General features: G+C 72.4%; 95 protein-coding genes, 1 tRNA gene and 7 pseudogenes (2 of these 103 only partly in view). 56 read left to right on the forward strand and 47 right to left on the reverse strand.

All coding sequences use genetic code 11. The annotated features are described in order from the left end of the window. Nucleotides 1-286 carry the 3' portion of a spore wall synthesis regulator SsgD gene (gene ssgD, locus IEY78_RS12925; RefSeq protein WP_189097830.1) on the forward strand. The gene continues 128 nt to the left of window position 1, outside the view, so 286 of the gene's 414 nt are visible here — the last part of the coding sequence; the start codon falls outside the window, past its left edge; it ends in the stop codon at nucleotides 284-286. Between the two features lie 284 nt (nucleotides 287-570). Here the strand turns inward: ssgD and IEY78_RS12930 are convergent, their stop codons facing one another. Next, nucleotides 571-1,341 (reverse strand): polysaccharide deacetylase family protein, encoded by a 771-nt coding sequence (locus tag IEY78_RS12930; protein WP_189097831.1) that lies wholly within the window; start codon nucleotides 1,339-1,341, stop codon nucleotides 571-573. A gap of 159 nt (nucleotides 1,342-1,500) precedes the next feature. On the opposite strand from IEY78_RS12930, the gene IEY78_RS12935 reads away from it, so the two are divergent. The 4 genes from IEY78_RS12935 to IEY78_RS12950 all read left to right on the forward strand — a co-directional run bounded on the left by IEY78_RS12935 (nucleotide 1,501) and on the right by IEY78_RS12950 (nucleotide 4,963). After that, nucleotides 1,501-2,208, forward strand: coding sequence for a response regulator (locus tag IEY78_RS12935; protein WP_189097832.1), 708 nt, complete (start codon nucleotides 1,501-1,503; stop codon nucleotides 2,206-2,208). 32 nt (nucleotides 2,209-2,240) lie between these two features. Continuing rightward, nucleotides 2,241-3,782 (forward strand): ATP-binding protein, encoded by a 1,542-nt coding sequence (locus IEY78_RS12940; protein WP_189097833.1) that lies wholly within the window; start codon nucleotides 2,241-2,243, stop codon nucleotides 3,780-3,782. Continuing rightward, entirely contained in the window at nucleotides 3,779-4,441 is a 663-nt protein-coding gene (locus IEY78_RS12945) for a GerMN domain-containing protein (RefSeq protein WP_189097834.1), read from the forward strand. The genes IEY78_RS12940 and IEY78_RS12945 overlap by 4 nt, the downstream gene beginning before the upstream one ends. A 120-nt stretch (nucleotides 4,442-4,561) precedes the next feature. Continuing rightward, complete coding sequence (locus IEY78_RS12950) at nucleotides 4,562-4,963, forward strand: DnaJ family domain-containing protein (RefSeq protein ID WP_189097835.1); 402 nt, start codon at nucleotides 4,562-4,564, stop codon at nucleotides 4,961-4,963. A 28-nt stretch (nucleotides 4,964-4,991) separates the two neighbouring features. On the opposite strand, the gene IEY78_RS12955 is transcribed toward IEY78_RS12950, so the two are convergent. After that, nucleotides 4,992-6,263, reverse strand: coding sequence for a DUF5005 domain-containing protein (locus IEY78_RS12955; protein WP_189097836.1), 1,272 nt, complete (start codon nucleotides 6,261-6,263; stop codon nucleotides 4,992-4,994). A gap of 221 nt (nucleotides 6,264-6,484) precedes the next feature. Here IEY78_RS12955 and IEY78_RS12960 point away from each other — a divergent pair, with 221 nt between their 5' ends. The 3 genes from IEY78_RS12960 to meaB are packed head-to-tail and all read left to right on the forward strand — an operon-like array spanning nucleotide 6,485 to nucleotide 11,614. Continuing rightward, entirely contained in the window at nucleotides 6,485-8,368 is a 1,884-nt protein-coding gene (locus IEY78_RS12960) for a methylmalonyl-CoA mutase subunit beta (protein ID WP_189097837.1), read from the forward strand. Further along, nucleotides 8,368-10,599, forward strand: a complete 2,232-nt coding sequence (gene scpA / locus IEY78_RS12965; RefSeq protein WP_189097838.1) for a methylmalonyl-CoA mutase — start codon at nucleotides 8,368-8,370, stop codon at nucleotides 10,597-10,599. Before IEY78_RS12960 ends, scpA begins: the two co-directional genes overlap by 1 nt. Nucleotides 10,600-10,609: 10 nt before the next feature. Beyond that, nucleotides 10,610-11,614: a methylmalonyl Co-A mutase-associated GTPase MeaB gene (gene meaB / locus IEY78_RS12970; protein WP_189097839.1), complete on the forward strand. Its 1,005-nt coding sequence runs from the start codon at nucleotides 10,610-10,612 to the stop codon at nucleotides 11,612-11,614. An 80-nt stretch (nucleotides 11,615-11,694) separates the two neighbouring features. On the opposite strand, the gene IEY78_RS12975 is transcribed toward meaB, so the two are convergent. Beyond that, nucleotides 11,695-12,201 (reverse strand): ATP-binding protein, encoded by a 507-nt coding sequence (locus IEY78_RS12975; protein ID WP_189097840.1) that lies wholly within the window; start codon nucleotides 12,199-12,201, stop codon nucleotides 11,695-11,697. A gap of 196 nt (nucleotides 12,202-12,397) precedes the next feature. Between IEY78_RS12975 and IEY78_RS12980 the strand changes: the two genes are divergently transcribed. Together IEY78_RS12980 and IEY78_RS12985 are read left to right on the forward strand one after the other, a co-directional pair. Then, entirely contained in the window at nucleotides 12,398-12,640 is a 243-nt protein-coding gene (locus IEY78_RS12980; protein WP_189097841.1) for a DUF397 domain-containing protein, read from the forward strand. Between the two features lie 168 nt (nucleotides 12,641-12,808). Then, entirely contained in the window at nucleotides 12,809-13,717 is a 909-nt protein-coding gene (locus IEY78_RS12985; protein WP_189097842.1) for a Sco1979 family transcriptional regulator, read from the forward strand. 69 nt (nucleotides 13,718-13,786) lie between these two features. Here IEY78_RS12985 and IEY78_RS12990 read toward each other — a convergent pair whose 3' ends face one another. After that, nucleotides 13,787-14,602 carry an SAM-dependent methyltransferase gene (locus IEY78_RS12990; protein WP_189097843.1) on the reverse strand — a complete coding sequence of 272 codons (816 nt, stop codon included), beginning with the start codon at nucleotides 14,600-14,602 and terminating at the stop codon, nucleotides 13,787-13,789. A 606-nt stretch (nucleotides 14,603-15,208) separates the two neighbouring features. On the opposite strand from IEY78_RS12990, the gene IEY78_RS12995 reads away from it, so the two are divergent. Both IEY78_RS12995 and IEY78_RS13000 read left to right on the forward strand, forming a co-directional pair. Next, nucleotides 15,209-15,856: a TetR/AcrR family transcriptional regulator gene (locus IEY78_RS12995; protein WP_189097844.1), complete on the forward strand. Its 648-nt coding sequence runs from the start codon at nucleotides 15,209-15,211 to the stop codon at nucleotides 15,854-15,856. 86 nt (nucleotides 15,857-15,942) lie between these two features. After that, complete coding sequence (locus IEY78_RS13000; protein ID WP_189097845.1) at nucleotides 15,943-16,815, forward strand: class I SAM-dependent methyltransferase; 873 nt, start codon at nucleotides 15,943-15,945, stop codon at nucleotides 16,813-16,815. Nucleotides 16,816-16,848: 33 nt separating this feature from the next. Here IEY78_RS13000 and IEY78_RS13005 read toward each other — a convergent pair whose 3' ends face one another. After that, complete coding sequence (locus IEY78_RS13005) at nucleotides 16,849-18,138, reverse strand: PucR family transcriptional regulator (RefSeq protein ID WP_229699903.1); 1,290 nt, start codon at nucleotides 18,136-18,138, stop codon at nucleotides 16,849-16,851. Nucleotides 18,139-18,330: 192 nt separating this feature from the next. Between IEY78_RS13005 and IEY78_RS13010 the strand changes: the two genes are divergently transcribed. Further along, a complete protein-coding gene (locus IEY78_RS13010) occupies nucleotides 18,331-19,857 on the forward strand; it encodes a hypothetical protein (RefSeq protein WP_189097846.1) in 1,527 nt (508 codons plus the stop codon). A 91-nt stretch (nucleotides 19,858-19,948) separates the two neighbouring features. Here the strand turns inward: IEY78_RS13010 and IEY78_RS13015 are convergent, their stop codons facing one another. Further along, nucleotides 19,949-20,491 carry a DUF6314 family protein gene (locus IEY78_RS13015; RefSeq protein ID WP_268240270.1) on the reverse strand — a complete coding sequence of 181 codons (543 nt, stop codon included), beginning with the start codon at nucleotides 20,489-20,491 and terminating at the stop codon, nucleotides 19,949-19,951. A 390-nt stretch (nucleotides 20,492-20,881) separates the two neighbouring features. On the opposite strand from IEY78_RS13015, the gene IEY78_RS13020 reads away from it, so the two are divergent. From IEY78_RS13020 to IEY78_RS13045, 6 genes are all read left to right on the forward strand, one after another. Then, nucleotides 20,882-22,351, forward strand: a complete 1,470-nt coding sequence (locus tag IEY78_RS13020) for an aldehyde dehydrogenase family protein (protein ID WP_189097847.1) — start codon at nucleotides 20,882-20,884, stop codon at nucleotides 22,349-22,351. Beyond that, complete coding sequence (locus IEY78_RS13025) at nucleotides 22,348-23,928, forward strand: APC family permease (protein ID WP_189097848.1); 1,581 nt, start codon at nucleotides 22,348-22,350, stop codon at nucleotides 23,926-23,928. Before IEY78_RS13020 ends, IEY78_RS13025 begins: the two co-directional genes overlap by 4 nt. Nucleotides 23,929-23,941: 13 nt before the next feature. Continuing rightward, the gene (locus tag IEY78_RS13030; protein ID WP_189097849.1) at nucleotides 23,942-25,504 is read left to right on the forward strand and encodes a GMC family oxidoreductase; all 1,563 of its coding nucleotides are present in this window, start codon (nucleotides 23,942-23,944) and stop codon (nucleotides 25,502-25,504) included. Nucleotides 25,505-26,284: 780 nt separating this feature from the next. Next, nucleotides 26,285-27,016 carry a WXG100-like domain-containing protein gene (locus IEY78_RS13035; protein ID WP_189097850.1) on the forward strand — a complete coding sequence of 244 codons (732 nt, stop codon included), beginning with the start codon at nucleotides 26,285-26,287 and terminating at the stop codon, nucleotides 27,014-27,016. Continuing rightward, on the forward strand, nucleotides 27,013-30,795 hold the full coding sequence (locus IEY78_RS13040; RefSeq protein WP_189097851.1) for a DUF6531 domain-containing protein: 3,783 nt from the start codon (nucleotides 27,013-27,015) through the stop codon (nucleotides 30,793-30,795). Before IEY78_RS13035 ends, IEY78_RS13040 begins: the two co-directional genes overlap by 4 nt. A gap of 15 nt (nucleotides 30,796-30,810) precedes the next feature. Beyond that, nucleotides 30,811-31,086: an RNA-binding protein gene (locus IEY78_RS13045; RefSeq protein WP_189097852.1), complete on the forward strand. Its 276-nt coding sequence runs from the start codon at nucleotides 30,811-30,813 to the stop codon at nucleotides 31,084-31,086. 510 nt (nucleotides 31,087-31,596) lie between these two features. On the opposite strand, the gene IEY78_RS13050 is transcribed toward IEY78_RS13045, so the two are convergent. Further along, nucleotides 31,597-31,681 (reverse strand) — tRNA-Leu (locus IEY78_RS13050). Nucleotides 31,682-31,786: 105 nt separating this feature from the next. On the opposite strand from IEY78_RS13050, the gene IEY78_RS13055 reads away from it, so the two are divergent. Continuing rightward, nucleotides 31,787-33,121 carry a DUF2254 domain-containing protein gene (locus IEY78_RS13055; protein ID WP_189097853.1) on the forward strand — a complete coding sequence of 445 codons (1,335 nt, stop codon included), beginning with the start codon at nucleotides 31,787-31,789 and terminating at the stop codon, nucleotides 33,119-33,121. A 58-nt stretch (nucleotides 33,122-33,179) separates the two neighbouring features. Here the strand turns inward: IEY78_RS13055 and IEY78_RS13060 are convergent, their stop codons facing one another. Beyond that, nucleotides 33,180-34,775 (reverse strand): aldehyde dehydrogenase family protein, encoded by a 1,596-nt coding sequence (locus IEY78_RS13060; protein ID WP_189097854.1) that lies wholly within the window; start codon nucleotides 34,773-34,775, stop codon nucleotides 33,180-33,182. A 515-nt stretch (nucleotides 34,776-35,290) separates the two neighbouring features. Next, the gene (locus IEY78_RS13065) at nucleotides 35,291-35,668 is read right to left on the reverse strand and encodes a chorismate mutase (protein WP_189097855.1); all 378 of its coding nucleotides are present in this window, start codon (nucleotides 35,666-35,668) and stop codon (nucleotides 35,291-35,293) included. A 588-nt stretch (nucleotides 35,669-36,256) separates the two neighbouring features. On the opposite strand from IEY78_RS13065, the gene IEY78_RS13070 reads away from it, so the two are divergent. Further along, nucleotides 36,257-37,606: an FAD-dependent monooxygenase gene (locus IEY78_RS13070; RefSeq protein ID WP_189097856.1), complete on the forward strand. Its 1,350-nt coding sequence runs from the start codon at nucleotides 36,257-36,259 to the stop codon at nucleotides 37,604-37,606. Between the two features lie 167 nt (nucleotides 37,607-37,773). Beyond that, nucleotides 37,774-38,658, forward strand: coding sequence for a formate dehydrogenase accessory sulfurtransferase FdhD (gene fdhD / locus IEY78_RS13075; protein WP_189097857.1), 885 nt, complete (start codon nucleotides 37,774-37,776; stop codon nucleotides 38,656-38,658). A gap of 93 nt (nucleotides 38,659-38,751) precedes the next feature. Here the strand turns inward: fdhD and IEY78_RS13080 are convergent, their stop codons facing one another. Then, nucleotides 38,752-39,195, reverse strand: coding sequence for a MarR family winged helix-turn-helix transcriptional regulator (locus IEY78_RS13080; protein ID WP_189097858.1), 444 nt, complete (start codon nucleotides 39,193-39,195; stop codon nucleotides 38,752-38,754). A 139-nt stretch (nucleotides 39,196-39,334) separates the two neighbouring features. On the opposite strand from IEY78_RS13080, the gene IEY78_RS13085 reads away from it, so the two are divergent. Then, on the forward strand, nucleotides 39,335-40,276 hold the full coding sequence (locus IEY78_RS13085) for a quinone oxidoreductase family protein (RefSeq protein ID WP_189097859.1): 942 nt from the start codon (nucleotides 39,335-39,337) through the stop codon (nucleotides 40,274-40,276). A 263-nt stretch (nucleotides 40,277-40,539) separates the two neighbouring features. Next, on the forward strand, nucleotides 40,540-42,513 hold the full coding sequence (locus IEY78_RS13090) for a sialidase family protein (RefSeq protein WP_189097860.1): 1,974 nt from the start codon (nucleotides 40,540-40,542) through the stop codon (nucleotides 42,511-42,513). Between the two features lie 9 nt (nucleotides 42,514-42,522). Here the strand turns inward: IEY78_RS13090 and IEY78_RS13095 are convergent, their stop codons facing one another. Continuing rightward, on the reverse strand, nucleotides 42,523-43,599 hold the full coding sequence (locus tag IEY78_RS13095; RefSeq protein ID WP_189097861.1) for a bile acid:sodium symporter family protein: 1,077 nt from the start codon (nucleotides 43,597-43,599) through the stop codon (nucleotides 42,523-42,525). A gap of 210 nt (nucleotides 43,600-43,809) precedes the next feature. Here IEY78_RS13095 and IEY78_RS13100 point away from each other — a divergent pair, with 210 nt between their 5' ends. The 4 genes from IEY78_RS13100 to IEY78_RS13115 all read left to right on the forward strand — a co-directional run bounded on the left by IEY78_RS13100 (nucleotide 43,810) and on the right by IEY78_RS13115 (nucleotide 48,844). Next, on the forward strand, nucleotides 43,810-44,673 hold the full coding sequence (locus IEY78_RS13100; protein ID WP_189097862.1) for a LysR substrate-binding domain-containing protein: 864 nt from the start codon (nucleotides 43,810-43,812) through the stop codon (nucleotides 44,671-44,673). Between the two features lie 314 nt (nucleotides 44,674-44,987). Beyond that, nucleotides 44,988-46,814, forward strand: coding sequence for an AMP-dependent synthetase/ligase (locus tag IEY78_RS13105; protein ID WP_229699904.1), 1,827 nt, complete (start codon nucleotides 44,988-44,990; stop codon nucleotides 46,812-46,814). Nucleotides 46,815-47,018: 204 nt separating this feature from the next. Further along, nucleotides 47,019-47,852: an aldo/keto reductase gene (locus IEY78_RS13110; protein ID WP_308426890.1), complete on the forward strand. Its 834-nt coding sequence runs from the start codon at nucleotides 47,019-47,021 to the stop codon at nucleotides 47,850-47,852. A gap of 203 nt (nucleotides 47,853-48,055) precedes the next feature. Continuing rightward, nucleotides 48,056-48,844, forward strand: coding sequence for a VOC family protein (locus IEY78_RS13115; protein ID WP_189097864.1), 789 nt, complete (start codon nucleotides 48,056-48,058; stop codon nucleotides 48,842-48,844). Between the two features lie 53 nt (nucleotides 48,845-48,897). Here IEY78_RS13115 and IEY78_RS13120 read toward each other — a convergent pair whose 3' ends face one another. The 3 genes from IEY78_RS13120 to IEY78_RS13130 all read right to left on the reverse strand — a co-directional run bounded on the left by IEY78_RS13120 (nucleotide 48,898) and on the right by IEY78_RS13130 (nucleotide 53,884). Further along, nucleotides 48,898-50,607 (reverse strand): hypothetical protein, encoded by a 1,710-nt coding sequence (locus IEY78_RS13120; RefSeq protein WP_189097865.1) that lies wholly within the window; start codon nucleotides 50,605-50,607, stop codon nucleotides 48,898-48,900. A gap of 123 nt (nucleotides 50,608-50,730) precedes the next feature. After that, the gene (locus tag IEY78_RS13125) at nucleotides 50,731-52,842 is read right to left on the reverse strand and encodes a hypothetical protein (RefSeq protein ID WP_229699905.1); all 2,112 of its coding nucleotides are present in this window, start codon (nucleotides 52,840-52,842) and stop codon (nucleotides 50,731-50,733) included. A 130-nt stretch (nucleotides 52,843-52,972) separates the two neighbouring features. Then, the gene (locus tag IEY78_RS13130) at nucleotides 52,973-53,884 is read right to left on the reverse strand and encodes a class I SAM-dependent methyltransferase (RefSeq protein WP_189097867.1); all 912 of its coding nucleotides are present in this window, start codon (nucleotides 53,882-53,884) and stop codon (nucleotides 52,973-52,975) included. A 135-nt stretch (nucleotides 53,885-54,019) separates the two neighbouring features. Here IEY78_RS13130 and IEY78_RS13135 point away from each other — a divergent pair, with 135 nt between their 5' ends. Beyond that, nucleotides 54,020-55,399, forward strand: a complete 1,380-nt coding sequence (locus tag IEY78_RS13135) for a cryptochrome/photolyase family protein (RefSeq protein ID WP_189097868.1) — start codon at nucleotides 54,020-54,022, stop codon at nucleotides 55,397-55,399. 87 nt (nucleotides 55,400-55,486) lie between these two features. After that, nucleotides 55,487-56,431 carry a YihY/virulence factor BrkB family protein gene (locus tag IEY78_RS13140; RefSeq protein WP_189097869.1) on the forward strand — a complete coding sequence of 315 codons (945 nt, stop codon included), beginning with the start codon at nucleotides 55,487-55,489 and terminating at the stop codon, nucleotides 56,429-56,431. A 12-nt stretch (nucleotides 56,432-56,443) separates the two neighbouring features. Here IEY78_RS13140 and IEY78_RS13145 read toward each other — a convergent pair whose 3' ends face one another. Both IEY78_RS13145 and IEY78_RS13150 read right to left on the reverse strand, forming a co-directional pair. After that, nucleotides 56,444-56,755 (reverse strand): 4a-hydroxytetrahydrobiopterin dehydratase, encoded by a 312-nt coding sequence (locus IEY78_RS13145; RefSeq protein WP_189097870.1) that lies wholly within the window; start codon nucleotides 56,753-56,755, stop codon nucleotides 56,444-56,446. Between the two features lie 157 nt (nucleotides 56,756-56,912). After that, on the reverse strand, nucleotides 56,913-57,518 hold the full coding sequence (locus tag IEY78_RS13150; RefSeq protein WP_229699906.1) for a GrpB family protein: 606 nt from the start codon (nucleotides 57,516-57,518) through the stop codon (nucleotides 56,913-56,915). Nucleotides 57,519-57,896: 378 nt separating this feature from the next. Here IEY78_RS13150 and IEY78_RS13155 point away from each other — a divergent pair, with 378 nt between their 5' ends. Then, nucleotides 57,897-58,385 (forward strand): SseB family protein, encoded by a 489-nt coding sequence (locus tag IEY78_RS13155; RefSeq protein WP_189097871.1) that lies wholly within the window; start codon nucleotides 57,897-57,899, stop codon nucleotides 58,383-58,385. 107 nt (nucleotides 58,386-58,492) lie between these two features. On the opposite strand, the gene IEY78_RS13160 is transcribed toward IEY78_RS13155, so the two are convergent. Then, nucleotides 58,493-59,137 carry a DUF6308 family protein gene (locus tag IEY78_RS13160; protein WP_189097872.1) on the reverse strand — a complete coding sequence of 215 codons (645 nt, stop codon included), beginning with the start codon at nucleotides 59,135-59,137 and terminating at the stop codon, nucleotides 58,493-58,495. Between the two features lie 293 nt (nucleotides 59,138-59,430). On the opposite strand from IEY78_RS13160, the gene IEY78_RS13165 reads away from it, so the two are divergent. After that, entirely contained in the window at nucleotides 59,431-60,492 is a 1,062-nt protein-coding gene (locus tag IEY78_RS13165; protein ID WP_189097873.1) for a fatty acid desaturase family protein, read from the forward strand. Here the strand turns inward: IEY78_RS13165 and IEY78_RS13170 are convergent. Both IEY78_RS13170 and IEY78_RS13175 read right to left on the reverse strand, forming a co-directional pair. Next, nucleotides 60,422-61,834, reverse strand: coding sequence for an amino acid permease (locus IEY78_RS13170; protein WP_189097874.1), 1,413 nt, complete (start codon nucleotides 61,832-61,834; stop codon nucleotides 60,422-60,424). The two genes, IEY78_RS13165 and IEY78_RS13170, sit on opposite strands and share 71 nt — an antisense overlap. An 85-nt stretch (nucleotides 61,835-61,919) precedes the next feature. Further along, nucleotides 61,920-64,076: a phage holin family protein gene (locus tag IEY78_RS13175; RefSeq protein ID WP_229699907.1), complete on the reverse strand. Its 2,157-nt coding sequence runs from the start codon at nucleotides 64,074-64,076 to the stop codon at nucleotides 61,920-61,922. Nucleotides 64,077-64,266: 190 nt separating this feature from the next. Here IEY78_RS13175 and IEY78_RS13180 point away from each other — a divergent pair, with 190 nt between their 5' ends. Continuing rightward, the gene (locus IEY78_RS13180; RefSeq protein WP_189097876.1) at nucleotides 64,267-65,049 is read left to right on the forward strand and encodes an MBL fold metallo-hydrolase; all 783 of its coding nucleotides are present in this window, start codon (nucleotides 64,267-64,269) and stop codon (nucleotides 65,047-65,049) included. Beyond that, nucleotides 65,046-65,687: a DedA family protein gene (locus tag IEY78_RS13185; protein ID WP_189097877.1), complete on the forward strand. Its 642-nt coding sequence runs from the start codon at nucleotides 65,046-65,048 to the stop codon at nucleotides 65,685-65,687. Before IEY78_RS13180 ends, IEY78_RS13185 begins: the two co-directional genes overlap by 4 nt. 96 nt (nucleotides 65,688-65,783) lie before the next feature. Here the strand turns inward: IEY78_RS13185 and IEY78_RS13190 are convergent, their stop codons facing one another. The 3 genes from IEY78_RS13190 to IEY78_RS13200 form a co-directional block, all read right to left on the reverse strand. Then, the gene (locus IEY78_RS13190) at nucleotides 65,784-66,512 is read right to left on the reverse strand and encodes a hypothetical protein (protein ID WP_189097878.1); all 729 of its coding nucleotides are present in this window, start codon (nucleotides 66,510-66,512) and stop codon (nucleotides 65,784-65,786) included. Between the two features lie 155 nt (nucleotides 66,513-66,667). Next, on the reverse strand, nucleotides 66,668-67,876 hold the full coding sequence (locus IEY78_RS13195) for an aminotransferase class I/II-fold pyridoxal phosphate-dependent enzyme (protein WP_189097879.1): 1,209 nt from the start codon (nucleotides 67,874-67,876) through the stop codon (nucleotides 66,668-66,670). A gap of 124 nt (nucleotides 67,877-68,000) precedes the next feature. Beyond that, on the reverse strand, nucleotides 68,001-68,453 hold the full coding sequence (locus tag IEY78_RS13200; RefSeq protein WP_189097880.1) for a GNAT family N-acetyltransferase: 453 nt from the start codon (nucleotides 68,451-68,453) through the stop codon (nucleotides 68,001-68,003). 114 nt (nucleotides 68,454-68,567) lie between these two features. Here IEY78_RS13200 and IEY78_RS13205 point away from each other — a divergent pair, with 114 nt between their 5' ends. The 4 genes from IEY78_RS13205 to IEY78_RS13220 all read left to right on the forward strand — a co-directional run bounded on the left by IEY78_RS13205 (nucleotide 68,568) and on the right by IEY78_RS13220 (nucleotide 72,719). Next, nucleotides 68,568-70,049: a bifunctional phosphatase PAP2/diacylglycerol kinase family protein gene (locus IEY78_RS13205; RefSeq protein ID WP_189097881.1), complete on the forward strand. Its 1,482-nt coding sequence runs from the start codon at nucleotides 68,568-68,570 to the stop codon at nucleotides 70,047-70,049. A 150-nt stretch (nucleotides 70,050-70,199) separates the two neighbouring features. Further along, complete coding sequence (locus IEY78_RS13210; protein WP_189097882.1) at nucleotides 70,200-71,015, forward strand: class I SAM-dependent methyltransferase; 816 nt, start codon at nucleotides 70,200-70,202, stop codon at nucleotides 71,013-71,015. Nucleotides 71,016-71,140: 125 nt separating this feature from the next. Further along, a complete protein-coding gene (locus tag IEY78_RS13215; RefSeq protein ID WP_189097883.1) occupies nucleotides 71,141-72,322 on the forward strand; it encodes a CapA family protein in 1,182 nt (393 codons plus the stop codon). Nucleotides 72,323-72,359: 37 nt separating this feature from the next. Beyond that, nucleotides 72,360-72,719, forward strand: a complete 360-nt coding sequence (locus tag IEY78_RS13220; RefSeq protein ID WP_189097884.1) for a VOC family protein — start codon at nucleotides 72,360-72,362, stop codon at nucleotides 72,717-72,719. A 45-nt stretch (nucleotides 72,720-72,764) separates the two neighbouring features. Here the strand turns inward: IEY78_RS13220 and IEY78_RS13225 are convergent, their stop codons facing one another. From IEY78_RS13225 to IEY78_RS13245, 5 genes are all read right to left on the reverse strand, one after another. Then, nucleotides 72,765-73,688, reverse strand: coding sequence for an NADP-dependent oxidoreductase (locus IEY78_RS13225; RefSeq protein WP_189097885.1), 924 nt, complete (start codon nucleotides 73,686-73,688; stop codon nucleotides 72,765-72,767). Nucleotides 73,689-73,762: 74 nt separating this feature from the next. Further along, nucleotides 73,763-75,787, reverse strand: a complete 2,025-nt coding sequence (locus IEY78_RS13230) for a DUF5107 domain-containing protein (RefSeq protein WP_189097886.1) — start codon at nucleotides 75,785-75,787, stop codon at nucleotides 73,763-73,765. A 108-nt stretch (nucleotides 75,788-75,895) separates the two neighbouring features. Further along, complete coding sequence (locus IEY78_RS13235) at nucleotides 75,896-76,801, reverse strand: arginase family protein (RefSeq protein ID WP_189097887.1); 906 nt, start codon at nucleotides 76,799-76,801, stop codon at nucleotides 75,896-75,898. A gap of 173 nt (nucleotides 76,802-76,974) precedes the next feature. Then, nucleotides 76,975-77,379, reverse strand: a complete 405-nt coding sequence (locus IEY78_RS13240; RefSeq protein ID WP_189097888.1) for a glyoxalase superfamily protein — start codon at nucleotides 77,377-77,379, stop codon at nucleotides 76,975-76,977. A 13-nt stretch (nucleotides 77,380-77,392) separates the two neighbouring features. Next, nucleotides 77,393-77,944 (reverse strand): GNAT family N-acetyltransferase, encoded by a 552-nt coding sequence (locus IEY78_RS13245; RefSeq protein WP_189097889.1) that lies wholly within the window; start codon nucleotides 77,942-77,944, stop codon nucleotides 77,393-77,395. Nucleotides 77,945-78,286: 342 nt separating this feature from the next. Here IEY78_RS13245 and IEY78_RS13250 point away from each other — a divergent pair, with 342 nt between their 5' ends. Further along, complete coding sequence (locus IEY78_RS13250) at nucleotides 78,287-79,474, forward strand: cytochrome P450 (protein WP_189097890.1); 1,188 nt, start codon at nucleotides 78,287-78,289, stop codon at nucleotides 79,472-79,474. Between the two features lie 35 nt (nucleotides 79,475-79,509). After that, nucleotides 79,510-79,704, forward strand: coding sequence for a ferredoxin (locus IEY78_RS13255; protein WP_189097891.1), 195 nt, complete (start codon nucleotides 79,510-79,512; stop codon nucleotides 79,702-79,704). Nucleotides 79,705-79,842: 138 nt separating this feature from the next. On the opposite strand, the gene IEY78_RS13260 is transcribed toward IEY78_RS13255, so the two are convergent. The 5 genes from IEY78_RS13260 to IEY78_RS13280 all read right to left on the reverse strand — a co-directional run bounded on the left by IEY78_RS13260 (nucleotide 79,843) and on the right by IEY78_RS13280 (nucleotide 87,033). Beyond that, complete coding sequence (locus tag IEY78_RS13260) at nucleotides 79,843-81,615, reverse strand: alpha/beta fold hydrolase (RefSeq protein ID WP_189097960.1); 1,773 nt, start codon at nucleotides 81,613-81,615, stop codon at nucleotides 79,843-79,845. A 228-nt stretch (nucleotides 81,616-81,843) separates the two neighbouring features. Then, entirely contained in the window at nucleotides 81,844-82,776 is a 933-nt protein-coding gene (locus IEY78_RS13265) for a S66 peptidase family protein (protein WP_189097892.1), read from the reverse strand. After that, nucleotides 82,773-84,803, reverse strand: a complete 2,031-nt coding sequence (locus tag IEY78_RS13270) for a prolyl oligopeptidase family serine peptidase (protein ID WP_189097893.1) — start codon at nucleotides 84,801-84,803, stop codon at nucleotides 82,773-82,775. Before IEY78_RS13270 ends, IEY78_RS13265 begins: the two co-directional genes overlap by 4 nt. Before the next feature lie 39 nt (nucleotides 84,804-84,842). After that, nucleotides 84,843-86,207 (reverse strand): M20/M25/M40 family metallo-hydrolase, encoded by a 1,365-nt coding sequence (locus tag IEY78_RS13275; RefSeq protein WP_189097894.1) that lies wholly within the window; start codon nucleotides 86,205-86,207, stop codon nucleotides 84,843-84,845. Next, nucleotides 86,200-87,033, reverse strand: a complete 834-nt coding sequence (locus tag IEY78_RS13280; RefSeq protein WP_189097961.1) for a M55 family metallopeptidase — start codon at nucleotides 87,031-87,033, stop codon at nucleotides 86,200-86,202. The genes IEY78_RS13275 and IEY78_RS13280 overlap by 8 nt, the downstream gene beginning before the upstream one ends. Before the next feature lie 369 nt (nucleotides 87,034-87,402). On the opposite strand from IEY78_RS13280, the gene IEY78_RS13285 reads away from it, so the two are divergent. From IEY78_RS13285 to IEY78_RS13295, 3 genes are all read left to right on the forward strand, one after another. Continuing rightward, on the forward strand, nucleotides 87,403-88,290 hold the full coding sequence (locus tag IEY78_RS13285) for a PucR family transcriptional regulator (RefSeq protein ID WP_229699908.1): 888 nt from the start codon (nucleotides 87,403-87,405) through the stop codon (nucleotides 88,288-88,290). Between the two features lie 247 nt (nucleotides 88,291-88,537). Continuing rightward, nucleotides 88,538-89,413, forward strand: coding sequence for a serine hydrolase (locus IEY78_RS13290; protein WP_189097895.1), 876 nt, complete (start codon nucleotides 88,538-88,540; stop codon nucleotides 89,411-89,413). Nucleotides 89,414-89,618: 205 nt separating this feature from the next. Further along, on the forward strand, nucleotides 89,619-90,557 hold the full coding sequence (locus IEY78_RS13295) for a class I SAM-dependent methyltransferase (protein ID WP_189097896.1): 939 nt from the start codon (nucleotides 89,619-89,621) through the stop codon (nucleotides 90,555-90,557). A 39-nt stretch (nucleotides 90,558-90,596) separates the two neighbouring features. Here IEY78_RS13295 and IEY78_RS13300 read toward each other — a convergent pair whose 3' ends face one another. Both IEY78_RS13300 and IEY78_RS13305 read right to left on the reverse strand, forming a co-directional pair. Next, nucleotides 90,597-93,203, reverse strand: coding sequence for an MFS transporter (locus IEY78_RS13300; RefSeq protein WP_373294145.1), 2,607 nt, complete (start codon nucleotides 93,201-93,203; stop codon nucleotides 90,597-90,599). A gap of 253 nt (nucleotides 93,204-93,456) precedes the next feature. After that, nucleotides 93,457-93,900 (reverse strand): SRPBCC family protein, encoded by a 444-nt coding sequence (locus IEY78_RS13305; RefSeq protein ID WP_189097897.1) that lies wholly within the window; start codon nucleotides 93,898-93,900, stop codon nucleotides 93,457-93,459. A 157-nt stretch (nucleotides 93,901-94,057) separates the two neighbouring features. Here IEY78_RS13305 and IEY78_RS13310 point away from each other — a divergent pair. Beyond that, nucleotides 94,058-94,273 (forward strand): annotated as a pseudogene (locus IEY78_RS13310) (Rv2578c family radical SAM protein); the annotation flags it as partial. A 26-nt stretch (nucleotides 94,274-94,299) separates the two neighbouring features. Beyond that, nucleotides 94,300-94,506, forward strand: a complete 207-nt coding sequence (locus tag IEY78_RS13315; protein ID WP_189097898.1) for a hypothetical protein — start codon at nucleotides 94,300-94,302, stop codon at nucleotides 94,504-94,506. Nucleotides 94,507-94,894: 388 nt separating this feature from the next. On the opposite strand, the gene IEY78_RS13320 is transcribed toward IEY78_RS13315, so the two are convergent. Then, nucleotides 94,895-96,295, reverse strand: a complete 1,401-nt coding sequence (locus IEY78_RS13320; protein WP_189097964.1) for a recombinase family protein — start codon at nucleotides 96,293-96,295, stop codon at nucleotides 94,895-94,897. A 6-nt stretch (nucleotides 96,296-96,301) separates the two neighbouring features. Between IEY78_RS13320 and IEY78_RS13325 the strand changes: the two are divergent. Together IEY78_RS13325 and IEY78_RS13330 are read left to right on the forward strand one after the other, a co-directional pair. Further along, nucleotides 96,302-96,603: pseudogene (locus tag IEY78_RS13325) on the forward strand (IS1380 family transposase); the annotation flags it as partial. Nucleotides 96,604-96,972: 369 nt separating this feature from the next. Further along, complete coding sequence (locus tag IEY78_RS13330) at nucleotides 96,973-97,167, forward strand: helix-turn-helix domain-containing protein (protein ID WP_229699909.1); 195 nt, start codon at nucleotides 96,973-96,975, stop codon at nucleotides 97,165-97,167. A gap of 606 nt (nucleotides 97,168-97,773) precedes the next feature. Here IEY78_RS13330 and IEY78_RS34375 read toward each other — a convergent pair. After that, nucleotides 97,774-97,962, reverse strand: coding sequence for a nucleotide-binding domain-containing protein (locus IEY78_RS34375; protein WP_229699910.1), 189 nt, complete (start codon nucleotides 97,960-97,962; stop codon nucleotides 97,774-97,776). A 203-nt stretch (nucleotides 97,963-98,165) separates the two neighbouring features. Between IEY78_RS34375 and IEY78_RS13340 the strand changes: the two genes are divergently transcribed. Together IEY78_RS13340 and gvpJ are read left to right on the forward strand one after the other, a co-directional pair. Beyond that, nucleotides 98,166-98,531: a hypothetical protein gene (locus IEY78_RS13340; RefSeq protein ID WP_189097899.1), complete on the forward strand. Its 366-nt coding sequence runs from the start codon at nucleotides 98,166-98,168 to the stop codon at nucleotides 98,529-98,531. A 775-nt stretch (nucleotides 98,532-99,306) separates the two neighbouring features. Further along, nucleotides 99,307-99,657 (forward strand): annotated as a pseudogene (gene gvpJ / locus IEY78_RS13345) (gas vesicle protein GvpJ); the annotation flags it as partial. A gap of 305 nt (nucleotides 99,658-99,962) precedes the next feature. Here the strand turns inward: gvpJ and IEY78_RS13350 are convergent. The 10 genes and pseudogenes from IEY78_RS13350 to IEY78_RS13395 form a co-directional block, all read right to left on the reverse strand. After that, complete coding sequence (locus IEY78_RS13350) at nucleotides 99,963-100,994, reverse strand: fatty acid desaturase family protein (protein ID WP_189097901.1); 1,032 nt, start codon at nucleotides 100,992-100,994, stop codon at nucleotides 99,963-99,965. 1,068 nt (nucleotides 100,995-102,062) lie between these two features. Then, a complete protein-coding gene (locus tag IEY78_RS13355; protein ID WP_189097902.1) occupies nucleotides 102,063-102,644 on the reverse strand; it encodes a hypothetical protein in 582 nt (193 codons plus the stop codon). A gap of 805 nt (nucleotides 102,645-103,449) precedes the next feature. Next, nucleotides 103,450-103,749 (reverse strand): hypothetical protein, encoded by a 300-nt coding sequence (locus IEY78_RS13360; RefSeq protein ID WP_189097903.1) that lies wholly within the window; start codon nucleotides 103,747-103,749, stop codon nucleotides 103,450-103,452. Nucleotides 103,750-103,851: 102 nt separating this feature from the next. Next, nucleotides 103,852-104,088, reverse strand: coding sequence for a hypothetical protein (locus IEY78_RS13365; RefSeq protein ID WP_189097904.1), 237 nt, complete (start codon nucleotides 104,086-104,088; stop codon nucleotides 103,852-103,854). 1 nt (nucleotide 104,089) lies between these two features. Next, on the reverse strand, nucleotides 104,090-104,659 hold the full coding sequence (locus IEY78_RS13370) for a hypothetical protein (protein ID WP_229699911.1): 570 nt from the start codon (nucleotides 104,657-104,659) through the stop codon (nucleotides 104,090-104,092). Next, complete coding sequence (locus tag IEY78_RS13375; RefSeq protein ID WP_189097905.1) at nucleotides 104,656-105,063, reverse strand: hypothetical protein; 408 nt, start codon at nucleotides 105,061-105,063, stop codon at nucleotides 104,656-104,658. Before IEY78_RS13375 ends, IEY78_RS13370 begins: the two co-directional genes overlap by 4 nt. Nucleotides 105,064-105,212: 149 nt before the next feature. Further along, nucleotides 105,213-105,501, reverse strand: a pseudogene (locus tag IEY78_RS13380) (transposase); the annotation flags it as partial. 51 nt (nucleotides 105,502-105,552) lie between these two features. Next, nucleotides 105,553-106,584 carry an NAD(P)/FAD-dependent oxidoreductase gene (locus IEY78_RS13385; protein WP_189097906.1) on the reverse strand — a complete coding sequence of 344 codons (1,032 nt, stop codon included), beginning with the start codon at nucleotides 106,582-106,584 and terminating at the stop codon, nucleotides 105,553-105,555. Continuing rightward, entirely contained in the window at nucleotides 106,581-107,096 is a 516-nt protein-coding gene (locus tag IEY78_RS13390) for an isoprenylcysteine carboxyl methyltransferase family protein (RefSeq protein WP_189097907.1), read from the reverse strand. Before IEY78_RS13390 ends, IEY78_RS13385 begins: the two co-directional genes overlap by 4 nt. Nucleotides 107,097-107,104: 8 nt before the next feature. After that, complete coding sequence (locus IEY78_RS13395) at nucleotides 107,105-108,241, reverse strand: type III polyketide synthase (protein ID WP_189097908.1); 1,137 nt, start codon at nucleotides 108,239-108,241, stop codon at nucleotides 107,105-107,107. A gap of 45 nt (nucleotides 108,242-108,286) precedes the next feature. Here IEY78_RS13395 and IEY78_RS13400 point away from each other — a divergent pair, with 45 nt between their 5' ends. After that, entirely contained in the window at nucleotides 108,287-109,153 is an 867-nt protein-coding gene (locus tag IEY78_RS13400) for a UbiA family prenyltransferase (protein WP_229699912.1), read from the forward strand. Between the two features lie 116 nt (nucleotides 109,154-109,269). Here IEY78_RS13400 and IEY78_RS13405 read toward each other — a convergent pair. Then, nucleotides 109,270-109,920, reverse strand: a pseudogene (locus IEY78_RS13405) (MMPL family transporter); the annotation flags it as partial. A gap of 286 nt (nucleotides 109,921-110,206) precedes the next feature. Between IEY78_RS13405 and IEY78_RS35290 the strand changes: the two are divergent. From IEY78_RS35290 to IEY78_RS13430, 6 genes and pseudogenes are all read left to right on the forward strand, one after another. Beyond that, nucleotides 110,207-110,272 (forward strand): annotated as a pseudogene (locus IEY78_RS35290) (MarR family transcriptional regulator); the annotation flags it as partial. Between the two features lie 917 nt (nucleotides 110,273-111,189). After that, nucleotides 111,190-111,492 carry a DUF4406 domain-containing protein gene (locus IEY78_RS35140; RefSeq protein WP_373294146.1) on the forward strand — a complete coding sequence of 101 codons (303 nt, stop codon included), beginning with the start codon at nucleotides 111,190-111,192 and terminating at the stop codon, nucleotides 111,490-111,492. A gap of 18 nt (nucleotides 111,493-111,510) precedes the next feature. After that, a pseudogene (locus tag IEY78_RS35145) lies at nucleotides 111,511-111,750 on the forward strand (DUF6378 domain-containing protein); the annotation flags it as partial. Between the two features lie 50 nt (nucleotides 111,751-111,800). After that, nucleotides 111,801-112,136, forward strand: coding sequence for a hypothetical protein (locus IEY78_RS13420; RefSeq protein WP_189097910.1), 336 nt, complete (start codon nucleotides 111,801-111,803; stop codon nucleotides 112,134-112,136). Next, complete coding sequence (locus IEY78_RS13425) at nucleotides 112,133-112,294, forward strand: hypothetical protein (RefSeq protein ID WP_189097911.1); 162 nt, start codon at nucleotides 112,133-112,135, stop codon at nucleotides 112,292-112,294. The genes IEY78_RS13420 and IEY78_RS13425 overlap by 4 nt, the downstream gene beginning before the upstream one ends. A 14-nt stretch (nucleotides 112,295-112,308) precedes the next feature. After that, a protein-coding gene (locus IEY78_RS13430) for a hypothetical protein (protein ID WP_189097912.1) crosses the window boundary here: on the forward strand, nucleotides 112,309-112,477 show its 5' portion. It continues 104 nt past the right edge of the window; only the first 169 of its 273 coding nucleotides appear in the window; it begins with the start codon at nucleotides 112,309-112,311; its stop codon lies off the right edge, out of view.

Here is a 112,477-nt window from a genome sequence, read left to right on the forward strand (position 1 = left end):
GGAGATCTCGCTCGACGGCACCGCGGTGGACTGGGCGTTCGCCCGGGAGCTGCTCGACGAGGGGCTGCGGACGCCCGCCGGGCGGGGCGATGTGCGGGTGCGGCCGTCCGGCCCGGAGCGGACGGTGATGGAGTTCCATTCGGACGACGGCATCGCCATGCTCCAGTTGAAGACCTCCGATGTCCGGCGGTTCCTGGCCCGCTCCTACCGGGCGGTGCCGGCCGGCACCGAGATGGCGCACCTCGGCATGGAGCGCGACCTCGCGGAGCTGTTCGGCGCGGCGTAGGGCAGGTGAGCCCGCTGGGTGATCCCCACCGCATGCCCCTTAGCGAGTGGTTGCTGCGGAGTTCCCCGAACCGCCTCCCCCGCACGGCCGTTGCACGCCGAGGGCCGGGCACCCCCGAAGGTGCCCGGCCCGAACTCTCCGCGATCCCATTACGCCACGCCGGTCCCGTTCCGACCGCGCGCCGGCCGTCCCGTTCCGCCACGCGCCCGAGACCCGCGGGCGCCCCCATGCGCCGGGCGCCCGCGGGTTTCGCTCACTCAGCCCGCTCAGCCCGCTCAGCCCGCTCAGCGCTGCGGGAAGCCGAACCCGTAGCCCTGGCTCTTCATCCAGGGCAGCAGGCGGTCCAGGGACTCGACGGTCCGGGAGCGGTTGCCGCCGCCGTCGTGGAACAGAAGGGTCGTGTGGTGAGGTTGGTTGAGTTCGGTGCGCACCGTCGACTCGATCCTCTCGACGTTGCCGCCCTCAAAGTCCTTGCTGTCGACGTTCCAGCCCAGCGGGCGCATCCCGCGGTCCGCGGCCAGCTTCCGGCTGTAGGGGGTGAACGCACCGCCGGGGGCGCGGTAGTACTCGACCTGCGTACCGCCCGACGCCTTCTCGATCATCTTCTCGGCGTCGAGTATCTCCTTGGACTGGTAGCTCTCCGGCTTCTTGTCCATGGTGGTGTCGTGGCTGATGGTGTGGTCGCAGAGCTTGTGGCCGGCGGCCACCACCTTCTTGACCAGGTCCGGGTATTCCGCGGCCCGCGGGCCGATCATGCAGAAGACCGCCTTGACGTTGTGCTTCTTCAGCACGTCGAGCACCTTCGGCGTCCACACCGGGTCCGGGCCGTCGTCGATGGTGAGGTTCAGGCTGCGGCCGGGGCGGTCCGAGGAGTGGACTATGGAGGAGTCGACCGGAGCGCTCGCCCCCTTGGCCTTCTGGCCGGCGTCGTCCGCCTCCGCCTTGGAGCCTCCCCCGGCGTTCGAGAAGGCAAGTGCCCCCGCGACCACCACCGATACCACCGCCGCCGCGGTCACTCCGATGATGCCGCGCTGACCTCCGAAGCCCCGTGCCATCCTGATCCCGTCCCTCGTCACCGTGCTCGTGTCCGTACCGGTCGGTGGCGGACACCTCTCACGGAGGTCTCGCGCCGCCTGCACCACGAGAGATGCGCGCAAGGCCGGGGAGGCTGCTCCTGTTACGGATCCATCATGAAACTTATTGATACTGGACCCATGCCACGTGTACTTCTGATCGAGGACGACGCCGCCGTACGGGACGGGGTGTCCCTCGCACTGCGCCGGCGCGGCCACGAAGTGGCCGCCGCGGCCAGCGGCGAGGAGGGCCTCACAGCCCTGCCGGGCTTCCGTCCCGACATCGTGCTGCTGGATCTGATGCTCCCCGGCAAGGACGGCTTCGAGGTGTGCCGGCTGATCCGCGCCGAGCGGCAGCTGCCGATCATCATGCTCACCGCACGTGGCGACGACCTGGACGTGGTGCTCGGACTGGAGGCGGGCGCCGACGACTACATCGTCAAACCCGCCCGCGGCGAGGTCCTCGAAGCCCGCATCCGCGCGGTGCTGCGCCGTACCGCGCTGCCCGCCGACGGGGCGCCGGCCGCCGCCGACCCGGGCCCCTCCCCCGTCGAGGCCTACGGCGAACTGGCCATAGACCGGGCCGGTCTGGTCGTGGGCAAGGCCGGCAAGGACCTTCCGCTGGCCCCCTCGGAGATGAAGCTGCTGCTGTTCCTGTCCGCCACCCCGGGGCAGGTCTTCAGCCGCCAGCAGCTGCTGGAGCAGGTGTGGGAGCACAGCTACCACGGCGACGCGCGGCTGGTGGACGCCTGTGTGATGCGGCTGCGGACGAAGATAGAGGACACCCCGCGCAGCCCCCGTTACGTCCAGACCGTGCGCGGCTTCGGTTACCGCTTCGGTCCCCTGTGAAGCGCGCCGGCCGCCGGATACCGTCCGGCACCATGCTGCGCGGGCTGCGGGCCCGGCTCGTCGTCGGGTTTCTGGTGGTGGCCGCCCTCAGCGCGCTGACCACCGCCCTGCTGACCTACCAGGAGGCCCGTAACGCCATCCTCCAGCGCTCCCAGGACACCGCCGTCAACGACCTGCGGGCGCAGGTCAATTCGCTCGCTCCCGAGCTGCCGACCCCGCCGTCCCGGGCCGATCTGGACTTCTTCCGGGTCCAGCTGGAGCGCTCCGGCAAGTCACGGGACTGGGACATCTCGGCGCGCTACCGGGGCGTCGCGGACGGCGGCGACGGCAGCCTCCAGGGCGGCTTCACGGTACCGGCCGGCCTCAAGGACTCCGTGGAGAAGCGGCATGTGCCGGCCTTCCAGCGGGTGGACCGCGGCGGGGAGCCCTGGCTGCTGATCGGGATGCCGGTGCGGCAGTCCGACGGCCGGGCCTCCGCGCTGTCCGTCTACGCGCAGGTGCCGCTGAGCGCCGAGGAGTCCAATGTCGAGGCGCTGGTGAGCGCCGCCCAGCGGGGCGTGGTACCGGTGCTGGTGCTGACCGTGGTCCTGGCGCTGCTGGCCGCGCGCGGGGTGCTGCGGCCGGTGCGCGGGCTGCGGCAGGCCGCCGGGCGGATCGCCGAAGGCCGGCTGGACACCCGGCTGGAGGTCAAGGGCGCCGATGAACTCGCCGAGCTGTCGCGGACCTTCAACGACATGGCGGCCCGGCTGGAGGAGAGCATGGCCGAGCTGCGCCGTCTGGAGTCCAACGCCCGGCGGTTCGCGGCCGATGTCTCGCACGAGCTGCGCACCCCGCTGGCGGCGATGTCCGCGGTGACCGACGTGCTCGACGAGGACGCCGGGTCACTGGACCCCGACACCGCCTCCGCGGTCCGGCTGATCAGCCAGGAGACCGGGAAACTGGCGCGGATGGTGGAGGACTTGATGGAGGTCTCCCGCTTCGACGCGGGGGCCGCGGCCCTGCATCTGGACGAGGTCGACGTGGCCGAGACAATCCGCAAGACGCTGCAGGCCAGGGCCTGGCAGAAGCGGGTGGCCGCGGAGCTGCCGGCGGACGTCCGGGCGCGGCTCGATCCGCGGCGGCTGGACGTGGTCGTCGCCAATCTCGTCGGCAACGCCCTGCACCACGGCGGCGAACCGGTCCGGGTGGTGCTGCACGCCCCGGAGCCGGACGCGGACCGGCTGCGGATCGAGATCCTCGACAGCGGCCCGGGCATCGACCCCGAGGTCCTGCCGCATGTCTTCGACCGCTTCTACAAGGCCGACTCCGCCCGCGCCCGTTCCGAGGGCAGCGGCCTGGGACTGGCCATCGCGCAGGAGAACATCCGGCTGCACGGCGGCACCCTGCACGCCGCCAACTGCCCTGACGGCGGTGCGGTGTTCACGGTGGAGCTGCCGCTGCGCCACGAGGAGGCGGGCGAGGCCGACGAGGACGACCCCGCGCCGCCGCAGGACGCGTGCGCGGCCGCCGGGCCGCCCGCGCACGACGACCGGGACGACGCTCGTCCCGCGGCCGGGAAGGCGCACCACGTATGAACACCCCGTCCGTCCCGAACGCCCCGCGTGCGCCCCGGCCCCGGCGCCGCCTGGCGAGCGGTCTCGTCCTCGCCGGTGTCCTGACGGGTGCGCTGGCCGCCGGCCTGGCCGGCTGCGGGATCGCGCCCACCGATGTCATCGACGCCGGTGAGCCCGCCACGGGTGTGAAGTCGCCGGGCCAGCCGGAGTCCGACGTCCAGCTGTTCTTCTACGGTCCCTCCGGGCTGCGCTCCGCGACCCGCCCGGCGAAGGCGCCGGCCGACCCGAACCAGGCCATCCAGCTGCTGCTGGCCGGGCCGAACCACGCCGAGCGGATGCGCGGTCTGTCCAGCGTGCTGCCGGTTTTCCCCGGCGCGCTGAGGGCCGAGGCCCGCAACGGCGGCGTCGAGATCGAGCTGCCGATGAATGTGAAGCTGCTGGACTCCGCCTCGCTCAACCAGCTGGTGTGCACCGCGGCCAACGCCCGGGTGCCCGGGAACAAGCCGCCGGACCGGGTGCCGGTGACCCTGGCCGGCGATTCCGTGCGCATCGGCCCGATGGTGTGCGGCGGCAACAACGCCTTCCCGGTCGTCGAGCCGACCCCCTCCGTCTCCCAACCGTCCGACCCGGCCCCGAGCGGCACCGCCATGCCGGGCGGCACCGCGCAGCCGGCGAGCTGAACCCCCGCGGGCCGCCCGCCGGGCAGGGTCACCGCGCTACGGTGAAGACAGGCATCCGCCTTCCCCGCACGCCGGACGGAGCGCTCCGGCCGGCGTCCGAATCCTCGGGAGACGCTGACGATGACCGAGCGCAAACCCCCCGGCATCAGCTGGGAGAGCTGGGCGGACCGGCAGATCCGCGAGGCCGCCGAGCGCGGCGCCTTCGACGGGCTCACCGGGGCCGGCAAGCCCCTCCCCCAGCTCGACCGGCCGTACGACGAGATGTGGTGGATCAAGGAGAAGATGCACCGCGAGCACCTCTCCTTCCTGCCGCCGAGCCTCGTCCTGCGCAAGGAGGCCGAGGACGCCCGGGAGGCCGCGGCCGCGGCACCGAGCGAGGCCGCGCTGCGCCGCATCCTGACCGAGATCAACGAGCGGATCCGCGCGGCCCTGCGTGCGCCGCTCGACGGCCCCCCGCTGCGCCTCGTCCCGTTCGACATCGAGGAGGCGGCCCGCACCTGGCGCCGGGAGCACGAGGGGTGAGACCGGGGCCGCGCGGGCCCGGCCGCCGTCACGATGCGGGCGGCGCCAGCCGGACCCGCAGGAACCGCGGCCGGTACAGCTCGACCGCGCCGTTGATCCGGGGGCCGGGCGGGACGCCGGGCAGGCCGAGCCAGTTGAGGTCGTAGCTGAGCAGCAGCCCGCGGCCGCCGGTGAACTCGGGGTGCGCCTGCGGGTTGTAGACGGCGACGTGGCGCGGGTCGGCGGCGGGCGGACGCGGCGGGGCGAGACGGCCGTGCGGACCGTGCCAGGGGCCTTGCGGCGCGCCGGCCCAGTAGCTGGTGACCACCCGCAGCCCGGCCGAGCCGTCGCCGCCGGTGTCCATGGTGAACAGCACCCAGGCCGATCCGTCGCGCACCACGGTGAAGGCGCTGCCCACACCGCGCCGGCCGCCGCCCCGCAGCACCGGCACCGCCCGCCCGGCCCGCCGCCGCCAGCGGCCGCCGTCCCAGAACCGCCAGCCGCCGCGGTCCGCCAGGTGCCCGGCCGGGACCCGTGCGAGGTAGGCGCTGGAGGCCGGTGACGTCGGCGGATCGTCGCCGCCGAAGACGTACGTCCAGCCGCCGGCGGGGACCACCGCCGTGCCGTAGAGGACCCGCCGTCCCGGATCCGGGACGGCCGCCTGGTCCACGGCCGGGGTGATGGCTTCCAGGCGCAGCGCGGGGAGCGAGAGCGTGGCGACCTCGGTGCCGCGCGGCTCGCCGAAGATCCACGGCCCGCTGCCGGGGGCGCGGCGCCACAGCAGGACGCGGACGACCCGCGCGGCGCCGCCGGGCACGCGCGGCTCCACCCGCGCGCCGACCGGCCAGCGCCGGCCGCCGCCCGGCGGGTCGGGGAAGAACGGCCCGGGAGCACCCGCCCCGCCACCGGTCAGGGTGCGCTCCGCACGGCCCGAACGGGACATCACCACGGCGGAGTTGTGCCGCAGCCAGGGCGTGCCACCGGTGCCGGAGGTGCGCCAGTGGTGGGGTGCGCCGTGCGGGCCGGGCGGTGCGTGGACCCGGTCGAGGAAGGTGTCGGAGAACAGCCACAGGGTGCGGCCGTCGGGCAGGCGCACCGAGTGGGTGCCGTCGCCGCCGGTCCAGTCGTCCAGGCGGGTGTTGTCGTTGCCGTAACGGGTGAATTCCGCGGTATGCCGGACATCGGCGGACCAGGCGGCGATCCGGCGTCCGGCGCGGTCCGCGCGCGGGCCTTGGGCGCGCCCCGGCGGCACCAGTACGACCGCCGCGGTGAGCAGCAGCAGTCCGGCGGCGGCCGTGGCGCGGATCGGTGCCCGGGACATCGCGCTCCTCCTGGGGTGCGGCGCCCACCGTAGTGAACTGGGCGCCCGCGCCGGAGCAGGCGCGTCGGGTACCGGAAAAGCCGCCCGCGCACGATACCGCCGACCCCGTCCCACCTGCCCCTTCTCGCGTGAAAACAGGAAGATCCACCAGTGGTCAACGAGTGCAAGGTCACAGCCTGAGACACTGCTCCAGCTAACGGTCGTTCGCCTAGCCTGCTGCCATGACCGCCGAGTCCCCCGAACTCCCCCTGGCCGCCGCCTTCCCGGATGCCGACCGAGAGCAGTGGCAGCGCCTCGTCGAAGGTGTGCTGCGCAAATCGGGCGTCACCGAGGCGTCCGGCGCCGCCGCCGAGGACGCGCTCGCCACCGGCCTCCAGGACGGCATCCGCATCCGCCCGCTCTACACCGCCGAGGACGGTGCGGCCGTCCCGGGCCACCCGGGCTTTCCCCCCTTCGTACGGGCCGGCCGGCCCGAAGGCACCACCGTCGCCGGGTGGGACGTACGCCAGCAGCACGTCCACACCGACCCGCGGCGGGCCAACGAATCGATCCTGGCCGACCTGGAGAACGGCGTCACGTCGGTCTGGCTGACCGTCGGGGACGGCGGCGTGCCGGTCTCCGGTCTGGAGCAGGCGCTGCAGGGCGTCTATCTGGACCTGGCCGCGGTGGTCCTGGACGCGGGCGCCGATTTCGCGCCGGCCGCCGAGGAGTTGCTGCGGCTGTACACCGCCTCCGGCGCGGCGCTCGGCGAGGCGTCCGGCGCGATGGGCGCCGACCCGCTCGGCCTGCTGGCCCGCACGGGTGACGACGCCAAGCTGCGCCTCCAGCTGGAGTCCGCGGCCCGCCTCGCCGGGCGCTGCGCCGCCGAGGCGCCGGGCCTGCGGGCGCTGGCCGTCGACGCGCTGCCGTACCACGAGGCCGGCGGCTCGGCCGCCGAGGAACTGGGCACCTCGCTGGCCACCGGCGTCGCCTATCTGCGGCAGCTGACGGCGGCCGGGCTCGGCATCGACGACGCCTGCCGGCAGCTGGAGTTCCGCTACGCCGCCACCGCGGACCAGTTCCTGACCATCGCCAAGCTGCGCGCGGCCCGCCGGCTGTGGGCGCGGGTCGCCGAGGTGTGCGGGGCGTCGCCCGACGCCGCCGCGCAGCGCCAGCACGCGGTCACCTCCACGGTGATGATGACCCGTCGCGACCCCTGGGTGAACATGCTGCGCACCACGGTCGCCGGACTGTCCGCCGGGGTGGGCGGCGCGGAGGCGGTGACGGTGCTGCCGTTCGACGCCGCGCTGGGCCTGCCCGACGCGTTCGCCCGGCGGATCGCCCGGAACACCCAGTCCGTGCTGCTGGAGGAGTCGCACCTGTCGAAGGTCATCGATCCGGCGGGCGGCTCCTGGTACGTCGAGAGCCTCACCGACGAGCTGGCCCGCGCCGCCTGGGCGTGGTTCCAGGAGATCGAGGGCGCGGGCGGCCAGGCCGAGGCGCTGCGCTCCGGGATGATCGCCGGCCGGCTGGCCGACACCTGGCAGCGCCGCACCGACGACCTCGCCCGCCGGCGCGAACCGATCACCGGCGTCAGCGAGTTCCCGCATCTCGCCGAGCCGCCGGTGCACCGCGAGCCGGCGCCCGCGCCGATCGGCGGGGGGCTGCCGCGGGTGCGCCGGGACGACGCGTACGAGCGGCTGCGGTCGCGCTCCGACGCCCATCTGGCGGCGAGCGGCGCCCGCCCGAAGGTCTTCCTGGCCGCGCTGGGCCCGGTCGCGGCACACACCGCCCGGCTGTCCTTCGCCGCCAATCTGTTCCAGGCGGGCGGCATCGAGACGGTGAACGAACCCGCGCCGGTGGACGCGGAGTCGGTGGCCGGGGCGTTCGCCCGCAGCGGCGCGCGGATCGCGTGTCTGTGCGCGAGCGACGCGGTGTACGGCGAGCAGGCGGCGGTCGTGGCGGCCGCGCTGAAGTCGGCGGGAGCGGTCCGGGTGCTGCTGGCGGGCAAGCCGGGCGAGCGCCGGGAGGAATTCACCGCGGCGGGCGTGGACACCTTCGTCTTCGCCGGCTGCGACGCGGTCGAGGTCCTCTCCTCGGCCCTGGATGTCATGGAGGTGGCGTGATGGGAGACACGACGCAGCAGGCCGGCGCCATCCCGGACTTCAGCACGGTCGAGCTGGGGGACGCGGAGGCGGCGCACGCCGCGGGCGACGGCGCGCGATGGGCCGAGGCGGTCGAGCAGGCCACCGGCAAGGGCGTGGCGGATCTGACGTGGGAGACGCCGGAGGGCATCGACGTCAAGCCGCTCTACACGGAGGCGGACCTCGACGGCCTGGACTTCCTGGGGACGTACCCGGGGATCACGCCGTATCTGCGCGGCCCGTACCCGACGATGTACGTCAACCAGCCCTGGACGATCCGGCAGTACGCCGGCTTCTCCACGGCCGAGGAGTCCAACGCCTTCTACCGCCGCAACCTCGCGGCCGGCCAGAAGGGCCTGTCGGTCGCCTTCGACCTGCCCACGCACCGCGGCTACGACAGCGACCACCCGCGGGTGACCGGTGACGTCGGCATGGCGGGCGTCGCCATCGACTCGATCTACGACATGCGGCAGCTCTTCGAGGGCATCCCGCTGGACAAGATGACCGTCTCGATGACGATGAACGGCGCGGTGCTGCCCGTGCTGGCGCTCTACATCGTGGCGGCGGAGGAGCAGGGCGTACCGCCCGAGAAGCTGGCCGGGACCATCCAGAACGACATCCTCAAGGAGTTCATGGTCCGCAACACCTACATCTATCCGCCGCAGCCCTCGATGCGGATCATCTCCGACATCTTCGCGTACACCTCGCAGAAGATGCCGCGCTACAACTCCATCTCGATCTCCGGCTACCACATCCAGGAGGCGGGCGCGACGGCCGACCTGGAGCTGGCGTACACCCTCGCCGACGGGGTCGAGTACCTGCGCGCGGGCCTGGCGGCCGGGATGGACGTGGACGCCTTCGCGCCGCGGCTGTCCTTCTTCTGGGCGATCGGCATGAACTTCTTCATGGAGATCGCCAAGCTGCGCGCGGCCCGGCTGCTGTGGGCGCGCCTGGTCCAGCGCTTCGAGCCGAAGAACCCCAAGTCCCTCTCGCTGCGCACCCATTCGCAGACCTCGGGCTGGTCGCTGACCGCGCAGGACGTGTTCAACAACGTCACGCGCACCTGCGTGGAGGCGATGGCCGCCACCCAGGGCCACACCCAGTCCCTGCACACCAACGCCCTGGACGAGGCGCTGGCGCTGCCCACCGACTTCTCGGCCCGGATCGCCCGCAACACCCAGCTGTTCCTCCAGCAGGAGTCGGGCACCTGCCGGGTCATCGACCCCTGGGGCGGCAGCGCCTACATCGAGAAGCTCACCCACGATCTGGCCCGCCGCGCCTGGCAGCACATCGAGGAGGTCGAGGAGGCCGGCGGCATGGCCAAGGCCATCGACGCGGGCATCCCGAAGCTGCGCGTGGAGGAGGCCGCGGCCCGCACCCAGGCGCGGATCGACTCCGGGCGCCAGGCGCTGATCGGCGTCAACAAGTACCGGGTGGAGACCGACGAGGAGATCGAGGTCCTCAAGGTCGACAACTCCTCGGTGCGCGCCCAGCAGATCGACAAGCTCAAGCGGCTGCGCGCCGAGCGCGACGAGCAGGCCTGCCAGGAGGCGCTGCGGGCGCTGACCGCGGCGGCGGAGTCCGGCCCCGGCGAGGGGCTGGAGGGCAATCTGCTGGCGCTGGCGGTGGACGCGGCCCGCGCCATGGCGACCGTGGGTGAGATCTCGGACGCACTGGAGTCGGTCTACGGGCGCCACTCCGGCCAGATCCGTACGATCTCCGGTGTGTACCGAGACGAAGCGGGCCCCTCCTCCGGTGTCGAGCGCACCCGGTCGCTGGTGGCCGAGTTCGAGCGCGCCGAGGGCCGCCGGCCGCGCATCCTGGTGGCCAAGATGGGCCAGGACGGCCATGACCGCGGCCAGAAGGTGATCGCCACGGCCTTCGCCGACCTGGGCTTCGACGTCGATGTCGGCCCGCTGTTCCAGACCCCGGCCGAGGTGGCCCGGCAGGCCGTCGAGGCGGACGTGCACATCGTCGGGGTCTCCTCCCTGGCGGCCGGCCACCTCACCCTGGTGCCCGCGCTGCGCGAGGCGCTGGCCGCGGAGGACCGGGAGGACATCACCATCGTGGTGGGCGGGGTGATCCCGCCGCAGGACGTGCAGCCGCTGCGCGACATGGGCGCCGCCGCGGTCTTCCTGCCCGGCACGGTGATCCCCGAGGCCGCCCACGATCTGGTGCGGGACCTGGCAGCGGTCCTCGGCCACGAGCTGTGAGCGGGGGGACATGCCGGCGAGGATCGATGTCGAACGGTACGCCGAGGGTGTCCGCGCGGGTTCCCGCGCCTGGATCGCCCGGGCCGTCACCCTGGTCGAGTCCACCCGCCCCGATCACCGGGCGGCGGCCCAGCAGCTGCTGATCGAGCTGCTGCCGTACTCCGGCGCGGCCCGCAGAGTGGGCATCAGCGGGGTGCCCGGTGTCGGCAAGTCGACCTTCATCGACGCCCTCGGCACGCTGCTGACCGGCATGGGGCACCGGGTGGCGGTGCTCGCCGTGGACCCGTCCTCCAGCCGCACCGGCGGCTCCATCCTGGGCGACAAAACCAGGATGGAGCGCCTGGCCACCGACCCGGCGGCGTTCGTCCGGCCCTCCCCCACCTCCGGCACGCTGGGCGGGGTGGCGCGGGCCACCCGCGAGTCCATCGTGGTGATGGAGGCGGCGGGCTATGACGTCGTCCTGGTGGAGACGGTGGGCGTCGGCCAGTCCGAGACCGCCGTCGCGGGCATGGTCGACACCTTTCTGCTGCTGACCCTGGCCCGCACCGGCGACCAGCTCCAGGGCATCAAGAAGGGCGTACTGGAGCTGGCGGACCTGGTCTCCGTCAACAAGGCCGACGGTCCGCACGAGCGGGACGCCCGCTCCGCGGCCCGCGAACTCGCCGGTGCGCTGCGGCTGTTGCAGCCCCCGGACGCGGCCTGGACCCCGCCCGTCCTGACCTGCAGCGCCCGCGAGGGCACCGGCCTGAAGGCGCTGTGGGAGCGGGTCGAGCAGCACCGCACCCTGCTGGACTCCACCGGCGCGCTGGCCGAGCGGCGCCGCACCCAGCAGGTCGACTGGACCTGGTCGATGGTCCGCGACCGGATGATCGACCGGCTCCGGGAGCACCCCGAGGTGCGCCGCCTGGGCCCCGAGGTCGAACGGGCCGTGCGCGAGGGCGAACTGACCGCGACGCTGGCGGCCGAACGGCTGCTGACCGCGTTCGGCCTGGGAGACCCGCAGGACATCCCCTAACACCGCACCACGAAGCGGCCCCGCCCCGAGCGGCCAACGGCACACTCGGGGCGGGGCCTCGTCGTCGCAGCGCTCCCCCCTCAGCCGCGCTGCGACACGGTCGCCCAGACCGTCTTGCCCGAACGGTCCGGGGGCGTCCAGCCCCAGGCATCGCTCAGGCAGTCGACGATCTGGAGACCACGTCCTGATTCGGCAAGCGTGTCCTGCGGCCCGACGACGGGTGCGCCGGCGCCGGCGTCCGACACCGCGCACAGCACGGTCGCGCCCTGCCGGGTCAGGGCCAGCCAGGCGGGACACAGCGCGGCCAACGCCTCACCGCGCCCGCGCTTCCCCCCGGCCCCGCCGCCGTACCGCAGGGCGTTGCTGACGAGTTCGGACACGACCAGGGCCGCGTCCTCGGCGACGCCCGCGCAGAGTTTCCAGCCCTCCAGCGTCGCCCGGGTGAACCGGCGGGCCTCCGCGACGGTGCGGGCCGAACTGCTCAGTGCGCACGCCGCGAAGTCGTCCGGGGCGGGCATCCACCAGGTGTCGTCACACGCTTCATCCCGGAGGGCGTCGTGCACGGTCTCTGCCGGATGAGTGGTCATCAACATCTCCGCGAGGGGGATTTCGGGACTGGGCCGGACTGCCTCGGAGAGCTAATATCCTCGTCAGTCGTCCGTCGATGCAAGTGCATCTGCAATTACATCGGTAAGTACGGGCACCCAGGGGCACGTTCGCGCCAAGGTGAGCGAAGGCCCGGAATCGGTCGGAGGCGCGTCCTCCAGCAAGGGAGCATCTGATATGGAGCCGGTGACCAACGGCATCGAGGCAACCGCCATCGACGGCGCCGTCTGGCGCAAGAGCCGTCGCAGCAACCCCAGCGGCAACTGCGTTGAACTGGCGGTTCTTTCGGACGGAGAGGTAGCGGTGCGCAACTCCCGCTTCCCCTCGGGTCCGGCGCTGGTCTACACCCGCGACGAGATGACCGCCTTCGTCCAGGGCGCCAAGGACGGCGACTTCGACGATCTCGTCGGCCGCGACTGACGCATATGTCGGCCGAATACCCGCCCCGGCTGTACGCGGGCCGGGGCCGATGGGACACTGGGCGTTCGCCCGACCACCCAGGGGAGTCAGCATGAGCGAGCGCAGCGAGCGAACCGCCGAACGGTGCGCGCCGCGCGAGTGCGAGGCCGAGCGGAACGGGGTCGCGGCATGAGCGCCGAACAGCCGAGCAGCGATCCGTCCCTGCGCCGCTACCTCACGCACCCGCGGGGCGGCCCGACCGTCCTGCGTATCGTGCTGGGCACCCAACTGCGCCGGCTGCGCGAAGGCGCGGGCATCACCCGCGAGGCCGCGGGCGACGCCATCCGCGGTTCCCACGCGAAGATCAGCCGCCTGGAACTGGGGCGGGTGAGCTGCAAGGAACGGGATGTCGCGGATCTCCTGACGCTCTACAACGTCACGGAGGAATCGGTCCGTTCGGACTTCCTCACCCTGGCCCGCCGGACCAGCACTCCCGGCTGGTGGCATCAGTACGGCGATGTGCTGCCGGGCTGGTTCGAGACCCACATCGGCCTCGAAGAGGCCGCCTCGGTGATCCGCACCTACGAGGTCCAGTTCGTGCCGGGCCTGTTGCAGACCCCGGACTACGCCCGGGCGGTGACGCAGCTCGGTCATCCGCGGGCCTCGGCCGAGGAGATCGAGCGACGGGTGCGGCTGCGCGTGCAGCGTCAGGAGCTGCTGACCGTCCCGGACGCGCCGCGGGTGTGGGCCGTGATCGACGAGGCGTCGCTGCGCCGTCCGCTCGGCGGGCCCGAGGTGATGGAGGGCCAGCTCAGGCATCTGCTGACGATGGCCGAGCTGCCGAATGTCACGCTGCAGATCGCGCCGTTCAGCCTCGGCGGGCTGGCGGCGGCCGGCGGTCCGATCACGATCCTGCGGTTCCTGGAGCCGGATCTGCCGGACATCGTCTATCTGGAGCAGCTCACCAGCGCGCTCTATCTGGACAAGCGCGATGACGTCGACCACTACCTCGCGGTGATGGACCGGCTCAGCGCGCAGTCCGAGTCCCCGCGGGAATCCCTGGTGATACTGGAACGGCTGCTCAAGCAGGAGAGCTGACGCCCGTCCGCGGGCGGAGGAGGGGCCGGGTCCCGACGGGCGCCCCGCCCCTCTTCTGCTGCCGCCGCGCTACGACTTGCGGGCGACGCCGCCGAACTCGATCCACTCCTGGGTGAGCTGCTTGGGGCCGATGTCCGCGTCCGGCATCCAGGTGGAGACCTCCAACAGGCCCGGCTCCAGGACCTCCAGACCGTCCAGGAAGCCGGCCAGCTCGTGCGCCTGGCGCACCCGGCCCCACTGGCCCTGGGTGCTGACCCGCATGAACTCGGTGACGAAGTCCCGGGTGGCGGCGTCCTCGCTGACCAGCTGGCACACCACCAGGAAGCTGCCCGGCGCGAGGCGGTCGGCGACCCGCTTGATGAGACCGGCCGGGTCGTCGGCGTCCGGTATGCAGTGCAGCACCGAGACGAACAGGGCGGCGACGGGCTGCTCGAAGTCGATCAGCCGGGTCACCTCCGGGCTGTTCAGGATGCCGTCGGTGTCCCGCATGTCCGCCTGGATGACGGCGGTGTTGGTGTTCTCCTCCAGCAGCGCGCGGCCGTGCGCCAGCACGATGGGGTCGTTGTCGACGTACACCACACGGGAGGCGGGGTCGACCTGCTGGGCGACCTGGTGGACGTTGTCCTGCGTCGGCAGGCCTGATCCGTGGTCGATGAACTGCCGGACGCCGTGCTCGCGGGCCAGCCAGCGGACCACCCGCTGCAGAAAGCGCCGGTTGTTGATCGCCAGCACCTGAGTGCTCGGGACGACCTTGCTCAGCTCTTCGCAGGCCTCGCGGTCGACGGCGTAGTTGTCCTTGCCGCCGAGGTAGTAGTCGTACATCCGGGCAACGCTCGGGATGCTGACGTCGACGACTCCGGAGGGCGGTCGCGCTTCTTGGCTCATTCCACACTTTCCCGTCGCTTCGACAGCATTCAGCCAGGGGGCAGCCGCGCTCATTGCGTGTTTGTACGACCACGCCCCGCAGCCCCCAACATACCCACCGGACGGGGGTTGGTGCAGACAAGTGACCGGGTCACGTGCACGGAGTGACGGCTGGGGCACCACCGACGGGACACAAACCCAACATGCGTGCGAATCAAGGGGGTTCAACCGGCCATCCGGCACTCGCGAGGAGTCGCCCCGACGGCCATTCCGGCCGGGAATCGCCGCCCGCGGGGTCAGCGGTCGGCCGGGGGCGGGTGCGGGCCGCCGCCTCGCCACTCATCGGCGGCGACCCGCTCTCACTTCCCCCGGCGACACCCGGCGCCGGGCTCCGCCCCGTGTGCCACGGACCGGCCGAGGAGCACTCCGACCCGTGCCACAGACAGCGCCGCGTCGGCCATCACCCGATCAACGGCCGTTGCGATGCGGGGCGTTACGGAGATTCGCCTACCACCGTCGGCGCGCTTTACACCTGCCGACGATCAAGGCGGCAGGCTCCCGCCGGGCCCCAGCGCCTTACTTCCACGTAACCTTACTCGCCAGTAAGGCTGGGGTAAGCTGACGCGAATGAGCGACATACGCAGGCGACGCGTCCCCCGGCCGGTCCGGGAGCAGCAGATCATCGATGCGGCGATCCGGGTCTTCGCCCGGCGCGGCTACCACGCCGCCTCGGTCGACGAGATCGCCGAACACGCCGGCATCTCCAAACCGATGGTCTATCTCTACCTCGACTCCAAGGAAGGGCTGTTCCTCGCAGCTCTGCGGCGCGAGGCCGAACGCCTGCTGGCCGTCTTCCGGGCCGCCGCGGTCCCCGCGCACTCCCCCGAACTGCGGCTGCGGGCCGGGCTGCTGGCGTTCTTCACCTTCGTCACCGAGCACCGCGACAGCTGGGTGGTGCTGCACCGCCAGTCCTCGGAGCCGAGCCCGGCGATCACCGCGGAGCTGGCCCGGTCGCGGCGGGCGCTGCTGGCGGAGGTCACCGGACTGGTGCGGGCCGACATCGCGGCGAGTGACGGCCCGGCCCGCCCCGACGACGACGCCGAGTTCGTGGCGTACACCCTCGTCGGTGCGGCGGACTCGCTCACCGACTGGATGGCGCTGCACCCCGGTGAGCCCCCGGAGCGGATCACCCTGCGGCTGATGAACATGGTGTGGGTGGGGATGCGCAATGTGCTCGACGGAGAGGTGTGGACGACGCCGTCGCAGCTGCCGTAGGCGCCTCGGGCGCGCCGCGTCCGCCCGGCGCGCCGCTCCGGTCCCGCGGGGCATGGGCCTCGCCGCCCCGCGGGTAGGAGTCATGGATGACCACAGAGAAGAGCGAGCCGGCGCCGCTCCCGGTGACCCTGCCCAGCACCGAACAGATGCTCCTGGCCAACCAGGCGAACTGGGACGCGCGCACCCCGGTCCATGTGGCCAGCGACTTCTACGGACTGGACGGTTCGCGGACCGCCGAGGACTGGTTCGCGCCGTTCGAGTGGACGGATCTGGGGGATCTGGCGGGGCGGGAGGTGCTGCATCTCCAGTGCCATCTGGGCACCGAGACCGCCGCGTTCGCCGAGCGGGGCGCCGCGCACACGGTGGGGCTGGACTTCTCCGCCGCGGCCGTGGCGGAGGCGCGCCGGCTCGCCGGGGAGGCCGGCCGGTCCGTGGAGTTCGTCCGGTCGGATGTGCACCGGGCGGTGGAGGCGCTCGGCGGGCGGCGGTTCGACGTCGTCTACACCGGCAAGGGGGCGCTGTGCTATCTGCCGGACCTGGCGGCCTGGGCGGAGGTGGTCAGCGCGCTGCTGCGGCCTGGCGGGATGCTCTATCTGGTGGAGTTCCATCCGCTGCTCGACGCCCTGGGGCCGACGCCGAGCCCGGAGCGGCAGCAACTGCGGCTGCACCATGACTACTTGGCGGGGCGCGGTCCGCTCAGGAGCGACACCCCGTGCACCTACACCGACGGTCCGCCGGTGCGGGGCGCCACCACCAGTTACGAGTGGCGGCACGGCCTCGGGGAGGTGGTCTCCGCGGTGATCGGCGCGGGGCTGACCCTCCAGCTGGTGCGGGAGACCGAGCTGCTGCCCTGGAAGCGGTTCGACGCCATGGTGCCGGCCGAGAACGGCTGGTGGCGGCTACCGCCCTCGGAGCCGATCATTCCGCTGCTGTACGCGCTGCGGGCGGTGAAGGCCTGAGCCCTCGCGCTCCCACGGCGCGCGGCGGGCGCCTCAGCCCTCCGGGCCGTGCAGGCGGCGGTGCGTCAGCGCCCACCAGATCTCCGCCAGGTCGGCCGGGTCGCGCAGGCTGGTGCCGGTGATCTCCTCGAAGCGCCGGAGCCGGTTGCGCAGGGTGTTGGGGTGCACGTAGAGGGTCCGTGCGGCCGCGTCCAGGCGCAGCCCCTGCCGCAGATAGGCGGCCGCCGCCTCCTCCAGCTGGGCGCCGTCCTCGCCGCGCTCGGCCAGCGGCGCCAGCCGCAGCCGCACCAGCCCCTCGCCCACGGCCGGGAGCGCCACGACCGTGGCCCGCAGCCCGAGTTCCTCGCGGGTGAACGCCCCGACGAGCCCGAACCCGAGGGCGGCCCGCAGCGCCTGGGTGGCCCGGGTGAACTCCGCGGCCAGCCCGGCGGGCGCCACCGGGGCGCCCAGCCCGAGGACCAGGCTGCGGCACAGCCCGCCCGGGCGCCCGGCCAGCAGTCCGGCCACCTCCCCGTCCACGGTCGTGACCAGGGGCTTGCCCGCCTTGTCCAGCGCGAGCCAGGGGCGCAGCGCGGCGACGATCCGATGGAAGGCGCGGTCGCCCGGGCCGGGGTGGCCGGGGGTGTGCGCGGCGGGGGCGCTCGGGCCGTCGGGCGGGGCGGCGCCGGGCAGGCAGGCGCGGAAGGGGAGGCGGAGCGCGCCGCGGTCGTACGCGCCGTCCGTGAGATCCCCGTCACCACGCTCACCGGCGGCCGCGCCATCCCCGGCCAGGGACTCGTCCCACTGCGCCTGGCCGAGCAGCAGGGCGCGGACCAGCGCGGCGCGCCGGCGGTCCGTCATCGCGTCCTCCTGGATCCCGATGCGGCAGCTGCGGACGACGCGCAGGGTGTTGGCGTCGGCCCAGGCGCGCAGGGTCTCGGCGATCGGCAGCAGGTCCTCGGCGGTGCCGCGGCGGGCCGCCATCTCCTCGCCGAACCGCCGCCAGACGACGTCCGTGCCGATCCGGTAGGCCGAGATGATGTCCTCGACGGGCAGCGCGCGGGCCAGCTCCGTGACCTCGTCGAGATGGGTCTCCGGGACGCCGTGGGCGCCGCCCTCGCCGGGCACCGATCCGAGGGGGCCGCGCCGCTCCCCGGACCAGCGCTGCACCAGGGACAGGCCGTTGCGCAGGGACGCCCGCACCCGTGGGCGGAGCTGGTCCAGGGAGACCACGGCGTAGGAGGGGAGTTGGGCGCGGAGCCCGTCGACGACCTCGTCGGTGAGGGCGTCGATGGCGGTGTGCAGCGCGGCGACGGCCTCCGGCACCGTTGTGGAATTCTCCACGCGTCCCCTCCCGACTCGGTGTCTTTCCCCATGGCGAAAGCGATCATTCATCGCCATGCTACGAGGAAGCCGCCCGAACCCCTACAGATGTTCGATGTTGGATGACTTTTCCCCCGTCGCCCGGATCGTTCCGGGTTCGGTCCGCGGCCCCGTAGTGCCTCCTTGCCACCCCCCGCACCCCAAGGAATTCCATTGGCTGTTTCCTGGCGCCGGATAGCGGTGCCCGCCGCCGCGGTCGGCGTACTCGTCCCCGCCGCCCTCGGCACCCATGCGCTGCTGTCGCACGACGACTCCGGCTCGTCCCCGGCCGCGATCCGCGCCGCCGGCTCCCCGGACCCGAACTCGGCTCCGGACAACACCGGCGGAGCGAACGGCTCCGAGGGCGCCGCCGTGGCCGCGACGCCGTCCAACGCGCCCACCGGACAGGGACGTTCGGTCGCGGTGAAGCTCTCCTCGTACGACGCGCGCAGCAAGCAGGCGGTGCTCAAGCCGTCCGCCGGCAAGTCCGTGCGCACCGGCGATGTGATCGCCGCCGCACCGAACCGGCACGCCCCCTCGGGCGCGCTGTTCAAGGTGCGCAAGGTCACCGGCTCGCAGGGCGACGAGGTCCGGGTGGCCACCGCCCCCGCCACGATCTCCGAGCTGCTCGGCGATCAGAAGGTGGACCAGCGCACGGCGTTGCGGGCGGGCGAGCTGTCCGTCAAGCCGCTGTCGTCCGGCGTCACCGTGCAGAAGCCCGGCGCCGGTCAGGGCGGCGACGCCTCGTCCACACCGTCCGGCGCGCCGAGCACGCCCTCCGGCGAGAGCCCGGACGCCTCCCCCAGCACCTCTCCCAGCCCCTCGGCGAGCGACTCGTCGAACGCGCCGGAGAAGCGCGCACCGCTCGTCCGCCCCTCCGCGGGCGCGGCCGGCGCCTCCTCCGAGGACGCGCTGCCGCCCGACGCGCGGAAGGCGCTCACCACCCTGCGCCTCGGCGTCAATGTGCCGCTGCCCAAGGGCGTGCAGGCCACCGACCGGTCGCCGGCCCGGCTGTCCGGTGAGGTGAAGTTCCGGCCCGAGCTGATCTTCCAGTACGAGAAGCGCGGCGGGCTGAACATCCTGCCGCAGCGCGCGGCGGTCGGCCTCGGCGGCTCCTACGCCTACGGCTGGCAGGTGCACGGCAAGGTGCGCGGCACCGCCGACACCGGGCAGGTCTCGGTGCCGCTGGCGGCGGTCACCGGCCGGCACGTCTTCTGGGTGGGCCCGGTCCCTGTCGTGGTGAGCACCGAGGTCACCTTCACCTACCGCTTCACGGCCGGCGGCCGCATCGTGCTAGACGCCGACCAGCGCACCTCCGGCGCGTTCGCGGTCGGCGCGAAGTACGACCGCACGAACGGCTGGCAGCCGCTGCACACGGCGGACCAGCAGACCAAGGGCTCCACTCCCCGGGTCGAGGGCGCCGCCACGGCGACGGCCCGCATCGGGGCGCACGCCCAGGTCTTCCTCTACGACACGGTCGGGGTCGGCGGCGAGCTGTCCGTCCACCTGACCGGACAGGCCGCGGCCGCGCACGGCGGCGGTGCCCCGGCGTGGGCGCTCAGCGCGGGCTACGACCTGAAGACCGAGCTGATGCTGCAACTGAAGATCTTCGGCATCCAGATCGCCGACCTGCGGACCACGCCGTTCGCCCTGCATGACGAGCGCAAGCTCTTCGGCCGGGGCAAACTGCCCGCCGCCTGACCGGCCGCCGCGCCGGACGACGGACCGCGCCCCCGGGGGAACTCCTGCCCCCGGGGGCGCCTTTCCGTTCGTCGGCGGCAGCCCGCCGCGCTCACCCCCGGCGGCGGTAGACCGAACGCAGCAGCTGGTCCTTCGCCGGCCCGCCGACCCGCCAGCGCAGCCGCCACTCGTCCGCCGTGACGGCCGTGAAGGACCCCTCGTAGCGGTCCTCGGCGCAGGGGTGGCGCGCGGTCCACCGGCCGGTGCGCAGATCGAGGTCGTGGAAGGGCCGGCCGTCGGCGAACTCGACCCCGGCGGTGCCGTCCGGGCGGGGCCGCAGCCGCAGCGTGCGGCTCGCCGGATACACCGTGCCGTCCCAGGTCAGCCGCCCCTCCTCCACGTGCAGCAGAGCGTCGCCGGTCCCCTCGGGCCGGAACTCCGCGGTGCCCCGGAAGTGCCCTTCGGTGCCGGTCCGCAGGTCGTGGACGGTGCGCTCGACGTCCCAGCGGCCGGCCAGATAGGCGGCGGCGTCGGGCACCGGATACGGGCGCGCGCCGCCGGGGTCCGCGTCCGGCTCCGGCGCGGCGTCCGCCACCGGACCGGCGCACCTCTCCGGCTCCGGCACCCGCCGCCCCCGGTCCCGCTCGCCGCTCATCCCCCCATTCTCCCGGCCGCCCGGCCCGTCACTCCACCGGCCCCACCCGGGGCGGCGCCCGCTCCCCCGGCCCCTCGTGCCGTGCGGAGCCGCAGCGCCCGTCCTACTCTCGGTGCAGTGATCGTCACCGAGGTCCGCACAGCGGGCCAGCCGGCACCTGACACCGCCGGCCGGGGCGCCGCGCCCGCCGCTGGCACCCCGTACGAGCCCTAGGGGGTGTCGTTTGGACCATGGCGGGCTCGCGGGCCCTGGCACGCACCCTCGCCGCGTTGTCGTCGGTCGGCGACGCTCCGCGTCGACTCCCTCCTCCGCCGTGCGATCGCACGCACCAGACCCCGCTCCCTGACCCACCACGACCCGAACGACACCCCCTAGGACCGGAGGCAGCACATGCCGGATCTGTTCATCGGCGGCCAGTGGACCGCAGCGGCCGACGGGCAGCTGCGGGAGATCCGCTGCCCCGCGGACGGCACGCTGGTCGCGACGGTCGACGAGGGCGGGCCGAAGGACGCGGCGGCCGCGGTCTTCGCCGCCCGCACCGCCTTCGACGACGGATCCTGGCCGCGGACCCCGGCGGCCGAGCGCGCCAAGGTGGTGCTGCGGGTCGCCGAGCTGCTGGAGCGCGACAAGGACGCGCTGGCCCGGGCCGAGTCGCTGGACACCGGCAAGCGGCTGGTCGAGAGCGCCTACGACATGGACGACATCGCCAACTGCTTCCGCTACTTCGGCAACCTCGGCGCGGCCGGGGCGTCCGACCGGGTGGTGGACGCGGGGACCCCGGACGTCGACAGCACGGTGCGCCACGAACCGGTCGGGGTCTGCGCGCTGATCACCCCGTGGAACTACCCGCTGCTGCAGACCGCCTGGAAGGTCGCCCCCTGCCTGGTCACGGGCAACACCTTCGTCCTCAAACCCAGTGAGCTGACCCCGCACACCGCCCTGCACCTCATGCGGCTGCTGGCCGAGGCCGGGGTGCCGGACGGCGCCGCCAACCTGGTGCTGGGCACCGGGCAGGGCGTGGGCGCACCGCTGACCGAGGACCCGCGGGTGGACATGGTGTCGTTCACCGGCGGGCTGGCCACCGGCCGGCGCATCATGGCCGCGGCGGCGCCCACCGTGAAGAAGATCGCGCTGGAGCTGGGCGGCAAGAACCCCAACATCGTCTTCGCCGACGCCGATTTCGACACCGCCGTCGACTACGCCCTGATGGCCGTCTTCCTGCACTCGGGCCAGGTCTGCTCGGCCGGCGCCCGGCTGCTCGTCCAGGAGGAGCTGCACGACGCGTTCGTGGACGAGCTGGTCTCCCGGGCCCAGCGGATCCGGCTCGGCGGACCGTTCGACGAGTACGCCCGCACCGGCCCGCTGATCTCGGCCGCGCACCGCGCGAAGGTGGAGGCGTATGTGGCGGCCGGGCTGGACGAGGGCGCCGTCCTCCTCTGCGGCGGCTCGGCGCCCGACGACCCCTCGCTGTCCCACGGCTTCTACTACCTGCCGACCGTGCTCGACGAGTGCACCCCGGACATGTCCGTGGTCCGCGACGAGAGCTTCGGCCCGGTGCTGACCGTCGAACGCTTCCGGGACGAGGACGAGGCGGTCTCGCTGGCCAACGACACGGTGTACGGGCTGGCCGGCGCGGTCTGGACGCAGAACAGCGAACGGGCCCACCGGGTCGCCGCCCGGCTGCGCGCGGGAACGGTGTGGATCAACGACTTCCATCCGTACGTACCGCAGGCGGAGTGGGGCGGGATGAAGCAGTCGGGCGTCGGACGGGAACTGGGGCCCGCGGGGCTGGCCGAGTACCAGGAGGCCAAGCACGTCTGGCGCAACACCGCGCCGCGTCCGCAGAGGTGGTTCGAGTGACCGATCCCGCAGCTTCCCGGCCCGACACCGCGGCCGAGCACGAACACGAACACGACGACGAGGCCATCGCCGAACTCGGCTACAAGCCCGAGCTGAAGCGCACCCTGGGCAACTTCCACACCTTCGCCGCCGGCATCAGCTACATCTCGATCCTCACCGGCACCTTCCAGCTGTTCTACTTCGGTGTCGCCCACGGCGGCCCGGCGTACTGGTGGTCGTGGCCGATGGTCTTCCTCGGGCAGCTGATGGTGGCGTTGTGCTTCTGCGAACTGGCCGCCCGCTATCCGGTGGCCGGGTCCATCTACAACTGGGCCAAGAAGCTCGGCGGCCCGCACATCGGCTGGCTCGGCGGCTGGATGATGCTGACCGCCTCCATGGTCTCGCTGTCCGCGGTGGCGCTGGCCTACCAGGTGACGCTGCCGCAGATCTCGTCGTGGTTCCAGTTCATCGGCGACGGCACCGGCAAGTCCGCCGCCGAGAACGCCGTGCTCCTGGGCACCGTCCTGATCGCCTTCACCACCCTGGTGAACGCCTTCGGGGTGAAGCTGATGGCGCGGATCAACTCCGCGGGCGTGGCGATCGAGCTGATCGCCGCCATCGTCCTGGTCCTGCTGCTGGCCGCACACATCACCCGCGGGCCCAGCACGGTGACCGACACCTTCGGCCTGGGCAAGGGCCAGAGCCTGGGCTACTTCGGCGCCTTCCTCACCGCCTCGCTGGCCTCGGCCTACGTCATGTACGGCTTCGACACGGCCTCCTCGCTCGGTGAGGAGTCCAAGGACCCCGGCCGCAACGCCCCCCGCGCGATCCTGCGGGCCCTGGTCGCGTCCTTCCTCATCGGCGGCCTGATCCTGCTGTTCGCCCTGCTGGCCGTGCCCGATCTGCACGCCAAGCAGCTGTCCGTGGACGGCCTGCAGTACGTGGTGCTCTCCACGCTCGGGTCGACCGTGGGGCAGATCGTGCTGTGGTGTGTGGTCATCGCGATCACCGTGTGCGATCTGGCGGTGCACACCGCCGGCATCCGGCTGGCGTTCGCGATGGCCCGGGACAACAACCTCCCGGCGGCCTCCCTGCTCGCCAAGGTCAGCCCGCGCTTCCAGACCCCGGTGCTGCCGGCCGTCATCATCGGGCTGGTGGGGATCGGCATCCTGCTCATCAATGTCAACCAGCCGCAGATCTTTTCGGTGATCACCAGCATCGCGATCATCATGATCTACCTGGCGTACCTGGCGGTCACCCTGCCGATGCTCGTCCAGCGGCTGCGCGGCAACTGGACCCCGGCCAAGGGGAAGTTCACCCTCGGCAAGTTCGGTCTGCCGGTGAACATCCTCGCCGTGCTCTGGGGCCTGGCGATGTCCCTCAACCTCGCCTGGCCGCGCGCCGCGGTCTACAACGCGACCGGCCCGCAGCACTGGTATCTGCGCTGGGGCGCCTTCCTGTTCATCGGAGTCGTGGCGATCGGCGGATTCGCCTACTACTGGTTCGTCCAGCGCAAGAAGACGGGCGTGCTGGCCATGCACGCCGCCGTCGCCTCCGACCCCGGCACCCCGGGCGACAGCGGCGCCCCCACCCCCTGACTGGAGCGGCACGATGTCCCAAGAAGCCCCTGTGGACGAGTTCGACTACGTGGTGGTCGGCGGCGGCACGGCCGGAGCCGTCGTCGCGGCCCGGCTCAGCGAGGACCCGGCGGTCAGCGTCTGCCTCCTGGAGGCCGGCCCCTCCGACGTCGGTGACGACAACGTCCTGCGGCTGGACCGCTGGATGGGGCTGCTGGAGTCCGGCTACGACTGGGACTACCCGGTCGAACCCCAGGAGAACGGCAACAGCTTCATGCGGCACGCCCGCGCCAAGGTGCTCGGCGGCTGCTCCTCGCACAACTCCTGCATCGCCTTCTGGGCCCCGGCCGAGGACCTCGACGAGTGGGCCGCGATGGGCTGCACCGGCTGGAGCGCGGCCGACTGCTTCCCGCTCTACCAGCGGCTGGAGAACAACGACGCCCCCGGCGACCACCACGGCCGCAGCGGCCCGGTGACCCTGCGCACGGTTCCGCCCAACGACCCGTGCGGGGTGGCCCTGCTGGAGGCCTGCGCGGCGGCCGGCATCCCGACGACGCCGTTCAACTCCGGCCGGACCGTCATCCGCGGCGCAAACTGGTTCCAGATCAACTGCCGCCCCGACGGCACCCGTTCCTCGGCCTCGGTCTCCTACCTCCACCCGGTCATGGGCACCCGCAAGAACCTGGAGGTACGCACCGGACTCCAGGCCAGGCGCCTGAACTTCGACTCCGCCCGACGCTGCACCGGCGTGGACTACCTCGACCCCGACCTGGTCCACACCCGCACCGTCAACGCCCGCCGCGAGACCGTCGTCTCTTGCGGCGCCGTCGACACCCCGAAGCTGCTGATGCTCTCCGGCATCGGCCCGGCCACCCATCTGCGCGCCACCGGCATCGACCCGCTCGTCGACTCCCCCGGCGTCGGCTCCTCCCTCCAGGACCACCCGGAGGGCGTGATCATGTGGGATGCCCGGCGGCCCATGGTCACCTCGTCCACCCAGTGGTGGGAGATCGGCATCTTCGCCGACACCGAACCGGGCCTCGACCGCCCGGACCTGATGTTCCACTACGGGTCGATGCCGTTCGACATGAACACCTACCGCCGCGGCTATCCGACCTCGGAGAACGCCTTCTGCCTCACCCCGAACGTCACCCGCGCCCGCTCCCTGGGCACCGTGCGCCTGCGCACCCGCGACTTCCGCGACAAGCCCATGGTCGACCCGCGCTACTTCACCGATGAACACGACATCCGCGTGATGACCGCGGGGCTCCGCCTGGCCCGCGAGATCGTCTCCCAGTCCCCCATGGCCGACTGGGCCGGCACCGAACTCGCCCCCGGCTCCTCCGCCCGCACCGACGCCGAGCTGCTCGACTACATCCGCACGACCCACAACACCGTCTACCACCCGGCCTGCACCGTCCGCATGGGCGCCGCCGACGACCAGGCGGCCCCCCTCGACCCCCAGCTCCGCGTCAAGGGCGTCACCGGCCTGCGCGTGGCCGACGGCTCGATCATGCCGTTCCTGCCCGCCGTGAACCCCTGCATCACCACGATGATGATCGGCGAAAAGTGCGCCGACCTGCTGCGCAACAGCTGATCAAGGCACACGTACGACCTACGAGGTGGGCTCCCTTCGCCGGCATTGTCCGGATCAGGTGCTAGGGGTCGCCTTCCGGTCTCCCGACCTTCCAGCCTCTCAGCCCGACCTTCCTTCATGTCCCCGGCGAGAGCCAGAACTCCCTTCTCCGAGGCCCGTCCAGCCGAACTCCCTCGCTCGCCCCGTAGGCCTTGTTTCAGGATACTCCGGATTTCAGGGGATGGAAGGGACGAAGCGACATTTGCCGCCCGAGCCTGGGGACGTGAAATACGCCTCCTGACCAGCAGGGATCTTTGAAGCCTTCAGCATGCCGGCAATCGACGCTCTCCGCCCTTGATCGCACCCCTCAGCGGACGATTCCGGCTCGCGGCAAAGAAAGACCTGCCCATATGGCACCCAGGAGAGCGACGGACGCCGAGGCCCCTGCCGACGCTCCGACGCAGCACACAGTTACCGTGCATGCGGCGACGGTCACCACTGCGAGTACGGTGATCGGTCGATCCCCGCCACCAAAGAGCAGAGGCATCCGCCCTCGCGCTCGTGACATACAAGCACCGTGTGAAGTCATGGGCTCCGAGTCATCGCCGCCCGTGTCGTGAGGGGGGACGGCTCCACAGAGTCAGGAGATCGACAGGAGCGGCCGTCCGGGTCGATTCACTCCCGGGTGGGCGCCCCTGGCGGATTCCTGGCGATACGCCGAGCAGAACTTTGCACCCCTCTTGCACTCCCTTGGGTGTCATCTGATGGGCTGTTGCGTCGGTATGACCAAGGGGGATCAGCATGGCAATTGAACTACCCGATGAGGTGGTGTCGTTCCTTCAGTTCATCGGGGTGAACTGGCCGAACGTCAATGAGGACAAAGTCCGAGAATTCGGTTCCCACGTAAGGGACTTCGCGCAGACACTGGACAATACGCATAAGGACTCGACGTCAACAATCCACCAACTGGCCGAGGTGTATCAAGGGGCGTCCTACGAGGCGCTGCTGGCCAAGTGGGGGCAACTGTCGAACGGTCACATGACGGAGCTGATCAACGCCAGTCACACGGTGGCCACCGCGCTGGATGTCGCGGCGGACACCATCGTGGCGATGAAAATGGAGGCGATCGCCGAGCTGATCGTGCTGGCCATCACCTTCGTGGCCGATCAGGCAGCAGCGGTCGCCACCCTCGGAATCGCGGAGGCTGCCGAGGCACTGGTGATAGCAGCGGGCAGGAAGCTCGTGAACTTCCTTGAACAGCAACTGGAGCAGTACATCATCGGCCAGGTCATCGAGGCGGCCATCAATCCCCTGGTGGAGGTGGTGGGCAAGGCGGTGAGCGGGCTGGTCTTCCAGGCCGCCGAGTCCGCGCTCGGCGTCTCCGCCGGCGCCGGGTGCAGTGTCGGGACGAGCTTCTCGATCCACCCCGAGGAGTTGCACACGCGCGCCGAGCTGTTGCGCGGGCATGCGAGGGCGGTGGCGTCACACGCCGCGGAATTCGAGTCGAAGGCCGCGGGGGTGAGCTTCGAATGAGCAACCGGATCGTCAAGGCGCTCGAGGACGGCGCGGAGAAGCTGGGCAAGACCCTGGCCAAGGACGCGAGCAAGGCAGTCCAGGACCTGTACCACGGGGCGGGCGACCGGCTGAAGAAGGTTGCTACCAACCATGCCGAGAACGACGCCAAGCACGCCGCCGAACTGGACAAGCTGCTCAAGGGCAACAAGCACGACATGCCCCAGGCCCCGCACGCCACGGGCGGCGGCCGTCGCAACGTCACAGGCCCTTCCCAAAGCGCCCGTGACGAGGCCGAAGCCGGCCACCCACACGACAAGACACGTCGCGACGAGGGCAAATGCACCGACGGTACCGACCCCGTCGACCTGGCCTCGGGCAAGGTCTTCCTTTCCCAGACCGACATCGCCCTGCCCGGCTCGCTGCCGCTGACCTTCACCCGCAAATTCGAGTCCTCGACCCGTATCGGCCGTCACGTCGGCCCTTCCTGGTCCTCCACCGTCGACCAGCACCTGGAGATCGACGACCAAGGTGTCGTCTTCGTCACCGAAACCGGCATGCTGCTGCGCTATCCACTCCCGGGGGCCGGCGAGCGGGTGTTGCCGAAGGACGGTCCGCGCTGGCCGCTGATGCGCACACTCCAGGGCGATTGGGCCGTCAACGATCCGGAAACAGGCCACACCCGATACTTCAGCGACGCCCTGCACCGTCCCGGCATGGCCCTGCCCGACGAGATCACGGACCGCAATGGGCACCGGATCACCTTCGACTACGCGGACGCGACAGGCATCCCGTATGCGATTCGCCACAGCGCCGGCTACGAGCTCAGGCTGACCTGTGACGACGAGGGGCGCCTCACCGCGCTGCGGCTGGTCGGCGCGGCCGACGACGGCTCGGACCAACTACTGAGGTCCTACGGGCACGACGATGACGGCAACCTCACCACCGTCACCAACTCCACCGGCGCCGTTACCCGGTTCGAGTACGACACCGAGCACCGGATGACAGCCTGGGTCGACTCCAACGACTCCCGCTACGAGTACACCTACGATCGGTATCACCGCTGCACTGCCCAGTCCGGGGCCGAGGGGCATCTGACCAACCGGTTCTCCTACGGTGAGCCCGACTCGGAGACCGGGACCCGCACCACCATCCACACCGACGGGCGGGGCGCCTGCACCCGGTACCTCATCAACGACCGGCTCCAGGTCGTCGCGGTCACCGACCCGCTCGGCAGCACCACCCGCACCACTTACGACGCCGACGACCGCCCCGTGCAGATCACCGACCCACTGGGCGCCAGCACGCAGCTGACGTACGACGAGGCCGGGCGCCTGGTCTCCCTCATCCGTCCCGACGGTTCCACCAGCACCGCCACCTATACGGACCTGGGCCTGCCGGCGCAGATCACTGGTCCGGATGGCCGGACGATCCATTACGAGTACGACACCAAGGGCAATAGGGTCGCCGTCACAGACCCCGCCGGACGGATCACGCGCTTCGCCTACGACGGATCCGGCCACCTCACCTCGGTCACAGACCCGCTGGGACACATCAGCCGCATCGAGTCGGATGGCGCCGGACTCCCCCTCACGGTCATCGACCCATTGGGCGCCGTGACGTCCTTCCACCGGGACCGTTTCGGCCGTACCACTTCCGCTGTTGACCCTCTGGGCAATGTCACCCACTGCCAGTGGACCCCCGAAGGACATCTGGCAACCCGACTGAACCCGGACTCCACCCGGGAATCCTGGATCTACGACGGGGAAGGAAACTGCACCGCGCACACTGACCCCTTGGGTCAGGTCACTACATTCGAGTACGGGCACTTCGACCAACTGAAGGCGCGCACCGACCCGGACGGCGCACGCCACGAGTTCACGCACGACACCGAACTCCGGCTCACGAACGTGACCAACCCCCAGGGGCTGACCTGGAACTACGAGTACGACGACGCCGGCCGCCTGATCTCCGAGACGGACTTCGACGCTCGTGCACAGACGTATGCACACGACGCGACGGGCCGACTGACCTCACGTACTACAGCACTCGGTCAGACGATCCGCTTCACCTATGACGCGCTGGGCCGCAAGGTCTCCAAGGACGTCAATGGCGAGATCACCACATACGCCTACGACGCAGTCGGCCGGCTCACCCAGATCATTGCTCCGGACAGCGAACTTACCTACAGCCACGATGCGTTGGGGCAGCTCGTCGCCGAGACGGTGAATGGCCGAACCACCACGTTCGCCTACGACAGCCTCGGGCGCCGTATATCCCGCATCACACCCACCGGTGCCATGAGTCAATGGACCTACGACGCAGTGGGACAGCGCACGAGCCTCGATGCCTCCGGCCGCACAATGACCTTCGGTTACGACGCGCTCGGCCAGGAGATGTCCCGCACTCTTGGCGAAATCTCCTTGGCCAAGCAATTCGACCCCCTCGGTCGTCTCACCGACCAGCACGTCACCTCGGCAACCGAAACCCTTCAGCACCAGGCATACAGCTACCGCGCGGACGGATATCTCACAAGCATCGACGACCATCTCAATGGTGTCCGCCGCTTCGAGCTCGACAAGGGCGGTCGGGTCACTGCCGTATCCGCCCGCAACTGGAATGAGGCCTACGCATACGACGCGGCCGGAAACCAGACCCACGCCACCTGGCCTGACCGTCACCCGGCCCCCGAGGCCCGTGGAGAGCGCACCTACACAGGCACCCGCATCAAACGCGCCGGGGCCGTCCGGTACGAATATGACGCGGCTGGCCGCACCATCCTCCGCCAGAAGACCCGCCTTTCCCGTAAGCCGGAGACCTGGCATTTCACTTGGGATGCAGAAGACCGTCTGACCTCATGCACCACTCCCAACGGAACCTGTTGGAAGTACGCCTATGACCCACTCGGTCGACGCATCTCGAAACGACGCCTCGGCGAAGACCAAAAAACGGTCCTGGAGCGGGTGGAATTTACTTGGGACGGCCATACCCTCTGCGAACAGACCGAAGGGGAAATAGTCCTCACGTGGGATCACCAAGGCCTCATCCCACTGATCCAACGGGAACGCAAACTGCGCAGTTCCCACATGATTTCGGCATCGCAGCCGGAGGTCGACGAGCGCTTTTTCGCCATCGTCACCGATCTCGTCGGCAGCCCCACTGCGCTCATCTCAGAGGCCGGTGACACTGCCTGGCGCGCCCGGACAACGCTGTGGGGATCCACGGCGTGGAACCGCGGAGCCACGGCGTACACGCCGCTGAGATTCCCGGGACAGTACTTCGATCCAGAGACTTCCCTCCACTACAACTACTTTCGGCACTGCGATCCTGGCACGGGGCGTTATCTGACACCTGATCCTTTGGGTCTGGAGCCGGCCGACAATCCGGTTTCCTATGTGCGGAACCCATTGACGGCATTCGACCCGCTCGGCCTCGCGCCTTACGAGTCGTCCGGCGAAGAACCACCGGTCAGGCTTTACAAGGCTCCTCAGCCCGGTCTGGGGCAGCATCAGAGGGACAACGGCTACCTTCCGGAAGACTTTCCGGGAGGGGACAATCATCCATCAGGGTACGATGGGCGTGCGTACTTCTCGAAGGATAATTTCGACCTCCCGTTGAACAAGTACGCCAAGTTTTACCGAGAAGGCCTAATCGAGGTGAGGATACCCGCCGAAGACTACAGACAGCATTTCCAAAAGTACGACAGGCCGTACGAAGGGGGACCAGACATTGAAGTCCCCATTCCACATGAAGGACTAAGTCAATTGAATAAATATCCGCGGATTTGGCACCGACTGTGAGAGGAATTGTCACCGATGATCAATGAGCAAGAGTGGGAAGAGGCGAAGCGGAAGCTCCCGTTCGGCGTACGCACACAAGGTTCCGTCGTTCGACACAGCGGATTTGGATTCTTTGTGCAGCTTTCGGAATTTCCCGATGTTACAGCCGTGGTGGACGCGATCTCTTACCTCCCGCGCGGCCAGATGGCCCCTCGCGCTGAATGGCCGGCGATAGGGGAGACAATCGAAGGAACCGTCGTGGACCATATCGAGCACAATCATGAAATCAAGCTTCGGGTGGAGCCGACGTGACGCCTGACAGCCTTGAGCATGAAGGCGCCACTTCTCGGTATCGCCGGTGTGACGGGCACGTTCCGGACGCGGCTCGTGAGCAACTCACCGTGCAGCCCGCGGTGTTGTTCCGCATCTGACGAGCGGAGGGCGGCTACTGCTGGCCGCGGTACCTGGGCAGTGGGGCAGGGCGGCGTCCGGGGCGCATAGCGGCCCGGACGCCGCGTTGAAGGAAACAGCGGTCCGCAAGGGCGTGTACGGGCCCGAGGTTGGCGGGGAGTTCCGAGGCGTGGCGGGTGCCCCTCTTCGAAGCGCAGCTCGCCCACACGTCGGCCGGCTGATGCCCTCACCGAGGAGCGGACCCGCCACACCACCGAGCCTCCGGTGACACGACCGCCCGGCTCCAGACAGGCCATCGAGCCGGGCGGCCAAGCGCCACTGTGCGCCGGATGCGGGCCGAAGGTAGATCTTCACGCACGTCAGCGGGCTGCGACCATGTGGTCGCAGCCCGCTGATGTGCACTTCTTTGTGTGTCCGAGGGGGGACTTGAACCCCCACGCCCGATAAAGGGCACTAGCACCTCAAGCTAGCGCGTCTGCCATTCCGCCACCCGGACTAGGTGTGATCGTCACGGGGCGTTCCCCGCGGCGACATGGATAACAATACCAAGGTTTCGGAGTGCCCTTCACCTGCGTATCCCGGTGCCACATAACCTCGATTTATGGGCAATAAGGTACACATCGCGCATATCGATGGTCCGCGCAGGCCAAAAGCGCTTTCGCCGTTGCGGGAGCATCTGCGGGACACCTTCTGGTTCGCCCCCATGGCGGGGCTGGTGTGTGCGGTCCTGCTGTGGTGGGCGGCCGGCGCACTGGACGAGGAGATCCTCGCGCATCTGCACCGGGTCAATGCCTACGCGGAGATCCGTGAGCTGGTCGCGCTCACCGAGGACACCAAGGTCATCGTGACGACGATCAGCTCGGCGATGTTGACCTTCATCGGCGTGGTCTTCAGCATTTCGCTGGTCGCGCTGCAGATGGCGAGCGGTCAGCGCACCCCGCGGGTGGTGCGGATCTTCATCCGCAGCCGGATCAGCAAGCTCACCTTCACGGTCTTTCTCGCGACCTTCCTGTTCTCGCTGCTGGTGCTCACCTCCTTCGAGAGTGAGCGGAGCGCACGGCAGGTGACCTCGGTGCCCCTGGTGCAGACGCTGATGACGTTGCTGCTGGTGGGGCTGAGCCTGGTGCTGTTCGTCGTCTATGTGTCCGCCACGCTGCGGCTGATGCAGGTGGGGCCGGTGGTCGACCGCATCGCCCGGGAGGCGCTGCGGATGCTGGAGCGGCAGGGGACGGGGGCGGAGGGCGCGGGATCCGGGGTGCCGGAGGGGCCTGAGACAGGGCGTGTGGCGCATGAGGGGCGGGCCGGGGTGCTGAAGGATGTGCATGTGGCCCGGCTGGTGCGGGTGGCGCGGCGGCACGGGGTGGTCCTGCGGCTGATCCCGCGGACCGGGGACTTCGTGCTGCCGGGGACGCCGGTGCTCGCGGTGCACGGCGGGGCAGCGCCACCGCGGCGGGCGCTGCGGTACACGGTGTCGGTGGGGATGGAACGGACCTTTCACCAGGATCTCGGGCTCGGCCTGCGGCAGTTGTCGGACATCGCGCTGCGGGCGCTGTCGCCGGCGGTGAACGATCCGACCACGGCCGTGCAATGCCTGGACCGGATCGTGCAGATTCTGGCGGCGGTGGCGCCGCTGCCGCTCGGGACGGTCCAGCACCGGGACCGCCGGGGTGCGGTGCGGCTGACGCAGAGCATTCCGGGCTGGACGGATCTGGTGGATCTGGGCCTGACCGAGATCCGGGTGGCCGCGGTGTCCGGCCCGCAGGTCAGCCGGCGGCTCCTGGCCGGGATCGACGATCTGCTGCTGCTCGTGCCGCGGGATCGGCAGCAGCCGCTGGTGCGGCACCGCACGCTGCTCCTCCAGGCGATCGAGCGTGCGGCACCCTCGCCGTCGGACCGGCGGTTCGCCTCGCATCCGGACCGGCAGGGGATCGGATAGGCGGACGTCGGGCGTGCCCGCGTCCGCTGCCCGCCCGGAGCGCCGGGCCGGCGGTCCGCTACGGCATCAGGTGATAGTCCGGGAAGTTGCCCGGCAGGCGTTCGGTGGACGGGCCCTCGGTCACCGCGCGGACCAGGAGTTCGCCACCCACGAACGCGCCGCTCCAGGAGTTGCCGAAGCCGCCGAACAGCTCGTCGCGGTCGCCGCGGGAGCGGGGCTTGCCGTGGCCGACCTTGAAGGCGCGGATCTGCGGGGCGAGGCGGTCGTAGGTGTCCTTGTCGTCGCAGGACAGGCTGGCGACGAGGGCGCCGTTGCTGGCGTTCATGGCGGTGAGCAGCTCGGCCTCGGTGTCGACGGGCACGATCGTGTCGACGGGGCCGAAGGGCTCGGAATGGTGGAGCGGGGAGGAGGAGGGCGGGGCCAGCAGCGTGGTGGGCGGGAAGTAGGCCGAGGTGTCCTGGGAGGGCAGGAAGCGGCCGTCGGCGAGGCTGCCCCGGTGCAGGGGGACGGCGCCCCGGGTGATCGCCTCGGAGGTGAGGTCGGCCAGCTCCTTGGCCTTGCCGGCGTTGATCAGCGGGCCGAAGTCGAGTTCCGGGAGCGGGTCCGCGGGATCGGCGACGGCCAGCGGGTGTCCGAAGCGCACGCTGCGGACCGCCGGGAGATAGGCGGTGAGGAAGTCGGCGAAGGCCTCGCGCTGGACGACGAAGCGGGGGTAGGCGGTGCAGCGCTGCTTGGCGTAGTCGAAGGTCTTGCGCAGCAGCGGCGTCAGGGCCTGCCAGTCGCTGAAGTTCCAGATGCCCCAGGTGTTGAGGCCCTCCTGTTCGAGGATGTGGCGTTTGCCGAGGTCGGCGACGGCGGTGGCGACCCGGGCGCCGGTGTCCCGCCCGCCGACGAAGGAGACGCAGCCGATCTCGGGCGAGCGGACCAGGGCGGGCGACAACTCCTTGCCGCTGCCGCTGACGAGGGTGACCGGCACCCCCTCGCGGGCGGCCAGGGCGCAGGCGAGGGTCAGACACACCAGGCCGCCGTCGGTGGGGGTCTTGGCCATCACCGCGTTGCCGGCCAGTGCCTGCACCAGCATCGCGTGGATCAGCACCGACATCGGATAGTTCCAGCTGGCGATGTTGCTGACCGGGCCGGGCAGCGGGGTGCGGTCGGCGAGCATCCGCTCGATCTCGGTGACGTACCAGCGGACGCCGTCGATGGCGCGGTCGACGTCGGCCTGGGCGAGCTTCCAGGGCTTGCCGATCTCCCAGACCAGGAGCAGGGCGAGCAGTTCACGGTGCTCGGTCAGCGCGTCGAGGGTGGCGGAGATCCGGGCCTTGCGCTCGGTCAACGGGACCTCGCGCCAGGCCCGGTGCTGGTCGAGGGAGGCCCGTACGGCGTGCAGGGCGGCGTCCGCGTCCAGGCGGGGCGGGCCGGCGATGGGGGTGCCGTCGACGGGGCTGGTGGCGGGCAGCGGATCGCCGTCCGGGTGCCAGGCGCCGGCCCAGAGGTTCAGGGCCCGGTCGTCGCGGAACGCCTCAGGGGCCGCGGCCAGGCTGCGCTGCCAGGCGTCCTGCCAGGCGGTACCGGGCTTGAGAACGAGCGTGGGGGCGGGGGTGGTGTGCGCGTCCCGCTGCGCGTTCGGGGTGGACGGGGAGGTGGGGGCCATCGTTGTCTCCGCTCTCGGTGCACGGCCGGAGGGGCAGGGTGGTGGCGCTCGGCGGTCCCCGGGGGACCGCGCTACTGGACGGTAGTGGGCATGCGGGCACCGCGGGACGGTCCGGCGTCAGGTATGGCGAGTGTCACTCGGCCCGGGCGACGGGGCCACCCGGGTGAGGCGGTCGGGGTGGGTGGGGTGGTGGGTGTGCGAGGGACGCGCGACGGCGGGCGGGGTGGCCGATGGCTGATGTGGCTGCGGGGGGACGGCCGGTGGCCGAGGGGTGGAGGCGCCGTACGAGACGGCCGGTGGGTGACGGGGTACAGAGGCGCCCGGATTCGTGGCCGTACTCGGTGGAGCGGATACCCCGAGCCGTACTCAGTGCAGCCAGGCACCCCGGGCACGAGCGGGGTCCCCCATGCCCAGATGGTTCACCAAGTCACCCCGGAAGAAGGGGAGTTGCTACACGCGAGGAGGGGCGAGCAGCCCCCACCACTCGCCCCTCCCCCACGACGAAAGCCCCGCACTCAGCCCGCAGCCGGTTCGGTGCGCTCCTCCGCCTCTTCCTGGGTGCGGTCGGCGATCGCCCGGTGGTGGCGGACCACTTCGCCGATGATGAAGTTGAGGAACTTCTCGGCGAAGGCCGGGTCCAGCCTGGCGTCCTCGGCCAGGCGGCGCAGCCGTTCGATCTGTGCGGCCTCGCGGGCCGGGTCGGCGGGCGGCAGGTGGTGGCGGGCCTTGAGTTCGCCGACCTGCTGGGTGCACTTGAAGCGCTCGGCGAGCAGATGCACCAGGGCGGCGTCGAGGTTGTCGATGCTGCCGCGCAGGTAGCGCAGCTGCTCGCGGGCCGCCTCGTCAGCGACGGAGGCCGCGTCGCCGGCCGCCGGTGCTGTCCCTTCGCTCATGTGCGTCTCGCCATTCGTGATTCGTGGTCGGTCGGTGCCCGGTGCGGGTGGTGCTGCCGGTACATCGGGGTGATCAGCACGATCGGGATGATCAGAGTGATCCACAGGCACATTACCCGGACGCCGGGGCTCGACCGGGGGTGATCTCACGGAGCGGAACGACGGGAGCCCGGGCCGGGGGTCACGGGTGGGGAGCCGCTCCGAGCAGGGGCGCGGCGGCCGGGCAGAGGCCGGGGCGGCGCGGGCGGGGAGGGTGCGCGGGTGCTTCGAGAGGGGCGCGCGATCGGCTCGGCCGCGGGCTCGCGCACCGGGCCGACAAGGCGAACGCCCGATGACGGGACCCCCCACAGATCCCGCCACCGGGCCGCTTCACCGCGGGCCGATTCACTCGTTCGGCCCCGGCTCAGGCATATACCCAGGCTGTCGCCCGGCCATCCCTCCTCCGCCGCATGTACGTAATTCCCGCTGTCTTTTCGGAACTCCGGGCGCCGGAGGGAATCACCTGCCACAATGCGGCCGATCGAACCGGGCGGCCGACCGACCCTCGGCTGCGGACAGCGCAGGGGGCGCCGTATGAGCACGCACCGCATGACGATCGCAGGGGCCGATGTCGCCGTCGTGGGCGGCAGCATCGCCGGATGCGCCGCGGCACTGGCCGCCCATCGCGCCGGCGCCGGCCGGATCACCCTCCACGAACGCACCGCGGGTCTGCTCGCGGACCGGGGAGTCGGCCTCGTGGTGCACGATGCCCGGTACGCCGAACTCGCGGCGGCCGGGTATCTGGACACCTCGATGCCGTGGGCGCAGCTGACCACCCGCCGCTGGTACGTCCGTGACGGCGCCGCCCCGCTCGGCCGCCAGATCGCCGTCCAGCCCTTCCCGTTCCGCTCGTACTGCTGGGGCCCGCTCTGGCGGGAGTTACGTCAACGACTGCCGCAGGACACGGTGTTCCGGCCGGGGACCCGGGTGGCGGGGGTGGACGGCGACGCGGACGGGGCGGTGCTGCGTTTCGGGGGCGACGGGGGTGGCGACGGGAGCGGTGCCGCGGCCTCGGGCGCTTCGGGCGCCGGCGGGGCGGACGGCCGCGCCGCCGGTGGGGACCGTTCGGAGCGCTTCGATCTGGTCATCGGTGCGGACGGCTATCGCTCGGTGGTACGCGAAGCCGCGTTCCCCGGTGTCCGGCCCGACTACGCCGGTTATCTGGCCTGGCGGGGCACTGTGCCGGCCGACCGGATGGCGGCGCTGGACTGTCCCGGCCTGCCGTCCGAACCGTGGGCGGAGGAGGACTGCGTCTACGGCGTCTTCCCCGGCGGGCACGTCATCATCTACCGCATCCCCGACGGCCGCGGCGGACTGCGCGCCAACTGGGTGCTGTACACCGCGCCGCCCGAGGACCTCGACCTCGGGCCGGACGCCCCCGCGGGGCTGCCGCCCGGCGCCCTCACCGACGCGCTGCACGACCATCTCCGGTACGTCACGGGCGAGTTGCTGCCGCCGTACTGGGGTGGGCTGATGCGGTTGACGACCCGTCAGGAGCTGTTCCTCCAGCCCATGTACGACTTCACGGCGCCGCGCTACACGTCCGGCCGGCTGCTGCTCGCGGGCGATGCCGCCACCGTCGCCCGGCCGCACACCGGCGGCGGCGCGGTCAAGGCGCTCCAGGACGCCGCCGCGCTGGAGGCCGCGCTGCGGGCCCTGCCGGAGCGGCCGGACGCCCTGGAGGAGTACGGCGCCGAGCGGGGCAGGACCGGCCGGAGCATGGTCGAGCTGGGGCGGCGGCTGGGACGGGCGTTCGTCCAGGACACCCCGGACTGGCGGACGCTGGACCAGGCCGGGCTGGAGGCGGCCTGGGCCGCGGCCGACGGCTCGGGCGCCTTCGGCGGCCGGGAGCTGAAGGAGGCGGGGAAGGAGGCGGCGCCCGGCGGGCCGGGGCGCTGAGGCCGGGGCCGTGGCCCGTGCGGGAGAATGAGGAGGCCGGGCGGGGCGGGGCCGTCGTGGGGCACCACGCGCCCGCACCGCACGGCAGCCGCCGCACTCCGGACCGCTTCGGCTGTCCGCCGCTACGCCACCGGGTCCAGGGCCGGTGAGGACGGGACTGATCAGACATGGGACGGGTCACCGAGCGACGCCGCGTCATCCGCATCCGCGACGGTGTCGCGAGCACCCGTCCGGACACCCTCGTCGCCGAGGAGCCGATGGAGATCCGGCTCGGCGGCAAGCCGCTGGCGATCACGATGCGCACGCCGGGTGACGATTTCGCTCTCGCCGCCGGATTCCTGGTCAGCGAGGGGGTCCTGGCGCGCGCCGACGAGCTGGCGCACATCGTCTACTGCGCGGGGGCGACCACCCCGGACCCCTCCCCCGCGGGCGAGGCCGGGAGCGGGGAGGGGATGAACTCCTACAACGTGGTGGATGTGCGGCTCGCGGACGGGGTGCCGGTCCCGGACATCACCCTGGAGCGCAACGTCTATACGACGTCGTCGTGCGGGCTGTGCGGCAAGGCCAGCCTGGACGCGGTGCGCACCCGCACCCGCTGGCCGCTGGACGCCGGCCCCGGCGCCCCGGTCCGGGTCACGCCGGCGACGCTGGCCGCGCTGCCCGACCGGCTGCGGGCCGCCCAGCGGGTGTTCGAGCGGACCGGGGGGCTGCATGCCGCGGCGCTGTTCACGGTGGACGGTGACCTGCTGGACATCCGGGAGGACGTGGGGCGGCACAACGCCGTCGACAAGATCATCGGCCGGGCGCTGCAGGAGGGGCGGCTGCCGCTGTCCTCGTGTGTGCTGATGGTCTCCGGGCGGGCCTCGTTCGAGCTGGCGCAGAAGGCCGTGATGGCGGGCATTCCGGTGCTGGCCGCGGTCTCGGCGCCGTCCTCGCTCGCCGTCGACCTGGCCGCCGAGACCGGGCTGACCCTGATCGGGTTTCTGCGCGGCTCCTCGATGAACGTGTACGCGGGCGAGCACCGGGTGGCGGTGCCGGGAGCGGCCGGATAGGTCCGCGGCGGGCCGGTCCGGGGACGGGTTGCCGCGGCGGCGGCCTGCGGGTGACGCCCGACGGCCGGTCGCACAGAATCCCGCCGCCGGGAGTCACTCCCCGGGCAGCGCGATCCGGGTGAGCAGGGCGATCAGCTGCTCGCGTTCGGCGGGGGTCAGGGCGGCGGTCAGTTCCGCGTTGGCCCGGTCGCCGAGCCGCTGGGTGCGGCGCAGCCGCCGCCGGCCGTCGGCGGAGATCTCGACGGCGTTCTTGCGCCGGTCGCCCGGGTCGGGGGTGCGGGTCACCAGCCCGTCCCGCTGGAGGTCGTTGACGAGCGCGACCATGTCCTTGGGGTCGATGCCCAGCGTCCGGCCCAGCTCCGCCTGGGAGACCGGGCCGAGTTCGGCGACCGCCGACAGCACGGCGTGGTGCATCATCCGCATGCCCTCGGCGGCCAAAGCGTCAGCGACGAGCCGGTGTCCTCGGGCGGCGGCGCGGCCGAGCAGCCAGCTGGGGAGCGCGCGGATGCGGCTGGGGGCGTAGGGGAGGTCGGACATGGGACCACCGTACCCGGGAATCATGGGGAGTCCCTACGAAAAAACATGGGTGACACCAACGGGTTTCCCGTTATCGTTGGGCCATCCAATGACATCCGGCGGTGTGTGCCGACCGGAGACATCGTCCAGGAGGTGGCCCGTGCGCCGAGTCCGTTTCCATGCCTACGGCGGTCCCGAGGTGCTGCGCGTCGAGGAGGCCGAGGCGCCGGAGCCCGGGCCCGGTGAACTCCTCGTCCGCACCGAGGCGATCGGCGTCACGCTGCCGTGCGTGCGGCGGGTGCGCGGCGACGGCAACGGGGGCGGCGATCCCCTGCCCGCCATGCCCGGCGGCGAGATCGCCGGTGCGGTCGTCGCGCTCGGGCCGGACGTCACCGGCTTCGCCGTCGGGGACCGCGTCACCTCGCTCACCCTCACCGGCTCCTACGCCGAACTCGCCCTCGCCCCCGCCGTCCTGGCGAGCCGGATCCCGGACGGCGCGAGCGCCGTGGAAGCGGTGGCGCTGGTGCGCGGCGGGCATGTCGCGCTCGCCGTGCTGCACACCGCCGCGCCGCGGGATGCCGAATCCGTGCTGATCACCGGCGCGGCGGGCGGCGTGGGGCATCTCGCCGTCCAACTCGCCAAGCTGCGGGGCGTTCCGCGGGTGGTGGCCGCCGTCGGCTCGGCCGCGAAGGCGGAGTTCCTCCTCGGGCTGGGGGCCGATGAGGTGGTCACCTACGACCAGGAGTCCTGGGGTGAGCCGGTCGACATCGTGCTGGACGGCGTCGGGGGCGAGCTGCTGCCGCGGGCGCTGGCCGCGTCGGTCCCCGGTGGGCGGCTGGTCTTCTTCAACTCCGGTGGCGGCACGGTCCCGGCGTACGCGCTGCTGGCCGGCGACCGGACCATCACCGGGATGACGATGCGCCGCTTCGCCGCCGTCCACCGCGAGCGCTACGCCCGCGACGGGGAACTCCTGTGGGAGCTGGCCGGATCCGGCCGGCTGCGGGCCGCTGTCCATGCCGAACTGCCGCTGGCCGAGGCCGCGAAGGCGCACGAAATCATCGAGGCCCGGGCCAACCTCGGCAAGGTGGTGCTGCGGCCGTGAGGCAAGGGGGACGCGGTGCCGTGGGAGTCCGGACGCGCGGCCTCGGGGGCATCCGGCGCACTGGGCACTCGGCTCCCCCGCGCCCCGTCCGGCACACCCAGCGCAGCTCTTGCGGGCCGGGCGGGTGAATTCCGGTTGCGGCGCGGAGAACCGACGCATGCTCCTTGTCGCGGTCCGCACGCGGCAGTAGCTTCCGTCGCGATGCACATAGGACGTGGGATGTCCTGATGACCCGACGCCGATGCCGAAGGGCAGGCCGGACCATGACGTCAGTTCTCCGCGCACACCCCGCTCACCGCAGCAGACCCCCGCACCGCCGTGCCGCGGCCCTGCTCGCCGCGCTGGCCGCCACCGCCCTCGCCCTCCTGCCCACCGCCCCCGCACAGGCCGCGCCCGGCGGTGCGCCCGGTGCCACGGCCGCCGCCACGACCGCCCCGGCCGGCGGATTCGACCAGCAGATCCTCTTCAAGGCGTCCCGGGAACAGGGCTACTTCTGCTTCCGTATACCGGCCGTCGTGGAGTCCGCCCAGGGAACCCTCCTCGCGTTCGCCGAGGGACGGCGGCACGACTGCGGGGACGCCGGCGACATCGACCTGGTGCTCAAGCGGTCCACCGACGGCGGACGCACCTGGGGCCCGCTCCAGGTCGTCAACCGCGGAGGCGGCGACACCCACGGCAACCCGGCGCCCGTCGTGGACCGCCGCACCGGCCGCATCGTGCTGGCCGAGACCTACAACAAGGGCCGCACCGACGGCCTCAGCTGCGATGTCCCCTGCGATCGCACCCCGCACCTCCAGTACAGCGACGACGACGGCGCGTCCTGGTCCGCGCCCCGGGACCTGACCCCCGCCATCCGCCCCCCGCAGTGGAACTCCTGGTACGCCACCGGCCCCCTGCACGGCATCCAGCTCACCCATGGGCGGCACCGCGGCCGGCTGGTCGTCGGCATCAACTCCGAGAGCTACGCGGGCAACCGGGTCACCGCCAACCACGCCGCGCTGGTGCACAGCGACGACGGCGGCACCACCTGGAAGGTCGGCGCGCTGGACAGCTGGCCGGTCGCCGCCGACGGCACCTTCCGCCAGAAGCCCTCCGAGATGGCCCTCCTGGAACGCTCGGACGGCTCGGTCTACGTCAACGGCCGGGAGCAGGACGGCACCGACCTGGGGCATCGCACCGCGGCCGTCAGCCGCGACGGCGGGGCATCGTTCAGCGCGCCGTTCCGCGCCCTGCCCGACCTCTACACGCCGATGGTGCAGGGCTCCGCGCTGCTGCTGCCGCACTCGTCCGCCGCGGGCGGCCGCAGCCGCACCCTCCTCGCGGCGCCCGCCGACCCCGACCGGCGCCGCACCATGACCATCCGCACCTCCTGGGACGAGGGCCGCACCTGGGAGGGCGTGGAGCGCGGCGCCCGGGTCACCACCGACTGGTCCGGCTACTCGGACCTGGTGGCCCTCTCCCCCGAGGTCACCGGCCTGATGTACGAGGGCGGCGCGGCCGACGCCCGGGACGAGATCCGCTTCGCGCGCTTCACCGAGGCCTGGCTCGGCCCGCGCCGCGGGCCCGACCCCACCACCCGCGACACCGCCCGGGGCGCCCGGCCCGCGCTCGTGCTCGGCGGCCCCCGCGGCACCGACGGCCGCTTCGGCCGGGCGCTCTCCTTCGACGGCACCGACGGCGCGGTCCGCCTCCCCTTCCGCCCCTCCCTGCCCCTGGGCGCCCGCGACTTCACGTGCAGTCTGTGGTTCCGCTACAACGCCACGACCGGCGAGCAGCCGCTGCTGTGGATGGGCGGCGTGGGCACCCGGAGCCCGCAGGTCGAGGTGGAGGGGGACCCCGCCCACGGCCGGCTCGTCGGCCGCCTGACCGCCGTCGACGGCGCCGCCCCGGCCGCCACCGCCCAGGCCGTGACCCACGGCGCCTACAACGACGGCGGCTGGCACCATCTGGCGCTGCGCCGCACCGGCGGCCGGCTGCTGCTCACCGTGGACGGCGGCGAGACCACCGTGGTGCCCGACGTCCCGGGGTCGGTCAGCCGGGGCTCGGTGTTCGGGGTGCACCTGGGCCAGAAGCCCGACGGCCGGGCCCAGTTCACCGGCGCGCTGGACGAGGTCCGCGTCTACGGCCGCGCCCTCGGCGATGCCGAACTGGCCGCCCTGCGCACCGAGAACGCCGCCGCGCCCGGCCCACTGGTCCTCGGGCTCCCGCTGGACCGGGTGCGGGGCGCGGGGCGTTAGGGGCTGACCTCAGTCGCGCGGTCCCGGCGGCCGCCGGCCGGCTGCTGCCACGGCCTCTGCCGGGGCGGCGCCGCCGGGACCGGCCGGGGCCGCCGCGCGCCGTGGCTCCGGCACCGTGCGGGCCGCCATCCGCTTCGCCAGGAACGCGCACACCATCAACTGCATCTGGTGGAACAGCATCAGCGGCAGCACCATGAGCCCGGCCTGCGCGCCGAAGAGGACACTGGCCATCGGCAGACCGGCCGCCAGGCTCTTCTTCGAGCCGGCGAAGGTGATCGCGATCCGGTCCTCGCGGCGGAAGCCGAGCTTCCCGGCGCCGTACGAGGTGGCCGTCAGCATCACCGCGAGCAGCACCGCCTCCACCCCCAGCAGGCACAGCAGCCGCAGCGCGGAGACCTGGTGCCAGATGCCCCTCACGACGCCGGCGCTGAAGGCGGCGTAGACGACGAGCAGGATCGAGCCGCGGTCCACCCGGCCCAGGACCTTCTTGTGGCGGGTGAGGAAGCCGCCGATCCACCGCCGCAGCAGCTGCCCGGCGAGGAACGGGAGCAGCAGCTGGCAGACGATCGGCAGCAGCGAACCGGCGCGGAAGCCACCGCCGTCGCCGGGCAGCACCAGGCCCGCCAGCAGCGGGGTGAGGACGATGCCGGCGAGGCTGGAGAACGAGCCGGCGCAGATCGCCGCCGCGACATTGCCGCGGGCCAGGGCGGTGAAGGCGATCGAGGACTGGACCGTGGACGGCACCAGGCACAGGAACAGCAGCCCGGTGTAGAGGGTGGTCGGCAGCACCTCGGGGACCAGCAGGCGGGCGGCCAGACCGAGCGCGGGGAACAGCACGAAGGTGCAGGCCAGGACGGTGAGATGGAGCCGCCAGTGGCGCAGCCCGTCGAGCGCCTCGCGGGTGGAGAGCCGGGCGCCGTAGAGGAAGAAGAGCAGTGCCACGGCCGCGGTCGAGGCGCCCTCGGCGACGGTGGCGCCCGGTCCGCGGGCGGGCAGCAGCGCGGCCAGTCCGACGGTCCCCAGCAGCGCCAGGATGAATCCGTCCACGGGCAGCCAGGAGGGCAGCTTGGGCGCAGCGCGGTGCATGGATCTCGCTTCGGTCGTTCGGCGGCTCTCGGGCGGGGCCGCCCGGCGCGGTGCCGCTGCGGCCCCGTCCAGACTGCCGCGACCTGCGACGATCGGGAACCCTGTTTACCATGGTCACTGCTATCACGTTCCACGATGGGCGGCGGCCGTGAGCGGTCGGCGATGAACGGCGGCCGCGCCCGGTGACGGGGTGGCCGGGACGGAGGGTCCGTGTTCGAACCCGTGCAGCTGCGCACCTTTCTCGCCGTGGCGCAGACCCTGAGCTTCACGCAGGCCGCGCACCGGCTCGGGCTGCGGCAGTCGACCGTGAGCCAGCACGTGCGGAAGCTGGAGGAGACCGCCGGGCGCCGGCTGTTCGCCCGGGACACCCACGGCGTGGAGCTGACCGAGGACGGCGAGGCGATGCTCGGCTTCGCCCGGACGATCCTGGAGGCCAACGAGCGGGCCACGAGCTTCTTCACGGGGACCCGGCTGCGCGGCCGGCTCCGCTTCGGCGCCTCGGAGGACTTCGTGCTGACCCGGCTGCCGGAGGTCCTCGAAGGGTTCCGGCGGGACCACCCCGAGGTCGATCTGGAGCTGCGGGTCGAGCTGTCGGGGACCCTGCACGAGCTGCTGGCGGCCGGGCGGCTCGATCTCGTCCTCGCCAAGCGGCGCCCGGAGGCGCCCCACGGGCGGCTGGTGTGGCGCGACCGTCTGGTGTGGGTCGGCGCCGGGCGGCTGCGCCTGGATCCGCAGCGGCCGGTCCCGCTGGTCGTCTTCCCCTCGCCCGCGCTGAGCCGCGCCCGGGCCCTGGAGGCGCTGGAGCGCGCGGGCCGGGAGTGGCGGATCGTCTGCACCAGCGCGAGCCTCAACGGACTGATCGCCGCAACCCGGGCAGGGCTGGGCGTTATGGCACATACAAGGGGCATGATCCCGCCAGGTTTGGATGAGATCTCGCCACGCGCCGGTCTGCCGGAACTGGGCGGGGTGGATTTCGCTCTTCTCCATGGAGACCGCGACCGCGCGGCCCGGGGACCGGCCGAGGCGCTCGCCGACGCGATCCTGGCCGGCGGCGACCGGCTGCAGCTCCCCTGACCGGGCGGTGACCGGTCCACCGGCCCCCGGCCCGCTGTCCGGGCCCGCCGGCCGAGCCGTCCGCGGCGGTGTCGCCCCCCGCGGCGGGAACGCCCTTCCCACGTGCAGAGATTTGGTGCAGATATGGTCCCGGCGTCGTGATCGTCCGACGTTGAACCGGCGGGAACGTGTCCCCGCTTCTCCGAAGTAGCCCGATTTCGCCGGTTGGCCAGTTCCCGTGCAGCCGCTTTCGTGACGTGGTACGGCTCTGCCGGATCCGGTCACCGTGGGGTACGGTCGCGGCCTTGTGAGGAGCACCACGAGGAGCTGGGTCATTGCGCGAGTTCACCGTCCCGCCACTGGCGACCGCGCCCCGGGTCGGCGGGCTGGCGGACATCGTCTACGAGCACGCCGAAGCCGATCCCGGACGCGTCGCGCTGGCGCGTAAGGACGACGAGGGAAACTGGCAGAACGTCACCGCCGGGCAATTCCGGGACGAGGTCCTCGCGCTGGCCAAGGGCCTGCTCGCGCAGGGCGTCCGGTTCGGCGACCGGATCGGCATCATGTCCCGTACGTGCTACGAGTGGACCCTGTTCGACTTCGCGCTGTGGTCGATCGGCGTCCAGTCCGTGCCGCTGTATCCGACGTCCTCGGCCGAGCAGGTCTTCTGGATGCTGCACAACGCGGACGTCTCGGCCTGCCTGGTCGAGCACGAGGACCATGCGATGACCATCGGCTCGGTCATCGACCGGCTGCCGCATCTGCGCAAGCTGTGGCAGCTGGACGGCGACCCGGTGGCCGAACTGACCGCGGCCGGTGCGCACATCGACGACGACGTGGTCCACCGGCACCGCATGGCCGTCACCCCGGACGCCACGGCGACGATCATCTACACCTCCGGCACCACCGGACGCCCCAAGGGCTGCCTGATCACCCACGCCAACTTCATGGCCGAGTCCGACAACATGGTGCTCCGCTACGAGAAGGTCTTCCACTCCAAACCGGGTGACGAGGCGGCCACCCTGCTCTTCCTGCCGCTGGCGCATGTCTTCGGCCGGATGGTGCAGGTCGCCGCGATCCGCGGCCGGGTCAAGCTGGGCCACCAGCCGGAGCTCGCGGCCCGTGCCCTGCTGCCCGATCTGCAGTCCCTCCAGCCGACGTTCATCCTCGCGGTGCCGTACATCTTCGAGAAGGTCTTCGCGGCGGCCCGGCGGCGGGCGGAGGCGGACGGCAAGGTCGCACCGTTCGACAAGGCCGTCGAGATCGCGGTCCGCTACGCCGAGGCGCAGGAGAACAAGGCCTTCGGCATCGGGTCCGGGCCCAGCGCCTCGCTGCGGATGCAGCACCAGCTCTTCGACAAGCTGGTCTACAGCAAGGTCAGATCGGCGATGGGCGGCCGGGTGCGGCACGCGATGTCGGGCGGCTCGGCGATGGAGCGCCGCCTCGGGCTGTTCTTCGCCGGCGCCGGCGTGCGGATCTTCGAGGGCTACGGCCTGACGGAGAGCACCGCGGCCGCCACCGCCAACCCGCCCGAACGCACCCGCTTCGGCACCGTCGGGACCCCCGTGCCGGGCACCACCGTGCACATCGCGGAGGACGGCGAGGTCTGGCTCTACGGAGGGCAGGTCTTCCACGGCTACCACAACGACCCCAAGGCGACTGACGCCGTGCTGCACGACGGCTGGTTCTCCACCGGTGACCTCGGCGCACTCGACGAGGACGGCTATCTGACGATCACCGGCCGGAAGAAGGAGATCCTGGTGACCTCCGGCGGCAAGACGGTCTCGCCGGTGGGCCTGGAGGAGCGGGTGCGGGCGCATCCGCTGGTGGCGCAGTGCATCGTGGTCGGCAACGACCGCCCGTTCATCGCCGCGCTGGTGACCCTGGACCCGGAGGCGGTCACCCACTGGCTGGCCATGCGCGACAAGCCGGAGATGCCGCCGACCGACCTGGTGCGCGACCCGGACCTGGAGACCGAGATCCGGCGTGCCGTCGTCGCCGCCAACACCCTGGTCTCCCAGGCCGAGTCGATCCGTACGTTCCGGATACTGGCCCACCAGTTCAGCGAGGAGCACGGGCTGCTGACCCCGTCGCTGAAGCTCAAGCGCAAGGCGATCGAGACGGCGTACTCGGTCGAGGTGGACGCGCTCTACGGGACGTGAGGGGCGCGGCGGCCCGGACGGGCCTCGTGGTGCGCAGCTGCGCGGCGGGGCGTTCGCCCTCGGCGAACCCGACCCCGCGTCCGGCCCCGCGGCCGCCTTCCGCCGCAGGCCGGACGCATTCCGTGGACCGGCGTGGGAATGCGGAACCGCGGATGCCCGTTGACATCCGTGAACGCGACAGTCGACCGAAGGACCGATTCACCCGTGAGCAAGGTTCCCTCCATCACGCTCAACAACGGCATCGCGATGCCCCAGCTCGGCTACGGCGTCTGGCAGATCGAGGACGACCAGGCGTTCACCGCCGTCGGCCAGGCCCTGGACGCCGGGTACCGCAGCATCGACACCGCGGCGATCTACGGCAACGAAGAGGGCACGGGCAAGGCACTCGCGGCGTCCGGCCTCCCCCGTGAGGAGCTGTTCGTCACGACCAAGCTCTGGAACGGCGACCAGGGGTACGACGCCACGCTGAAGGCCTTCGACACCTCCCTCACCAAGCTCGGCCTGGAGTACGTGGACCTCTATCTGATCCACTGGCCGCTGCCCTCCCGGGACACCTACGTCGACACGTACAAGGCCCTGGAGAAGATCCAGGCGGACGGCCGCGCCAGGGCGATCGGCGTCTCCAACTTCCTGCCCGGGCATCTGGAGCGGCTGCTGGGCGAGACCTCCGTCGTCCCGGCCGTCAACCAGATCGAGCTGCACCCGCAGTTCCAGCAGGCCGAGTCCCGCGCCTTCCACGCCCGGCACGGCATCGCCACCGAGGCCTGGTCGCCGCTGGGCCAGGGCAAGGGCCTCCTGGAGCACGCGGCGCTCGCCGAGCTCGCCGCCAAGCACGGCAAGACGCCCGCTCAGGTGGTGCTGCGCTGGCACCTCCAGCTGGGCAATGTCGTCATCCCGAAGTCCGTGACGCCCTCGCGCATCGCCGAGAACATCGACGTCTTCGACTTCTCCCTGGACGACGCGGACCTCGCGACCCTCGCCGCGCTGGACTCCGGCAACCGCCTCGGCCCGGACCCGGCCACCTTCGACGTGGGCTGACCCGGCTTCCCGACGGCGCCGCCCGGCCCCGACCGGGCGGCGCCGCGGCGTACCCGAGTGGCGGGGGCGGCGGACGCCAGGAAGTGTGGAGGGTGAGTGCGGGGCGGCCCCGCGGTGCGCCGATCGGGGCCGGTACCTCCGCTTCGCCCTGCTCCTCCCCCGTGCCGCGCGCCGGGGGAGGCGCCCCCGTCGAGGAGGCCACGATGTCCGAAGTCACCGACCCCTACCAGCCCGGGACGCCTTGCTGGGTCGATCTCGCGGCCCCTGACCAGCAAGCCGCCATCGACTTCTACTCCCAGGTCCTCGGGTGGACCGGAAAGATCGGGCCGGCGGAGACCGGTGGCTACGCCGTGTGCGAGCTGCACGGGAAGCCGGTGGCCGGCATCATGGCCGCGGTCCCGATGGGCGGCCAGCCCGCGCCGCCGACGGTATGGACCACCTATCTGGCGGCCGCCGACGCGGAGGCCGCCGCCCAGGCGGTGACCAAGGGCGGCGGCACGGTCCTGATGCCCGTCATGGACGTGATGGAGCTGGGCCGGATGGCCGTCGTGGCCGACCCCACGGGAGCGGTGTTCGGCCTCTGGCAGGCCAAGGACTTCTCCGGCGCCGGCGTCGTCAACGAGGCGGGCGCGCTGATCTGGAACGAGCTGAACACCACCGAGCCCTCCGCGGCCGGGACCTTCTACCAGGAGGCCTTCGGCATCGACAGCTCTCCGATGGAGGGGGCCGAGCACTACTACGGCCTGACGGTGAACGACCGCCCGGTGGGCGGCATGCAGCCGATGTCCGCGCAGATGCCCGCCGACACCCCCTCGCACTGGCTGGCGTACTTCGCGGTGGACGACACCGATGCCACGGTCGCGAAGGTGACCGCGGCCGGCGGCGCCGTGCTCCAGGAGCCCTTCGACATGGTCGCCGGGCGGATGGCCGTGGTGACCGACCCGCAGGGCGCGACCTTCGCCGTGATCCACCCGAAGCCGATGCAGGGCTAGGGCCAGGGCGAGCGGGTGCGGGCGGCGGCCTGTTGTCGCCGCCGCCCGTCCGGTCACGGCGGCCAGGTGAAGGCCACGTCGAGGGTGCGCGCTCCGGTGCGGACGAGCAGCCCGCCGGAGAGTTCCGCGGCGGTGCGCCGCGCGTTCAGCCACACCTGTACGGCGGCGCCGAGCAGCAGCGGGTCCAGGCGCGGCCCGGGGTCGCCGTAGGCCCGCCGGGCATGGGCTTCGAGCAGGGTGCCGCAGCGCCGCAGCAGCAGCAGGCAGCGGTCCTCGGCCAGGGCGGCGACGGCGACATCGAGGCTCGCCCGGGGGCTGTCGATGCGGGCGCGCAGCCAGTCGGCGGGGGCGAGTTCGCCGTCGATGACGGTGCGGGCCATGACCTCCGCCGAGGACCGCCACAGCCGGTGGGTCTCCTGCTCGGTGACGGCCAGGAAGCCGCGGGACTCGTCGTGGCCGTGGGCGTCGTGGGCCAGGACCGGGTGGCGCCGCACGGCCACGGAGCCGTCGGGCAGCACCTCACCCGTCACGTCGAAGGCCGTCGGCGCCACCCGCCGCTCGGGGTTCGGCTCCGGGACGGGGTCCGGCACGGGAGGGTCCGCGGGCAGCGCGATGTTCCGGTGGGCGAGGAACGGATACATCACCTCCTGGAGGCGCCGTCCTGCCTCGCCCCGTGCCGCCAACTGCCCGTCCACCGGCGCCTGGAGCCGCTGCGGACGGTGCTGCTCGGCGGCGGCCAGCAGCTGGGCCAGGAGGTCGCCGTCGGGGTCGAGCCGGGGCGCCGTGCGGCTGAGGGCGGCCGTGGGCGAGGCCGGGTCCAACTCGTCGAGGCCGGTGGCGGCGAGCAGCAGGACGCGGTGCAGGGCGGCGGAGTAGAAGGTGGTGCTGCCGTGGTCCCCCACCACCCAGTCGCTGGCGATCAGCGCGGCCCGCCAGCCCTCCTGCGGCGGCAGGACGAGCAGCCCGGCGTCCATTGCCCGGGCGAGGCGCTGGTGGACCCGGTGCGGGCTGTGCCGGGCCCAGACGTTGGGGTGCAGGACGAGGGCGACCGCGAACTCGTCCGCCGGCAGCGCGGCGACCAGCTTCGCGGGCAGGTCCGGATGCCGCCCGAGCAGCGAGTGCTCGCTCCAGGTGCTGTTGACGACGACCAGCCGGCGGCCCCGTCCGACGCCCAGCCGCGCACGGTAGAGGTCGCGGCGGGGGCGGCTCTGCTCGATGCGGTCCCAGCAGTAGTCGCCGACCAGATGGGCGACCGGGACGGCCTGTGGGCAGGTCCGGGCGAGCCGGTCGATCTGCTCCTCGTGCGAGACCCCGATCGCGGCGGGCAGCACCCGCCGGCCGCGCATCAGCTCCCGCCGGGAGAGCCCCGCGGGCGCGCCGGGCTCGCCGGTGGACTCGGTGACCAGCCGGTTGTACCCGGCGCCGTGCGGCATGACCAGCAGCGGGGCGTCCAGCTGCCGCATGGAGGGGTGCACGGCGCAGGCCACGGCCAGGTCGAAGGGCCGCCGGGTCGCCTCGCGCCAGCTGAGCACCCGGGCGCCCAGGCCGTCGAAGTAGTCCGCGAGGCCGCCGGCGAAGGCCGAGCCCGGGTTGACGGTGTAGGACACCGCGATGCCGTCCTCCGGGCGCAGCAGGCGCATCACGTCCAGCAGCCGGGTCGCCGAGGTGAGGGTGCGTGCCACCCCGAGCACCTGGGCGTCCTCCGGCACGGTGTCCCAGCGCGACCGCCGGCGGCGGGGACGGCGGCGGGGCAGCAGGGGCACGGGGGATCCACTCTCGGGGCGGCGGGTCGGTGGGCGGCGGACAGTGGGCGGCGGCGCCGGGGCGATCGTAGCGCCCGTACCGCGCGCGCCGGGGAAGGAAGCTGAGGGCCCGGCAGGTCGCCGTCAGCCCACCGGCTCGCCGATTCCGGTGCGTTGGCGCAGCTCGCTCATCATGCGCCGGCCGGCGCGCTGGACCTGGGGGTTCTGGATCCGGTCGCCGAGCTCCACCGCGAGTTCCAGCGCCTCCTTCAGCTTGACCACCTGGCCGAGCCGCTCGGCCAGCAGCGCGGCATCGGTGACCGCTTCCAGCGCGTGCGCGAAGCGTCCGCACGCCCGGTAGGCGCGGCCGCGCACGATGCCGATCCGCAGCCGCATGGCGTCGTCGCCCTCGGCCCGGGCCGTCGCCATCGCGCCGTCCAGCAGGTCCAGGGCCTCCTGCGGGCGGCCGGCGGCGAGGACCGCCTGGCCGAGGTTGTAGGTCTGCACCACGATGCCGTGGGTGTCCCCCTCGTTGGCGTGCAGGGCGCGGGTGAAGAGGGCGATGGCCTCCTCGGGGCGCCGGCGGGCGAGGCACAGCAGCCCCTGGGTCTCGCGGATCATGCCGGGCAGCCGGGCGTCGGCCACCGCGTCCAGGAGCTCCTCGGCGCTGCCCAGCTCGGCGTCGGCGAGGTCGTACTCACCCAACGAGTAGTGGGCGCGGGCCAGTTGGTTGCGCATGCGGACCTCGGCGTCGGTCCGGCCCTCCCAGCGCGCCGCCTCGATGCCCAGCCGGTGGGACTCGATCCAGTCGGCGTAGTGCTTGCGGCTGTGGTAGAGCGCCCAGAGCGATTCGCACAGCCGCCAGACCGCGTCGTGCCGCCCCTCGTCGGCGGCCATCCGCAGCACGGCCAGCAGATTGGCGCGCTCGGCGTCCAGCCATTCGAGCGCCTCGGCGCCGGTGTCGAAGAGGCCCTGGCTGCCGTCGGTCGCCGCGCCGGGGGCCGAGGCGGCGGGCGGGGCCTCCTGGAGGCGCAGGCGCGGCCCCAGCACGAGCCGGTCGGCGCGGGCCGCGGCGGTGAGGTAGAAGTCCGTCACCCGCCGCCGCACCTGCGCCGCGTCCTCCTCGGGGCCGGTTCGCGCACGGGCGTGCGCCGCCACCACGTCGTGCAGCCGGAAGCGGCCCGGCGTGCCCGCCCCGACGGCCATGTGGGCGGCGCGCAGATCGCGCAGCCCGTCCTCGAACCGGGTCACGCCCGCGGCCTCGGCGGCCTCCGCGGTGAACGTCGTCCCGGGGAAGGCGCCCAGGAATCGGTAGAGGGCCAGGGTGTGCGGGCAGAAGGTCGCGGTGACCGCGTCGAAGACGGCCGCGACCGAACGGCCGGTGTCCGCGGGCCTGATCTGCTCGTCGGCCAGCGCGTCGACCACGGCCTCCAGGCTCATGTGCGGCCGCTCGATGAGCCATTCGCCGGCCGCGCGCAGCGCCAGCGGGAGGCCGCCGCAGGCCGCCACCAGCCGGGCCGCCGCCCCGGGGTCGGCCGCGGGCGCCGTGCCCGGCTCGGCCGCCGAGTGCTGCCAGCGCCGCACCAGTTGCAGACCGGCGTCGGCGTCGAGCGGGGCCACCGTCAGCGCCACCGCGCCGTCCAACTCCAGGGAGGCCAGCCGCTTGCGGCTCAGGACGACGGCGAGTCCGTGGCCGGGCAGCACCGGCCGGACCTCCGCGGCGTGCTGGGCGTTGTCGATGACCACGAGGAGCCGGCGGCCGGCGGTCGCCGAGCGGAACAGCGCGGAGCGGTCCGCGGTGCCCGCGGGGATGAGGCTCTCGTGGACGCCGAGGGCGCGCAGCAGGGTGCCGATGACGCCGCCGACATCGATGCCGCCGTCGCGGCGCCCCTCGCCGAGGTCGACGTAGAGCTGTCCGTCGGGGAAGCGCTCGGCCAGCTCCCGCCAGACCCACTGGGAGACCAGTTCCGTCTTGCCGACGCCGCCCAGACCGGTGATGACGATGGTGGCCGGCGGGCTGTCCGGTCCGTAGGAGGCGAGCGCCGCGCCCAGGGCGGCGAACTCGGCGGTGCGGTTGACGAAGCCCGGCCGGGGCGGCGGCACTTGACGCGGTGTCAGGGGCGGGGGTGCCGGCGCCGCGGCGAAGGTCAGGGACTCGATCCGGCCCGCCTGCACGACCGGGCCGGCCACGACCGTGTCGCCCGAGACGGCGTTGCGGACGGTCTCCCCGGCGCCGTCGCTCCTGTCGCTGTCCACCCGATCTCCCTCCATGCCGGCACCGCGCCCCCGGGGGCGCGGGAGGTGCCCCCGTCGCGGTCCGCCGCCCAGCGTATTGCCTGGGCGGCGGGCGCCGGCGCGGATCCGGCCGGTCCGGCCCGCGGGCCGCCTACAGCGCGCGGGCCGTGTGGACGGTCTGCGCGGCGAGCAGGAAGGCGTCGGGGCGGCGGCCGATCCCGGCGGCGTCCTCGGGGTCGGTGAGGCGGGCGAGGGCGGTGCGGTCCTCCTCGTCGAAGCGGTCGGCCCACCGCTCGGCACCGCGGCTCAGCTGGGCCACGAGGAAGGCGCGGGCGCCGTCGGACAGCGGAGCCGGCAGGTCGAGCAGGAAGCTGCGGGTGGCGGGGGTGCGCAGTCCGGCGTCGGCGAGGAACGCCTGCCAGTCCTCGGTCTCGTGGACGAAGCCGGGCAGCGCCTCGCGCATCGTGCTGAACCATTCGTCGGCGGCCGCGTCGATCCGGGACTGCAGCCCGGGGCGGCCGAGGCCGAGGTCGCGCGAGAGGCAGCGCGGGGGCAGACCGCCCTCGCAGACGGCGAGCAGCCCGCCGGGCCGCAGATGCCCGGCGAGGGCGGCGACCGCCCCGCGCTGGTCACCGAGGTGGTGCAGGGCCTTGCTCGACCAGATGACATCGCCGCCGCCCAGGGCGTCGAGCCCGTCGGGGAGGTCGGCGAGGTGGGTGCGGAACCGTTCGCCGAAGCCGAGTCGGGCGGCCCGGTCCTGGGCCCGCTCCAGCAGCTCCGCGCTGCCGTCCACCGCGACCACCTCGGCGGCCGGGAAGGCGCGGGCCAGCACGCAGCTGATGACACCCGGCCCGCTGCCGATGTCGAGCACCCGGCGGACCTGGTCGGGCCCGTCACCGGCCGGGTCGGTGAGCAGCTCCCGCAGCCAGGCCGCGGCCTGTTCGTGCAGCGGCGCGTACAGCTCGGCTTCCTGTTCGAGGTGCGAGGCGAGCGCGGCCCAGTCCAGGTCGGCGCTGTCGTGGGACGCGTGGTGATGCCCGCTGGCGTGTTCGTGAGGACTCATGCCGGCGAGCCTGCGGCACCACCGGCGCCGGTGCAATCTTCCTTGCCGTTCCGGCAACCCCCGTCCCCGGCAGACGGCCGAAGTGTCCCCGCGGCGGCGGGCTCCTGCGCTACGCGTTCGGTGTAGACGTAGGGCATGGATGTAGCGGTGTGCCTGTTCAGTTCCGATCTGCGGCTGCACGACCAGCCGGTGCTGCGTGCCGCGCTGCGCTCCGCGGCCCGGGTGGTGCCGCTGTTCGTGGTGGACTCCGGAGTGGCCGACGCCGGGTTCGCGGTGCCCAACCGGGCGGCGTTCCTGGCCGATGCGCTGGCGGACCTCGACGCGGGACTGCGGGAACGCGGCGGTCGGCTCGTCATCCGTACGGGGGACGTGGTCACCGAGACCTGCCGGGTGGCGGCGGAGACCGGCGCCGGGCAGGTCCATCTCGCGGCCGGGGTGAGCGGCTACGCGCTGCGCCGGGAGCGGCGGCTGCGCGCGGAGCTGGCGGACGCCGGGCGAACGCTGGTGGTGCACGACGCGGTGATCACGGCGCTGCCGCCGGGCGCGGTGCTGCCGTCCGGGACGGGCCGGGACCACTTCGCGGTCTTCACCCCGTACTTCCGGCGCTGGCAGGCCGAGGGTGTGCGGCCGGTGCTGTCCGCGCCGCGGTCCGTGCCGGTCCCGGAAGAGGTGCGCGGCGGGAGGCTGCCGTCGGCGCGGGACCTGTGCCCGGGCGGGACGGCGTCGCCGGCGCTGCCGGAGGGCGGTGAGCGGGCAGGGCGCCGCCGGTTCGCCGCCTGGCAGCGGTCCGGCATGGCCGACTACCAGGACCGGCAGGACGACCTGCCGGGCGACGCGACCTCCCGGCTGTCGCCGTATCTGCACTTCGGCTGCCTGTCCCCGGCGGAGCTGGTGCACAAGGCGTCGGCCCGCCCGGACGCCGGCGCCGAGGCGTTCGTCCGGCAGCTGGCCTGGCGGGACTTCCACCATCAGGTGCTGGCGGCCCGCCCCGGCGCGGCGCACGACGACTACCGGCCCAGGGGCGACCGCTGGCGCCACGACGAGGACGAGGTGCGGGCGTGGAAAGAGGGCCGCACGGGGTACCCGGTCGTCGATGCGGGAATGCGGCAGCTGCTGCACGAGGGCTGGCTGCACAACCGGGCCCGGATGCTGGTGGCGAGCTTTCTGACCAAGACGCTGTATGCCGACTGGCGGGTGGGCGCGCGGCACTTCCTGGATCTGCTGGTGGACGGCGACATGGCGAACAACCAGCTCAACTGGCAGTGGATGGCCGGCACCGGCACCGACACCCGGCCCAACCGGGTGCTCAATCCGCTGGTCCAGGCCCGGCGCTTCGACCCGCGGGGCGACTACGTACGGCGCTGGGTGCCGGAGCTGGCCGGTCTGCCGGGCGCGGCCGTGCACCGGCCGTGGGAGCTGACCGGGGCGGAGCGCGCCGCGTACGACTACCCGGATCCGGTGGTGGATCTGGCGGACGCGCTGGTGCGGTTCCGGCGGGCACGCGGCCTTACGTAGGCGCGGCGGGGCGCGGCCGGTGTGTCCCGGTCGGCCCGCCGGCGGGGGATGATGCAGGACGGATCGACGCAAGAGGACGGAGACGACATGGGCGGGAGCGGTATGCGCCGCGGGATGGACCGGACGCTGCTGGACCGTGCGCTCGGGGCGGCGGGACCCAGGCAGCCGGCCGCGCTGCCGACCTGGGGCCAGTGCCGGACCGCGCTGCGCCATACGCCGCTGTCCGTGTGGCACGACGACGTGACGGACTGGGCCGCGAGCCTGACGTACTACTCGGTGCTGGCGCTGCTGCCGTCGCTGATCGTGACGGTGTCGCTGATCGGTCTCGCCGATCCGGCGGCCACCGAGCAGCTCATCAACCAGATCAGCTCGATCGCCCCGGCCCAGTCGGGCCCGACCGTGCACCGCGCGCTGCTGAGCATGGCGCACGAGAGCACCGCCGCGTGGGTGGTGGTCGGCGGCGCCATGGTCAGTGCCCTGTGGTCGTCGTGCAGCTATCTGGCGGTGTTCCGCCGGGCGCTGCACGCCATGCACCGCACCCGCGACGACCGGCCGCCGTGGCGCAAGGCACCGCGCATCCTCATGACGGCGCTGCTGCTGATGGCGCTGCTGATCAGCAGCGCGGTGGCACTGCTGGTGAGCGGACCGATCGCGACCGCGCTGGGCCGGACGATCGGGCTCGGCGAGGCGGGCGAGGCGACCTGGAACCTCCTGAAGTGGCCGCTGCTGCTGATGCTGGCCACGGTGCTGGCGATGGTGCTGTTCCGTTCCGGGCCGCCCAGTTCCCGCGGGGTGCGGCGCGCGGCGCCCGGCGGAGTGGTCGCCGTGCTGCTGTGGCTGGTCTCCTCGGCCGCCTTCGCGCTCTACACCTCGTACGTGGGCACCTTCAACCGGCTCTACGGCTCGCTCGCCGGCCCGGTGGTCTTCCTGATCTGGCTGTGGTTCTCCCACCTGTCGCTGCTGTCCGGCGCGCAGTTCAACGTGGAGCTGGCACGCGCCGGGCGGGTGGTGCGACCGCGCTCCGGCAGCTGACCCGCCGCCGTCTCACCGCACGCCGTGCACCGGTGCGATCTCCTCGATACGCCGGGCGAGCCCGAAGTCGAGGTGGGTGATCCGTCCCCCGACGCTGTGCGTGTTCACCGCCACGCCGAGCCGGTTGTAGCCCAGCGTCAGCTCGGCGTGATGCCCCAACTCCTCCTGGATCTGCGCGACATGCACCACCATCGCCACCGCCGCGAAGTGCCCGTGGAACCGGTACCCGCGACACAGCAGACCCCCCTCCACGGACCATCCGGGCAACTCCGCGAGCCGCTCCTCGACGTCCTTGTCACTGAGCGGTTCCAGCTGAGCGTTCATCCGTGCCGCCTCTCACCATGAGTCGTCCGCGGGTGCGCCGACTCCGCCATGTGCTTGCCCCCCGCCGGGCCGCCCTCTTCCCGGCGGGCGGCACGCTTCCAGCGTGGCCTGCCGGTACGGCAGCCACAACCTGCCGTGCGGGCTACGAGCCGGGGAGTCAGTTACGGGGGTTCGAGCCGGCGTGTGGCGTCCAGCCCGTCTCGTCGGCCCAGGGCTCGGCGACCGTGCGGACGAGATCGACGACGGGATCCTTGACGTCGGAATAGACGCCGACCTCGTCGACGGTGTCCGCGAGGGTGCTCTTGAAGCGGGAATAGGCCGGGACTGCCTCGGGGTGAGCCCGGAACCAGTCACGGAACAGCAGGGCCAGGCGCTCGTTGGGAGCGCCCAGGATGCGGACGTGCAGGTTGACGTCCTCGCCCGAGTGCCCGCGCCGCAACCACAGTCGCTTCGCCCAGGTCTCGGGGGCATCGTCGCACCCGGCGGGAACGTGATCGTGCTGGTGGACGGACCGCTGGAATCCCCGGTCGGCCAAGGGCTGATCGAAGGCGTGCGCGGCCTCTTGGAGATCACCGACGCTGGCCTGGAGGTCGAGGACCGGCTTGGCCGCCATGCCGGGGATCGCCGTGCTGCCGATGTGCTCGACGTGCAGCGCAAGTGGGGCAAGCACGGAGCGCAGTTCGGCGACGAGTGCGAGCCCCCGCGCCTGCCAGGCAGGGTCGTGGTCGACCACGAGGGGCGCGAGCGAGGTGTCCTTGGCCATCTGACCGAGTGTAGGGAACGGCGGCGCCCAGGCTGCCTCCGAAGATCCTCAGCTGCCTCCGGCCACGGGCGACCACGCGGGCGACTTCAGGGAGCAGCGCTCATCATCCGTTCTTGAGACAGCACCTCACGATCGGCTGTGCCTTCCGGATATGGCGTGCCCGGCGGCGTCCGGCGCGGGGCGGCGGGTCGTGACGATCGTGCCCCCCACCAGCACCCTCACCGGGAACGTTGCGGAGATCGTGGGGCCGCCTAGCCTGGGGGGAGGGGCGTGTGTGCCCCGGGTCGGTGCCGCTGGGCGGCGTCCGGCGGTGGCTGTGGCCCCGTCCGGCCCGTGTCGCGCGGGTGCCGGTGAGCAAGGCCGACGAGAGGACACCCCATGAGCAGCTCCAGCCCCGACGAACACGGTCCCCCGGCAGGGGCCGATGCCGAGGGAGGCCCGTCCGCGCAGGAGGCGGAGGAGACCCAGGCCGCCCTGATCGAGCTGGCGACCAGCGTCGCGCTGCTGCCGCAGTCGCCGCCGGCCGAGGGCGAGGAGGAGCGCCCCGAGGGCACCATCTCCCTCCCGGTGATCGAACAGGACGGAAACCGCTACGTCCCCGTCTTCACCACCGAGGACGCGCTACTGGCTGCCGGGGGCGATCCCGGCGCCGCGCTCCGCATGCCCGTCGTGGAGCTGGCCGCGAACTGGCCCGCCGACGACCTGTGGCTGGCGGTCAACCCGTCCACCGAAGCGGGCCTCGTCCTGCCCCCGGACCTGGTGCGCGCACTCCCCGTCTTCAACCGCCGCGACGGCCAGGCGGACGGCGGCAGTAACGGAGACGGAGGGGGTGCGGCAGGGGCGTTCGGGGGGAATGTGGGTGGGTGAACTCGCGGGTGTGTGGGGGCAGATGGCTGACTGACGGGGCCGCGTCGGTCTGCACGTGACGGGAAATCCCCGGTTCGGGGGCTACGCGGGGCGCCCCATATGGCGCCTCAGTGGCCAAGCTCCTTGCCGTGCATCCAGGCTGTCACGTCGAGGACTCGCAGCACGCTGATGCCGTTTCCGATTTCCGACAGGTTCCGGGTCTCTTCGAGGTGGGAGACGAGGGCCCCTTTGTCGTTGCGGAGTTGGGTGCGTACGTCGGACCAGAAGGTCAGGTCTGAGGTGGGGCGGGCGAAGACCTTCTTGACCACCGCGTCGTGGACGGGCAGGAGGCGGGGGCGCTTGCGGGCCAGTAGTTTGCCGGCGCCGACCGGGCCGATGCCGTGGACCTCGCGCAGGGCGCGCCACAGCGTCCATGCCGGGCTGTCCTCGGCGACGTGTTCCTCGTCCGCGTCGGCCAGCTCTATTTCGGCGGGGATGGCGGTGAGCAGGCGGGTGTAGTGGTGGGGGTCGTGCGGTGCCAGGACCTGGAGGGCCGCGCGTGCGGGGAGGGTAACGCTCAGCGTGGCGACGGCTATGAAGTCCTCGGCGGTGAAGCGGTTCCGCACCTCTCGGCGGTCGCCGCCTCCGCCCAGGCGCTCGAAGTGTGAGCCGGTGTATGCGGGCGTCCCGTCGGGGCGGCTGGACCAGTAGCGTCGCAGCAGGTCCGCGGCGTACTGCCGGTCCCACAGCGCGGCCGGAATGTTCAGCGTCACGAGCCCTCCCGGTGGCTGACTGGACTGCTTCTCCGCACCGGACTCAGGGGGCCGGGCGCGGACGGTCATCGTGGCACGGCCGAGTGTGAGATCTCTGTGGATTCCGGGATCTCGTGAGGGTGGATTGTCGCCCGGGGGTCGCGCCGTCACGGTGAGCAGAACCTCGTGCTTCGGGGGTGGAGCGCAGTGCGGTGGGGGTGGGGGCACCACCCCTGCTCCCTCCCGCTGTCCCCCGCCTTCCCCGGGTGTGCACCGGCTGTTGTGGGGCGGGGTGGGTCACAAGACTCGGGGGCATGACGACGACGCGGGTTGAGGGTCTTGAGAGAGGTGGGAGTGCGCCGCCGGCGGGGGCGGGCTCCGGGAGTGACTTCGCGCGGCTTTCGCGGCGCATCGTGGCGGCGGGGCTGTTGAGGCGGCGGCCGGGGTACTACGCCGCACGGCTGTCCTTGGTGGGTGCGGCGTTCGCCGGCGGGTGGGGGGCGTTCTTCGTGGTGGGGGACAGTTGGTGGCAGTTGGCGGTGGCGCTGTTCCTGGCCCTGGTGTCCGGGCAGGTGGCGCTGGTCACCCACGACGTGGCACATATGCAGGTGTTCCGCGGGCGGCGGGCGAGCGGGGTCGGTGGGCGGCTGTGCGGCAATCTCGGGGTGGGGATGTCGTACGGGTGGTGGATGCACAAGCACACCCGGCATCACGCGAACCCCAATCATGAGGAACTGGATCCGGATGTGGCGCCGGACATCCTGCTGTGGTCACGGGAGCAGGCGCGGGCCGCCACGGGGCTGCCCCGGTTCCTCGGCCGCTATCAGGCGCAGCTGTTCTTCCCGCTGCTCACGCTGGAGGGGTTCAATCTGCGGGTGGCGAGCATCCGGGCGCTGCGGTCCCCCACGATGAAGCACTGGGGAGCCGAGGCGGCGCTGTTGCTGGCGCATGTGGTGCTGTACCTGGGCGCGCTGTTCCTGGTGCTGTCCCCCGGCAAGGCGCTGGCCTTCCTGCTCCTCCACCAGGCCGCCTTCGGCGTGTATTTGGGCGCCACGTTCGCGCCGAACCACAAGGGGATGCCGACGCTGACCGGGGACGCCCGGCCGGACTTCCTGCGGCGGCAGGTGCTGACCTCACGCAATGTCCGGGGCGGGCCGCTGACCGATGTGCTGCTCGGTGGGCTCAACTACCAGATCGAGCACCATCTCTTCCCGGGCATGCCGACGCCGCATCTGCGCCGGGCGCAGGTGATCGTGCGGGCGTACTGCGCCGAGATCGGCGTCCCGTACCACGAGACGGGGCTGCTCAGGTCGTACGCGGAAGCGCTGCGTCATCTGCGGTGGGTGGGGGAACCGCTGCGGGGTGCCCGGGAGTAGTGCCGGACGCCTCGGGCCGGTCCTCCTCCCGGCGGGTCGTGCGGCGGGCGGCCATGACGGCGTAGACGAGGATGCCGGCGAAGAGGAACAGCACGCCCTGGTAGATCGCGGCGTAGCCGGCGCCGGCGACGAGCCAGAAGGTGAAGGCGAAGGCCGTGAGGGCGAGGGTGAGGTCGCGGGCGAAGCGGGCCGGGCGGACCTTGTCGCGGCGGCCGGTGAGCAGGAAGTAGACCTGGGCGCCGGCGGCGAGGAGGTAGGGGACGGTCGCCGAGAAGGTGGTGATCAGGACCAGGATCTCGAAGACGCCGCCGGAGCCGGTCAGGTAGTTGAGCACCGTCAGGGCGCTGGCGAGCACCGCGGCGGCCAGCACGCCGAAGGTCGGCACACCGCGCCGCTTGGTCAGGAACGGGGCGGGGAACAGCCCGTCCTTGGCGGCGGCGTACGGCGACTGGGCGCTCATCAGGGTCCAGCCGTTGAGGGCGCCGATGATCGAGACGACCGCGGCGAGGGCGACGACGGTGCCGCCCCAGTGGCCGCCGAACATCGCGTTGACCGCGTCGGAGAACGGCGCCTTGGACGCCACCAGCTTGTCGTGGGCGACGGTGCCGAAGACGGCGACGGTGCCCAGGAGGTAGACGACGGCGGCGCCGACGGTGCCGAGGACGGTGGCCCGGCCGACGTTCCGCTCCGGGTCGCGGACCTCGCCCGCGCTCATCGCGGCGGACTCCACGCCCACGTAGGAGTAGAGGAGGATCGCGGCGGCCGCGGACATCCCGCCGAGCGCGCTGCCGCCGCCCTCGTGGAAGGCGCCGAGGTTGTGCGGGTCGAAGAAGAACAGGCCGACGACGGCGATGAACAGCAGCGGGACGAACTTGAGGACCGTGGAGACCAGCTGGACCAGGCCGACGTAGCGGGTGCCGGCGAAGTTGGCGAGGGCCGGCAGCCACAGGGCGATCAGCGCGACCGCGAGGTCGGTGCCCTTCGAGGGGTGGCCGGGCAGCAGGACGTGGACGTAGCCGACGGCGGCGACCGCGAGCGCGGCGTTGCTGACCCAGGTCATGGTCCAGTACGACCAGGCGGAGAGGAAGCCGGCGAAGTCGCCGAACGCCTCGCGCGCGTAGACGTAGGGGCCACCGGTGTCCGGGTGGCGTTCGGCGAGCCGGCCGAAGACCAGGGCGAGGGCGACGGCACCGACGGTCAGGACGCCGAAGGCGACCAGGCTGACGGTGCCGAACGGGGCCACCGACGCCGGCAGCAGAAAGATGCCACCGCCGATGATGTTGCCCATCACCAGGCAGGTGGCGGTTCCCAGACCGAAACGGCGGGTGTGCCGGTCGTTCATGTCGTGGCGGGCCTCTCGTCGTGCGCTGTGCACCCGGGGTGACCGGGCGGCGTTCATCGTCCGCGATCGGTGGCGCCCGCCAAAATCAGCGGTCTTTGTCCCGTGGGGGCCGTCCCGGCGGTGAAGAATCTTCGGGTGCGGGTGCCTCGCGCCGCAGGTCGTCCACGGCGGATGCCAGGGGCAGCTGCGGGCCGTCGGCCTCGGCCAGCCAGCGGCGCAGCACCTGGTGGACCTGTTCCGCGCCGGTCAGCGGCGTGCCGTCGGGGACCGGCGGGCTCAGCTCGGCGGGCCACAGGAGGAAGGGGTGGCTCTGGGCGCCGCCCAGCCCGCCGTGCGAGCCGATCTGCTCCTCGAAGGCGTGCACCTCGCCGGTCGCCGGGTCGCAGGCGGAGTTGATCATGAGGTCGGCGGTGTGCGGGAAGCGGTCGGTGCGGCGTACGGCGTCGGCGGCGCCCGCGCCGAACGGGGCGAGGGGGTCGGCCCCGATGACGTGCCCGGTGGCGAGGCGGTGCTCGGCGCCGGCCGGGCCGAGCACCACGGGGCCGTGCGCGGCGGAGCGGACCAGGACGAAGCCGATGCCGGGGTGGTTGGCGAGAGTGGCCAGCAGGGCGGGGTGGCGGCGGTCGAGTTCCTCGCGGGTGATCCGGCCGGGCACGTCGGGGAACGACACCAGGCCGAGGTTTCCCGACGCCAGCACGACGGGGTGGGCGGGGCCCGGCTCGGGGCGCTCCCCCAGGCCCGGCCCGGCGGCCTCCCCGGGGCCCGGACCGTCCGCCTCCTCGGGGCGGTGGAGCGCGGCCCGTGCCGCCTCTCTGGCCTCGGCGCCGCTCGGGCTGCGCCCCGCACGCCGCGGCACCGGCAGCCCGCACCCGGCGCGCACCAGGTTCTGCAGGCTCAGCCCGTAGCGCTCCAGGAACGTCGGGCCGTGGCTCTGGCCGTGGTCGGAGAGCAGCACGATGCGGTACGGGCGCGGGGCGTGCCCGGCGGCCCGGGCGATCAGCGCGAGGGCCCGGTCGAGGCTCCGCAGCACCTGGAGGGCGTCGCGGTGGGCGGGCCCGGAGTGGTGGGCCACCTCGTCGTAGGCGACGAGGTCGGCGTAGACGGCGGTGCGGCCGGCGAGCATGTCGCCGATGACCGCGGCGACCACCACATCGCGTTCGACGACGGTGGCGAAGGCCCGGATGACGGGGTAGAGGCCGCCCCGCTTGACCCGCGGCAGCTCCCGGCGGAAGCGGGTGCGCAGCGACTGGACGATCTCCCGGACGACCTCGGCGACGAAGGAGACGGCGGTGCGGGTGGCGTTGGCCGGGTCGGAGAAGTAGGCGAAGTACCCGGCGCGGGAGCGGTTGTACCGGCCGCGGCGGGCCGCCACCGACATCACCAGGGCGACCTGGTCGGCGCCGCCGCTGAAGAGGTTGCCGCGGCTGGCGCCGTCGTAGGCGAGCAGCCCGCCGTCGCCGGTGCGCGCGATGGCGCGGCGCTGGAGGGCGGCGGCGCTGCTGGGCCGGTTGCTGACGACGAGGGTGCCGGTCTCCTTCTCGTACCAGCGGAAGGCCGGCACGTCCTCGTTGCTGCCGTGCAGGAGGGCGAGCTGGCTGGCGCCGGTCTGGCTGGACCAGTCGGTGCGCCAGGGGGTGAGGCGGTGGCTGCCGCCGCGCCAGCGGGCCGCGGTCGGCATCAGCGGCCGCTCGCCGGCGGTGGCCCGGCACAGCAGGTCGTGGCCGAGCCCGTCGAGCTGGAGGAAGACGGTGCCGGGGGTGGCCGGGCGGCGGGCGGCGCGGCCGTGGCGGCGCCCGGCGAGGCGGACGAGCCTGCGGTGGTAGGCCTCGTCGTTGCGCACGGCGAGGAAGGCGGAGGTGGCCGAGGAGGCCGCGGACATCACGGCCGCGACGATCACCGCCGTCTGGGGTGCGGCCTGCCCGCGGCCCTCGGGGATCAGATCGAGGGCGAGCAGCAGCAGCGAGCCGTTGAGGAAGAAGACCAGCAGGCCGAGGACGAGCGCCGGCACCAGCAGCAGGGCCCGGACGAGCAGCGGCCACACCACGGCGCCGAGCAGTCCGAACACCCCGGCGCCCAGGGCCGCGGTGAGGGCGGTGCGGGTGAGGCTGTCGCCGTTCGCGGACTGGAGGCGGAAGTCGGGCAGCAGGGCGGCGAGGACGAGCAGGGTGACGCTGGAGACCAGCCAGACCGCGAGCACCCGGAAGAGGGCGCCGCTGAGGGATTTCCACCGTGGAATCCGCACGCCACCCCGCCTCACCCTGTGGCCCGCACCGGCCGCGCGGACGCGCCGACCAGCCTGGCACACCCGGCCGCGCCCGGTCCCGCCCCGGTCGGTCCCGTCCCCGGCGCCCTCTTTCGCGGCCGGATGGTGGACGATCGGAAGCGGCGCACCCGAGGCGGGCGGTGCGGCGAGTCGGGACGGGAGGTGCGCGGTGTCGGTGAAGGTCACCTGGTGGGGGCATGCCACCGTGACGGTCGAGGACTCCGGGGTGCGGGTGCTGACGGATCCGCTGTTCGTGCGCCGGCTGGCGCATCTGCGGCGCCGGCGGGGCGCGCTGCCGCCACCGGAGGCCGCACGGGCCGACCTCGTCCTGGTCTCCCATCTGCACGCCGACCATCTGCACCCCGCCTCGCTGGCCCGCCTCGCGCCGGGGACCCGGCTGGTGGTGCCGCGCGGGGCGACGGCCGCGGTGCCGGGGCTGCGCCGGGTGGCGGCGGCCCGGGCGCTGCGGATCACCGAGCTGCGGGCGGGCGAGGAGTGCCGGGCGGGCGCGGTGACGGTGCGGGCGGTGCCGGCGGCGCACGACGGGCGGCGGCTGCCCTGCGGGCCGCGCCGGGTGCCGGCCCTCGGCTATGTCGTGCAGGGCGCGGCCCGTACGTACTTCGCGGGCGACACCGGGCTGTTCGAGGGGATGGCGGACGCGGTCGGCCCGTGCGAGGTGGCGCTGCTACCGGTGGGCGGCTGGGGCCCGTTCCTCGGGCACGGGCATCTCGACGCGCGGCGGGCGGCGCAGGCGGCGGCGCGGCTGGACCCGTGCAGCGCCGTCCCGGTGCACTACGGCACGTACTGGCCGATCGGCATGGACGCGGTGCGGCCGCACGAATTCCATGCGCCGGGCCAGGAGTTCGCACGGCAGATGGCGACGGTGGCGCCGGGCGTCACCGTGCACCGCCTCGGGCACGGCGAGTCGGTCCGGCCGAGGGTCGCGCGATGACGCCGCTGGGCGTGCTGGCGCAGAGCGTGCCGCCGGAGTCGACGCAGCAGGCGGTCGGGTATCCGTCGCTGTTCCTGCTGGTGGTGCTCGGGTCCCTGGTGCCGGTGGTGCCGACGGGGGCGCTGGTCAGCTCGGCGGCGGTGGTGGCCTTCCACCACACCTCGCCGTTCGCCCTGCTGCTGGTGTTCGCGGTGGCGTCGCTGGCCGCGTTCCTCGGCGATGTCGGCCTGTACTGGCTCGGGCGGCGCGGCACCACCTCGCCGGGCGGCTCGCGCTGGCTGGCGCGGCTGCGGGCCCGTGCCGCGCCGGAGCGGCTGGCGCGGGCCCAGGACGGGCTGCGCGCGCACGGGGTCCTGGTGCTGGTGCTGTCGCGGCTGGTGCCGGGCGGGCGGATCCCGGTCATGCTGGCGTGTCTGCTGTCGGCGATGCCGCTGCGGCGGTTCGTCCGCGGCGACCTCCCGGCCTGTCTGGCCTGGGCGGCGGCGTACCAGCTCATCGGGCTGCTGAGCGGCTCGCTGTTCGGCGAGCCGTGGCAGGGCGTGCTGCTGGCGATCGCCCTGACGTTGCTGATCAGCGCGGCACCGGCGCTGCGGCGGCGCCTGCGGAGGAGCGGGAGGGACGGCGGGCCTCCTCCCTGACGCCTCCGGAGGCACGCTTCCGGCGCGGCGACGCTGGAGCGCCCCGCCGGAAGCGGCTCCACCGTCGCGGTCGGGTGGGGTGTCAGGCGTGGGGTGTTACGCGTGGGCGCTGATGATGCCGCCGGAGCTGAGCACGAGGTAGATGCCGTTGGCGTTGAGGCCGACGTCGTGCTGGTTGGTCTCCAGGGTGGCGGCGACGCCGTCGTGGCCGATGATCTGGGCGCGGTAGCGCAGTTCGCCGAGCTTGGTGACCTTGGCCTTCCAGCCGCCGGCGAGGGTGAAGGTGCCCGGACCCTGGTGTCCGCCGCCCATCCAGGAGTGGACCTGGCCATCGAGGGTGAGGGTGACGAACATGTCGTTGGCGTCCAGCCCGTCGTCGTGGCCGTTCGTCTCCAGCGTCGCCAGGACCTCACCACGGGCCACGATCTTCGCCCGGTAGTGCTGCTCGCCGAGCTTGGAGACCTCGGCCGTGCTCACGCCGTCCGCCAGACGCTGGGTACGGGCCGCCGACGACGCCTTGCCGCCGCCGGCGGCCGGCGCGCCGCCCGACTGCTTGCCCGCGGCACCCGCCTCGGCGTCGTTCTTGGCATCGGCCTTGGCGCCGGCGCTCGCGGGGGCGCCGGAGGCCTGCGCTCCGGCGGCGGAGCCCGCACCGCCGGACTCCGCGGTGCCCTGCGCCGTGTCCGAGTGGCCCGCGGGCTTCGCGCCGGCGGCGTCCGCGCCGGAGCAGGCGGTCAGGCTGAGGGCGGCGGCCGCGGTCAGCGCCGCGGCGGCCACGCGCAGGGTGCGGCGGCGGGCGGTGCGGGCGGTGGTGTCGGAGCGCATGTCGGGTCCCCCGGGTCGGTCGGTGTCGTTCCTCGCTACGTCACCCACCTTGCTCGGGGCCACTATCGCGAGGCTGCCGCTCCGCTAACACCCGGGTAACGCGTCTGAGAGGGGCGCGGGGCGCACCCGTTCCGTCGCGGGCCGCGCGGCGACGCTCAGCCGTCCGTGGTGGAGGTGAGTCCGGCCAGCGCGCGGGACAGCGCCGTCAACGCCTCGGTGACATGCGCGAGTTCCAGCGGATCGGGCGCGTCCAGGGTGCGCTGCCGCAGGTCCCGGTCTTCGCCGAGCAGCGCCTCGGCGCCCAGGCGCACCCGCAGGGCGGCGGGGGCGTCGCCGAAGCGGTGGCCGCCGCGCGCCCGCCACGGCGTCAGTTTCCGTTCCAGCGCGTGGGATTCCACGATGCCGCGGGCGGCCAGCGGACGGCGCAGGGGTTCGAGGTCGGCGTAGAGATGGCTGCCGGAGTGCGGCGGGCGGCAGACCGCACCGGCCTCGGTGACGAGGTGGTGGAGCGCCGCGCCGAGCACGCCGTACACCCGGGCGACGGTGGCCGTCCTGGCGCGCAGCGCGTCGGGTTCGCCGAGGGCATGGGTGACGGCGCAGCCGACCGGCCCCGGGAGCGCGGCGCCGATCGCGGTGAGCGCGTCCAGGGCCGCGGCCCGCAGGACGGTGCCCCGGTCGGTGTCGGGGAAGCGGGCGAGCGCGGCGGGCCAGGCGGCGGGCACCAGCGTGGCGCGCAGATCGGTGAGGACGACGACCGCGCCGGGCAGCATCTCGGCGGGGCTGAGGACCACGGTGTCGTGCGGATCGTGCAGCAGGTCGCGGCGGGTCTCGTCGCTGATGATCCACAGGCCCTCCTCCACCGCCGCCTCGCAGACCTCGTGGAGCTGTTCGGGGGCGGGGCAGGTGCCGGTCGGGTCGTCAGCGACGGAGAGCACCAGCACGCGCGGGGAGTCGCCGTGCAGGCGGGCCCGCCGGACGGTCTCCAGCAGCGCGAACGGGTCGGGCACACCGCCCGATTCGGCAGGTACGGGCGCGAGGTGCACCGGCCGGCCGAGCAGCCGGGCGGGCGGCGCGTACCACTCGGCGCAGGGACGCGGCAGCACCACCCCGCCGTCGGCCGCGGCGTACAGCGCGAGCAGCAGGGCCGGCCCGCCGGGCGCGGCGAGGACCCGGTCGGGGGCGGTGGCCAGGCCGCGGCGGGCCCAGTAGCCGCAGGCGGCGGTGCGCAGCGGTGCGGCGCCGCCCACGGGGTCGGCCTCGGTGCGGTCGGCGGCCGCGGAGAGGTGGGCGACGAGGTCCGGGAGGACGGGCAGGCCCACCGGCGGGTCCGGTTCCGGCCGCGGATCCGGGGCGGTCCGCTGCATCCCTGCCTCCACTCCGCGACGGCGGGTCGATGGTGGGCCCGTCACCCGACGGGCGGCGCGTCCACCTTGGCAGATCACGGGGGTGGCGGCGGGGCGACACGGCAGCGGGGAGGGGGTCCGGCGTTCAGGAGGGGGGCGCGTCCGGCGCCGGGGCCGCGTAGTGGTGCACCCACACCACCTCGCCCGCTCCCCATTCCTGCCGCTCGGTGCCGTGCCGGAGCCAGCCCAGCCGCTCGTAGAGGGCGATGGCCGCGGTGTCGGTGGTCTTCACCTCCAGTACGGGGCGCAGCCCGCGGGCCCTCGCCGCGGCCGCGGCGGTCTCCAGCAGGCGGCGGCCGAGACCCGCGCCGCGGGCGGCGGGGGCGACACAGAGCCGGCTGATCTCCGGCCCGCACAGCGCGGCATGGCCGGCGACCGCGCCGTCCGCCTCGGCGACCCAGGCGGCGCTCAGCCCGTCGGGGGTCACCCAGCGCGCGGGGTTGTCCGGCCAGTGGTGCGGGTACCCGCTGTGGGTGTGCACGGCGGCCAGGACGGCCGCGCAGGCGTCGAGGTCGGTGTCGCGGCGTGGTCTGATCATCCGGGCATGGAAGCACGGTCCGCGCGGGCCGGGAAGCCCGGGGCCGCCGTGACGTGCCGGGCACATGCCCCGGGTGCGTGCCTGTTCCTGCCGCTCTGGGGTACAAGGTGGCCCATGCGATCGCTACTGAGCCACCTCGACCGCCGGACCTTCGACCTGATCGCCAGGCGCGACTGGCCGGGCGCCCAGCGGGTGCTGCCCCGGCTGACCCGCAGCGCCAACCACGGGCTGCTGTGGCTGGGACTGGCGGCGGGCGCGGCCGCGCTGGGCGGCCGTCCGGTGCGCCGGGCCGCGCTGCGCGGCGTGGCCTCGCTGGCGGTGGCGTCGGCGACGGTGAACACCCTCGGCAAGGGCTCCGTGCGGCGCCAGCGGCCGGTGCTGGACACGGTGCCGGTGATACGGCAGTTGCAGCGCCAGCCGGTCACCTCCTCCTTCCCGTCCGGGCACGCGGCCTCGGCGGTGGCCTTCGCGACCGGTGTCGCCTTCGAGAACAAGTGGTGGGGGCTGGCGCTGGCGCCGGTCGCCGCCTCGGTCGCGTTCTCCCGCGTCTATACGGGCGTGCACTATCCGGGTGATGTGCTGGCGGGGGCCGCGCTGGGAGCGGGGGCGGCGTTCGCGGTCCGCGGTTTCGCGCCGACCCGCGCCCAGCTCGCGCCGCCCGCCAGACCGCGCGCGGAGGCACCGGCGCTGCCGGCCGGCCGCGGGCTGGTCGTGGTGGCGAACCGGGGTTCGGGACAGCGCGGCGGCCCGGTGCCGGACCGCGCCGCCGAGGTGCACGGGGTGCTGCCGGAGGCCGAGGTCACGGTGTGCGGCGGGGAGGACGGCGAGCCGCTGGACAAGGCCCTGGAGGACGCCGCCGAGCGGGCCCTCGCGCTCGGCGGGGCGCTGGGGGTGGTCGGCGGCGACGGCACGGTCAACGCGGCGGCGGCGGTCGCGGCGCGGCACGGGCTGCCGCTCGCGGTGCTGCCCGGCGGCACCCTGAACCACTTCGCCTACGACCTGGGGATCGAGACCTACGCGGAGGCGGCGCGCGCGGTCGAGAGCGGTGAGGCCGTGGCGGTGGACGTGGCGCGCTTCCGGGCCGGGCCGCATCTGGAGGGGCACCAGTTCCTCAACACCTTCTCCATCGGCGCCTATCCGGAGCTGGTGCGGATCCGCGAGCGGTGGGCCGGCCGGATCGGTGCCTGGCCGGCCGGGATCCTGGCGGCGTGGGAGGTGCTGCGCACGGCCGAGCCGCTGTCCCTGCGGATCAACGGTGAGCGGCGGGCGGTGTGGCTGCTGTTCGCCGGCAACTGCCAGTACCGGGGGCTGGGGTTCGCGCCGGTGCGGCGGCACGACCTGGCGGACGGGGTGCTCGACGTCCGGGTGGTGCACGGCGGCCGGCTGGCCCGCACCCGGCTGCTCGTCGCGGCGCTGATGGGGACCCCGAGCAGCTCTCCGGTGCTCGGTGAGGCGCGTCTGTCGCGGCTTCAGATCAGTGAGATCCCGGAGGACACCCAGCTGGCGTTCGACGGTGAAGTGGCACCCGCGACACGAGAGTTGACGCTGGACAAGCAGAACGAGGCACTGCGGGTCTACCGACTGCTGCCCGAATGATGAGATGCCACTCTCGCGATGCGAGATGGCGGCGTACGGTGGGTGCACCACGCCGCAGGGCGCCCGCGCCGCGGTGCGGGCCGCCCGGACGGTGACCGGCGGTGCCCGCGCGCGGGCGGTCGCCCACCCCGCCCGCGTAAGGAGCCGACCGTGCCACAGGAATCCGCCGTCTACACCCACGGCCACCACGAGTCCGTGCTGCGCTCCCACACCTGGCGCACCGCCGCCAACTCGGCCGGATACCTGCTGGAGGCGCTGCGCCCGCACCTGCGGATCCTCGACATCGGCTGCGGCCCCGGCACCATCACCGCCGATCTGGCCGCCCTGGTGCCGGACGGCCAGGTCACCGGCCTGGAACGGGCCCCGGAGGTGCTGGACCGGGCGCGCGCCACGGCCACGGAACGGGGCCTGACCAACGTCCGCTTCACGGTCGGCGATGTCCACGCACTGGACTTCCCCGACGACAGCTTCGACGTCGTGCACGCCCATCAGGTCCTCCAGCACGTCGGCGACCCCGTCCAGGCGCTGCGCGAGATGCGCCGGGTCGCCGCGCCCGGCGGGATCGTCGCCGTCCGCGACGCGGACTTCGCGGGCATGGCCTGGTACCCGCAGACCGACGGGATGGACGACTGGCTGCGGCTCTACCAGCGGGTGGCCCGCGCCAACGGCGGCGAGCCGGACGCCGGACGCCGACTGCACGCCTGGGCACGGCGGGCCGGCTTCGCCCCGGACGCGCTCACCGCCACCGCCGGCACCTGGTGCTACCGCACCCCGCAGGAACGGTCCTGGTGGAGCGAGCTGTGGGCGGAGCGCACGGTCAGCTCCTCGTTCGCGCGGACCGCGGTGGACGGCGGGCATGCCACGGCGGCGGACCTGGACCGCGTCGCCCGGACCTGGCGGGCCTGGGGCGCCGAGGAGGACGGCTGGTTCGCCGTCCTGCACGGCGAGCTGCTGTGCCGCGTGTGACCGCGGCGGCGCCGGACGGGGTGGGCGGCCCGGTCCGGCGCTGACGCGGATGGCCCCGTTGATTGCCCCTGACGGCCCAGCCGCACCCCTCCCCCGGCGGAGAAATCCTCCCGGTGCCGGTAGGGATGGGGAGCGTGACCCGAATACAGCGCCTGGCCGCCCTCGCCGCGCTCATCGTCCTCGCGGCGGGCTGCGGCACCCGCTCCGCCGGTCCCGCACGCCCCCCGGCGCCCGCCACGCCGGGCGCCGCCCGGGCCTCCGCCGCCACCTTCACCCTGCTCGCCACCGGCGACGTGCTGCCGCACAACGAGATCATCCAGCGCTCCGGCGGCGACGCCCATGGCCACGGCCACGACTTCCGCGCCATGTTCGCCGGGGTCAAGCCGGTGGTCTCCGGCGCGGACCTGGCGATCTGCCACATGGAGACCATCTACGGCAGGGACGGCGGGCCGTTCACCGGCTACCCCAGCTTCAAGTCCCCGCCCGAGGTCGCCGCCGCCCTGAAGGACGCCGGCTACGACTCCTGCTCCACGGCCTCCAACCACACCCTCGACGACGGCGCCGACGGCGTGCGCCGCACCCTGGGGGCGATGGACGCGGTGGGCCTGCGGCACGCCGGCTCGGCCCGCTCCGCCGCCGAGTCCGGCCGGCCCGCGCTGCTGCGGGCCGGCCCCGCGAAGGTCGCCCAACTCTCGTACACCTACGGCACCAACGGCATCCCGCTGCCCGGCAAGGCGCCCTGGACGGTCAACCTCATCGATGCCAAGAAGATCATCGCCGATGCCCGCGCGGCCCGGCGGGCGGGCGCGGACGTGGTGGTCGTCAGCGTCCACTGGGGCACCGAGTGGCAGCCGGAGCCGGATGAGCAACAGCGCACCGTGGCCCGCACGCTGACCGCCTCGCGCACCGCGGGACGGCCCGACATCGACCTGATCCTGGGCACCCACGCGCACGTCCCGCAGGCCTACGAGAAGGTCAACGGCACCTGGGTCGTCTACGGGATGGGCGACCAGCTGGCCGGCCGGATGTTCAACCACAGCGACCAGCCGGACGGCCGCGGCAACGAGAGTTCGATGGCCCGCTTCACCTTCGCCGGGCCGTCCGCACCCGGCGGACGCTGGACGGTCCGCAAGGCGGAGTTCCTCCCCCAACTCACCGACATATCCGACGGGTTCCGGGTGGTGAACCTCAACGCGGCGCTCGCCCGGCAGCCCGGCCGCGCCGACTACCTCCGGGCCCGGGACGCCATACGCACCATCGTGCTGTCCCGGGGCGCCGCCCGGAACGGACTGATCATGAGCAAGTGATCGCGGACCCGCGCGCGTCCCAACTAGGGTTGCCCCCATGGACATTCTGGGGACCTCATTGCGGGTGTGCGTCAGCGATCTCAATGCCTCGATCGGCGTCTACGAACGGCTGACCGGCGCCGAGGCGATCCGCTTCCAGCGCAGCGGGGTGGCGGTCGCGGCCGTCGGGTGCTTCTTCCTGATGAGCGGCCCCGAGGCGGAGTTGTCGGTCCTGCGGAAGATCACCGCGACCCTCGCCGTGAAGGACGTGGACGAGGCGGTCGCCGACCTCACGGCGGTCGGCGCGGACATCATCGCCGGCCCGCTGCCGACGCCGATCGGGCGCAACCTGGTCGCCCGCCACCCGGACGGTTCGATCTTCGAGTACGTCGACCGGAAGCAGGACGCCGGGGCCTGAACGGCCCCGGCCTCCTCCTGGCCGAAGGCGGCGACGGATCCGCCGTCAGGACACCTCAAGGACGATCTTGCCGCGGGTCCGCCCGGCCATGCTCTGCCGCAGCGCCTCGGCGGCCCGGGCCAGCGGGAAGACGGCGTCGACCGGCACCGTCAGCTTCCCGGCGTCCGCGAGCGCGCCGAGCGCGGTCAGATCGGCGGCGTCCGGGCGCACCCACACCGAGTGGCCGCCCTTCTCCACGGTCTGGCCGTCGGCGACCGAGGCCACCCGGCCGCGGTCCTTGAGCAGCTCCTGCGAGACGTCCACGGCGCCGCCGCCGACGAAGTCCACGGCCGCGTCGATGCCCTCGGGTGCCAGCGCCCGCACCCGGTCGGCGAGGCCCTCGCCGTAGGTGACCGGCTCGGCCCCCAGGGACCGCAGGAAGTCGTGGTTGCGCTCACTGGCCGTGCCGATGACCCGCGCGCCCCGGGCCACCGCGATCTGGACGGCGAGCGAGCCGACACCGCCCGCGGCGGCGTGCACCAGGACCGTCTCGTCCTTCTTGGCGTCGACCCGGGCCAGCGACTGGTAGGCCGTCAGCCCGGCCAGCGGCAGCCCGGCGGCCTGCTGCCAGCTGAGCGAGGCGGGCTTGCGCGCCAGGGTCCGCACCGGCGCGGCGACCAGCTCGGCGTAGGTGCCCTGCTGGACGGCGTCCTTGCGGACATAGCCGATGACCTCGTCACCGATCGCGTACTCGGTGGCGTCCAGCCCGACGGCCTCCACCACGCCCGCCACGTCCCATCCGGGGATGAGCGGGTAGTGCGCGTCCATCATCGGGTCGAGATAACCGGCGAGGACCTTCCAGTCCACCGGGTTGACCCCGGCCGCCTTGACCCGGACCAGGACCGCGTCCGGGCCCACCTTGGGGTCGGGCAGGTCGGAGTAGGTGAGGACCTCGGGGTCGCCGTAGTGCTGTGTGCTGATTGCCTTCATGATCCGCCACAACACCCGACGGGGCGGGATCATTCCACGGCCGGGCGGCCGGGCACCGCGCGCGGACGGGCGGGCTACGGCCGCATCCGGTAGTCGTACCGCTCCGGGAGCGGATGCCCGGCGCGGGCCGCGGCGCGGACGGCCTCGGTGACCGGTCCGCCGGCCGCGACCAGCCGCTCGGCGATGGCGTACCAGGTGTCGCCGAGCGCCTCGTCGCCCTCCCGCAGCGCGGCGATCTCGAATCCGGCGTCGAAGATCTCCCGTGCCGCGGCCGGCTGTCCCTGGGCCAGCAGCACCTGCGCGGTCAGCAGCTGGAGGCGGCCGTCGGCCGGTCCGGTCCGGCGCAGGCCCGCCAGCAGCCGCGCGGCCGCCTCCGTGCGGCCGGCCGCGACCAGCGCGGGCACCGCCTCCCGGGCGAGCGCGGGCAGCACCGCCTGCCAGGCACGGGCCCGCGGCCCCTCCTCCGAGGCCGCCCGTGCCGCCTCCTCGCAGGCCTGGGCGTAGCGGTCGGCGGCGCGGGCCGGCTCGCCCGCCGCGGACTCGGCGACGGCCAGGCAGTACAGCGGCAGGCAGCCGGCCCGCCGCGCGAGCGCCCGCTCCCAGCTGCGGACCGCCTGGGCCCGGTCGCCGGCATGCCACTGCGCGAGCCCCAGGTGGTAGTCGGTGGCCGGCCCCGGCGCCGCGGACTCCAGCAGCTCCCGCCAGGCCGGCGCAACCAGCGCGGGGCCGGGCAGGGGACCGTCGGCCGGCAGGTCCCCCGTGGTGAGCAGGGTCAGCCAGGGCTGCTGCTCCGCGCCCAGCGTGTCCGCGGCGAACGGCGTCCCCGGCAGCGTGAGCCCGGCGCGGGCCACCTCCAGCGCGCCCCAGCCCGAGCCGGTGGCCAGCGACTCCTTCGGCTCGTGGTCGGCGTACGGGCGCCAGGCGGCGAAGGCGGCGTCGACGTCCGCCCGCGGCAGGGCGGCCGCCAGCCGGGTCTCGACCTCGGTGCGGGCCGCGCCCCAGTCCGCGCCGTGCACCGTCGCGGCGTCGGCGGCCAGCGGTCCGTACGCCTCCAGCCAGGCGAACTCGCCGCCCGCTTCCAGCGGTAGGTGCTCCAGCTGGGTGCGGGCCAGCCCCGCCTGGATCTCGGCGTAGCCGCCGGTGCCCGGTGCGGTGAGCCACTGCTGCCAGCGGCGCCCGGCCCGGCCCGCGCCCCACAGGAAGAGCTTGCGGCCGCGGAGCGCGTCGGTGGAGGTCTGCACCAGGCCGCGGCCGTCCGCGCCGAGGGAGGCGATCCAGCCGCGGGCACCGTCGGGCACCGCGTAGAAGTAGTCGGCGGGGTACTCGCTGCGCAGCGGGTAACTGCGGTCGCAGCCCTCGGAGTCGGGCACCGCAACGCGGCGCAGGGTCCGGGCGTAGTCGAGGTGCCAGGCCTCGTCGGCGGGGGCCAGGACGCGGCTGCCCTCGTCCTCGGGGACGGCGGTGTTGGACCACCAGTAGACGGGCACGGTGCGCGGGTGCGGATTGCGGATCCGCACGCCGACGTGCAGGAAGTCGGAGCCGTCGGGCAGCCACAGGTCCACCTGGAAGGGCAGGTCGCGCAGCCGTTCCCACTCCCACAGCCGCAGCATCTCGCCGCCGTCGGGCGCCGGGACGCGGGCGGCGTGCAGCGGGGCGCAGGACAGGGTGGTGTGTCCGGTGGCGCCGATGTTCCATTCGATGCCGCCGGAGAACCAGGCGCCGTTGAGCGCGAAGGCCGCGGGCTGGAGCACCGGGTTGCGGTAGAGCAGTTCACGGCCGGTGGGCTTGTGGTGCAGGGAGTACACCCGGCCGCCGAGGCCGGGCAGGACGGTGGCGCGCAGCCGGTCGTTCTCCAGGACCAGCGCGTCCACGTCGGTGCTGCGCAGGTCGCGTCCGTAGCCGTCGCGCATCCGGGTCGGCAGGATCGAGCGCAGCGGCGCGTAGCCGATCCGGCGCGCCATGTCGGCGGGCAGCCGGGCGTCCGGCCCGAGTTCGACGCGGTGCGGGTCGTCGGTGGCGTGCAGGGCGGGGAGGGGGTTGTCCGGGCCGAGGGGGGCGGCGGGAAGGGTCAGGGTGGTGTGTCGCACACTCGTGGCCACGGCTGCCTCGCAATGCTGGACCGGGCCACCCCGGTTGCGGCGGCCTCTTGTTGACCATCGAACCGCGTCCCCGCCGGTGCGCACAGGGCTTCTCGCGGCCGCGGCGGGTCAGGGTTGCGCAAAGACGTCCTCAAGGAGACCGGCGAGCAGCACCGCGCCGGCCCCCTCCGGGTCGCGGTCCGGGTCATAGACGGTGACGTCGACACCGGCGCAGCGGGGTGAGGCGGCCAGCGGGCGGAGCAGCGCGCGGAGTTCGCCGGGGAGCAGGCCACCGGGGTCGGGGCTGTCCACGGCCGGCATCACGGACGGGTCGAGGACATCCGCGTCGAGGTGGATCCAGAAGCCGTCGAGCGGGGCGCGGTGGAAGCGGGTGAGGACCTCGCGGGCCACCCGCTCCGGGCCGCGCCGCCGGATCCCGCCGACCGGGGTGTGGGCGATGCCCAGACCTGTCAGCTCCGGCTGGGCTTCGTCCGCGTCGCGCAGGCCCAGCACGCTCAGGTCCTCGTCGCGGACGTAGGGGCCCAGGCCGTCGAGGTCGGTAAGGTCGGGCTGTCCGCGTCCGGTGATCTGCGCCAGGCCCTCCCCGGCGGCGGCACCGACGGGACCGGAGACCGCGGTGTTGCCCGGGTGGCGGAAGTCGCCGTGCCCGTCGAGGTGGACGACGCCGTACCGCCCCAGCCGCCGCAGGGCGAGCACCGCCCCGAGCAGGATGCTGCAGTCGCCGCCCAGCACCACCGGGAAGTCGCCGCCGCGGACGTGTCCCTCGACGCGGGCCGCGAGCGTGCGGGTGTAGGCCGCGAGGGGCGCGGCGTGGAAGTCGCCGTCGCCCTCCTTCCACTCCCCCAGGTCGTAGCGGGGCGGCACCACCACGCCGCCCTCCCGCGCACCGAGCCGCCGCAGCAGCCCCTGGTCGCGCAGCGCGCCCGCCAGCTTGTAGCAGCCGGGGACGACGCCGGGCGCGGGCGGCCGCAGCCCCAGGTTGGAGGGCGCATCGATCAGTACGGTACGGCGCATGACGTGATCGTTCCACAGGTCGGCGGGAGAGGGGGCGGAGCCGGTCAACTCACTTGCGGGGACGGGGACTTCGCGTCTATGGCGGGCGGGCTCACGGGGCTCCGACCGCGACCGAACCGCCGCTCCCCGCCCGTCGCTCATCCGGTCGCCGGCACGTCCCGCCCGCCCGTCGCTCACCCGGCCGCCGACTCCCCCTCGCCCGGCCGGTCGGGGGCGTCCGGCTCGGTCAGCCGCAGCTGGTTGCCGAAGGGGTCGGTCAGCGTGAGCGTGGTGCCCCGTCCGTCCCGCTCCAGACCGGGCCGCAGATACGGATAGTCCTTGCCGGCCAGCTCGGCGTGCAGCGCGTGCACCCCGCTCAGCTCGGTGCAGACGGTGGAGCCGGGCGTCGCGTCGCCGTGGTGCTCGGACAGATGCAGGACCAGGTCACCGCGGGAGACCTGGGTGTAGAGCGGCATGCCGGGCTCGAAGCGGTGCTCCCAGTCGACGGTGCAGCCGAGGTAGCCGAGGTAGAACTCATGGGCCTTGGCGACGTCGAAGATCCGGAAGACCGGAACGGTGCGGTGGAAGACGATGTCCATGCCCGGCAGGACATCACACCGGGTCCTGCGGGACCATCTCGGCGGTGATCGCCCAGCGCTCGTGGTCACGCCAGGCGCCGTCGAGGAACAGGAAGTCCGGCGAGTAGCCCTCCAGCCGGAAGCCGGCGCGCCGCACCAGGCCGATCGAGGGGTGGTTGGCCGGCTGGACGTTGGCCTCCAGGCGGTGCAGCCCCATCGTGCCGAAGGCGTGGCACAGCACCAGCCGCAGCCCCTCGCTCATCAGCCCGCGCCCGGCGGCGTGCGCGAAGGCGCCGTAGCCGATCGCCCCGCTGCGGAACGCGCCGTGCACGATGTTGTTGATCGTCAGGTAGCCGGCGATCCCGCCGCCGGTGAGTTCGCAGATCAGGAACCCCTCGCGCAGCGGCTCCTGCAGCCGGTGCAGATAGCCGTCGTAGGCGGGGTCGGTGACCGGCGGGGCGAGCCAGGGGTGGTGCAGGTCCGCGCTCTCCCGCGCCCGCGCCGTGAACTCGTCCCGGTCGGCGGCGGTGAAGGGCCGGATGCCCACCCGCCGGGCGCGCGCGAGGTAGCGGTCGTTCGTCGTCATCGGCAGATCGTACGAAGGGGTGGCGACGGCGGGCCAGCGCATTCGGCGGGTGTCCGCGCGGCGCGGGCCGGCGGCGGCACGGGGAGCCCTTTCCCTCCGACGCGCGGCGCGGCGGGCGCCGGACGGCGGGCGGTGCGGCGCACCATCGTGGGGCACGTGACGGGGTGTCTCCGGCGCACGACGGCACACGAAGTTGGCCGGTCTGCACGTAGACGTGCCCGCTGTCCGAGGCATGAGGTGAGATCGGCGCGGCCTCCACGGCGCGCTTCTCCATGGACATCTCGCTTCTCCAGGGACATCTCACAGGGCGAGCGGACCGAGCCGCTCGTACGGGAGGAACTCGTGACCGAAGCCATCGCGTATTTCCAGGGCCGCACCTGCCCCTACCACCCGCCGGCCGGCTATCAGCCGCTGCGTGACGCCGGCCCGCTGGCCCATGTCACCCTCTACGACGGCCGCAAGGTGTGGGCGGTGACCGGCCACAGCGAGGCGCGCACGCTGCTGAGCGACCCGCGGCTGTCCTCCGACCGGCAGAACCCGGCCTTCCCGGCGCCGTTCGCCCGCTTCGCGGCGCTGCGCCAGGTCAGGTCGCCGCTGATCGGCGTGGACGACCCCGAGCACAACACCCAGCGCCGGATGCTGATCCCCAGCTTCAGCGTCAAGCGGACCGCGGCGCTGCGGCCGCAGATCCAGCAGATCGTCGACGGGCTGCTGGACCGGATGCTGGCGCAGGGGCCGCCCGCCGAGCTGGTCTCCGCGTTCGCGCTGCCGGTGCCCTCGATGGTGATCTGTTCGCTGCTCGGCGTCCCCTACTCCGACCACGAGTTCTTCGAGGAGGCGTCCCGCCGGCTCCTGCGCAGCCGGACGGCCGAGGAGGCGGAGGAGGCCCGCATCCGGCTGGAGGACTACTTCGACGAGCTGGTCGCCCACAAGGAGAAGACCCCGGGCGAGGGCCTGCTCGACGAGCTGGTCCACGACGAGCTGCGCACCGGCGCCCTGGACCGCGAGGATCTGGTCCGGCTCGCCATGATCCTGCTGGTGGCCGGCCACGAGACCACCGCCAACATGATCTCGCTCGGCACCTTCACCCTGCTGGAGCACCCCGGACAGCTGGCCCGGCTGAAGGCCGAGGAGGGGCTGCTGCCGGCCGCCGTCGAGGAGCTGCTGCGGTTCCTGTCCATCGCGGACGGCCTGCTGCGGGTGGCCATGGCGGACATCGAGATCGGCGGGCAGGTCATCCGTGCCGACGACGGCGTGCTGTTCCCCACCTCGCTGATCAACCGGGACGACGGCGCCTATCCGGCACCGGACGAGCTGGACGTCGGCCGCTCCGCCCGCCATCACGTGGCGTTCGGGTTCGGCATCCACCAGTGCCTGGGGCAGAACCTCGCCCGGGCGGAGATGGAGATCGCGCTGCGCTCGCTGTTCGACCGGATCCCGGATCTGCGACTCGCCGTGCCGGCTGCCGAGATCCCCTTCAAGCCGGGGGACACTCTGCAAGGAATGATCGAACTGCCGCTGGCCTGGTAGCCGCGGTGCATCCGGCCGAACGAAGGGGTTCTGAAATGCGGATCACCATCGACACCGACGTCTGCATCGGCGCCGGCCAGTGCGCGCTGACCGCGCCCGGGGTGTTCACCCAGGACGACGACGGCTTCAGCGAGCTGCTGCCCGGCCGCGAGGACGGCGCGGGCGACCCGATGCTGCGGGAGGCCGTGCGTGCCTGCCCCGTGCAGGCCATCACCGTCGCGGACGACTGAGCGGCGCCCTCGCGGACGTTTCGCTGACGCGCGCGGCCCCTGCCGTCCGGGCCCCGCGGCGCACCCGCCACACCCGGCCCCGCTCTCCCTGTCCCGACTGCCCCTACGCCCCTTGTCCCTACGACACCGATCCGTCCACTACGGCAACGCCCCTCGGACGACGGGCAGTTCGAGGAACCCGGTGTTGCCGCGCCCGGCGACGACCGTCACCGGCTGCACCCCGCGATTGCCCGTATAGGCGTCGTCGCTCGCGGCGATGACCAGGCGCAGTCGGTGCCCCGGCGCGAAACGGTGCACGATGCCCGGCAGTTCCACGGTGAACCGCCGGGTCACATCGGCCACCCGCGCCGGGGCCACCAGGCGGTGCACGAGCGTCTTCCTGCCGTCCGGCGCGACATCGTAGAGCTTGGCGAACAGCACCAGCCGGTCCGCCGCGTCCGGGGAGCCCTGCTGCCGCGCGGCCGCCGGCGCGACGGCCCGCAGGGTGACCGCGGGCGCGCCCACCACCTCCAGCGGCCCGCCCGTGACCGGCGGCGACGTCCAGTCCGCGAAGGTGCCGCGGGCGTCGTACGGCGGCACGTCCGGCAGACCGAGCAGCGGGGCCAGTGAGCTCTCCGAATGGCTGGTGGGGGTGCGCAGGTTGCGGTACGTCCGGCTGCCGGGGACCACCTCGCGGCGGCGGTCGACGAGCCGGCCGTCCCCGGAGAGGTAGAGGCGGCGGACGGCGCCGGCCGGGAAGGAGCGTGCGGTGCCGTAGGCGGAGCCGTCGGCCGCCCAGTCCCGGTGGTACGCGAACGCCGGGCCGGTGGCGGCCGCCGTGCGGTGGTGCAGATAGCGGTCGAACCAGGCCAGGATCCGCCGCCCGACATAGCTGGTGTCCAGATTGCCGCGGGCCAGGTCGAGTTCCCCCTCCGCCGGCTTCCGCATCCCGCCGCTGTGGCCCCAGGCCTGCCAGATCATCCGGGCCGGGGTGCCCCGGGAGCGCAGCGCCCGGTAGCTGGCGGCGGCCTCGTTGAGGTTGAACAGGGTGTCGGCCTGCCCCTGAACCAGCAGCGTCGGCGCCTTGACCGCCGCCAGGTAGGACACCGGGGAGACACCACGGGTGTAGCGGAGCACGGCCCGGGTCCGCCCGGCCGGGTAACTGCCGGAGTCCAGCAGCCGCTTGGCGTCGCAGGCCCGGGCGGCGAAGTGCAGGCAGCCGGCGCCGCCGGTCCGCGACGGGTCGAGGTCCGGATGGAGCAGCCCCTGCGCCTCGCCGATCAGGAAGAACCCGTTCGTCCACTGCCACTTGTACGCCCCGGGCAGCGCACCGCCGCGGCCCGCGGCGTTGGGGGCGAGGGAGTAGGAGAGGTCGTTCCAGGTGATGAGCGGGACCAGCGCGTCGACGCGGCGGTCGACGGCGGCGGTGGCGAGCTGGACCGCCCCGCCGTAGGACGCGCCGATCATGCCGACGCGCGGATCGCCGGCGCCGTCCCGGGTGACGTAGTCGAGCCGGGTCCCGTTGTCGGCCGTACGGGTGCCGGCCAGCAGGTCCACCAGTCCGCTCGCCGCCCGGCCGTCGATCGCGGGGTCGTCGAGGGAGATCGGGCAGCCGGACCGGCCGAAGCCGAGGCCGGAGTAGGCCAGCGTCACATAGCCGCGGGCGGCGAGGGCCTTCGCCGGGCCGGCGGTCGAGGCGTCCGACTTGCTGCCGCCGAAGCCGTTGGTGGTCAGCACGGCGGGCGCCGGGTGGGCGGCGTCGGCACCGGACGGGCGGTAGAGGTCGGTGTCCAGGACGCAGTCGCGGTCGCCGGCCCGGACGGTGACCTTGAGCGCGGTGACGGTGTACGCCCCGGCGGCGGCCACCGGGGCGGGCGGCGACAGCGCGAACGGCGTGAGCAGCGCGCAGCCGGCCAGCACCGTGAGGGACATCCGCCGCACGGGGCGGACCACCGCTCGGGACACGCTGGGCACGAGGACCTCCACACACCTCCACCGACCGGTCGGCGGCGGGCGCGCTCATGCTGGGTCACGGCCGGGGGCGATGCAAGGCACCCGGCCCGCGTCGCCGCTAGGACGTCAGTTCAGCGCCGCCCGCGGCCGCTGCCGGGGCCCGGCACCCGTCCCCACCGGCGGCGACCAGGCGCCGGACCCGGTGGGTCATACCGTCGCCGGGACATCCAGGACGAGCGTGCCGGCCGTCGCGTCCAGGACCGCGGGCACGCCCAGCGGCACGGTCAGCGCCGAGTCGCCGTGCCCGAACCCGCACTCCTCGGCCACCGGCACCCCCAGCCCGCCCAGCCGGTCCGCCAGCACCTCCCGCACCCGCTCGTAGGGGCCGCAGCGGGCCCACGAGCCGAGGGCGATCCCGGCCACCCCCTCCAGCCAGCCGGCCCGCAGGAGTTGGGTGAGCGCCCGGTCGAGGCGGTACGGCGGCTCCCCCACGTCCTCCAGCAGCAACAGCCCGCCGGCCGCGGCGGGCCGGGCCCGCGGCGCGCCCAACTCGGTGGCGAGCATGGTCAGACAGCCGCCGAGGGTGACCCCGTGCGCCCGCCCGGGCACCAGCGCCCGGGCGGACGGCGCGGCCAGGGTGCGGACGGTCTCCGGCGCGAACAGCGTGCGCCGCAGATGCGTGCGGGTGGCCTCGTCCTTCAGGAAGACCTCGCCGGCCACGGCCGGTCCGTGCAGGGTGGACACCCCGGCGCGCACCGCGAACGCCTCGTGCAGCACCGTCACATCGCTGAAGCCGACCAGCGGCTTGGGGGCGGCGGCCCGGACGGCGTCCCAGTCCAGCAGGTCGACCATCCGCTGGGCGCCGTAGCCGCCGCGCGCGGCGAACACCGCCTTGACCGACGGGTCGCACCACGCCGCCTGGAGGTCGTGGGCCCGCTCCTCGTCGGTCGCGGCGAGGTAGCCCAGGGTGGCGTGGGTGCCGCGGACGTGGGGCGCGGGCACCGGGTCGAGGTCCCAGCCGCGCAGCACGTCCAGCCCGCGGTCCAGCCGCTCCGGCGAGAGGGGGCCGCTGGGCGCCACCACGGCCACCCGGTCGCCGGGCCGCAGCCGCGGCGGGCGCAGGAGCGGCACGCCCGTCATCCGCGCAGCTCCAGCGCCGGGACATCGCTGCGCTCCAGTCCGAAGGCCCGTACGTAGAGGCCGAGTTCGGCCTCCACCGCGCGCACGATGGTCTCGGCGCGGCGGAAGCCGTGCCCCTCCCCGGCGAACGGCAGATAGGCGTGCGGCACCCCGCGCCCGGCGACCTCGGCGAGGAACCGCTCGCACTGCGCGGGCGGGCAGATCACATCGTCCAGGCCCTGGAGCAGCAGGAACGGCGCCGCGATCCGGTCCGCGCGGCGCAGCGGCGAGCGCTCGCGGTAGCGGTCGGGCACCTCGGCGAACGGCCCGACCAGCGACTCCAGATACTGCGACTCGAAGTCATGGGTCTCGCCGGTCGCCCAGCCGGCCAGGTCCAGGATCGGGTAGCTGATGGTGCCGCAGGCGTAGAGGTCGGTGCCGGTCAGCGAGGCGGCGGCGGTCCAGCCGCCGGCGCTGCCGCCGCGGATGGCCAGCCGGTCGCGGTCGGCGCTGCCCTCGTCGGCCAGGGCGCGGGCGACGGCCGCGCAGTCCTCGACGTCGACCACGCCCCAGCGGCCGCGCAGCCGCTCGCGGTACTCCCGGCCGTAGCCGGTCGAGCCGCCGTAGTTGACCTCGGCGACGCCGATGCCCCGGGAGGTGAAGTAGGCGATCTCCAGGTCGAGCACCAGCGGGGCGCGGCCGGTGGGGCCGCCGTGCGCCCAGACCACGAAGGGCGGCAGTTCGCCGTCCGGGGCGGTGTGGTCGGGGTTGTGCGGCGGATGGATGTGCGCGTGGATGTCCCGGCCGCCGGGCCCGGTGAACGTACGGCTGCGCGGCCGGGGGTGGTAGGCGGGGTCGAGCACATCGACGTGCGGGCAGGCCAGGACCCGGGCGCGGCCGGTGCGGGTGTCCAGCTCGACGAGTTCGTAGGAGCTGTGCGGGCCGGCGGCGATGCCCAGGACGCGGCTGCCGTGCACGGCGAGGGTGGGCGCCCATTCCGTCCACGGGCCGGCCGCGTCGACGAGTTCGCCGGTCACCGGGTCGAGTATGCCCAGGGCGGTGGTGCCGCGGCCGTGGATCACCGCGAGGGTGCCGTCCTCCAGCGGCAGGAACCAGCGCTGTCCCACGTTCCACAGCGGGCCGCCGAACTCCTCCTGGCGGGCGGGGCACAGCGCCCGGCGCGCCGCCGGGTCGCCGGGTGCCGCGTCGAGGTCGAGGCGCTGGAGTTCCCACCAGCCGTCGGGGTCCGAGACAATCAGCAGCGAGCCGTCGGGCGCCCACTCGATCTGCGCGACGGACTCCCCGTCCCCGCCCGGGCCGTCGGGCGGGACGGTCCCGAGGTCGCCGGCGACCGCCCGGACATCGCTGAAGGTGCCCGCGTCACCGACCGCGGCCACCATGACCAGGGTGCCGTCCCAGGGCATGCGGGGGTGGTCCCAGGCGATCCAGGCGGCGCGCCGGCCGTCGGGCGAGAGCCGCGGGCCGGTCACGAAGCGGTGCCGGTCGTCGGTCAACTCCCGTACCCGGGAGCGGTCCTCGGCCGCCGAGCCGTCCAGCGGCACCGCGGCGAGCACCCGGCGCACATCGGTGGGCCGGTCGCCGGTGAACTCCTCCAGGACGCACCACACCTCGCCGAGTCCGGGGCGCAGCACCGGGTCGGCCCAGCGCAGTCCGCCGCCGACCGCGGAGCACGGGGTGAGCGGGCGCGGAGCCGCGTCGCCGTCCGGGGTGCAGGCGTAGAGCCGCTGGTCGTCGAAGTTGCTGAAGACGAGCAGCGGGCCGTCCGCGGTGTCCGTGCCGGCCCAGGGCTGGCCGCCGTACTCCAGCACCCGGCTGCGGACGTTCCAGGGCGCGGGCAGCACCGACTCCTTTTCGCCCCCCGGCCGCCGGCGCACCAGCGTCCGCCGGCCGCCCTCGGCGGGCCGCGGCTCCGTCCACCACACCTCGTCGCCGACCACGCCGACGAAGGCCGGCCGGCCGTCGTGGGCGGCGACCGTCCGGGCGTCCACCGGGGACATCCAGGAGCCGTACGGAGCCGTCGTCACCATGCTGTTGTTCCTCTCCACCGTCGGGCAGCGCGCGGCCGGTCAGACCGTGCGCAGGAAATGGTCGAGCACCCGGACGCCGAAGTGCAGCCCCTCGACCGGCACTCGCTCGTCCACCCCGTGGAAGAGTGCCTGATAGTCGAAGCCCTCGGGCAGTTTCAGCGGTGAGAAGCCGTAACCGGTGATGCCCAGCCGGGAGAACTGCTTGGCGTCCGTGCCGCCGGACATGCAGTACGGCACGACCCGGCCCTCGGGGTCGAAGCGCTCGATCGCGGCCCGCATCGCGGCGAACGTCGGGGAGTCGACGGGGGCCTGCAGCGCGACCTCGCGGTGGTGGTACTCCCAGTCGACGTCCGGCCCGGTCAGCGCGTCCATGGTGGTCTCGAACTCCGCCTCGCCGCCGGGCACCACGCGGCCGTCGACATGGGCGACCGCGGATCCCGGGATCACATTGACCTTGTAACCGGCCGCGAGCATCGTCGGGTTGGCGCTGTTGCGGACGGTCGGCTCGACCAGCCGGGCGGCCGGGCCGAGCGAGTCCAGCAGCGCGTCGACGTCCAGGCCGGCCGCCTCGGTGTCGGCGTCGACGCCGTGGAGGGCGGCGAGTTCGCGCAGCGCGGCGCGTACCGTCGGGGTGAGCCGCAGCGGCCACTCGTGCGCGCCGATGCGGGTCACGGCCGCGGCCAGCCGGCTGACGGCGTTCTCGCGGTTGACCTTCGAGCCGTGTCCCGCCCGGCCGTGCGCGGTCAGCTTCAGCCAGGCCGTGCCGCGCTCCCCCGCCGCGACCGGATACAGCTGCAGTCCGCCGCCGGCGTGGAAGGTGAAGGCCCCGGACTCGCTGATGCCCTCGGTGCAGCCCTCGAAGAGCGCGGGGTGCCGGTCGGCGAGGAAGCCCGAGCCGTCCTCGGCGCTGGCCTCCTCGTCGGCGGTGAAGGCCAGCACGATGTCCCGCCGCGGCCGCACCCCGCTGCGGGCCCACCGGCGGACCACGGCCAGCATCATCGCGTTCATGTTCTTCATGTCGATGGCGCCGCGGCCCCAGACCACTCCGTCGCGGACCTCCCCGGAGAAGGGGTGCACCTGCCAGTCGGCGGGCTCGGCGGGCACCACGTCCAGATGGCCGTGCACCAGCAGGGCGTCGGCCGCCGGGTCGGTGCCCTCGATCCGGGCGACCACATTCGTCCGGCCCGGACTGCGCTCCAGCAGGGTCGGTGTCAGCCCGGCCCCGGCCAGCCGCTCGGCGGCGTACTCGGCGGCCGGCCGCTCCCGGCAGCTGCCGTCCCCCGCGTTGCTGGTATCGATCCGGATCAGCCCGGAGGTGAACTCCACGGCCTCGTCGAGCGCCCGCATGTCCACGCCGGAGGACTGGCCGTCCGCCGGCCGCCCCGCCCCGTGCCGCTCAGCCATACTGCTCCTCCACCGCGGACGACACGACGGTGGTGACCGCCTTGAAGCACCGGATGGCCTCGTACATGTCCTGTCCGGTGTACGCGACCCGGCGCTCGCCGGCGCGCTCCACGCCGGGCACGCAGGTGGCCGCGCCCACCAGATGCTCGGCGTCGAATTCCAGCTCGAAGCGGAACGGCCCGTTGCGCACGCGCTCATGGCGGACCGCCAGTGAGGCGCCCTTGGCGGCCGCGGCCCGGATGTCGGCCGCGGTGCGGGCCGGCGGCCGGCAGACCGCGGCGTAGCGCGACACATAGTCCTTGACCGCCACCGCGGGAGCCTCGGCCGCGTACCCCAGGGCGTCCTGGCAGGTGCGGTCGTCGCCGGTCACCAGCACCACGGGCACGCCGTACTCCGCGACCACGAGGGAGTTGAGGTACCCCTCGCTGGCCCGGACGCCGTCGACCCAGACGCCGGTGAGGGTGTTGGCGAGGTAGGTGTGCGCGAGGACGCCCTCGGTGCCGGCACCGGTGTGGTAGCCGACGAAGGCGATCCCGTCGACATCGCCGTGCTGCACCCCTTCGACCATGCTCAGCGACTTGTGCCGGCCGGTGAGCATCTCGGCGCGCTCGTCGAGCCGTTCCAGCAGCAGGTTGCGCATCGTCCAGTGCGCCTCGTTGACGAGCACCTCGTCGGCGCCGCCGTCGAAGAAGCCGGCGATCGCCGCGTTGACGTCGGAGGTGAACATGGCGCGGCAGCGCTCCCACTGGGGCGTTCCGGGCAGCACATCGGCGGGCCAGGTCACGCCGGTGGCGCCCTCCATGTCCGCGGAGATGAGGATCTTCACAGTCACCAGTCCTATCGCAGCCATGAGTCGGTACGCACGATCCCCCCACAGTGTCGAAGCCGCCGCACGGATTTGCCAGTGCGGCCAGGGACGTTGGGCGCTGACGCCCCGTCCGGTCCCCTCCGGAGGCGGCCCGTTGGCCACGCAGCGTGATCCCGGCGTAGCGGAAGAAGGGATTCCTGTGAAGCGGATGTGGAGGTACGCTCGTGTCGCGCCGCATCTCAAACAGTTTCTGTCGCAAAGTGCAAGGACTTCGAACGGAATCCGAAAGGACTTCTGAACGAGTCCTGTCAACTGCCGACGGCACGTGCCAGGTGGGGTAGAAAAAGGCCGAACCAGCTTCCCAGGCGATGAGACAGAGGCAGAACGGTGAGCGAAGTACTGAACGGCGTCCGTTTACCGCAACGCGGTGACGGACGGGCCGACAGCGAAGACGACCAACTCGCGATCCTGACCGAACTGATCGCGCAAACCCTTTGCGATCGCAATCCTGGCTTCAAGGAAGTCCTGGAGCGCGGCGGTCACCAGCAGGTCACCCACCTGATCGAGAACGTGCTCCGGAACGGCAACCCGTTGCCCGAGAAGGTCCGCGCGGTCATGCTGCGCAGCGACACGGACATCCACCTCGTGGCGTCCGCGCTCGGCGACTGCCTCGTCAGCGCGCCGGGCGAGGCGCCGGGTCTGCTGATACCCGCCGCGCTCGCCGACGGCAAGGAAGGGCGGGCCCGGTTGAAGGGCGTGCTGCGCCATCGCGCGGCCGTCGTCGGCCATGCGGTGACGCCACAGGAGGCCACCGCCTCCGTGCGCGCCGCGACCCGGCTGCTGGATCTGGCCTGCGCGTACGACGGCCCGGAGGCCGGCGTGGTGTTCGTCGACGACCACCTCTCCTCCCTGCTGCTGCTCCAGGACGAGTCCCTGGCCCACGCGCTGATCGCCCGCCGCCTCAGCCCGCTCGCCGGGCTGACGCCGGAGCGGTGCGAGCGGCTGGAGGCGACCCTGCTGGCCTGGCTCAGCGGCATGGGGGCCCCGGAGGTGGCCAAGGCGCTCAGCATCCACCCGCAGACGGTGCGCTACCGGATGCGCCAGCTGGAGAAGCTGTTCGGCGCCCGCCTCCGCGACCCGCACACCCGTTTCGAGATCGAGCTGGCCCTGCGCAGCCGCCAGCTGATCGCCGGTGCGCGCCGCCGCCGCGCCGCCGTCAACCGCCGCCGCCCCCGCGCCGTCCCCCGCCCCCGCACGCCGCTGCCACGTCCCTAGGAGCGCCCAGCCCCCCGCATACCCCCACGATTTGGCGAACGTCACATCCCGGCACCCGCGCCGAAAACGGACAATCCACCCCAATCTTCTGAGGCGTCCGGACGCCCGCCACGTATCGTCACCGTGACCCATGCCCGGGAGGCCGGCCGGCGCGCGGCGGCACCGACCCGCAGCGGAGCCGGATGCGCGAGGCCGGCCGCCCGAGAGCTGCGCCACCGAAACACAGCGGGAGCTGAACATCACCTCCATGCACGGATCACGCATATCGACCTGCACCCGGCGCGGGCTGGCCGCCGTCGTGGCCGCCGGGTCGCTGCTCACGGTCCTCACCACGGCGACCCCTGCCACCGCCGCCACCGCCGACGCACCGGTGGGCGGCTCCAAGGTCGTCTGCACATCGAAGAAGCCGGGCCTGGCGCCGACGCTGTCCCAGGACCTCGCCGGCGCCCTCGACGGACGGCGGGGCGCCTCCGCCCTGGCGGTCTACGACCGGCCCACCGCGACCCGCTGCGAGTTCAAGGGCGGCAGCCACTTCGACTCGGCGAGTGTGGTGAAGGTCACCGTGCTCGGCGCCCTGCTGCGGCAGGCCGAGGAGGCGCACCGCACGCTCACGCCGCACGAGGTCGATCTGACCACCGGCATGATCACCAAGTCGGACAACGACGCCACCACCGCGCTCTGGCGCCAGGTCCGCCCCTCCGGGATCCAGCACTTCCTGTCGCTGGCCGCCATGCGGGACACCGTCCCCGGCAAGGACGGGGCCTGGGGCCTGACCCAGATCACCGCCCATGACCAGCTCACGCTGATGCGGCTGCTCACCACGGACACCCCGGTGCTCGGCGCGCACTCCCGGGGCTATGCGCTCGACCTGATGCACCGGGTCGAGGCCGACCAGCGGTGGGGGGCGCCCGCCGGTGCCCCGGCCGGCACGGACGTGCACGTCAAGAACGGCTGGCTGCCCCGCGACAAGGGCGGCTGGCGGGTGCACAGCGTCGGCGCCTTCACCGGCAGCGGCCGCGACTACGGCATGGCCGTCCTGTCCACCGGCAGCCACACCATGGACTACGGCGTCGACACCATCGAGAACGCCGCCCGGGTCGTCCACCGCGATCTGGCGCGCTGACCGCACCGGCCGGACCGGGCGCACCCGAACGCGCCCGCCACCGGCCGCAGTTCACGCCGTACAGGGCCCGGGCGGCACCGCTGCCCGGGCCCCGGTGCGCTCCGCCCGGCGCCCGGCGGCCCGTGCGGTACGACTTTGCACTCCCCCGGGTGACCGCTCCCCCGATCGGCCCCGGCGGGGGCCCGCCCGGCGATATCAACGCCACATGATCGAGGCAGCGCGCACCACGGGCCGCGAACCGACCGCTCCGTCCGTCCCCCGCCCCGCGGCCCCCGCCGAGGGGATCCCCGCGCCCCGGCGCGTGACGGCGGACCTCACGGGAGTGCCCGAGACGGCGCTGTGGACGCTGCGGCACCGCGCCGCCGAGGCCGCCCGCCCGGACACGGTGCTGCCCGACCCCCGCGCCGTCCGCCTGGCGGCCCGGCTCGACTTCCCGGAGCAGGGCACCGTCCGGCCCTGGCTGGCACAGGGCATCGCGCTGCGCGCCCTGGCCTTCGACGAGGTGGTGCGCGCGTTCCTCACCGACCACCCGGACGGCACCGTGGTCGCGCTCGGCGAGGGCCTGGAGACCCAGTTCTGGCGGGTGGACAACGGCCGGGTGCGCTGGGTGACCGTCGACCTCCCCGAGCCGCTGGCGCTGCGCGGACGGGTGCTGCCGCACGGCGACCGGCAGCGCCTGGTCGCCTGCGACGCGCGCGACGACCGCTGGACGGCGGGGATCGACCCCGCGCGCGGTGTGCTGGTGACCGCTCAGGGCCTGCTGATGTATCTGGAGCCGGCCGCGGCGACCCGGCTGATCGGCGTCTGCGCCGCGGCGTTCCCCGGCGGCGCCATGGTCTTCGACACCGTCTCGCGGCGGTTCAGCGCCCGCACCCGCCGCGGCGGGAAGGGGCTGGTCGGCCGCCGGATGCCCCCGATGCCCTGGGGCATGGACACCGCCGAGCGGCCGCTGCTGCGCGAGATCCATCCGGCCATCGGCGAGGTGTCGGCCCTGCCGCTCCCGGCGGGCCGCGGCCTCCTCGGCCGCCTCGCGCCCCGGCTCACCGCCGTGCCGCTGGTGCGCAACGACTGCCCGCTGCTGACCCGGCTGCGCTTCGCGCCGGCGCCCGTGCCCGCACCGGACCGGTCCCGGCGCTCCGGCTGAGCGCGGCGGGCGGCCCGCGAGCCGCCCGCCGCGACCGGCTCAGTCCTCGTGCCCCAGCTGGAGGTCGCGCTCGGTGCGGCCGCCGCCCGCCACCTGGAGGACGGTGGCCACCGGCGGATATCCGGCGGCGATGACGGTGTACTCGCCGGCCGACAGGTCCACGAAGCGGAACAGCCCGTCGGCGCCGGTGATCGCGGTGTCGACGACATTGCCGGCCGCGTCCAGCAGCGTGACCCGGGCGTCCTCGACGGTCCGGCCGCCACCGGCCCGTACGGTCCCGCGCAGCACCGCGCCGCCGGCCAGCTCGATGTCCTGGCGGGTCTCCCGGGACGCCTGGACGCTCACCGGCAGGGCGGCGGGCCGGAACGCGGGGGCGCTGGAGGCGAGGGTGTACTCGCCGGCCACCAGGTCCCCGATGACATAGCCGCCCTCACGCCCGCTGCGGGTGGTGGCGACCACCTCGCCGCGGACATCGGTGAGGGTGACCATGGCATCGCGCACGGGGGTGCCGTCGGCGGTGGTGACGGTGCCGGCCAGGCGTCCCGCGCCGCCCAGCACAACGTCCAGGTCGACCGGCCGCTCGCCGACGGTGACGGTGACCGCCTGCGGCTGGTGCCCGCCCGCCGCCGCGATCAGCACATAGGAGCCGGCGCCCGGCGTGCTCAGCGCGTACCGGCCGTCCTCGCCGGTGGCGCCGCGGCCGATCTGCCGGCCGGCGACATCGATCAGGGTCAGTGCGGCGCGCGGCACGATGGTGCCGTCGTGGTGCTGGACGGTGCCGCACACCGGGACGCCGGCCGGGGCCGGGTGCGGTGCGCCCGGGTGCCGGTGCGTACGGGAGTAAGCCGGCCCGGAATCAGGGGAGTTGACGGTGTCGGCGGCCGTGGCGGTACGGGCCTGCGGGACGGTGGCGGGGTCGGCCGGATCGCCGTAGGGCGGCAGCGGGGTGGTGGAGGCCTGCGGAGCATGCGGGGCGTGGGACACCAGGGGTTTCTCTTTCAGGAAGAAGGCGAGCAGGAAGCCCAGGAGGAGGACCGGCACGAAGTAGAAGAAGATCCCCGGCACGGCGTGCGCGTACGCGGCGACATAGCTGTCGCGCAGCGGGGCGGGCAGCGCCCGCACCAGTTGCGGGGTGATCGACTCCGGATCGGGCAGCTTCGCCGACCGCGGCAGCCGGCCGCCGAGCCGGCGGGCCAGCCGGTCGGCGAAGAGGGTGCCGAAGAGGGCCGCACCGGCGCAGCCGCCGATCTGCCGGAAGTAGTTGGTGGCGCTGGTGGCCGTGCCGAGGTCGGCGGGGCGTACGGAGTTCTGCACGGCGAGCACCAGCACCGGCAGGACGAGGCCGATGCCGAGGCCGAGGACGCCCATCCAGACGCTGTAGACCTCGCGCGGGGTGTCCTGCTGCCAGCGCGACAGCAGCCACATCCCCACCGCGGCCGTCGCGCATCCCAGGAGGGGGAAGACGCGGTAGCGCCCGGTGCGGCTGATGAGCCGGCCGGAGACCAGGGAGGCGAGGACGATGCCGCCCATCAGCGGCAGCATCAGCAGCCCGGACCCGGTGGCGGTGGCGCCGTCGACCATCTGGAGGAAGGTCGGCAGATAGCTGGCGGCCCCGAAGAGCGCGATGCCGACGGCGGCGCCGATCAGCCCGGTGAGGTTGAAGACCGAGTCGCGGAACAGCCGCAGCGGGATCAGCGGTTCGGCGGCGAAGTACTCGACGGCGACGAACAGCAGGGCGGTGCCCAGCGCCCCGGCGCCGAGGCCGAGCACGACCCGCGAGTCCCAGGCGTAGGTGGTGCCGCCCCAACTGGTCAGCAGGACCAGGCAGGTGGAGAACGCGGCGAGCAGCAGGGCGCCGGGCAGGTCCAGCCGCGCGCGGCGGGCCGGCCGGGGCAGCTTCAGCACGCAGGCGATGAGCAGCAGCGTCAGCGCCCCGAGGGGGACGTTGAGGTAGAAGCACCAGCGCCAGGAGGCGTGGTCGGTGCAGAAGCCGCCGATCAGCGGCCCGGCCACCGAGGCGAGCCCGAAGGCCGCGCCGATCAGGCCCATGTAGCGGCCGCGGGCCCGGGGCGGGACGAGGTCGGCGATGATCGCCTGGACACCGATCATGAGCCCGCCGCCGCCGGCGCCCTGGACGGCGCGGAAGGCGATGAGTTCGTCCATGGTCCGCGACCAGCCCGCCAGTGCCGAGCCCGCGGTGAAGACGAGGAGCGCGAAGAGGAAGACGGGCTTGCGGCCGAAGAGGTCACCGAGCTTGCCGTAGAGCGGAAGTCCGATGGTGGAGGCCAGCAGGTAGGACGTGATCGCCCAGGACATCGTGTCCAGGCCGTGCAGCTCGCCGACGATCTTCGGGAGCGCGGTGGCCACGATGGTCTGGTCGAGGGCGGCCAGCAGCAGCGCCGCCATCAGCCCGGCGAAGACCAGTCGCACGCGGCCGCGGCCGGGGCCGGGCGGCTCCGCCGTGGCGGGCCCGGGGCCAGGTGGCTCCGCCGTAGCGGGCCCGGGCTCGGGCGACTCCGCCGTGGCGGGGCCGGAATCCGGGCCGCCGGGCCGGTGGTGCGCGGCCGGCCGCTCCGGAGCTGCCGGGGTGTCCGCTGCGGGCGGATCGGTCCGTTCGACCCGTTCGCCCAGGGTGGTCCCGCCCACGTGCTGCTCCCCTCGTCACGCCTGTTGCCGCCCAATTTCTCGCATTGGGCGACAACACCGATCAAGCGCGGCGAATGGGGGCGTGCGGGGCCGGAACGGACGTCAAGTGCGGTGCACAGCGCACCTCTTGGGCTCCCATCAGGGCTTTCCGCGAGGAGGCGATCCGGCGGGCCGCACGCTCCGGCTCATCGGAAACCACCCGAACCGGTGAGTGTGACGAGGGGCCCGCGGGGTGACGCGGTGACCGGACCGATCACTTCTCCGTCTCGCGGGCGAGGTTGTCGAGGAGCGCGTCGTAGATCCGGCCGAGTCCCTTGGGGGCGAAGGTCTTCTCGAAGAAGCCGCCGATGCCGCCGGCGCCCGTCCAGGTGGTGGTGACGGTGACCTTGGTGCGCTTCTCGCCCGCCGGGGTGACGACCCAGGTGGTCACCATCGAGGAATTGCGGTCCTTCTCCACGAGCTGGCCCTCGGTCGGCTCGTCGACCTCCAGCAGGCAGTCCCGCACCCGCTTGCTCGTGGCCTGGAGCTTCCAGTGGACGAGGGTGCCCTTGCCGTCGCCGCCCTCGCGCACCTCGTACTCGCTGAAGTGCTCGGGCAGCAGCTTCTGACGCGTGCCGCTGTAGTCGGCGAGCGCGTCGAACACGCTCTCCGGGTCCGCCGCGATCTCGCGCTGCGTCGTGGCCTCGACCTGCCCCATGTGCGTTTCCCTCCGGTAGTTCGGCTGCCCGCCCTGCGGTGCACGCCAAGCCAACCACCCCCGGGTGACCCGCCCAAATCCAGGGTTGACCCTCGACGTGGGAACGTTTGTTCTATTATTAGCCCGGGGGGTTCGGCAGGATCCAGAAGGAGGCCCGATGCGCTGGGACAATCTCGGCGACAGCCCGTCCGCGCTGTTCGGCACGGAGGTCGTGAGCCGGACCGTCGACACCCCCGAATTCCGCGGGATCACCTTCCACGAGGTACACGCCCGCTCGCTGGTCAACCGGGTCCCGGGCGCCTCCCGGATGCCGTTCGAATGGACCGTGAACCCCTACCGCGGCTGCAGCCACGCCTGCGCGTACTGCACTGCATGGCCCTCTTGAGCCCGGGAGGGCCGGTGCTCAGCACTCCGAACGCGGACAAGGCCTGGAAAGGCATGACGAGCTCCTTCCCGACCCCGGAGGCTCCAGGCCAGTATGCCGACCCGGGCAAGGCGGAGAGGACGGCTTACGCCGTGCTGCTGTACGGACCGGCTGCGCGCTCAGGCGACACCAACGCGAGTCAGTGGCTGCTGCTGCGCGACCGCACAGCGAAGCGCCTGTAACCGACGCACCAGCAGCAGCCACACGTCACGGATGCTTCTCGGAAGTTGCGTCTGAACTGCTCCTCTGCCGAGCTCAATCGGGTAGGAGGGCCGGTCACCCGGCCCTCCTACCCGATTGATGCGGCGTCTCGCCATGGCCATCTTCGAGTTCCGGTGGTGTCCCTGAGGAGACGTTTTGCTTTCACCGGCCGCGCTCGACTACGACGCTGATCGCCGAAGCCCCGAGCAAGACACCGATGAGACCCGTCAAATGCACCAGCCGGGACACGCAGCGGCCTCCAAGGACTCCGACAACGACCTCGGTTTGATCGAGGGCGCGGACCACGGAACCACAGGCCCCCGGGTGCGGTATGGCGCACCACCTGGGCGGGCTGCTCCGCCCGCGGGGTCAGCCCATCCCCTGGAGCGGCTCGATCCGTACCGATCGTGGATCGAACGGCACCCTGCCCGGACGGCCGGGCAGGAGCGTTACCGTGGCCAGCGTCCCGAGCACCGCGCGCTGCCGGTCCAGCGTCAGATCCTCCCAGGCCTTGGCACAATCTTCTGCGATCACGATGTCCACCAGGATGCGCGCCCGCTGCAGGCACGCCATCTCCGCCTCGGCGTCAGCCAGCCGGGCCTTGATCCTGCGGGCAGCGGCCTTGAATTCGGCGGCGTCCGCATCGTCGTCATCCGCAAACTCGTCGGTCAGGGACCTGACTCGGGACCGCAAGGCAACGGCCTTCGCCCGCAGCTCCTCCGTCCTGGGTGCGGTCTCGTCGACGAGGAGATCAACGGCGTCGGGGCGCGACAGGCGCCGGATCACGTACTCCTCGACGGTGAGGTCGATCGGTTCCGTACCGCGCGCCAGGTGCTTCGTCGTCCGGCACCGGTACAGCGGCGTCGTGAGCCCTCGCGTGCCCTTCGGGCCGCCCCGCGACCCGGACGTCACGGTCGTCCCGTCGTCGCAGACACCGCACCGGGCGATCCCCGACAGCAGCCACCGCCGACCCGGCCCCGGGCTTGTCGCCCGGCTCTCGTCCTCAAGGACGTGCTTCACCTCCCGCCATGTGACCTCGTCCACGATGACCGGCCACTTGCCCGGGTACAGCTCGCCGCGGTACTGACGCAGCCCTGCGTAGCGCTCGTTCAGGAGGACGCCGCGGATGGCGTTGTATGACCAGGGTTTGCCGTTGCGGTTGAGGATGCCCCGCTGGTTGAGGTCGGCGGCCATGCCGGAGAGGGTCGCTCCGGCGAGCAGCGCGTGAAAGCAGTCCTTGACCTCGGCGGCCTCGTCTTCGACGAGCTCCGTGCCGTCTGCGGTGTAGCCGAAGCAGCGCGGCCCGGTCGGTGGCAGGCCGCGCTCGACGCGCTGGCGCATCTCCCGCTGCTCCCGCTCCGACATCTGCTCGACCTCGAACGTGTCGACCTCGCCGAGGAGGCCGGCGAGGAGGCGGCCGGCGGCCGTCGTGAGGTCCAGCTCGGGGCCCTTGACACACAGCACGGACACCTCGTGCTTGCGGAGGATCTCGATTCCCTCGGCCCGTTCGCGCCGGTTCCGCCAGAGCCGGCCGAGCATGTAGACGATGATGACGTCGACTTCGCCGCGCTGTACGGCAGCCATGAGGAGCTCGTACTGCGGGCGGCGCTTTCCGTGGGTGGCCGACTTGTCGTTGTCTCGGAAGCGGCGCCCATCGAGGGGGATTCCGCGCCGTTCGGCCAACTCTGCGGTGTCCTCGCCCTGACGGATGACACCGTCTTCGTCACCCTCATCCGCCTTGCTGATGCGCTCGTATGACGCACCCTTCATGTACGTCACCAGGCCGTACTCAAGGCGCCGCCCGCGGCAAGAACCCCGGCCGTCGAGCCCGACGGCGAGATCCGTGATGGGGCCTGGGTCGCCGATCTCACCAGCGGCGTGCTCGACAGCTGACCTAAAGGCATGCGGCTGATCGTTCGGAAAAAACGACCGCACCCCGGTGCCCAGTTGAGGATCACGGACGCCGACGGCATGCGGTCACCTGCTTCGCCGCCAACCCCACCGGCCAGCCCATCGCCGGGCTTGGACTCTGCCACCGTCTGCGGGCACGGGCCGAGGACCGCATCCGGGCTGCCCGCGACCAGCCTGCGGAACTGAGCCTGCCAGCGGTGTCCTCGTCCGTGGCCGGAGGTCGGATATAGGGGTCGGAAGCTCGTACCGCAGGGGCGTGGGAGGTCACCTCGCTCGAGTTTCGGATATCTCTTGTGCCAGCGGTCGAATAGGACGAGTCCGTCGGGCACAGATTTCCTCACGCTTCCTCGGGGGTCTGTTGTCGGTCTGTCCTGGCAGCTTCACGCGTACCGCGTATCGGGCTTTCACAGGCAACTCTTTCCACCGCGGCATGTGATTATGCACAGCTGTTCATGGTGCTCTGATCGGACTACCAGTGGTGTCACATTGTGCAAGACCGTGATCCCACACCAGACCCCCGCCTCCTGTCTCTGGGAATGCAGATCCGCAGAATCAGGGAAGAACGCGGCTACAGCCTCGAACAGCTCGCCGAAAGAAGTGACCTGAGCTTTCGCGGCCTCATTTACATCGAGCATGGTCAGCGAAATGCGAGCATCCTCACCGTGGTTGACATTGCGAAGGCCCTCGATGTGACCCCGGGCGAACTCACTGACCACTTGGCGGCAGAGTGAACAGGAGCCCACACAGGCCGCGCTGATGGCGAGACGGGCTCGTCGTCTACAGCAGCTACGACCAGGCTTGCGGACGACCAACGGTCGGGGTAATGCAGCATCTGCCTCTTCGTGCAGTTCGCGGTCGGCAATGACTCCTGGACGTCGGCGTTGGTGCCGCGGGCGCTGCTACGTCTCGCCACGCGGACAATGGTGTTCTGGCGATGTGGCAGATCTGCCCCGAGTCAGTAGACGTCTACTGGACCCTTCGCCGGGCGACGTTGAGCGCTGAGGTGCTACGGACCGAGGCCACAACCACTGACCAACCGGCTTATCGCCCAGGACGGCCAGGCTTGCGCTCTTCCCTCCCCCTACGCCGCTGTACAGGACCGCCCGGCGCGAGCCATCTCGGCGTTGAGCCGGGACTCGGACATGGCAGCGAGAGAACTGCTCATGATTCAACCCTACGGGCGGATACGCCTGATACGACGAGACCCCGGCAGGTTCGGCGGGGCCTCGTCGCGCTCCGAGGATCGGTTCCCTACGAGACGTTCGCCGTCTTTACGCTCGTGTTGCTGACCGGCACGTCGATCCGGTCCCGAGCGACGACGACCCCGTCCTTGACGACTAGCACTCGACGACGTGCTCGCCCTTGAAGTCCGAGTGCTCGATGCGGACTCCCCGCTTGCTCGAGTCGACGATCTGGCCGCAGATCTTGTCCGGCCGCTCGGCTTCCGGAGGGGGAGCTGAGCAGTGCAGCGGACCGCTGAGCGATGATGTTGCCAGAGGGACGGAGTCGATCGGGGGGCCTGCCATGCATCTGAGTCGCGTCAAGGTGAGCGGTCTACGCGCGAGCGCAGCGTCGCCAATGAGCTGCGACCTTCCTGGCAGGTTCAGTGTGATGATCGGGCCCAACGGCGCGGGTAAGACCACACTCACCGACGCGATCTACCTCGCGCACCCAGGAAACCGGTTTCCGGTGCTCCCGAGGCCGACTTCGGCCGCGCTGGCATCGCCTGATGCCGGCGTCGAGCGCAGCATCGACATCTCGTACGCCCTGGCCGACGACCTTCACGCCGAGGGACGCCTCGGCCACGAGCTTCACACCACAGGGCACCGCCGGCTCGGCGGAGCTGCTGGAGCTGCTGGAGCTGCTGGACGGGAACGGGATCGAAACAGGGGTGCGGCAGGTGTTGTCCGCGGTCGTGGCCGTGCTCGGCCGTGCCGACCCCGGTGGCGATCCGGCGATGTTGCGGGCCTCGGTGACCAGGCTGCGGCTGGGGATGGCCCACCATCGGTCCCTGGAGGCCAAGGGCAAGAGCGAGCAAACCAAAGGTGGCCTCAAGCAGGCAGGACAGAACATCAAGGGCGTCTTCAAGCGCTGACCGAGCGTTCCGCGGCCCGGCTGGCGAGTGCCGGCCGGGCCGACACTACCGGTCTGACATCTTCGCCCGGCGGAGCCTACCGGGGATCTACCAGTGTACGGTCCGGTGCCCGAAGAGGTGCCAGTAGGCAGGGTGGCCAACGTGAACGGCCAGCGGGTGTTGCCATGGCGCCGATGGCAGTTCCGCGATTTGTGGGTCCACGCTGCGGCAAGATGACTCGATCAGTATTGCCAGGGTTGCGACCGCACACTGCTGCTGCGCAAAGCGCGTACCACCCCAGTAAGGGTCGTTTCGGCCGACCAGAAGGCCAAGCTCGGTGGTTAATGCGACGCCGACACCAAACGGAAGACTAAATCACCGTTCCGGCCGCTCGCCGCGGGTGAGCAGGAATGTACCCGACTGGGCCTTTTGCAGCTGGCCCTTCGAGACTTGAGCAGGGAGTTCTGCGCTCATCAGAGACATGCTCTCTACTCCCGCAAGCTGCTGTGCGTCCCACACCACCCACACTAGGTTCCAGCGGCCCATGGCCAAAACGTCCCCGCCAACGCCACGAGACGGACTCCGGCGGCGCGTTTTCCAGCAGCCCCTGCATCTTGCGGCCGGACCCCTGTCGGTCCCGCTCAGGGTGCGCTCGCCGGCACCTTGAACAGAATGTTGGTGAGGGCAGAGCTCGGCGTACGCCTCCTCGGCTGCCGGCAGGGATCCCCCACCTGACACGTGTCCAATGCCAGCCCACAGGGCGACAGCCTGACCAACCACGAAGAGGACGCCCGCGATGACCTCCACGACCTCGGCCGGCGAGATCGCCTGCCCACCGCGGGCCGGCACGTTGTACGACGTAATGGAACTCATCTTGGACCGGGGAATGGTCATCGATGTGTTCGTCCGGGTTTCACTGGTCGGCATCGAAATCCTTAAGCTCGATGTCCGGATCGTCGTGGCAAGTGTCGATACCTATCTGCGGTTCGCCGAGGCGTGCAACCGGCTGGACTTGGAACGCGATTCGGGCACCGTCACCGTTCCCGAGCTGTTCGGTGGCCAAGCAGGCAAGAAAATCGCCAAAAATAAAGCCAAGAAGGCAGTTCATGCCGTTGGTGATAAAGTGCGTGAGGCAGTCGGAGCCGGCGAGTAAGGAGCGTATGCTACTTCCCGTCGGCTTATCCATCGTGTGTCCGAGATGCCGGGTGTTCACACGCAAGTTCTCCAGCGGCCGTGTGCCCAGTGGCTAGGTGGCGTGGCGGCGGCCTTGAGCGCAATGTCGACAATGGCCCTCTTTACGTCATCGGACATCTGGTGTGGATGAACTATCTGAGTGAACTGGGTGGCAGGTGGCGGCGGTGATATCAGCAGCACGCACATTTGGAGGCGCTGGCACCACCCTGCGCAGGAGTGGACGCCTGCCGGTGCAGGGGACACGGGGGTGCCAGTCCGTTAGCCGGGGTGCGCGGCCGGTGGAGGAGCGCCGGTGCCGACTGCGTGCAGATGGTCCAACGCCTGTCGATAGGAGTCGAAGATGCCGGTTTCGGCGTAGGGCAGGCCGAGTGCTTCGCAGTGCTCACGCACCAGGGCCCGGGCCTCTGGCAGTGAGTGGCTGGGCATGCTCGGGAATAGATGGTGTTCGATCTGGTAGTTCAGACTGCCCAGCATGCACGCGGTGACCCGGCCACCGCGTACGTTGCGTGAGGTGAGGACCTGGGTGCGCAGGAAGTCGAGTTTGTCTTCGGCTGAGGGCATCGGCATCCCTTTGTGATTGGGCGCGAACGAGGCTCCCAGGTACAAGCCGAACAGGCCCTGCTGGACGAGGGTGAACACGATCAGTTTGGCGGGGGAGAGGACCAGCGCAAGGGCGGTGAAGTAGGCAGCGGCGTGCAGGAGCAGCAGTGCCCCTTCGACGGCCACCGGTGCGGGAGCACCCGGGCACCTGTGGCGCAGTGCGCGGACCGATGCTACGTGCAGATTCCACCCTTCCATCAGCAGCAGCGGAAAGAACAGTGCAGCCTGATGGCGGGTCCACCAGGCACGGACGCCCCGTCGGGCTGCCGCGTCGCCCGGGATGAAGACCAAAGCGCCCGTGCCGACGTCAGGGTCGCGTTCGGGCTGGTTGGGGTGCGCGTGGTGGCGGTTGTGCTTGTCCACCCACCAGCCGAACCCCAGCCCGATCAGCAGGTTCCCGAAGAACAGCCCGGTCAGATCGCAGGCACGCTTGTTCGGGAAGAGCTGCCGGTGGCCCGCTTCGTGGCCGCGAAAACCGCACTGGGTGAAGGCGAAGGCGAGAACCACGGCTACAGCGAGCTGCCACCAGGAGTCGCCGACGATGACGAAGAGCATCCAGCCCAGGGTCGTCAGCACCCCGGTCCCCACCAGCCTGGCGGCACTGCGGAGCGGCCGCCGGCGCAGCAGTCCCGCGCTCCTGACCCGTCGGGACAGTTCGGCGTAGTCGCTGCCGGCACGCGCAGCTCGCATCCCTGTGCCCCCGGCGGCGCGCTGCCGCGCATCACTGCTCAGTGCCATCGCTTCTCCATTCTTGTACCGGGCGCTTGGTTGACCTCGTGTGCGAGACCGAAGGAGTGCCACGCTGAGTGCTGCCATTACCGGTGCGGCCCAGGCCGGACCACGGCCGGCGAACCCGCAGCACACGGCAGCGCCTGCCAGGACGATCGAGGCGGTCACCCGTGCGCTACGCGGGCGAACCCGAGCCAGGTGGGCCCGGAGACGGTCGCCAGTCGTTCCCATCCAGGACATACGCCGCTGGAGTCGAGGCCCGCAGAGGATCAAGTGCTCTTCGATGACATTGCATGCGTGTTGATCATCGACGGGCACGGGCACTCCCCGCCCTTGGGCCCAGGCGATCCGTGACAACCGGCTATCAGCCGTGCACGATGCGGGCGTCGACCCAGGGCCCGGGGGCCCATGATGCCGTGACGATGACCACCGACCGGTTCTCAGGCGGGGCTTGGCTACCAAGGACCCCCGGTCGCCCCATGCGGCCATTCTCGCGCATGCTTGGAGTCTCCGCAGAACAGCGCAGCCGCAGCGCGTTATCGCGCTAAGGTCGACGTGCATGGCTTCACTGCCGGCATCGGTCCCGGACCGGAGAGGATGCGACGCCCCGACCGCTCGCCCAATTGGCGCTCCCGGCTCCCGGAACTGACGGTCGTGCTCCACGCTGTCCACCTCTGCGGCCGTGGCATCAAGGACGCCGGCGACTATCGAGACGCCGGGACTGGGGGCGTAGTCATCACGGTAGAACTTCCCTTCACCTGACCACCGACCACCTGGGCTGACCAGCTGGTCGTGAGCGACGCCTCACCCCTGATCAGCGACGTGCAAAGCCGTTACGCAATCCATCAGCGGTATCTCCCGGCGCTCCGGGCCAGAGCTCATGCGGGCACGGGACCCGTGACCACGGCATGCTGTGCCTCGGCACATGCCGGATGTTGCGGCAGACGTCCTCCCTCTAAGGGCAGGGGCTCCTGCTCGCCCGCTTACCGGAGTTGGCCACGCTCCGCCCTTGTGAGGTGGTTCGGAGAGTCACTGGTGCTGGGGCTGCTGGCGGCCTCGGCGGACGATGTCGGCGCCGATACCCAAAGCGGCCAGCAACGCGACCGCGCCCTGCGCGTGCGCGAAGCGTTGGCCGCGGCCCCAGTACGGGTCGTTGCGGCCGACCAGGAGGCGAAGCTCGTCGGTGGTCAGTGCGAACCCGACGCCGAGCGGCAGGCTCAGCAACCGCTCCAGCCGTCCGGGGCGCACGAGCAGAGCAGTACCAGCCACGGTGAATCCGATGGCCATCCCCGGGAGGAAATGGTGCACGCGTATGGCGTTACTGCTGGGGATCGCCAGCAGCCACCGGACCCGGCTTCGCATCCTGGGCAGGGCCCGGCGCCGTTCGCGCACGTAGTTGAGGATCCGGGATGTCGCAATGGTGACGGCGAAGCTCGTGGACATACCGAACAGGGCCTGCTCAGGTCCCGGCGTGCTGTCGTACCCGCCGATGACGATCCGCGCCGCTCCGGCCACCGGAACGGGCTGCCGTCGCCCTTCCCTCTGCGGCCCTTGCCGCGGCTCGTTCTGTTCCTCCAGCTGGGGCCCCACGTCCCCGCTCGCCTGCGACATGCTGCCCTCCTTGAGCTGCTGATATAGCTATCTTCCGTCGCAGAATCTGATTTCCCTTGTCGACAGAATGCCTCCACGTCCATCGCACACCCGCGCACACGACGGAGCAACGTGGACGACTGATCAGCCGCCGACCCTTCTTGGTGCAACCCGCCCCAGTTGCCACCCGGGGCTGATCGTCGATGGTTTCCCTACGAAGGTGTGTGATGCCACCACGCCACCCAGTACGCGGTACGCGCCACGATGCCCAACGGCGAGCGCTCCGGCAGGCGGGCCTTGACCGGAGTAGGCGAGGTCGTCTCGCCAGCCAAGGCGATGTCGAATACCTGGACGGGGGGCGTACTACCCGCCCACCGTGCTGGCCCGGGTGCCGGACGGCTCCGGCATCCTCACCGAGGAGTTGTTCGGCCCGTGGGCACCGTGCAGGTCTTCGATGCCGAGTAGGGACTTCACCTCCCCGGGACGGGCCCGTTCCTTGCTCACGGTGAGGGCGGCGACTTCCTTGGCATGCTTCTCGGACGTGCCGCATTCCTGGCCTGCTCCCTAATGTGCTCGTGAGGGCCCGGGTTCGGGTGATGTCTCCCAGATGCCGAACCGGTGTAGCCCCCGGGGCGTCCGGTGCGGCAGCCGAGCTGTTTAGGCGGCCAGGCCGGTGGTGGCCGCTTCTGTCTGCAGACCGTGAGAGGTGACCAGTCGGGCGCTGCCGTCGGCCAGCCGGTAGGACAGGCCCACCACGGCCGTCCGAACCGGCGGGTAGAACCGGGCTGGCTGGTGGGGGCGCTGAGTTCGAACGCCGCGGCGGGAACTAGCCACGCAGTGCGTCGCGCCGCCAGGGGCACGGCTCCACCCCGCTGCACGGCCGCCGCCGCGCGGTGGGCACGTTGTCGTACACGCTGATCACCTCCCGTATGTCGTCGGCGGGCCGTCGGGCCATCACGGCCGGGGCGCGCGGGGCCGGGACCGGCAGGGCCTCGGACATCGGGAGCGTCCGGTCAGCGGGGAGCAGGCTCTGGTCGGCCTCCAGGCTGGCGTTCAGCTCGGCCAGTAGTTCCTCAACCGGGGGTGTCTCACTCGGCCGCGAGTTCAGCCAGCCGGGTGCGGACACGCAGGTCGTGTTCGGTGCCGTCGCTGTAGGGGAGTTTCGCGGCCGCACTCACCGGGCATCGTTCGTCTCGTTGGCAGGGTCGGGCGGCTCCTCGCGCTTCGTTCATGCCGTCTGCTGCCCACCGGCCAGGCAGGCGTCACACCATCGCTGCCCGGGCTCTGTCAGGTCTTCCGGCACGTCGCGGATGCCGCCCGGCACGCTGGTGCCTGGTTCGCCGCACGCGACGGTGTGGAGATCGCAGTTGCCGTCGCACGAGTCGGGATCGGTCGGCGTGTGCCAGACGATCTCCGCGGGGCCGAGGGCGCCGGCGGGGTGTACGCGTTCGGCAGTGGCGAGCATGTCACGTCTCCTCAGGAGTCTGTTGGGCGGTGCGGGGCACGGGTACCAAGGCGCCGGGCGGCAGGCCTTCGCGGAGCACCTCGTTGAGCTGGGCTCGGAAGGGGTGGGCTCCGTAGGTGAGGACGGCGTCGTCCCCCCGGACCTTGCGGTGGGCGGCACGGAAGGTGTCGGTCAGCGGCAAGCCCCAGTAGAGGGCGGCGTAGCCGTCTACGAGTGCGGGGTCGGCGACGTGGCCGTCCGCCGTCAGGCACCAAGCGTGCTCGACAGCGCCGTATGGCGTGTGGTCGGCGGTGGAGGGGACAAGGACGTAACCCTCGCAGTAGGTCCAGCCCTCGCGGTCGGCACAGGCGTGGGCGGCCGCGAAGCACTCCCCCGGGCGCTGGGGGCCGCCGGGCCAGGGGGTCGGGGCGTACAGCCGCCCGCGGGTGAGCACGAGGTCCGCGAACGTAGGGTGCACCCAGTCGCGGCAGTGGTCGGGAGCCAGCGGGCGGTTGAACTCCAGGCCGGCGCGCAGCTGGTTCACCGGGTCGTCGTTGACCGCGGTTGTCCCGGCTGGTTGACCGGTGCTCATGCCCGCTCCCAGGGGCTGCCGGGGCGGCGCGCGACGAGGTAGACGCCCTGGTGGCACTCGGCGCTGTCGGCAACGGTCCACTCGGCCCGTTCACGGGAGATGCGGCCCAGGTTCTCGATGTCGGGGGCCTGGGTGGAGGCGATGCCGTACTCGACCGGCACGTCGGGGGCGGGCGTTGTGGTCATCATCGGTCCGTCCGGTCTGCGGAGTGGCGTCGAGGGCGTCGTAGCGGCGCGGGCGTAGTCGGGAGGGGTGGCTGCGGTGGCGCCTGGGTCGTGCTCGAAGAGGCAGACCGCGCGGTCACCGGGCTCGATCCCGGTGACCCGCAGATGGCGGTCCCGGTTGGCCGTGTACAGGTCGCGCTCCGTCCTTCGGCCTGTGCTCGCCGGGATCTCCCTCGCCACCTGCTCCCCCGCTCTCCCGGGCCGTCCGGGCAAGTCGTTGCGGGCGCCTGAGGGCCCCATTCTCATGTGCCCGGCGGACTCTGGTTCCGGGCAAGGCGAGCGTACCGAAATTCCCTCGCGCTGCTGCCGGCCTTCGGTGACAGTGTCACGGTCGTGGAGTCGGGGACCCCGGCGGCTGCATGGACACTCTGGGCGTCCAGCACCACCAGGGTCGGGTCCTCTAATCGGCGGGCGCGTTCACGGACCTGGCGGTGCAGGAGCTCATGGATGACCTGGTCGGTTCCGTCGTCCCGCCAGGCGGCGAAGTAGTAGTACGTCGCGATCTTCTGCGGTATGTCGTGCAGCGGTGCTGGTCCTTCCAAGCGGTGCTCGATCAACGACCACTGTTCGTCCGATAGGTCGCCGGGGAGACGGCTTGCGGTCACCAACCCCACCCATCCCAGCAGAACCCGCACCGTAGCCTCCCGGATTCCGCCCGCACCCCACAGTTCATATCAGGGCGTTCACTGCGGCAGCGAAGGCCCGCGGCATGCGCTCGGCCGTGGGTACGATGCGCGGTGCAAGCACGGGCTGTTGTCGGGCCCGTATCAGAAGTTCCGTCAGCAGCCGATGGCGGCGGGTCGCGCGTTTCCAGTCAGCCTCGTAGCGACCTGGTGTGCCTCGGCGCAGGTTGTTGACCAAGGCTTCGGCGCCTGTGAGGGCCAGCGAAATGCCCTCACCGGTGAGCGCGTCGATGTATCCGGCGGCGTCGCCCACGAGCAGTACCCGTCCCTCGAATCGGGCACGGGCCTTTTGACGGAGCGGTCCTGCGCCTCGCACGACAGTGACGGCCGTTTCAGCGCGGAGCCTGGCGGTCAGTGCGGGGAAGTGCTCCAGTTGGGTATCAAAGGGGGCGCGGTGGGTGGTCAGCAAGGCGACGCCCACGAGTTGTGGACCGAGCGGGGTGACGTACGCCTCCATGTGCCGTCCCCAATGCACCTCGACGTATGGAGACCAAGGTTGCACGGCGTAGTGGCGGCGAAGCCCGTAGCGGGGTGTCCCGCAGGGCTGCGTTGCCAGGCCGAGGGAGCGGCGGAGAGGTGAGTGCAAGCCGTCCGCGGCAACCAGCCACCGGGCGCGCAGACCCGTGCCGGGGAGGGTGATGCCCGTGGTGTCCTGCCGTACTTCTTCCACTCGCAGGGGCAGTACGGGCACCCCCGCCTCCACCACGGCCCGGTGCAGGGCGCTGTGCAGGTTGGTGCGGCGCACACCGAGGCCGGGGCCTTGCTTGAATGATGCCTGCACCTGCCTTGGGCCCTGGACGTAGCGGATGCCGGCAATGGGGTGGCCGGCGACCTGGAGCCCGAGGGCGGTGAGGGCGTGGACGGCGCAGGGCATCAAACCCTCACCGCACGCCTTGTCGACCGGCGCCTGGCGTGGCTCGGCCACGACGGCGTCGAGGCCGGCGCGCGCGGCGTAAAGGGCGGTCGCCAGCCCGGCGGGCCCGCCTCCGGCGATCAGCAGGTCGTGGCCGCCGCTCACGTGGGAACCGCTCGGGTGAGCGCGGCGTTCTCGCAGCGCACACGGACCGTGAGCAGGATCGCATTGGCAAGGCTGAACAGTGTGGCGGTCATCCACGCGGAATGCACGAGGGGCAGGGCGGCGATCTCCACGGCAACGGCGACGTAATTGGGGTGGCGAAGGAACCGGTAGGGTCCGGTGCTCACCAGACTCGCTCCCGCGACGACGATGACCCGTGTGTTCCAGTAGGGCCCGAGTGTCGTGATGCACCACCAGCGCAGCGACTGTGCCAACACGACCAGCACGAGCATGGGCCATCCCAGGACGGGCAGGAACGGTCGGTAGGCGATCACGGGCTCGAGGAGACAGGACACGAGCAAGCCCATGTGCAGGGCGACCATGACCGGGTAGTGGCCGCGGCCGTACTCCACACCGGCGCGGGCCAGGGTCCATGCCGCGTTGCGCCGGGCGACGATGAGTTCCGCGACACGTTCGACGGCGACGGCCAGGACGAGAAGCGTGTACCAGCCCATGTGGCCACTCACCAGCGCAGCAGGACGAGTTCGGTGCAGAACCCGGGGCCCATCGCCATCAGCAGGCCCCAGGTATCGGGCTCTGGCCGATGGAACTGCCAGGTGTTCTGCAGGATGTGCAGCACGGAGACGGACGACATGTTCCCTACCCTCGCGAGTGAGCGCCATGCGCTGTCCAGGGCGTCGGCGGGGAGGCCGAGGGTGTCGCTCACGGCGGAGAGCACATTTGGACCGCCCGGATGGCACACCCAGGTCTCGATATCGTCGGTAGTGAGGCCGTGACCGGCGAGGAAGGCACGCACGTGCCGGCCGAGGTGGTCGCGCACGATGCCAGGGATACCTGCGTCGATCACGACGCGGAACCCATTGGCGCCGATGTCCCACCCCAGGAGCTGCTCAGTGCCCGGATACAGATGGCTGCAGGTGGCAACCACCGAGGGTCCGGCGTTGGAGCCGATGCCACAGCTACTGCCTCGTGCGACGAGCGCTGCCGCGCCGTCACCGAACAGTGCGCCGGCGACGAGATTGGCGCGGGTGTGGTCGCGCTGCTGGAGCGTCAGCGAGCACAGCTCGACGGTGAGCAGCACAGCGGTGTCGTCGGGATGTCCGCACAGGTAGTCGTGGAGCCGGGAGATGCCGGCCGCGCCCGCCACACACCCCAAGCCGAACACCGGAAGTCTTTTCACGTCGGGCCGCAATCCCACGCGCCCGGCCAGGCGGGCGTCGAGCGACGGGGCGGCGATGCCGGTGATGGATGCGCACACCAGTAGGTCCACATCGGCCGGCTCGAGTCCCGCACCCCGCAGTGCGCCGGTGAGGGCTTGCTCCCCCAGCTCCAGGCCGACAGCCATCCATGCGTCATTGCTCTGCCCGAAGTCGCCGAGGCTTGCATACCGCTCGATCGGCAGCGCGAGGTGCCGCGTTCGCACGCCGGCAGATGCATGCAGACGGCGCAGCACAGCGCGGTCGGCCCCCGGGCGCAGGCACAGGTCGCCGATCGGCTCGACGAGGTCGTCCTGGGCGTAACGGTGCGGCGGCAGTGCGGTGCGAACGGCCGCGACCGTGATCCCCGTGGCGGGCACAGCACCCTGGCCCGGCACCGCTGGAGCGGGGAAGGCATCGCCGGCGATGACTGGGACACGCATGACTGCAATGCCTTCCTTGTCGCGAATGGCTTGTACCTTGCAGTCGTGTCTCTACACCCGTCCGAGGTCCGTCCGCTCACGACACACCGTGTCCCGGCGCTGCTCCGCTCCTGTCACCTGGAGCCGGCGCTGGCTGTGACGGTCCTCGTGACCGCGCTGGCCGCGGCGGCCGGCCGCGGGCTGGCAGGTTCGGCGGCGGTGGCAGCAGCGGTGCTGGCCGGCCAGCTCTCGATCGGCTGGTGCAACGACGCGGTCGACGCACAGCGCGACACCGACGGCGGCCGCCGCGACAAGCCGGTGGCCGCAGGTGAACTCCCGCCGCGAGTGGTGGCTGTTGCAGCCGGCACGGCGCTGGCGCTGTGCGTACCGCTGTCACTGTTGAGTGGCGCAGCAGCCGGAGCGATACACCTGGGGGGCACGGTCGCGGGCTGGGCGTACAACCTGTGGTTGAAGCACACAGTGTTCTCCCCGCTCTCCTATGCCGTGGGCTTCGGTTCGCTACCGGCCTTTGTCACTCTCGGTCTGCTGCCGCCGTCCTGGCCGCAGTGGTGGGCCCCGGTGGCTGGCGCGCTGCTGGGGGTGGGCGCGCACCTGGTGAACGTCCTTCCGGACATCGAGGACGATCTCGCGGCCGGTGTGCGCGGACTGCCCCAGCGGCTGGGCCGGGTGGCCTGCCGGTGGCTGGCCCCACTCATGATGCTGGCGGCTGTGGCAGTGCTCGTAGCAGGACCACCCGGGCCGGTGGGGGCGATGAGCTGGATGCTGGCGGCGGCGGCCGCAGCCATCTCCATCCTGGGCACGGCTGTGCCATCGAAAGCCGGGAACCGGTGGCCATTCCGGGCAGCGATCGTAGTTGCAGGCATGGCCGTGGCACAGCTCCTGCTGCGAGGGCCGGACTTGGTCCGAACTTGAACCACATGTCCCACCCGCGCTGGAGGAGCACGGGGATCTCGACCGGGCCATGGTGTTCCTGCGCCGGCTCGCCGAGCGGAGCTGTGGCGCTCATCGTCAGCGGACTTCTTGGCGCCGTCGTGCAGCGCGTACACCACCGCGCACGCCAGACCGAGCGCGAACACTGCGCTGAGAATGATCGTGAACGGCAGCAGCAGGCTCCGGTAGGCGAGCAGAAGGATCAGCAGCACTGGCACGAGCGCCACACCGAGCAGCAGGCCGTCGATGCCGGCGAAGGCATCGGACAGATCGGCCTGACTCGCCGCGGGGCCGGCGATCTGCGCCACCGCCCCTGGCACGCGTGCCGCACTGCGCACCTCGTCGAGAACGGCAGGCAGTTCCTCGCCGAGGTCCGGCTCCAACGGGATGACGGCCTGCATCGCCCGGCCGTCCTCGGAGACCAGAGCCGCAGAGGGCTGCCCGACGAATCCCCGATGCCCGGCGAGTCGCCGATTGCCTGCGTTGCTGCTGATCGTTGCGCCGAGGTGATGCGCCCGTCGTTCGCCGTCCACACGACGATCGCCGGCACGGTTTCCGACCGGTCGAACGCCTTACCGGCCTCGAGCACCCGGGTGGATTCGGCGTTGCCCGGAAGGAAAACGGCCTGGTCGTGGGTGGCGACCTCGCCCAGCTTGCCAGCGTAGGGGCCGAGGGCCCCCGATGCCCAGCCAGACGACCAGCAGAGCCAGAGGGACCATCCAGCGGGCCCAGCGCGATGCGTTCTTCATCCACATCCCCAAAGCAATCAATCGGCAAGGCCTATGCCAGTCATCGAGTATGTCAATCATCGAGATACTTTATACTGGCCAGATGCGCAGCACCGGAGCTCCCTCGCGGTCACTTCCGTCCGAGGACCCTGCCGGATTGCAGGCATTCGCCGTTCTGCTGCGCCGCATGAACGGTGAGTTCAACCGCATCGCACAGGAGTTCGCGCGAGCTCAGGGGTTGCACCTCACCGACGTGCAGGCGCTGATCGCCGTCCTCGACGACAACCGCGGTAAGGATGCCGGGCCCATGACGCCCGGCCGGCTGCGCAAGCAGCTCAACCTCACCTCGGGGGCCATGACCACGTGCCTCGATCGGCTGGAGAAGGTGGGCCACATCCGGCGGGTCAGAGCCGCCGACGACCGCCGCGTAGTGCACCTGCACTACGCCGAGGCGGCCACCCACCCATCACCCGCGTGAACAACCCTGCGGGTCAATACACCTAGCCCGCGGCACCGACGCGGCGCGCGGCCGTTTCACCCCCGAAGAACTGAGCGTGGTCGTCCTCTTCCTCTCCGAGATGAACCAGGAACTCGCCCAACTACGCCGATAAGGAACCGCCACCAGGCCCCGCGGTCGCGCACAGGTACATCCGTCCGATGCAGGCGCCGCGAAGACGGCTATGACCAGCGAAGACAAGTGGCGTGCGGTGTGGGCGGCCTGGGCCGCGTTCCTCGCCATCGCCGAGACCATCGCCCTCCGGTCGAAAGAACCACACCCCACTGCACCACCAGCTCCGCCGCGCTCGGCATCCGGCAGAGATCTCTGCACACCGCACAGGACAAGTGCATACGCATCAGGCACGGCCTGGCTCGCCATCCACCTCTACCGGAGTTGATCAATCATGAGGTGCATCTGTACCCGGCGCCAAGCGCCTGGCTGCCGCCGCAAACTCGCCCCTTTCCCTGACGGAGTCCTTCACACGGCGGTGGCCCTCGGCCAGCCACGAATTATCCCGAGACGCCTGGATCGCCGGGGCCCGCAATCCCAACGGCACTCACGAATATGACACTTGACAGATCAACGACGAGGCACACAGCGCCAAGGAGTGTAGTACACCATCGGCCGCTACAAGGGCTTGCGCAAGCAGGGAGAGACCTGGTGGGACTGCCCAGAAAGGGAATCGCCGACATGAAGGCAGCCATAGCGGCCGCACCCACCTGAAGGTAGTCGCTTCCATCTATCTGGAGGCCAAGTAGACTTTCCTGTGCAACAAGGACAGCCCGTGCACCGTGCACATCTCCGGGCCGATGACTGACCTCCCCGATATCCACTTCCCCTCGTTCGACAAGGCCGAGCACTGCTCAAAGAAGCCAAATGCAACGTGCGGAACACAGCCGACCACTTTCGACCAGGATCAGACCCGCGACCGTGCCGACTGCATGCGTGTAGACATTTCGGAGCTACCGGACGGCGAGGATGCCGTGTACGTGCTCGCAGGATGGGGGAGCAGTCGGGGCACCCGCCAACACGAGATAGCGAGACAACTCGGTCTGCAAATACTCAGGGCCGATGGCCTGGTGGTCGAGAACTAGGCGCAGCAGCTCGTACCCAATGGCGAGCGTCAGCAAATCTATGGGCACCCTCGGCATGCTTTCGAGCAGACCGCGAAGATCTGGACAGGAATTCTTGGCACTGAAATCACCTCCCGCCAAGTCGCCCTTTGCATGGTCGGGTTGAAGATCTCCCGTCTAATGGCGACCCCGGACCACGCTGATTCAGTAGTCGATCTCCTCGGCTATGGCGTGCGCTACAGCCGCCTGAGCGAGGAATGGAATATTGACCGCCACTAAACGGGCGTATCATCCCAAAAAGAACCACCCGACAAGGGAGACCCGCGACCATGAAACACACCCCCGAAGCGTGGACCGACCACTCCCCCGCCCAGCAGGCCGCGACCACCCCGGCTGCCCCGAAGGCTGTGACCACTCCGCCCCCGAAGAAGAAGCACCGCGTGTTCTGGTGGATCTTCCTCGCCATCCAGATCTTCATCATCTGGATCGTCACCGGCGTCCACGGAGGCCAGAGCGACAACTGCACCGGCATCTCCGCGCGGGACTGCCAGAACGCGAAGGAAGTCGGCACCACCATCGGCCTGATTGTCGGCCTCTGGGCGCTCGTGGCGATCATCGTCGGCGGCACCTACGCCGCCTACCGACCGACCCAGCGGACACGGTGAGCACCGCCACCGCCGGCCGCCGAGCAGCCGCGTGCGCCGTCAACCGGACATGCCCCGACTGCGGGCGGACCATCCGCGGCAACGGCCGCTACTACGCGCTGCCCATCTCCCTCAACCTCATCGCAATCGCCCCGATCTCCCCCTTCGGTCCCCACTAGGTTGTGCTGGTGTGATGACTGACGAACAGCCGCTGCCTCGTGACGAGATAATCCTTCAGTTGCTTCACGATCGCGTTGGGCTGTCCACCGAGGTCGTCCTGCGCGGCGGCGTGAAGCTGACCGTCTTCAACATCGCGTGGGGGTACGACCCCGGCGACGGATACGCCCATGTCACGAGCAACA

The sequence above is a fragment of the Streptomyces kronopolitis genome, from assembly GCF_014646275.1.
Lineage (GTDB): Bacteria > Actinomycetota > Actinomycetes > Streptomycetales > Streptomycetaceae > Streptomyces > Streptomyces kronopolitis.

What these genes read in the sequence shown, in the direction of transcription:
- IEY78_RS12930 (WP_189097831.1), bottom strand. Translation starts at nt 1,341, where the DNA reads ATGGCACGGGGCTTCGGAGGTCAGCGCGGCATCATCGGAGTGACCGCG.
- IEY78_RS12935 (WP_189097832.1), top strand. Translation starts at nt 1,501, where the DNA reads ATGCCACGTGTACTTCTGATCGAGGACGACGCCGCCGTACGGGACGGG.
- IEY78_RS12940 (WP_189097833.1), top strand. Translation starts at nt 2,241, where the DNA reads ATGCTGCGCGGGCTGCGGGCCCGGCTCGTCGTCGGGTTTCTGGTGGTG.
- IEY78_RS12945 (WP_189097834.1), top strand. Translation starts at nt 3,779, where the DNA reads ATGAACACCCCGTCCGTCCCGAACGCCCCGCGTGCGCCCCGGCCCCGG.
- IEY78_RS12950 (WP_189097835.1), top strand. Translation starts at nt 4,562, where the DNA reads ATGACCGAGCGCAAACCCCCCGGCATCAGCTGGGAGAGCTGGGCGGAC.
- IEY78_RS12955 (WP_189097836.1), bottom strand. Translation starts at nt 6,263, where the DNA reads ATGTCCCGGGCACCGATCCGCGCCACGGCCGCCGCCGGACTGCTGCTG.
- IEY78_RS12960 (WP_189097837.1), top strand. Translation starts at nt 6,485, where the DNA reads ATGACCGCCGAGTCCCCCGAACTCCCCCTGGCCGCCGCCTTCCCGGAT.
- scpA (WP_189097838.1), top strand. Translation starts at nt 8,368, where the DNA reads ATGGGAGACACGACGCAGCAGGCCGGCGCCATCCCGGACTTCAGCACG.
- meaB (WP_189097839.1), top strand. Translation starts at nt 10,610, where the DNA reads ATGCCGGCGAGGATCGATGTCGAACGGTACGCCGAGGGTGTCCGCGCG.
- IEY78_RS12975 (WP_189097840.1), bottom strand. Translation starts at nt 12,201, where the DNA reads ATGACCACTCATCCGGCAGAGACCGTGCACGACGCCCTCCGGGATGAA.
- IEY78_RS12980 (WP_189097841.1), top strand. Translation starts at nt 12,398, where the DNA reads ATGGAGCCGGTGACCAACGGCATCGAGGCAACCGCCATCGACGGCGCC.
- IEY78_RS12985 (WP_189097842.1), top strand. Translation starts at nt 12,809, where the DNA reads ATGAGCGCCGAACAGCCGAGCAGCGATCCGTCCCTGCGCCGCTACCTC.
- IEY78_RS12990 (WP_189097843.1), bottom strand. Translation starts at nt 14,602, where the DNA reads ATGAGCCAAGAAGCGCGACCGCCCTCCGGAGTCGTCGACGTCAGCATC.
- IEY78_RS12995 (WP_189097844.1), top strand. Translation starts at nt 15,209, where the DNA reads ATGAGCGACATACGCAGGCGACGCGTCCCCCGGCCGGTCCGGGAGCAG.
- IEY78_RS13000 (WP_189097845.1), top strand. Translation starts at nt 15,943, where the DNA reads ATGACCACAGAGAAGAGCGAGCCGGCGCCGCTCCCGGTGACCCTGCCC.
- IEY78_RS13015 (WP_268240270.1), bottom strand. Translation starts at nt 20,491, where the DNA reads ATGAGCGGCGAGCGGGACCGGGGGCGGCGGGTGCCGGAGCCGGAGAGG.
- IEY78_RS13020 (WP_189097847.1), top strand. Translation starts at nt 20,882, where the DNA reads ATGCCGGATCTGTTCATCGGCGGCCAGTGGACCGCAGCGGCCGACGGG.
- IEY78_RS13030 (WP_189097849.1), top strand. Translation starts at nt 23,942, where the DNA reads ATGTCCCAAGAAGCCCCTGTGGACGAGTTCGACTACGTGGTGGTCGGC.
- IEY78_RS13035 (WP_189097850.1), top strand. Translation starts at nt 26,285, where the DNA reads ATGGCAATTGAACTACCCGATGAGGTGGTGTCGTTCCTTCAGTTCATC.
- IEY78_RS13040 (WP_189097851.1), top strand. Translation starts at nt 27,013, where the DNA reads ATGAGCAACCGGATCGTCAAGGCGCTCGAGGACGGCGCGGAGAAGCTG.
- IEY78_RS13045 (WP_189097852.1), top strand. Translation starts at nt 30,811, where the DNA reads ATGATCAATGAGCAAGAGTGGGAAGAGGCGAAGCGGAAGCTCCCGTTC.
- IEY78_RS13055 (WP_189097853.1), top strand. Translation starts at nt 31,787, where the DNA reads ATGGGCAATAAGGTACACATCGCGCATATCGATGGTCCGCGCAGGCCA.
- IEY78_RS13060 (WP_189097854.1), bottom strand. Translation starts at nt 34,775, where the DNA reads ATGGCCCCCACCTCCCCGTCCACCCCGAACGCGCAGCGGGACGCGCAC.
- IEY78_RS13065 (WP_189097855.1), bottom strand. Translation starts at nt 35,668, where the DNA reads ATGAGCGAAGGGACAGCACCGGCGGCCGGCGACGCGGCCTCCGTCGCT.
- IEY78_RS13070 (WP_189097856.1), top strand. Translation starts at nt 36,257, where the DNA reads ATGACGATCGCAGGGGCCGATGTCGCCGTCGTGGGCGGCAGCATCGCC.
- fdhD (WP_189097857.1), top strand. Translation starts at nt 37,774, where the DNA reads ATGGGACGGGTCACCGAGCGACGCCGCGTCATCCGCATCCGCGACGGT.
- IEY78_RS13080 (WP_189097858.1), bottom strand. Translation starts at nt 39,195, where the DNA reads ATGTCCGACCTCCCCTACGCCCCCAGCCGCATCCGCGCGCTCCCCAGC.
- IEY78_RS13090 (WP_189097860.1), top strand. Translation starts at nt 40,540, where the DNA reads ATGACGTCAGTTCTCCGCGCACACCCCGCTCACCGCAGCAGACCCCCG.
- IEY78_RS13095 (WP_189097861.1), bottom strand. Translation starts at nt 43,599, where the DNA reads ATGCACCGCGCTGCGCCCAAGCTGCCCTCCTGGCTGCCCGTGGACGGA.
- IEY78_RS13115 (WP_189097864.1), top strand. Translation starts at nt 48,056, where the DNA reads ATGTCCGAAGTCACCGACCCCTACCAGCCCGGGACGCCTTGCTGGGTC.
- IEY78_RS13130 (WP_189097867.1), bottom strand. Translation starts at nt 53,884, where the DNA reads ATGAGTCCTCACGAACACGCCAGCGGGCATCACCACGCGTCCCACGAC.
- IEY78_RS13135 (WP_189097868.1), top strand. Translation starts at nt 54,020, where the DNA reads ATGGATGTAGCGGTGTGCCTGTTCAGTTCCGATCTGCGGCTGCACGAC.
- IEY78_RS13140 (WP_189097869.1), top strand. Translation starts at nt 55,487, where the DNA reads ATGGGCGGGAGCGGTATGCGCCGCGGGATGGACCGGACGCTGCTGGAC.
- IEY78_RS13145 (WP_189097870.1), bottom strand. Translation starts at nt 56,755, where the DNA reads ATGAACGCTCAGCTGGAACCGCTCAGTGACAAGGACGTCGAGGAGCGG.
- IEY78_RS13150 (WP_229699906.1), bottom strand. Translation starts at nt 57,518, where the DNA reads ATGGCCAAGGACACCTCGCTCGCGCCCCTCGTGGTCGACCACGACCCT.
- IEY78_RS13155 (WP_189097871.1), top strand. Translation starts at nt 57,897, where the DNA reads ATGAGCAGCTCCAGCCCCGACGAACACGGTCCCCCGGCAGGGGCCGAT.
- IEY78_RS13165 (WP_189097873.1), top strand. Translation starts at nt 59,431, where the DNA reads ATGACGACGACGCGGGTTGAGGGTCTTGAGAGAGGTGGGAGTGCGCCG.
- IEY78_RS13170 (WP_189097874.1), bottom strand. Translation starts at nt 61,834, where the DNA reads ATGAACGACCGGCACACCCGCCGTTTCGGTCTGGGAACCGCCACCTGC.
- IEY78_RS13185 (WP_189097877.1), top strand. Translation starts at nt 65,046, where the DNA reads ATGACGCCGCTGGGCGTGCTGGCGCAGAGCGTGCCGCCGGAGTCGACG.
- IEY78_RS13190 (WP_189097878.1), bottom strand. Translation starts at nt 66,512, where the DNA reads ATGCGCTCCGACACCACCGCCCGCACCGCCCGCCGCCGCACCCTGCGC.
- IEY78_RS13195 (WP_189097879.1), bottom strand. Translation starts at nt 67,876, where the DNA reads ATGCAGCGGACCGCCCCGGATCCGCGGCCGGAACCGGACCCGCCGGTG.
- IEY78_RS13200 (WP_189097880.1), bottom strand. Translation starts at nt 68,453, where the DNA reads ATGATCAGACCACGCCGCGACACCGACCTCGACGCCTGCGCGGCCGTC.
- IEY78_RS13205 (WP_189097881.1), top strand. Translation starts at nt 68,568, where the DNA reads ATGCGATCGCTACTGAGCCACCTCGACCGCCGGACCTTCGACCTGATC.
- IEY78_RS13215 (WP_189097883.1), top strand. Translation starts at nt 71,141, where the DNA reads ATGGGGAGCGTGACCCGAATACAGCGCCTGGCCGCCCTCGCCGCGCTC.
- IEY78_RS13220 (WP_189097884.1), top strand. Translation starts at nt 72,360, where the DNA reads ATGGACATTCTGGGGACCTCATTGCGGGTGTGCGTCAGCGATCTCAAT.
- IEY78_RS13225 (WP_189097885.1), bottom strand. Translation starts at nt 73,688, where the DNA reads ATGAAGGCAATCAGCACACAGCACTACGGCGACCCCGAGGTCCTCACC.
- IEY78_RS13235 (WP_189097887.1), bottom strand. Translation starts at nt 76,801, where the DNA reads ATGCGCCGTACCGTACTGATCGATGCGCCCTCCAACCTGGGGCTGCGG.
- IEY78_RS13240 (WP_189097888.1), bottom strand. Translation starts at nt 77,379, where the DNA reads ATGGACATCGTCTTCCACCGCACCGTTCCGGTCTTCCGGATCTTCGAC.
- IEY78_RS13245 (WP_189097889.1), bottom strand. Translation starts at nt 77,944, where the DNA reads ATGACGACGAACGACCGCTACCTCGCGCGCGCCCGGCGGGTGGGCATC.
- IEY78_RS13255 (WP_189097891.1), top strand. Translation starts at nt 79,510, where the DNA reads ATGCGGATCACCATCGACACCGACGTCTGCATCGGCGCCGGCCAGTGC.
- IEY78_RS13260 (WP_189097960.1), bottom strand. Translation starts at nt 81,615, where the DNA reads ATGTCCCTCACGGTGCTGGCCGGCTGCGCGCTGCTCACGCCGTTCGCG.
- IEY78_RS13265 (WP_189097892.1), bottom strand. Translation starts at nt 82,776, where the DNA reads ATGACGGGCGTGCCGCTCCTGCGCCCGCCGCGGCTGCGGCCCGGCGAC.
- IEY78_RS13270 (WP_189097893.1), bottom strand. Translation starts at nt 84,803, where the DNA reads ATGGTGACGACGGCTCCGTACGGCTCCTGGATGTCCCCGGTGGACGCC.
- IEY78_RS13275 (WP_189097894.1), bottom strand. Translation starts at nt 86,207, where the DNA reads ATGGCTGAGCGGCACGGGGCGGGGCGGCCGGCGGACGGCCAGTCCTCC.
- IEY78_RS13290 (WP_189097895.1), top strand. Translation starts at nt 88,538, where the DNA reads ATGCACGGATCACGCATATCGACCTGCACCCGGCGCGGGCTGGCCGCC.
- IEY78_RS13295 (WP_189097896.1), top strand. Translation starts at nt 89,619, where the DNA reads ATGATCGAGGCAGCGCGCACCACGGGCCGCGAACCGACCGCTCCGTCC.
- IEY78_RS13305 (WP_189097897.1), bottom strand. Translation starts at nt 93,900, where the DNA reads ATGGGGCAGGTCGAGGCCACGACGCAGCGCGAGATCGCGGCGGACCCG.
- IEY78_RS13320 (WP_189097964.1), bottom strand. Translation starts at nt 96,295, where the DNA reads ATGAAGGGTGCGTCATACGAGCGCATCAGCAAGGCGGATGAGGGTGAC.
- IEY78_RS13330 (WP_229699909.1), top strand. Translation starts at nt 96,973, where the DNA reads ATGCAGATCCGCAGAATCAGGGAAGAACGCGGCTACAGCCTCGAACAG.
- IEY78_RS34375 (WP_229699910.1), bottom strand. Translation starts at nt 97,962, where the DNA reads ATGGCAGGCCCCCCGATCGACTCCGTCCCTCTGGCAACATCATCGCTC.
- IEY78_RS13340 (WP_189097899.1), top strand. Translation starts at nt 98,166, where the DNA reads ATGCCGGCGTCGAGCGCAGCATCGACATCTCGTACGCCCTGGCCGACG.
- IEY78_RS13350 (WP_189097901.1), bottom strand. Translation starts at nt 100,994, where the DNA reads ATGCGAGCTGCGCGTGCCGGCAGCGACTACGCCGAACTGTCCCGACGG.
- IEY78_RS13355 (WP_189097902.1), bottom strand. Translation starts at nt 102,644, where the DNA reads ATGTCGCAGGCGAGCGGGGACGTGGGGCCCCAGCTGGAGGAACAGAAC.
- IEY78_RS13365 (WP_189097904.1), bottom strand. Translation starts at nt 104,088, where the DNA reads ATGCTCGCCACTGCCGAACGCGTACACCCCGCCGGCGCCCTCGGCCCC.
- IEY78_RS13370 (WP_229699911.1), bottom strand. Translation starts at nt 104,659, where the DNA reads ATGAGCACCGGTCAACCAGCCGGGACAACCGCGGTCAACGACGACCCG.
- IEY78_RS13390 (WP_189097907.1), bottom strand. Translation starts at nt 107,096, where the DNA reads ATGGGCTGGTACACGCTTCTCGTCCTGGCCGTCGCCGTCGAACGTGTC.
- IEY78_RS13395 (WP_189097908.1), bottom strand. Translation starts at nt 108,241, where the DNA reads ATGCGTGTCCCAGTCATCGCCGGCGATGCCTTCCCCGCTCCAGCGGTG.
- IEY78_RS13420 (WP_189097910.1), top strand. Translation starts at nt 111,801, where the DNA reads ATGAAACACACCCCCGAAGCGTGGACCGACCACTCCCCCGCCCAGCAG.